The sequence below is a fragment of the Candidatus Mycobacterium methanotrophicum genome, assembly GCF_023515995.1.
Lineage (GTDB): Bacteria > Actinomycetota > Actinomycetes > Mycobacteriales > Mycobacteriaceae > Mycobacterium > Mycobacterium methanotrophicum.
Window position 1 is genome coordinate 1 of the sequence record NZ_CP097321.1, and the last position, 110948, is coordinate 110948.

125 protein-coding genes, 1 tRNA gene and 7 pseudogenes (1 of these 133 running past the window's edge) are annotated in these 110948 nt (G+C 65.0%); 49 read left to right on the plus strand and 84 right to left on the minus strand.

The window, feature by feature from the left end:
- Nucleotides 1–375 precede the first annotated feature (375 nt).
- The 9 genes from M5I08_RS24580 to M5I08_RS24620 form a co-directional block, all read right to left on the minus strand.
- Nucleotides 376–1437: a hypothetical protein gene (locus tag M5I08_RS24580; RefSeq protein ID WP_219070576.1), complete on the minus strand. Its 1062-nt coding sequence runs from the start codon at nt 1435–1437 to the stop codon at nt 376–378.
- A 52-nt stretch (nt 1438–1489) separates the two neighbouring features.
- Nucleotides 1490–3541, minus strand: coding sequence for an ATP-binding protein (locus M5I08_RS24585; RefSeq protein ID WP_249763475.1), 2052 nt, complete (start codon nt 3539–3541; stop codon nt 1490–1492).
- Between the two features lie 269 nt (nt 3542–3810).
- Nucleotides 3811–4266 carry a hypothetical protein gene (locus M5I08_RS24590; protein WP_249763476.1) on the minus strand — a complete coding sequence of 152 codons (456 nt, stop codon included), beginning with the start codon at nt 4264–4266 and terminating at the stop codon, nt 3811–3813.
- Nucleotides 4263–4502 (minus strand): hypothetical protein, encoded by a 240-nt coding sequence (locus M5I08_RS24595; RefSeq protein ID WP_219070575.1) that lies wholly within the window; start codon nt 4500–4502, stop codon nt 4263–4265. The genes M5I08_RS24590 and M5I08_RS24595 overlap by 4 nt, the downstream gene beginning before the upstream one ends.
- Complete coding sequence (locus tag M5I08_RS24600) at nt 4502–4930, minus strand: DUF3846 domain-containing protein (protein ID WP_219070573.1); 429 nt, start codon at nt 4928–4930, stop codon at nt 4502–4504. Before M5I08_RS24600 ends, M5I08_RS24595 begins: the two co-directional genes overlap by 1 nt.
- Before the next feature lie 252 nt (nt 4931–5182).
- Nucleotides 5183–5503: a hypothetical protein gene (locus tag M5I08_RS24605; RefSeq protein WP_219070564.1), complete on the minus strand. Its 321-nt coding sequence runs from the start codon at nt 5501–5503 to the stop codon at nt 5183–5185.
- 252 nt (nt 5504–5755) lie between these two features.
- Complete coding sequence (locus M5I08_RS24610; protein WP_219070562.1) at nt 5756–6601, minus strand: hypothetical protein; 846 nt, start codon at nt 6599–6601, stop codon at nt 5756–5758.
- Nucleotides 6602–6722: 121 nt separating this feature from the next.
- Entirely contained in the window at nt 6723–6983 is a 261-nt protein-coding gene (locus tag M5I08_RS24615) for a hypothetical protein (RefSeq protein WP_219070560.1), read from the minus strand.
- A gap of 308 nt (nt 6984–7291) precedes the next feature.
- A complete protein-coding gene (locus tag M5I08_RS24620; RefSeq protein WP_219070558.1) occupies nt 7292–7480 on the minus strand; it encodes a hypothetical protein in 189 nt (62 codons plus the stop codon).
- 71 nt (nt 7481–7551) lie between these two features.
- On the opposite strand from M5I08_RS24620, the gene M5I08_RS24625 reads away from it, so the two are divergent.
- Nucleotides 7552–7704, plus strand: a complete 153-nt coding sequence (locus M5I08_RS24625) for a helix-turn-helix domain-containing protein (RefSeq protein ID WP_249763477.1) — start codon at nt 7552–7554, stop codon at nt 7702–7704.
- Between the two features lie 765 nt (nt 7705–8469).
- Here the strand turns inward: M5I08_RS24625 and M5I08_RS24630 are convergent.
- From M5I08_RS24630 to M5I08_RS24655, 6 genes and pseudogenes are all read right to left on the minus strand, one after another.
- Nucleotides 8470–9273, minus strand: coding sequence for a DUF4262 domain-containing protein (locus tag M5I08_RS24630; RefSeq protein ID WP_219070908.1), 804 nt, complete (start codon nt 9271–9273; stop codon nt 8470–8472).
- Nucleotides 9274–9421: 148 nt separating this feature from the next.
- A pseudogene (locus M5I08_RS24635) lies at nt 9422–10763 on the minus strand (IS256 family transposase).
- Nucleotides 10764–11203: 440 nt separating this feature from the next.
- On the minus strand, nt 11204–12058 hold the full coding sequence (locus M5I08_RS24640; RefSeq protein ID WP_219070068.1) for a hypothetical protein: 855 nt from the start codon (nt 12056–12058) through the stop codon (nt 11204–11206).
- An 82-nt stretch (nt 12059–12140) separates the two neighbouring features.
- On the minus strand, nt 12141–12977 hold the full coding sequence (locus M5I08_RS24645; protein ID WP_219070066.1) for a phosphoadenosine phosphosulfate reductase domain-containing protein: 837 nt from the start codon (nt 12975–12977) through the stop codon (nt 12141–12143).
- Nucleotides 12974–13402 (minus strand): hypothetical protein, encoded by a 429-nt coding sequence (locus M5I08_RS24650; RefSeq protein ID WP_219070064.1) that lies wholly within the window; start codon nt 13400–13402, stop codon nt 12974–12976. The genes M5I08_RS24645 and M5I08_RS24650 overlap by 4 nt, the downstream gene beginning before the upstream one ends.
- Nucleotides 13403–14290, minus strand: a complete 888-nt coding sequence (locus tag M5I08_RS24655) for a hypothetical protein (RefSeq protein WP_219070062.1) — start codon at nt 14288–14290, stop codon at nt 13403–13405.
- A gap of 254 nt (nt 14291–14544) precedes the next feature.
- Here M5I08_RS24655 and M5I08_RS24660 point away from each other — a divergent pair, with 254 nt between their 5' ends.
- Genes M5I08_RS24660 through M5I08_RS24675 form a run of 4 tightly spaced genes read left to right on the plus strand, consistent with a single transcriptional unit; the run spans nt 14545 to nt 17386 of the window.
- On the plus strand, nt 14545–15270 hold the full coding sequence (locus M5I08_RS24660) for a hypothetical protein (protein WP_219070069.1): 726 nt from the start codon (nt 14545–14547) through the stop codon (nt 15268–15270).
- 36 nt (nt 15271–15306) lie between these two features.
- Nucleotides 15307–15789, plus strand: coding sequence for a hypothetical protein (locus tag M5I08_RS24665; RefSeq protein WP_219070060.1), 483 nt, complete (start codon nt 15307–15309; stop codon nt 15787–15789).
- Nucleotides 15786–16658, plus strand: coding sequence for an RAMP superfamily CRISPR-associated protein (locus tag M5I08_RS24670; protein ID WP_219070058.1), 873 nt, complete (start codon nt 15786–15788; stop codon nt 16656–16658). The genes M5I08_RS24665 and M5I08_RS24670 overlap by 4 nt, the downstream gene beginning before the upstream one ends.
- An 8-nt stretch (nt 16659–16666) precedes the next feature.
- Nucleotides 16667–17386: a Csf3-related protein gene (locus tag M5I08_RS24675; RefSeq protein ID WP_219070056.1), complete on the plus strand. Its 720-nt coding sequence runs from the start codon at nt 16667–16669 to the stop codon at nt 17384–17386.
- 7 nt (nt 17387–17393) lie between these two features.
- Here M5I08_RS24675 and M5I08_RS24680 read toward each other — a convergent pair whose 3' ends face one another.
- Nucleotides 17394–18539, minus strand: a complete 1146-nt coding sequence (locus M5I08_RS24680; protein ID WP_219070054.1) for an RNA-guided endonuclease TnpB family protein — start codon at nt 18537–18539, stop codon at nt 17394–17396.
- A 351-nt stretch (nt 18540–18890) separates the two neighbouring features.
- On the opposite strand from M5I08_RS24680, the gene M5I08_RS24685 reads away from it, so the two are divergent.
- Nucleotides 18891–19349 carry a DUF5709 domain-containing protein gene (locus M5I08_RS24685; protein ID WP_219070052.1) on the plus strand — a complete coding sequence of 153 codons (459 nt, stop codon included), beginning with the start codon at nt 18891–18893 and terminating at the stop codon, nt 19347–19349.
- A gap of 394 nt (nt 19350–19743) precedes the next feature.
- On the opposite strand, the gene M5I08_RS24690 is transcribed toward M5I08_RS24685, so the two are convergent.
- Both M5I08_RS24690 and M5I08_RS26275 read right to left on the minus strand, forming a co-directional pair.
- Nucleotides 19744–20241: an adenosine-specific kinase gene (locus tag M5I08_RS24690; protein ID WP_219070050.1), complete on the minus strand. Its 498-nt coding sequence runs from the start codon at nt 20239–20241 to the stop codon at nt 19744–19746.
- A 381-nt stretch (nt 20242–20622) separates the two neighbouring features.
- Nucleotides 20623–20748, minus strand: coding sequence for a hypothetical protein (locus M5I08_RS26275; RefSeq protein WP_255564775.1), 126 nt, complete (start codon nt 20746–20748; stop codon nt 20623–20625).
- Between the two features lie 10 nt (nt 20749–20758).
- Between M5I08_RS26275 and M5I08_RS26280 the strand changes: the two genes are divergently transcribed.
- Nucleotides 20759–20881: a hypothetical protein gene (locus M5I08_RS26280; protein ID WP_255564774.1), complete on the plus strand. Its 123-nt coding sequence runs from the start codon at nt 20759–20761 to the stop codon at nt 20879–20881.
- Nucleotides 20882–21012: 131 nt separating this feature from the next.
- Here M5I08_RS26280 and M5I08_RS24695 read toward each other — a convergent pair whose 3' ends face one another.
- Nucleotides 21013–21444 (minus strand): DUF2267 domain-containing protein, encoded by a 432-nt coding sequence (locus tag M5I08_RS24695; protein ID WP_219070048.1) that lies wholly within the window; start codon nt 21442–21444, stop codon nt 21013–21015.
- A gap of 192 nt (nt 21445–21636) precedes the next feature.
- Here M5I08_RS24695 and M5I08_RS24700 point away from each other — a divergent pair.
- A pseudogene (locus M5I08_RS24700) lies at nt 21637–21798 on the plus strand (histidinol-phosphatase); the annotation flags it as partial.
- Between the two features lie 20 nt (nt 21799–21818).
- A pseudogene (gene amrS / locus M5I08_RS24705) lies at nt 21819–22583 on the plus strand (AmmeMemoRadiSam system radical SAM enzyme); the annotation flags it as partial.
- Nucleotides 22584–22831: 248 nt separating this feature from the next.
- On the opposite strand, the gene M5I08_RS24710 reads toward amrS, so the two are convergent.
- Both M5I08_RS24710 and M5I08_RS24715 read right to left on the minus strand, forming a co-directional pair.
- Nucleotides 22832–23005, minus strand: coding sequence for a hypothetical protein (locus tag M5I08_RS24710; protein ID WP_219070046.1), 174 nt, complete (start codon nt 23003–23005; stop codon nt 22832–22834).
- A 122-nt stretch (nt 23006–23127) separates the two neighbouring features.
- On the minus strand, nt 23128–23673 hold the full coding sequence (locus M5I08_RS24715; protein WP_249763478.1) for a DUF4352 domain-containing protein: 546 nt from the start codon (nt 23671–23673) through the stop codon (nt 23128–23130).
- Nucleotides 23674–24079: 406 nt separating this feature from the next.
- Here M5I08_RS24715 and M5I08_RS24720 point away from each other — a divergent pair.
- A pseudogene (locus tag M5I08_RS24720) lies at nt 24080–24424 on the plus strand (transposase); the annotation flags it as partial.
- 256 nt (nt 24425–24680) lie between these two features.
- On the opposite strand, the gene M5I08_RS24725 reads toward M5I08_RS24720, so the two are convergent.
- Entirely contained in the window at nt 24681–25496 is an 816-nt protein-coding gene (locus M5I08_RS24725; RefSeq protein WP_219070042.1) for a type II toxin-antitoxin system Phd/YefM family antitoxin, read from the minus strand.
- 434 nt (nt 25497–25930) lie between these two features.
- Between M5I08_RS24725 and M5I08_RS24730 the strand changes: the two genes are divergently transcribed.
- From M5I08_RS24730 to M5I08_RS27185, 3 genes are read left to right on the plus strand one after another with little or no spacing between them, the layout of a single operon-like run.
- Nucleotides 25931–26362 (plus strand): hypothetical protein, encoded by a 432-nt coding sequence (locus tag M5I08_RS24730; RefSeq protein WP_219070040.1) that lies wholly within the window; start codon nt 25931–25933, stop codon nt 26360–26362.
- Nucleotides 26359–27138 (plus strand): hypothetical protein, encoded by a 780-nt coding sequence (locus M5I08_RS24735; protein ID WP_219070038.1) that lies wholly within the window; start codon nt 26359–26361, stop codon nt 27136–27138. Before M5I08_RS24730 ends, M5I08_RS24735 begins: the two co-directional genes overlap by 4 nt.
- Nucleotides 27139–27164: 26 nt before the next feature.
- Nucleotides 27165–27278 (plus strand): transposase, encoded by a 114-nt coding sequence (locus M5I08_RS27185; protein WP_219070991.1) that lies wholly within the window; start codon nt 27165–27167, stop codon nt 27276–27278.
- A 7-nt stretch (nt 27279–27285) separates the two neighbouring features.
- Here the strand turns inward: M5I08_RS27185 and M5I08_RS24740 are convergent, their stop codons facing one another.
- Complete coding sequence (locus M5I08_RS24740; protein WP_249762759.1) at nt 27286–28086, minus strand: transposase family protein; 801 nt, start codon at nt 28084–28086, stop codon at nt 27286–27288.
- A 326-nt stretch (nt 28087–28412) separates the two neighbouring features.
- Here M5I08_RS24740 and M5I08_RS24745 point away from each other — a divergent pair, with 326 nt between their 5' ends.
- Nucleotides 28413–29276, plus strand: coding sequence for an IS3 family transposase (locus M5I08_RS24745; protein ID WP_249763537.1), 864 nt, complete (start codon nt 28413–28415; stop codon nt 29274–29276).
- A gap of 203 nt (nt 29277–29479) precedes the next feature.
- A complete protein-coding gene (locus tag M5I08_RS24750; protein WP_249763479.1) occupies nt 29480–29890 on the plus strand; it encodes a hypothetical protein in 411 nt (136 codons plus the stop codon).
- Nucleotides 29891–30201: 311 nt separating this feature from the next.
- On the opposite strand, the gene M5I08_RS24755 is transcribed toward M5I08_RS24750, so the two are convergent.
- From M5I08_RS24755 to M5I08_RS24840, 18 genes are all read right to left on the minus strand, one after another.
- Entirely contained in the window at nt 30202–31143 is a 942-nt protein-coding gene (locus M5I08_RS24755) for a DUF2637 domain-containing protein (protein WP_249763480.1), read from the minus strand.
- A gap of 132 nt (nt 31144–31275) precedes the next feature.
- On the minus strand, nt 31276–31593 hold the full coding sequence (locus M5I08_RS24760; protein WP_219069454.1) for a histone-like nucleoid-structuring protein Lsr2: 318 nt from the start codon (nt 31591–31593) through the stop codon (nt 31276–31278).
- A gap of 2 nt (nt 31594–31595) precedes the next feature.
- On the minus strand, nt 31596–33875 hold the full coding sequence (eccE, locus tag M5I08_RS24765) for a type VII secretion protein EccE (RefSeq protein WP_249763481.1): 2280 nt from the start codon (nt 33873–33875) through the stop codon (nt 31596–31598).
- Nucleotides 33872–35182, minus strand: coding sequence for a type VII secretion-associated serine protease mycosin (mycP, locus tag M5I08_RS24770; RefSeq protein WP_219069457.1), 1311 nt, complete (start codon nt 35180–35182; stop codon nt 33872–33874). Before mycP ends, eccE begins: the two co-directional genes overlap by 4 nt.
- Before the next feature lie 62 nt (nt 35183–35244).
- Entirely contained in the window at nt 35245–36678 is a 1434-nt protein-coding gene (gene eccD, locus M5I08_RS24775; RefSeq protein WP_219069452.1) for a type VII secretion integral membrane protein EccD, read from the minus strand.
- A 57-nt stretch (nt 36679–36735) separates the two neighbouring features.
- The gene (locus M5I08_RS24780; protein ID WP_219069450.1) at nt 36736–37998 is read right to left on the minus strand and encodes a MinD/ParA family ATP-binding protein; all 1263 of its coding nucleotides are present in this window, start codon (nt 37996–37998) and stop codon (nt 36736–36738) included.
- Between the two features lie 119 nt (nt 37999–38117).
- Nucleotides 38118–38408, minus strand: coding sequence for a WXG100 family type VII secretion target (locus M5I08_RS24785; RefSeq protein WP_219069448.1), 291 nt, complete (start codon nt 38406–38408; stop codon nt 38118–38120).
- A 44-nt stretch (nt 38409–38452) separates the two neighbouring features.
- Nucleotides 38453–38767, minus strand: coding sequence for a WXG100 family type VII secretion target (locus M5I08_RS24790; RefSeq protein WP_219069446.1), 315 nt, complete (start codon nt 38765–38767; stop codon nt 38453–38455).
- Nucleotides 38768–39016: 249 nt separating this feature from the next.
- On the minus strand, nt 39017–40321 hold the full coding sequence (locus tag M5I08_RS24795) for a PPE family protein (protein ID WP_249763483.1): 1305 nt from the start codon (nt 40319–40321) through the stop codon (nt 39017–39019).
- Nucleotides 40322–40378: 57 nt separating this feature from the next.
- Complete coding sequence (locus M5I08_RS24800; protein ID WP_219069443.1) at nt 40379–40672, minus strand: PE family protein; 294 nt, start codon at nt 40670–40672, stop codon at nt 40379–40381.
- 115 nt (nt 40673–40787) lie between these two features.
- A complete protein-coding gene (eccCa, locus tag M5I08_RS24805) occupies nt 40788–44912 on the minus strand; it encodes a type VII secretion protein EccCa (RefSeq protein ID WP_219069441.1) in 4125 nt (1374 codons plus the stop codon).
- Nucleotides 44909–46390, minus strand: coding sequence for a type VII secretion protein EccB (gene eccB, locus M5I08_RS24810; RefSeq protein WP_219069439.1), 1482 nt, complete (start codon nt 46388–46390; stop codon nt 44909–44911). The genes eccCa and eccB overlap by 4 nt, the downstream gene beginning before the upstream one ends.
- Nucleotides 46390–48330, minus strand: a complete 1941-nt coding sequence (eccA, locus tag M5I08_RS24815; RefSeq protein ID WP_219069437.1) for a type VII secretion AAA-ATPase EccA — start codon at nt 48328–48330, stop codon at nt 46390–46392. The genes eccB and eccA overlap by 1 nt, the downstream gene beginning before the upstream one ends.
- Nucleotides 48327–48689: a YbaB/EbfC family DNA-binding protein gene (locus M5I08_RS24820; protein ID WP_219069435.1), complete on the minus strand. Its 363-nt coding sequence runs from the start codon at nt 48687–48689 to the stop codon at nt 48327–48329. Before M5I08_RS24820 ends, eccA begins: the two co-directional genes overlap by 4 nt.
- A complete protein-coding gene (locus M5I08_RS24825; protein ID WP_219069433.1) occupies nt 48686–50020 on the minus strand; it encodes a bacterial transcriptional activator domain-containing protein in 1335 nt (444 codons plus the stop codon). Before M5I08_RS24825 ends, M5I08_RS24820 begins: the two co-directional genes overlap by 4 nt.
- Nucleotides 50017–50409: a hypothetical protein gene (locus M5I08_RS24830; RefSeq protein WP_219069431.1), complete on the minus strand. Its 393-nt coding sequence runs from the start codon at nt 50407–50409 to the stop codon at nt 50017–50019. Before M5I08_RS24830 ends, M5I08_RS24825 begins: the two co-directional genes overlap by 4 nt.
- A gap of 8 nt (nt 50410–50417) precedes the next feature.
- Nucleotides 50418–52016 (minus strand): PPE domain-containing protein, encoded by a 1599-nt coding sequence (locus tag M5I08_RS24835; RefSeq protein ID WP_219069429.1) that lies wholly within the window; start codon nt 52014–52016, stop codon nt 50418–50420.
- Nucleotides 52017–52018: 2 nt separating this feature from the next.
- Nucleotides 52019–52354, minus strand: coding sequence for a type VII secretion target (locus tag M5I08_RS24840; protein ID WP_219069427.1), 336 nt, complete (start codon nt 52352–52354; stop codon nt 52019–52021).
- 244 nt (nt 52355–52598) lie between these two features.
- Here M5I08_RS24840 and M5I08_RS24845 point away from each other — a divergent pair, with 244 nt between their 5' ends.
- From M5I08_RS24845 to M5I08_RS24855, 3 genes are all read left to right on the plus strand, one after another.
- The gene (locus M5I08_RS24845; protein WP_249763484.1) at nt 52599–53045 is read left to right on the plus strand and encodes a helix-turn-helix transcriptional regulator; all 447 of its coding nucleotides are present in this window, start codon (nt 52599–52601) and stop codon (nt 53043–53045) included.
- A gap of 515 nt (nt 53046–53560) precedes the next feature.
- Complete coding sequence (locus tag M5I08_RS24850) at nt 53561–54178, plus strand: hypothetical protein (protein ID WP_219069424.1); 618 nt, start codon at nt 53561–53563, stop codon at nt 54176–54178.
- Complete coding sequence (locus M5I08_RS24855) at nt 54145–54516, plus strand: nuclear transport factor 2 family protein (protein WP_219069422.1); 372 nt, start codon at nt 54145–54147, stop codon at nt 54514–54516. Before M5I08_RS24850 ends, M5I08_RS24855 begins: the two co-directional genes overlap by 34 nt.
- 103 nt (nt 54517–54619) lie before the next feature.
- On the opposite strand, the gene M5I08_RS24860 is transcribed toward M5I08_RS24855, so the two are convergent.
- The 4 genes from M5I08_RS24860 to M5I08_RS24875 all read right to left on the minus strand — a co-directional run bounded on the left by M5I08_RS24860 (nt 54620) and on the right by M5I08_RS24875 (nt 56893).
- Nucleotides 54620–54823 carry a hypothetical protein gene (locus M5I08_RS24860; protein WP_249763485.1) on the minus strand — a complete coding sequence of 68 codons (204 nt, stop codon included), beginning with the start codon at nt 54821–54823 and terminating at the stop codon, nt 54620–54622.
- Nucleotides 54816–55439, minus strand: a complete 624-nt coding sequence (locus M5I08_RS24865) for an IS607 family transposase (protein ID WP_219070934.1) — start codon at nt 55437–55439, stop codon at nt 54816–54818. Before M5I08_RS24865 ends, M5I08_RS24860 begins: the two co-directional genes overlap by 8 nt.
- Before the next feature lie 345 nt (nt 55440–55784).
- On the minus strand, nt 55785–56507 hold the full coding sequence (locus M5I08_RS24870; RefSeq protein WP_370328677.1) for an Rv3717 family N-acetylmuramoyl-L-alanine amidase: 723 nt from the start codon (nt 56505–56507) through the stop codon (nt 55785–55787).
- A 98-nt stretch (nt 56508–56605) separates the two neighbouring features.
- The gene (locus tag M5I08_RS24875; protein WP_249763486.1) at nt 56606–56893 is read right to left on the minus strand and encodes a hypothetical protein; all 288 of its coding nucleotides are present in this window, start codon (nt 56891–56893) and stop codon (nt 56606–56608) included.
- A gap of 224 nt (nt 56894–57117) precedes the next feature.
- Here M5I08_RS24875 and M5I08_RS24880 point away from each other — a divergent pair, with 224 nt between their 5' ends.
- Nucleotides 57118–57750, plus strand: coding sequence for a S1 family peptidase (locus tag M5I08_RS24880; RefSeq protein ID WP_219070622.1), 633 nt, complete (start codon nt 57118–57120; stop codon nt 57748–57750).
- A 105-nt stretch (nt 57751–57855) separates the two neighbouring features.
- Here the strand turns inward: M5I08_RS24880 and M5I08_RS24885 are convergent, their stop codons facing one another.
- The 5 genes from M5I08_RS24885 to M5I08_RS24905 are packed head-to-tail and all read right to left on the minus strand — an operon-like array spanning nt 57856 to nt 59549.
- A complete protein-coding gene (locus M5I08_RS24885; RefSeq protein WP_219070624.1) occupies nt 57856–58185 on the minus strand; it encodes a hypothetical protein in 330 nt (109 codons plus the stop codon).
- A gap of 31 nt (nt 58186–58216) precedes the next feature.
- Nucleotides 58217–58528, minus strand: coding sequence for a hypothetical protein (locus M5I08_RS24890; protein ID WP_219070626.1), 312 nt, complete (start codon nt 58526–58528; stop codon nt 58217–58219).
- A 9-nt stretch (nt 58529–58537) separates the two neighbouring features.
- On the minus strand, nt 58538–58813 hold the full coding sequence (locus M5I08_RS24895; RefSeq protein WP_219070627.1) for a hypothetical protein: 276 nt from the start codon (nt 58811–58813) through the stop codon (nt 58538–58540).
- Between the two features lie 26 nt (nt 58814–58839).
- Nucleotides 58840–59256 carry a hypothetical protein gene (locus M5I08_RS24900; protein WP_219070629.1) on the minus strand — a complete coding sequence of 139 codons (417 nt, stop codon included), beginning with the start codon at nt 59254–59256 and terminating at the stop codon, nt 58840–58842.
- Complete coding sequence (locus M5I08_RS24905; protein WP_249763487.1) at nt 59229–59549, minus strand: hypothetical protein; 321 nt, start codon at nt 59547–59549, stop codon at nt 59229–59231. The genes M5I08_RS24900 and M5I08_RS24905 overlap by 28 nt, the downstream gene beginning before the upstream one ends.
- Before the next feature lie 160 nt (nt 59550–59709).
- Between M5I08_RS24905 and M5I08_RS24910 the strand changes: the two genes are divergently transcribed.
- Nucleotides 59710–59913 (plus strand): antitoxin, encoded by a 204-nt coding sequence (locus tag M5I08_RS24910; protein ID WP_219070641.1) that lies wholly within the window; start codon nt 59710–59712, stop codon nt 59911–59913.
- A 192-nt stretch (nt 59914–60105) separates the two neighbouring features.
- On the opposite strand, the gene M5I08_RS24915 is transcribed toward M5I08_RS24910, so the two are convergent.
- The 4 genes from M5I08_RS24915 to M5I08_RS24930 form a co-directional block, all read right to left on the minus strand.
- Complete coding sequence (locus M5I08_RS24915) at nt 60106–60354, minus strand: thermonuclease family protein (protein WP_249763539.1); 249 nt, start codon at nt 60352–60354, stop codon at nt 60106–60108.
- Entirely contained in the window at nt 60350–60685 is a 336-nt protein-coding gene (locus M5I08_RS24920) for a thermonuclease family protein (RefSeq protein WP_249763488.1), read from the minus strand. The genes M5I08_RS24915 and M5I08_RS24920 overlap by 5 nt, the downstream gene beginning before the upstream one ends.
- 45 nt (nt 60686–60730) lie before the next feature.
- Nucleotides 60731–61168: a hypothetical protein gene (locus M5I08_RS24925; protein WP_219070643.1), complete on the minus strand. Its 438-nt coding sequence runs from the start codon at nt 61166–61168 to the stop codon at nt 60731–60733.
- Between the two features lie 226 nt (nt 61169–61394).
- The gene (locus M5I08_RS24930; protein ID WP_249763489.1) at nt 61395–61697 is read right to left on the minus strand and encodes a phosphoribosyltransferase; all 303 of its coding nucleotides are present in this window, start codon (nt 61695–61697) and stop codon (nt 61395–61397) included.
- Between the two features lie 376 nt (nt 61698–62073).
- Between M5I08_RS24930 and M5I08_RS24935 the strand changes: the two genes are divergently transcribed.
- From M5I08_RS24935 to M5I08_RS24955, 5 genes are all read left to right on the plus strand, one after another.
- Nucleotides 62074–62144, plus strand: a tRNA-Ala gene (locus tag M5I08_RS24935).
- A 164-nt stretch (nt 62145–62308) separates the two neighbouring features.
- The gene (locus M5I08_RS24940) at nt 62309–63484 is read left to right on the plus strand and encodes a DNA cytosine methyltransferase (RefSeq protein WP_249763490.1); all 1176 of its coding nucleotides are present in this window, start codon (nt 62309–62311) and stop codon (nt 63482–63484) included.
- Nucleotides 63477–63989 (plus strand): GIY-YIG nuclease family protein, encoded by a 513-nt coding sequence (locus tag M5I08_RS24945; protein WP_219070931.1) that lies wholly within the window; start codon nt 63477–63479, stop codon nt 63987–63989. The genes M5I08_RS24940 and M5I08_RS24945 overlap by 8 nt, the downstream gene beginning before the upstream one ends.
- Nucleotides 63990–64005: 16 nt before the next feature.
- Nucleotides 64006–64299 carry a hypothetical protein gene (locus M5I08_RS24950; RefSeq protein ID WP_249763491.1) on the plus strand — a complete coding sequence of 98 codons (294 nt, stop codon included), beginning with the start codon at nt 64006–64008 and terminating at the stop codon, nt 64297–64299.
- 348 nt (nt 64300–64647) lie between these two features.
- Nucleotides 64648–65070, plus strand: coding sequence for a very short patch repair endonuclease (locus tag M5I08_RS24955; protein ID WP_219070900.1), 423 nt, complete (start codon nt 64648–64650; stop codon nt 65068–65070).
- A gap of 547 nt (nt 65071–65617) precedes the next feature.
- Here M5I08_RS24955 and M5I08_RS24960 read toward each other — a convergent pair.
- The 4 genes from M5I08_RS24960 to M5I08_RS24975 form a co-directional block, all read right to left on the minus strand.
- Nucleotides 65618–66532, minus strand: coding sequence for a DNA-processing protein DprA (locus tag M5I08_RS24960; protein ID WP_249763492.1), 915 nt, complete (start codon nt 66530–66532; stop codon nt 65618–65620).
- 323 nt (nt 66533–66855) lie between these two features.
- Nucleotides 66856–67119 (minus strand): hypothetical protein, encoded by a 264-nt coding sequence (locus M5I08_RS24965; RefSeq protein WP_219070223.1) that lies wholly within the window; start codon nt 67117–67119, stop codon nt 66856–66858.
- 452 nt (nt 67120–67571) lie between these two features.
- Nucleotides 67572–67871, minus strand: a complete 300-nt coding sequence (locus M5I08_RS24970; protein ID WP_219070221.1) for a hypothetical protein — start codon at nt 67869–67871, stop codon at nt 67572–67574.
- Nucleotides 67871–68170, minus strand: coding sequence for a DUF6247 family protein (locus M5I08_RS24975; protein WP_219070220.1), 300 nt, complete (start codon nt 68168–68170; stop codon nt 67871–67873). The genes M5I08_RS24970 and M5I08_RS24975 overlap by 1 nt, the downstream gene beginning before the upstream one ends.
- A gap of 285 nt (nt 68171–68455) precedes the next feature.
- Here M5I08_RS24975 and M5I08_RS24980 point away from each other — a divergent pair, with 285 nt between their 5' ends.
- The gene (locus tag M5I08_RS24980; protein WP_219070218.1) at nt 68456–68635 is read left to right on the plus strand and encodes a hypothetical protein; all 180 of its coding nucleotides are present in this window, start codon (nt 68456–68458) and stop codon (nt 68633–68635) included.
- 34 nt (nt 68636–68669) lie between these two features.
- On the opposite strand, the gene M5I08_RS24985 is transcribed toward M5I08_RS24980, so the two are convergent.
- From M5I08_RS24985 to M5I08_RS24995, 3 genes are all read right to left on the minus strand, one after another.
- Nucleotides 68670–69221, minus strand: coding sequence for an AAA family ATPase (locus M5I08_RS24985; protein ID WP_219070216.1), 552 nt, complete (start codon nt 69219–69221; stop codon nt 68670–68672).
- A 94-nt stretch (nt 69222–69315) separates the two neighbouring features.
- Nucleotides 69316–69579: a hypothetical protein gene (locus M5I08_RS24990; RefSeq protein ID WP_219070214.1), complete on the minus strand. Its 264-nt coding sequence runs from the start codon at nt 69577–69579 to the stop codon at nt 69316–69318.
- Nucleotides 69576–69827: a hypothetical protein gene (locus M5I08_RS24995; RefSeq protein ID WP_249763493.1), complete on the minus strand. Its 252-nt coding sequence runs from the start codon at nt 69825–69827 to the stop codon at nt 69576–69578. The genes M5I08_RS24990 and M5I08_RS24995 overlap by 4 nt, the downstream gene beginning before the upstream one ends.
- A 149-nt stretch (nt 69828–69976) precedes the next feature.
- Here M5I08_RS24995 and M5I08_RS25000 point away from each other — a divergent pair, with 149 nt between their 5' ends.
- From M5I08_RS25000 to M5I08_RS25010, 3 genes are all read left to right on the plus strand, one after another.
- The gene (locus tag M5I08_RS25000) at nt 69977–70273 is read left to right on the plus strand and encodes a hypothetical protein (RefSeq protein ID WP_219070212.1); all 297 of its coding nucleotides are present in this window, start codon (nt 69977–69979) and stop codon (nt 70271–70273) included.
- 107 nt (nt 70274–70380) lie between these two features.
- Complete coding sequence (locus tag M5I08_RS25005) at nt 70381–70782, plus strand: XRE family transcriptional regulator (RefSeq protein ID WP_219070210.1); 402 nt, start codon at nt 70381–70383, stop codon at nt 70780–70782.
- Nucleotides 70783–71001: 219 nt separating this feature from the next.
- On the plus strand, nt 71002–71154 hold the full coding sequence (locus tag M5I08_RS25010) for a hypothetical protein (protein ID WP_249763494.1): 153 nt from the start codon (nt 71002–71004) through the stop codon (nt 71152–71154).
- Nucleotides 71155–71451: 297 nt separating this feature from the next.
- Here M5I08_RS25010 and M5I08_RS25015 read toward each other — a convergent pair whose 3' ends face one another.
- The 5 genes from M5I08_RS25015 to M5I08_RS25035 all read right to left on the minus strand — a co-directional run bounded on the left by M5I08_RS25015 (nt 71452) and on the right by M5I08_RS25035 (nt 76495).
- On the minus strand, nt 71452–71874 hold the full coding sequence (locus M5I08_RS25015) for a hypothetical protein (protein WP_249763495.1): 423 nt from the start codon (nt 71872–71874) through the stop codon (nt 71452–71454).
- A 429-nt stretch (nt 71875–72303) separates the two neighbouring features.
- Nucleotides 72304–73272, minus strand: coding sequence for an EspK C-terminal domain-containing protein (locus M5I08_RS25020; RefSeq protein ID WP_249763496.1), 969 nt, complete (start codon nt 73270–73272; stop codon nt 72304–72306).
- Between the two features lie 1543 nt (nt 73273–74815).
- Nucleotides 74816–75619 (minus strand): ESX-1 system-associated protein, encoded by an 804-nt coding sequence (locus tag M5I08_RS25025; RefSeq protein WP_219070206.1) that lies wholly within the window; start codon nt 75617–75619, stop codon nt 74816–74818.
- Complete coding sequence (locus M5I08_RS25030; RefSeq protein ID WP_219070204.1) at nt 75616–75897, minus strand: hypothetical protein; 282 nt, start codon at nt 75895–75897, stop codon at nt 75616–75618. Before M5I08_RS25030 ends, M5I08_RS25025 begins: the two co-directional genes overlap by 4 nt.
- A gap of 97 nt (nt 75898–75994) precedes the next feature.
- Nucleotides 75995–76495: a hypothetical protein gene (locus M5I08_RS25035; protein WP_219070202.1), complete on the minus strand. Its 501-nt coding sequence runs from the start codon at nt 76493–76495 to the stop codon at nt 75995–75997.
- A 128-nt stretch (nt 76496–76623) separates the two neighbouring features.
- On the opposite strand from M5I08_RS25035, the gene M5I08_RS25040 reads away from it, so the two are divergent.
- A complete protein-coding gene (locus M5I08_RS25040) occupies nt 76624–76788 on the plus strand; it encodes a hypothetical protein (protein ID WP_219070200.1) in 165 nt (54 codons plus the stop codon).
- A 212-nt stretch (nt 76789–77000) separates the two neighbouring features.
- Here M5I08_RS25040 and M5I08_RS25045 read toward each other — a convergent pair whose 3' ends face one another.
- Together M5I08_RS25045 and M5I08_RS25050 are read right to left on the minus strand one after the other, a co-directional pair.
- A complete protein-coding gene (locus tag M5I08_RS25045) occupies nt 77001–77351 on the minus strand; it encodes a type II toxin-antitoxin system PemK/MazF family toxin (protein WP_304502963.1) in 351 nt (116 codons plus the stop codon).
- Nucleotides 77338–77574, minus strand: coding sequence for an antitoxin (locus tag M5I08_RS25050; RefSeq protein WP_219070197.1), 237 nt, complete (start codon nt 77572–77574; stop codon nt 77338–77340). The genes M5I08_RS25045 and M5I08_RS25050 overlap by 14 nt, the downstream gene beginning before the upstream one ends.
- A 104-nt stretch (nt 77575–77678) precedes the next feature.
- Here M5I08_RS25050 and M5I08_RS25055 point away from each other — a divergent pair, with 104 nt between their 5' ends.
- Nucleotides 77679–77900 (plus strand): DUF6247 family protein, encoded by a 222-nt coding sequence (locus M5I08_RS25055; protein ID WP_255564779.1) that lies wholly within the window; start codon nt 77679–77681, stop codon nt 77898–77900.
- A 466-nt stretch (nt 77901–78366) separates the two neighbouring features.
- On the opposite strand, the gene tnpC is transcribed toward M5I08_RS25055, so the two are convergent.
- The 3 genes from tnpC to M5I08_RS25070 form a co-directional block, all read right to left on the minus strand.
- A complete protein-coding gene (gene tnpC / locus M5I08_RS25060; RefSeq protein WP_249762852.1) occupies nt 78367–79863 on the minus strand; it encodes an IS66 family transposase in 1497 nt (498 codons plus the stop codon).
- Nucleotides 79864–80201: 338 nt separating this feature from the next.
- A complete protein-coding gene (locus tag M5I08_RS25065; protein WP_219070882.1) occupies nt 80202–80483 on the minus strand; it encodes a hypothetical protein in 282 nt (93 codons plus the stop codon).
- A gap of 2 nt (nt 80484–80485) precedes the next feature.
- On the minus strand, nt 80486–80722 hold the full coding sequence (locus M5I08_RS25070; protein WP_219070883.1) for a hypothetical protein: 237 nt from the start codon (nt 80720–80722) through the stop codon (nt 80486–80488).
- 216 nt (nt 80723–80938) lie between these two features.
- Here M5I08_RS25070 and M5I08_RS25075 point away from each other — a divergent pair, with 216 nt between their 5' ends.
- The 5 genes from M5I08_RS25075 to M5I08_RS25095 all read left to right on the plus strand — a co-directional run bounded on the left by M5I08_RS25075 (nt 80939) and on the right by M5I08_RS25095 (nt 85034).
- A complete protein-coding gene (locus tag M5I08_RS25075) occupies nt 80939–81112 on the plus strand; it encodes a hypothetical protein (RefSeq protein WP_219070884.1) in 174 nt (57 codons plus the stop codon).
- An 838-nt stretch (nt 81113–81950) separates the two neighbouring features.
- Nucleotides 81951–82574 carry an IS607 family transposase gene (locus M5I08_RS25080; RefSeq protein WP_219070934.1) on the plus strand — a complete coding sequence of 208 codons (624 nt, stop codon included), beginning with the start codon at nt 81951–81953 and terminating at the stop codon, nt 82572–82574.
- Complete coding sequence (locus M5I08_RS25085; RefSeq protein ID WP_249763546.1) at nt 82567–83142, plus strand: hypothetical protein; 576 nt, start codon at nt 82567–82569, stop codon at nt 83140–83142. Before M5I08_RS25080 ends, M5I08_RS25085 begins: the two co-directional genes overlap by 8 nt.
- A 101-nt stretch (nt 83143–83243) precedes the next feature.
- The gene (locus M5I08_RS25090) at nt 83244–83714 is read left to right on the plus strand and encodes a nitroreductase/quinone reductase family protein (protein ID WP_249763498.1); all 471 of its coding nucleotides are present in this window, start codon (nt 83244–83246) and stop codon (nt 83712–83714) included.
- A 1041-nt stretch (nt 83715–84755) separates the two neighbouring features.
- Entirely contained in the window at nt 84756–85034 is a 279-nt protein-coding gene (locus M5I08_RS25095; protein WP_219070616.1) for a hypothetical protein, read from the plus strand.
- 330 nt (nt 85035–85364) lie between these two features.
- Here M5I08_RS25095 and M5I08_RS25100 read toward each other — a convergent pair whose 3' ends face one another.
- Nucleotides 85365–85658, minus strand: a complete 294-nt coding sequence (locus M5I08_RS25100; RefSeq protein WP_249763547.1) for a hypothetical protein — start codon at nt 85656–85658, stop codon at nt 85365–85367.
- Here M5I08_RS25100 and M5I08_RS25105 point away from each other — a divergent pair.
- From M5I08_RS25105 to M5I08_RS25140, 8 genes and pseudogenes are all read left to right on the plus strand, one after another.
- Nucleotides 85624–85764, plus strand: a pseudogene (locus M5I08_RS25105) (transposase family protein); the annotation flags it as partial. The gene M5I08_RS25100 and the pseudogene M5I08_RS25105 sit on opposite strands and share 35 nt — an antisense overlap.
- Nucleotides 85765–87345: 1581 nt before the next feature.
- Nucleotides 87346–87684 (plus strand): ParB/RepB/Spo0J family partition protein, encoded by a 339-nt coding sequence (locus M5I08_RS25110; protein ID WP_249763499.1) that lies wholly within the window; start codon nt 87346–87348, stop codon nt 87682–87684.
- 3 nt (nt 87685–87687) lie between these two features.
- Nucleotides 87688–89010 carry a nuclease gene (locus M5I08_RS25115; RefSeq protein ID WP_249763500.1) on the plus strand — a complete coding sequence of 441 codons (1323 nt, stop codon included), beginning with the start codon at nt 87688–87690 and terminating at the stop codon, nt 89008–89010.
- Between the two features lie 615 nt (nt 89011–89625).
- A complete protein-coding gene (locus tag M5I08_RS25120; RefSeq protein WP_249762910.1) occupies nt 89626–90426 on the plus strand; it encodes a transposase family protein in 801 nt (266 codons plus the stop codon).
- A pseudogene (locus tag M5I08_RS26425) lies at nt 90399–90545 on the plus strand (glutaredoxin domain-containing protein); the annotation flags it as partial. The gene M5I08_RS25120 and the pseudogene M5I08_RS26425, both read left to right, overlap by 28 nt.
- 197 nt (nt 90546–90742) lie before the next feature.
- Nucleotides 90743–92206, plus strand: coding sequence for a tyrosine-type recombinase/integrase (locus tag M5I08_RS25130; RefSeq protein WP_249763501.1), 1464 nt, complete (start codon nt 90743–90745; stop codon nt 92204–92206).
- Nucleotides 92206–94128, plus strand: a complete 1923-nt coding sequence (locus M5I08_RS25135) for a hypothetical protein (protein WP_219069624.1) — start codon at nt 92206–92208, stop codon at nt 94126–94128. Before M5I08_RS25130 ends, M5I08_RS25135 begins: the two co-directional genes overlap by 1 nt.
- Nucleotides 94129–94161: 33 nt before the next feature.
- Nucleotides 94162–94971 (plus strand): putative sulfate/molybdate transporter, encoded by an 810-nt coding sequence (locus M5I08_RS25140; RefSeq protein ID WP_219069622.1) that lies wholly within the window; start codon nt 94162–94164, stop codon nt 94969–94971.
- A 152-nt stretch (nt 94972–95123) separates the two neighbouring features.
- On the opposite strand, the gene M5I08_RS25145 is transcribed toward M5I08_RS25140, so the two are convergent.
- The 3 genes from M5I08_RS25145 to moeA all read right to left on the minus strand — a co-directional run bounded on the left by M5I08_RS25145 (nt 95124) and on the right by moeA (nt 97388).
- The gene (locus tag M5I08_RS25145) at nt 95124–95606 is read right to left on the minus strand and encodes a MogA/MoaB family molybdenum cofactor biosynthesis protein (protein ID WP_219069620.1); all 483 of its coding nucleotides are present in this window, start codon (nt 95604–95606) and stop codon (nt 95124–95126) included.
- Nucleotides 95606–96055, minus strand: a complete 450-nt coding sequence (gene moaC, locus M5I08_RS25150) for a cyclic pyranopterin monophosphate synthase MoaC (RefSeq protein ID WP_255564760.1) — start codon at nt 96053–96055, stop codon at nt 95606–95608. The genes M5I08_RS25145 and moaC overlap by 1 nt, the downstream gene beginning before the upstream one ends.
- Nucleotides 96056–96182: 127 nt before the next feature.
- Nucleotides 96183–97388, minus strand: coding sequence for a molybdopterin molybdotransferase MoeA (gene moeA / locus M5I08_RS25155; protein ID WP_219069618.1), 1206 nt, complete (start codon nt 97386–97388; stop codon nt 96183–96185).
- A 79-nt stretch (nt 97389–97467) separates the two neighbouring features.
- Here moeA and M5I08_RS25160 point away from each other — a divergent pair, with 79 nt between their 5' ends.
- Complete coding sequence (locus tag M5I08_RS25160; protein ID WP_219069616.1) at nt 97468–97893, plus strand: molybdenum cofactor biosynthesis protein MoaE; 426 nt, start codon at nt 97468–97470, stop codon at nt 97891–97893.
- A gap of 6 nt (nt 97894–97899) precedes the next feature.
- Here the strand turns inward: M5I08_RS25160 and M5I08_RS25165 are convergent, their stop codons facing one another.
- The gene (locus M5I08_RS25165) at nt 97900–98157 is read right to left on the minus strand and encodes a MoaD/ThiS family protein (RefSeq protein ID WP_219069614.1); all 258 of its coding nucleotides are present in this window, start codon (nt 98155–98157) and stop codon (nt 97900–97902) included.
- A gap of 1 nt (nt 98158) precedes the next feature.
- A complete protein-coding gene (moaA, locus tag M5I08_RS25170) occupies nt 98159–99238 on the minus strand; it encodes a GTP 3',8-cyclase MoaA (protein ID WP_219069612.1) in 1080 nt (359 codons plus the stop codon).
- Between the two features lie 119 nt (nt 99239–99357).
- Between moaA and M5I08_RS25175 the strand changes: the two genes are divergently transcribed.
- Complete coding sequence (locus M5I08_RS25175; protein WP_219069610.1) at nt 99358–99780, plus strand: TOBE domain-containing protein; 423 nt, start codon at nt 99358–99360, stop codon at nt 99778–99780.
- A gap of 217 nt (nt 99781–99997) precedes the next feature.
- Here M5I08_RS25175 and M5I08_RS25180 read toward each other — a convergent pair.
- From M5I08_RS25180 to M5I08_RS25210, 7 genes and pseudogenes are all read right to left on the minus strand, one after another.
- Nucleotides 99998–100951: pseudogene (locus M5I08_RS25180) on the minus strand (cytochrome P450 family protein); the annotation flags it as partial.
- A 184-nt stretch (nt 100952–101135) separates the two neighbouring features.
- Nucleotides 101136–102167 carry an LLM class flavin-dependent oxidoreductase gene (locus M5I08_RS25185; protein WP_219069604.1) on the minus strand — a complete coding sequence of 344 codons (1032 nt, stop codon included), beginning with the start codon at nt 102165–102167 and terminating at the stop codon, nt 101136–101138.
- Between the two features lie 111 nt (nt 102168–102278).
- Nucleotides 102279–102569, minus strand: coding sequence for a WXG100 family type VII secretion target (locus M5I08_RS25190; RefSeq protein ID WP_163778650.1), 291 nt, complete (start codon nt 102567–102569; stop codon nt 102279–102281).
- Between the two features lie 31 nt (nt 102570–102600).
- Nucleotides 102601–102894 carry a WXG100 family type VII secretion target gene (locus M5I08_RS25195; RefSeq protein WP_219069602.1) on the minus strand — a complete coding sequence of 98 codons (294 nt, stop codon included), beginning with the start codon at nt 102892–102894 and terminating at the stop codon, nt 102601–102603.
- A gap of 43 nt (nt 102895–102937) precedes the next feature.
- Complete coding sequence (locus tag M5I08_RS27190) at nt 102938–103195, minus strand: PPW family C-terminal domain-containing PPE protein (RefSeq protein ID WP_249763502.1); 258 nt, start codon at nt 103193–103195, stop codon at nt 102938–102940.
- The gene (locus M5I08_RS26430) at nt 103081–104634 is read right to left on the minus strand and encodes a PPE family protein (protein WP_370328678.1); all 1554 of its coding nucleotides are present in this window, start codon (nt 104632–104634) and stop codon (nt 103081–103083) included. Before M5I08_RS26430 ends, M5I08_RS27190 begins: the two co-directional genes overlap by 115 nt.
- Before the next feature lie 2 nt (nt 104635–104636).
- Complete coding sequence (locus M5I08_RS25210) at nt 104637–104942, minus strand: PE family protein (protein ID WP_219069628.1); 306 nt, start codon at nt 104940–104942, stop codon at nt 104637–104639.
- A gap of 275 nt (nt 104943–105217) precedes the next feature.
- Between M5I08_RS25210 and M5I08_RS25215 the strand changes: the two genes are divergently transcribed.
- From M5I08_RS25215 to M5I08_RS25225, 3 genes are all read left to right on the plus strand, one after another.
- Entirely contained in the window at nt 105218–105622 is a 405-nt protein-coding gene (locus M5I08_RS25215; RefSeq protein ID WP_219069600.1) for a pyridoxamine 5'-phosphate oxidase family protein, read from the plus strand.
- A 205-nt stretch (nt 105623–105827) separates the two neighbouring features.
- Nucleotides 105828–109871, plus strand: a complete 4044-nt coding sequence (locus M5I08_RS25220; protein ID WP_219069598.1) for a bifunctional nitrate reductase/sulfite reductase flavoprotein subunit alpha — start codon at nt 105828–105830, stop codon at nt 109869–109871.
- Nucleotides 109868–110948: the 5' portion of an NTP transferase domain-containing protein gene (locus tag M5I08_RS25225; RefSeq protein ID WP_219069596.1), read on the plus strand. Its footprint extends 689 nt past the window's final position; only the first 1081 of its 1770 coding nucleotides appear in the window; it begins with the start codon at nt 109868–109870; its stop codon lies beyond the right edge, outside the window. The genes M5I08_RS25220 and M5I08_RS25225 overlap by 4 nt, the downstream gene beginning before the upstream one ends.

Sequence of the window (110948 nt, forward strand, 5' to 3'; positions counted from 1 at the left end):
CCTGTGCGCCAACCGCTTACGCGGTTGCCTCGAATGCCATTCCGGCGGTTGCTGTTTCGCGATTCGCACCGCTGACGCGGTGCCGCTGTGGTGACGTTATCGACCATTGTCCGGTTATCCGTTGCGCTGCAACCGCTTACGCGGTTGGCGCCACCGTTCACGCGGTGTACCCGGATCGCCTTGCCTGTCAACGTCATACCGCAATACTACACCACGTTGTCGAATCATGTTGCCTTTCAAGACGATTCCACGGTACTACTTTTGCGGCGCTCCGCGCCGTATCCCCTCCCCCAAACATGGCGGTGCCCGCAGGTCGGGGAACCTGCGGGCACCTGTTCGGGCGCGCTCCGCGCGCTGCTGTCTCGAGTGAGGCGGTCAGTGCACGTTCGCCGGGTGAAGCGAACAGTCCCGGCTGTGCTGCGGGCTCACGCCCGCTTCCGTCGCCGCGCCGCACTCGTCGCACAGCGCCTCATCACCGGGGCTGTCGTCGTCGTCTTGCAGATCGTCCTCGTCTTCACCGTCCGGGTCGTCGGGACTGTCCAACGCCACGGCCACCCCGAACATCGGTTGGCGTGCGTTTTCTGGGCGGCGGGTGTAGTCCTCGGTGGCCTCGAAGTCGGGGACGGTGCGGATGTGATCGATCACCGCGTCGGCGATCTGGGCACCGTCGTGGCGGGCCGCCACATACAGGCGGCACACCCGCATCTTCTGCGCGTTGGAATCGCTGGGCACCGACACCACGTCAGCAGGATCAACCAACACCACCAACGTCTGTTCGGAGAAGCTCTCCGCGTAGCCGAAGGTGCCCACGTGCAGGCCCACCGAGCACGCCGAGTTCCGGTCATCGTTGACCAGATCGCGGGCCATCCACACGGTTGCCCCGACCGGGTAGGGCACGTGGCCGGTGACCGTCTCGACAGACCCGTTCTGGGCCACCACTGTGACCGGCTCACGTCCTGCATGAGCTGAGCGTCCGTCAGCGCGCACCGACTTGTAGCCGACGATGTGTCCATCGGTTGTCAGCGTGAATCCGCCCGCTTTGAGCCAACCGAACAACTGCGAGCGTGACGCCTGCGACGGGTTGCGTTCTAGACGGCGCAGAAACGCTCCCAGCGGGGCGAGGTCGGCGGCGCTGCTGGTGAGCCGGATCGCGGCGGCCAGCACGACTTCCTCCACCGGGTCGCCGTGGGTGATCCGGTAGGGCTCCTGCTCGTCCTCGTCGGTGTGACCGTCCACTACCGACACGGCCTCGACGGCAGCCTTCTTCACCCCCGTGCGGAACGTGTCTACCAGGTCGCGCACGGTCTGAAAGTCCTCTCCGTGCTCGTCTACCAGGTAGCGCCGAACCGGCCCGTAGGTGGGATCGGCGGCGGCGATGAGCACACTGGCCGGCCCCTCGGAAACGATGATCGACTGGTGATCAATGAGTGCGTACATGTTGGTTGACTCCAATTCTGTTCGTGTTGGTTTAGATGTCTGTTGGAAGCGGTCAGGCGGCCTTGCGGCCTGTCCGTGGCGGTGTGTGGGCCACGTATTCGACGTAGTGCTCACGGGTGTCCGCGTCGTCCCAGTGCCGCAGGTGAGCCAGCAACGGGTAGGCCCTCCGCAGGTCGCTGTGCAGCTTGCGGATCTTCTCGAACTGCGTCCGCACCGCCGGGCAGCCGCTCAGCGCCTGCAGGGTCGTCGTCTGGGCCGCCGTCATCTTCTCGGCGGCCTGGACGAGCGCGGCGATCCGCGCCAGCAGTGCGCGTTGCGGGTGCTCGTCCGCGATGCCCGACGCCAGCGCCGACACGGCGATGTCGAATTCGGCCTTGTAGCTTGCCCATTGCGGGTGCGTGTAGGCGGCGGCCAGCAGCTCGGACTGCGACCATCCGGCAGTCTCAGCGGCGAACTGCTGCTCCATCCACTCATCACGGGTCATCGCTTCCGGCACGGCGGCGATCAGCGGCCCGCTCTTGCGGTTGCCCAAATACACCGTCACCGACGCGGGTAGACCACTGGGTGTCCGGTACGGGCGAGCTTCAGAAACGTAGACCACAGGCAGACCCAGCGCGGCGATCTCGGGGCCGGTCAAGGTGGCGTCTCGAGCGGCTGCGCCGTCACGGTCGGTGACCACACACGCATAGCCCTTCACCGGCCCGCGCGAGGAGCGCCTGGCAGCGATTGCCGCACTCCACTGCTCGAAGGTGTAATGGGCAGAGATCCCGTTGGTGTCGGCACCGACCTCCCAGGTCTGTTCGGTCGGTGCATTGCCGGCTGCTTGAAACACGTCCAGCGCCAACGTGATGCGGCCTTCCGGCACGGCAATCACCCGGCTCACATCCGAATGCTTCTCGGCCAGGAACGTGGCAAACCGCGACAGCACCCGCCCCGCCGGGACACCAGTCACCACCAGCGTGCGGCTCAGCTCGGCGCGGGTGGTCACCGCCTCGAACATGTCGTCGCGGAAGTCCGCGATACGCTCCCAGCGCGAGCGCCCCGTCCGGTTACGCATGACCCAGGCCCCGGCCCCAGCGGGCACACCCACCCGGTACGGGACCGGCAACATGGCGGCAGTGCCCACCCTGCCCAGAGTGTCGGAACGCAGCGTCACAACGGCGGCCACGTCGGTGCCAGCCAGTTCTGAAACCCGCTGTGCCAGCGCACCATAGGCCACTCGGTACTGTTCCAGCGCGGCATCCACGGCGGCCAGGGTCCGCTCGGTGGCGATCACCGACTCCCGGCTCGGAGTGTGGTCGAACGAACCGATCGGCAACTCGATCACACACGCCGACAACCCGCCGGTGCCGTCCAATACCCGCCGAGTGACCTCGGGCACCGACGAGAACAGTGTGCCGCCACTACGCACGAGGACCGCAATGCGGTCCGGTCGATCAACACGACGGCACGACACCGGACCGATCCACGTTGGACCACCGGCAAGGCTGTCCACTGGCGCACCGTCGACCAACACCGCCCGCTCGCCATGGGCACAGGCGACCTCGCGCACCACGCGATGCCACGCCTCGACGTGTCCAGCGACCTCGACAGGAACGATGATTGTGGTCCCGTCAGGCAGCTCGCTCGGCTCACCGGCCAACAGCACCTGATGCTCCAAATTGCGGGCCGCGCGCACCGTGGTGCGCCGCCCGCCCTTGACCGTGTCCACCAGAAACGACTCCGCCAGTGCCCACGCCGATTTCGCGCCGACACCCAGCCCGCCGATCATCTCGTCACTGTCACGCTTGCTCGACGCGGCGAACGCCAGAAACGTCGCCTCCACCTCAGCAACCGACATGCCGGTGCCCCGATCGGTAACGACGAGATTGGGTTCGACCAGGGTGGGCGTAGTGACCGCTACCGGCTCAGTGCTCCCCGCCGCGCGGGTGGCATCGACGGCATTGGACACATACTCACGCACCACCGCTAACCGCCGGTCGGCATAGAGATTGACCAACATCTCCATCATCCGGCGCGCACCCTCCGGGTCCACCCGGCTAGTCATGGTGGGCAACTCCGTGGCAGTGCTGACCAATGTCGAACTCGGCTCGGCAATACGCATTTGACTCCCCTTCCGGGATTCGTGGGCCTGCCGGAATGGCCTGCCCTACACCCACGATTCTACCGACAACCACCGACATAAGCCGCCTAAACCCGCAGGCCCGCAACACTTTCTAAACACCACCACCCCACCCCTGTGCCGGGTGGGGTGGTGGTGGGCCTGATCGAAGCGGGGCCTAGCGCCTCATCTCCCCCGTCGCGCGTTCACGACTGAATATGGGTGTGCCCGCAGGCCCCGGGGGAACCTGCGGGCACACGCTCGGAATGCGCTCAGTTGAGGTTCTCCCAGAACTCGGCTGCGGCGCCGTCTTGGTTGAATACGGACGGGAGACCTTCGGGGAATGCAGGCCGTATCGCCTCGCAGACGTGCTCGATGGTCTCGCTGTCCCACTCGATTTCGGAGCCTAGAGCGGCCATCGCTTGCGCGACGGCCAGTTTCGCCTTGTCTGAGTCGACCAGGGCGGCTACTTGCCGCACAGTGGTGATGCTGTCGCCCAACCATTCCTCCAGCGCGCTGACGAGCCCTTCGGCCCGCTCGTGAATCACCTCGCGCACATCAAAGTTGTGTTCATCGTGCGATCGGTAGGCCGATTCGCTGTAGTCGCTCAGATCGCAGTCATCCCGGCAATCCTGGTCGCATTCGTGCATGACGTGGATGTCATCGAAAGCGGCTCGCAGCGACGCGACCGCGGCGACAACGGCTGCCGGTGGGTTCGGTGTGCTCATGCGCCCACCCACTCGTTGCTCAGCCCGACCATCTCGGGGCGATCCGGCGAGTCCAGAACGGTCACCACATAGCAGTAGCCCAGGTCACTGTCGATTCCGTGACCGTCGCCCGTGAACTCTTCGAGCTGCTCCCACAGCTCCTCCAGGTCCTCGGACGGCTCCACCTGGACCGTCTCGACCTGTTCGGACTCGTGTCCGTCGCTGTAGGCGTTCTCCACCTTGATCGTCAGCGTCATCACCGACCCCCGCCCGCCCGCGCAGTCAAAGCGTCGGCGAAGATCGCGACCGACATCTCGGCCAGTGGCTCCAGTCGGGCCAGCTGCTCCTCGTCGAGGGGGGCGGCACTCTCGCCCGCCAGCCCGGCAATCACCGCCGCCCCGAACACCGGCTGCCGCCGCCCGAAACGGTTGGCAATCATGGTCGCCACAATGTTCGTCGCGTCGGCCAACGCCTCACGATCGCCGAAGTCCACGCCCACGATCGCCTCATCGTCGACCCACATATCGGTGCGATCATCAAGTGAGATCACGTCATACAGCGAGCAACCGATCTGCTCCCGAAACAGCGCCCCAGCGCCGCCGCGCTCATCAACCACGAACGGCACCCGCGTCACGGCACCATCCATGCCCACCCTCAGCACCACCGGTGCATTGTCAGCAGTCACAACACTCCCCTTCCGGGATTTCGAGGCCCGCCTGGAATGGCTTGCTCTACACCACGCACACTACGGCCACCCACCGACAAGTAAGCGCCGCCGAAACATGCACTACCCCAACCGAAACAATCACCACCACCCACCCCTGTGTCGGGTTGGGTGGTGGTGACAGCCAAGTCGCCGGCGGCCGGGCCGAGCGGGCCGGCCGCCGGCCGGGAACTAGCCGGATGTCCGAGGCCTCCCGCGAGCTAAGACAGCCGGTCAGTCGCCGATCGCGTGGCCGTCCACCCCGCCGCACCGTGCGCACTCGATAGCGTCGAACCAAGCGTGCTGCACGTATGTGGCGTCGTCCTCGCCGTGGCAGTAGGAGCAGCGAGTCTTGGGCGCGACGTGCCCGTGATCGGGAGTGTCGGCCGAGGTGTGCACCCATGCCCCAAAAATGCCGACGGACTGGTCGAACGTGACCAGCGCCTCACAGGTCTCGCAGTGGCGGACATCGGGGAGAATCTCGACGTCAATGGCCGGCAGGGTGCAGTAGTTCCGACGGGTCGATCCGGCGAACGCTTCCAGTGTGGTTGCCATGCTCAGTTTCTCCCTTTTCGAGGCCCGCCGGAATGGCTTGCCCTACACCACGCACATTACTGCCACCCACCGACAAGTAAGCGCCGCCGAAACATGCACTACCCCAACCGAAACAATCACCACCACCCCACCCCTGTGCCGGGTTGGGGTGGGGGTGACAGTGCGTGGTCGGGCAGAGCGGGCCCGGCGCGGCAGGGACCGGAGCGGGAGTGTCGGGTCACTCCGGCCGCCGGCCGTCGCCTGGCCCGCGGTCTAGGAGGCCCGCGCCGGCGCCACGTGCGCCGTGTCGTCGACGTCCTCACGGCCTGCCGCCGATCGGCCGGCAGTGAGGATCTTGTCCACCGTGGTAAACACCGCGCGGATGTGGCGGTCGGTGACCTCCTCGTCGCCCAGCCAGCCCTGGATGTAGGCGCGCGACTCTTCCGGCGCCCACTGCGTCAGTCCGGTCTCGTGAGCGAGCAGGTAGGTGACCGCCTCGGCCTGGAATTCGCGGACACCGCGGCACAGAGTCTCACCCTCGGCGACGGCCGTGGTGGTATGGCCCAGCACCAGGTGCGCAAGCTCATGGAACCCGGTTTTCATCGGGTAGGCCGCCACCGGCGATACCGCTACCTTGCGGTCGAACGAGTACCCCTGGGTGTTGCCGTCGATCAACTGAAACGGCACCTGCTCAATGTCGAGCGCGGACAGCGCGCGCGCCCAGTCCCACTCGGGCAGCTCCGGCCACTCCACCTCCGGGCCCACTGTGTTCGAGTACGGAAACGTGGAGCGCTTCAACCGAAACCGGCAGACAACGACCTTCTCTTCGCCGGTCTCCTCGTCGGTCTTGCGGAACGGCCGCGGGTGCAGCACGTAACGCCCACCACCCTTGACGGGGATCCGGCCAAGGCCCTTCCACACACTGAACGGTGCGCACGGCTCGGTCACGCCCTGCGACCACAACAGGATCTGATTCTGCAACGAGTACTGATAGAACCGGCAGTAGGTGGTACCCAGCCGCCCGGGCAGCGTCAGCGCCTGAGTCAACAGCGCCGGCCAGTCCACCTCCCCGTTGCCATCGACAGCCGGTGAGATCCGCTCCACAGTGGTTGCAGTCATGACACTCCCCTTCCGGGATATCGAGGCCCGCCGGAATGGCTTGCCCTACACCGCAGAATCTACCGTCACCCACCGACAAATCCGGGGCGGCACCGACCGTGACGCCCCGCAGTCGCTGGGATCACTCGTCGAGCGAGAACCGGGCAGACTGTTCCCTCATCGTCGCAGCGACCGCCCGCAGCACCACCACCACAGCGTCAACATGCTCCGGCGCGGTGAAGGTGGGAACCCGGTCGATAAAGTCATCGACAGTCCGCGCACACAGGCCGATCCCCAGGCGCATACCGTCCACCGCGCCCGCCTGGACGTGCTGCAGCGCCGCGTCCATCACCGGCGACAGCATGCGCTCAATCCGGGTTTCCAAATCGTCGTTGTTGTCCATCGAGTCTCCACTCCTCCACCACCGGGGCGTACCGAACGTAACGCCCTCGCGCCATCGGCGCACTGAGTCCAAATCCGCTACACCCCAAGTTAATTACCACCGCCAGCACACGCGCAAGCAAGGTCAGTGATAAGGGGGCTTATCACCTCGCAGCCAGTGTCAGACGGAAGGGAGAGAGCAGAGCAGCGGCAGCCGGCGGCGGCGGCGGAGCGCAGCGACACCCAGATAGATACCACCACCTCACCCCTGTGTCGGGCTGGGTGGGCGGTGGTGTGGCCGGAACTCGGCCCAGCCACACCACCTACCGGCTACTCGTCCTCGGTATCCACCACATCGTGGTCTTGCAGCGCGACCTCGAGGGACCGCCCCCGCAACTCCGACAGCGCATTGACAACCATGTCGTCGTCGACCTCCGACGCCGCAGCATCGGCGTTGGCCGCCCGGACGGCAACCCGCACCCGCACCGTGGCATCAACCGTGCAGACCCAGTCGTGCATCCGCGGCGCACCACGACGGGTGGGTCGACGTCGCGCAAACCCTGATCCGTGAGAAAGTCACGGTCAAGCCGGTGGAGCAAACAGCCCAAGTGCTGCGGCTGTGGGATCAACGCGTTCCAACAACCACGATCGCGACACGCACCGGCGTTCACCGCGACACCGTCACCAACATCGTGCGCGCCGCAGAGTCGCTGATGGCCGGCGCCGATCGCATGCGCGCCTAGTGTCCTGCGCCGTTAATTCGGTACATAATTGTAACCGAGACGTACCGGCGTTGCTGCACAACGAAACATGTTGGCGTGTGCGATGATTCGCCTATGGCATCACGCGGGAGACCGAAGGCCGATGGATCTGTTCGATCGGCTCGCGGTCGCGCTGCCACGGCTGCGGGAATGGGCCTAAAGACAGACATCGTTGATAATGTGAACCCGGTAGGGCATGCCAAAGGGCAGGTCCTGAACCTCCAGAGAGGAGATCATCATGACTGTCGGACTAGCGACCCTTTGCCGCTAGAAGATTGAGAGTTGTCTTGAGTTTAGGGCTGAATGTGGCAGCAGCGTAGCGTGATTGACGTCGGTCCATCAGGTGAATAGCGCAGGCACGCAACGTGTTTAGCAGAGTTGACTGGGTCTTTGAGAGTCGTCTTGAGTTTAGGCTGCAGCGGGTAACAGTCTGGCGTTGTCGATGCGTTGGGCGATGTGAATATCAATGGTGCGCAAGGCGTTCGTATCGGTGGCGGAGCGGGCGGCTGGTCGGCGGCGAGCAAGGGCCGCAGCAGGCGGATCGACATACACCATCATCAGAATCTCCCCTTCCCGGGATTCACAAGGCCAGCCCTATGGCGTGCCCACCACCTGCGATTCTACCGGCCCGCAGCGACAACCAAATCGCCACAAAGCCGCACCGCCGCAGCATCATTACCCACTACCTCCCCACCCCGGTGTCGGGTGGGGAGGTAGTGGGTACCCGCGAAGGCCCCCGCTACCTCCTTACAGTTCGCCGAGAATCTCCGCCCGATAGTTCCGCTCGACCGACGACATCGCGTCCTCCCAGTCAAGGCCGAGCGCGTCGAACAGGTGCCGCAGGTCCGCGAGCATGTCCGACGCCGTGGTCTCCAACGTGCCCTTCCCCAGCCAGGTGGCGTATCCGAGCAGCGCCCGCGCACCCCACATCGCTCGACGGTCATTGTCGGCTTGAGGGTCCACGATGCTCAGCGAGCCCGGCACGGTGTCAGCACCGACCAGCTCAGCCAGTTCACCCGCCGTCTCCACCGGCAGCCGCCGCGCCCGGTACACCGCCCGCCCAGTGGGAGCCACCCCGTAAACCGGCTGCTCCATGTCGCTGAGACTGCTGCCCTGCTCCCACGGCAGCAAGCCGTCCACGTCCGGCCAGCACACCTGCACCGCCGACACCACCGAGCCGTACACCTCACGCACGAGGTTCAGATCCCTGGTGTTGGTCATCACCACCGCAACCAACGGCACCCCAACCTCAAGTAAGTTCTCGATACGCTGCCCCGTAACCAGCGCAGCGCCCGCATCCACCATCTGCCGCGCCACCGCATTGAGCACCTGGTGCCCAACCCGCACCGGCAGACCGTAGATCGCCAACTCCGGCAACCCTTTACCCGACAACCCCACCGTGTACGAGAACGACACACCCGGATCCCCCGACGCCGGAAACACCCCAATCACCGACCACCCGAACTTGACGATATCGGCGCGAGTGCCATCAAGAACCGCCGCGCGAGCCTCCACCACCGGCACATCACCCGAACGCTGCATATTTCCCATCAGAATCGGCCCCTCCCTGGGCTTGGTAGGCCCGCCCGAATGACTTGCCCTACACCCCGGATTCTACGACCCGACACCGACAACAATCAGCGTCAAACACGGGACTGTCCGATATTCGGTGTAAGTGGCATTTCTCGGATTTTCTCGGTCAGCGTTCTTCTGCAGCTGGCATGCGATCGGCGAACGTGATCGCCAGGGCGTTGAGCGCTGGTTTCCAGCGTACGGCCCACTTCGTCTGCCCGGTACCCTTGGGATCCAGTGACCGGGTCACCAGGTAGAGCGCCTTGAGTGCCGCCTGCTCGTTTGGGAAGTGTCCACGTGCTCGCACCGCCCGTCGGTAGCGCGCGTTGAGGCTCTCAATTGCGTTGGTAGAGCACAACACTCGACGGATCTCGACGTCGTAGTCCAGGAAAGGGATGAACTCGTCCCACGCGTTGTCCCACAGCCGCTTGATCGCCGGGTAGGGCTTGCCCCACTTCTCGGCGAACTCCTCGTAACGCATCCGGGCCTCGGTCGCGTTGGCCGCGGTGTAGATCGGCTTGAGGTCGACGCTGATCTTGTCCCAGTACTTGCGCGAGGCGTACCGGAAGGTGTTGCGGATCAGGTGAATGATGCAGGTCTGCACCGTGGCCAGCGGGAACGCCGCAGACACGCTGTCGGGCAACCCTTTTAGCCCGTCGCAGACCAAAAAGAAGATGTCCTTGACACCGCGATTCTTCAGGTCGGTCAGCACCGCCAGCCAAAACTTGGCTGACTCCCCGTCGCCGTCGCCGGCCCACATCCCCAGGATGTCCTTGTTGCCGTCGAGGTCCACACCGATCGCGGCGTAGACCGGCCGGTTGCGGACCTGGCCGTCGCGGATCTTGACCATGATCGCATCGATGAACACCGCGGCGTACACCTTCTCCAGCGGCCGTGACCACCACGTCTGCATCTCCTCGATCACCCGGTCGGTGATCCGTGAGACGGTGTCCTTGGACACCGAGGCCCCGTAAACGTCGGCGAAGTGAGCCGAAATCTCGCCTGTGGTAAGGCCTTTGGCGTACAGCGACAGCACCACCCGATCCACGTCGGAGACCCGACGTTTACCCTTGCCGACCACTACCGGCTCGAAGGTCCCGTTGCGGTCGCGGGGCACCTCGATCTCGACTTGCCCGCACGCATCGGTGATCACCTTCTTGGTGCGAGAGCCGTTGCGCGAGTTGCCACTTCCGCGGCCGGCCGCGGCGTGCTTGTCGTAACCGAGATGCTCGGTCATCTCCTCTTCGAGTGCCGCTTCCAGCACCGTCTTGGTCAGCGCTTTGAGCAGCCCCGCCGGACCGGTCAGCGCGACCCCCTCGGCGCGCGCCTGGCGTACCAGATCGCCCACCAGCACCCGCTTCGGCCCCGGACAGCTCACGGGCCGCAACGGCCGCCTCATCCACGTTCTCGCCAGCCTGGGCCGGCGACTCCTTCACCTGGGCATCCACGCCCTTGAGTGTGTTCGTCATCACAGCGATTCCTTCTGCCCCACGCCGGGGCGGTCAGAACCACTTACACCAAATCAGCGATAGACCCTCAAACACCTTCTACAACAGCTTTTCCACCACCTCCCCACCCGGGTGCCAGGTGGTGGAGGTGGTGGAGGTGGTGGAGGTGGTGGAGTGGTGGAGTGGTGGAGGTGGTGGAGTGGTGGAGTGGTGGATAAAGACCAAGGGGAAATGCTCTCCGGCAGCGCGGGACTAACCCCGACTGGCCGCCAGCTGGCACGTCCACGAGTTGCCCTGTGCTAATCCAGATTGTCGCTGTGCGGAACAGTCACTGAGAATGTGCCGTTTCGCGGCGGGCTGTCCTGAGCCTGAAGGCGTCACAGCGGCAGTCATCCCCGCCCCACATTGGGCGGAACTCAGCTCTACATTCGTCGGCCATAGTGTGTCCCCCTAGGCCTGACTCACTTGTCGTCGACGGCGATCCGTGCCGGCTGGCCGGCAGCGTCCAGTGCGTGGATACGGCGAGCTGCCGCGACGTGCAGCGCCCTCACCGGGTACGGGGTATTCGACCGCTCGAAGCGCGCTTCGGGGTAGGTCTTCTCGAACTCAGCCTGGTCGTCGGTGACCCAGATCGTGCTCACCCCGTCGCCGGCGGTGACCTCAAACCGTACGGCCGTGTCATTGATGAAGTCGTCGAGGGCCTGCAGCTCGTCCATCGTCGTGTAACGCGGCGGCTCGGTTCCCCGCTCGGCCGCGTAGTACGACTTTTTGTTGAGCCCCAATAGGTATGCCGTCTCGGTCTTGCCGAGCCCGACCGCGAGTCGGCCCGCCGTCAGATCGAAATGCCGCTCCCCGCGGTACACCTCGACCTCGCGGTCGCGCCGGCTCAGCACGGCCGCCGCCCGGCCCACCGCAACGTACTGCAGCGACACCGGATAGGGCTTCCGGTGCTGGACGGTGCGCGCATGCGGGTAGCGGGCCACGAAGTCCTGTTGATCGACGACGGCCTGCAACACCACGGTGCCTTCCGCCGGCGCCCCGTCGATCAACAGGGCGACCTCGCCGACGACAAACGCTTCCATGGCGACGATCTCGTTGATAAGGCCCCGGCCGATCATCGTCCGCCCACCAGTTTCGTAAGCGCGGTACCGCGTTTCATCCATCCCCAGCAGCGGAGCGAGGTCCTCCGGCCACAAGCTCAGCGCTGCGCGACGGATCTTCAAATCCGACCACAGATACTCGGCCAACGGCTGCTCGTCGATCGTGTCTTCCTCACCGAACACGGCAGGTAACACCTCTGCCGATCCGACACTCATGATGCTCTCCCTTCCCGGAGATTCGGGGCCTGCCCTGCTGGTCTGCCCTACTGATTCCCATGCTATCAACCCGGACCGTCATTTAGGCCCACTCACGCAGCCGTGGCAGCGCAATCGCCAACCGATCGAACAGATCGGGCCAGCCGAGCTGCAGCCACGTGAGGTGCCCGTTGGACAGCTTGGACGGGTCGATGATGGAGTCGACCCGGATTTGTTGCTCTGGCACCCCGAGCTCGCCGAGCTTGCGGTAGATCGGGTTGGGTTCGATTCCGCGGCCGGCGAGGTATTCAAATACCTGGCTGTGCGGCCAGTCCCAGATCGGCCCGTAGGTGACGGTACCATCGATGCGCCGCACGACCCCGCCCGCCTCGGCCCGCACCTGGCGGCGCGCCTGCCCTTGTCGGGCAACGGTTTCTGACGCCAGCTGCTGACGGTAAAGCATGCGCCGGCCGGCTGATTCCTGCGCACGCACGCCCCACAGGGACCCGGGCCCGTGCCTGCGGTGCGCTTCGCCAGCCGGGCCGGCGATCATCAGCTCGGCCAGCTCGACACCCAGTCGTCGATCCGGTGCCCGGTGGTCGAATCCCCCGCAGGCGATCAGCACGGTCAGCAGGTCCGGCTCGGCCGCGATCGAGGTGAAGTTCAGCCGCCAGGCCTGCGCCAGGTCGTGCAGGTAGTGCAGTGTCTCAGGGAATTCCAGGCCGGAGTCGAAGAACACCACCGGCACATTCGGGTCGACTTGGCGCGCGAGATCGACCACAACTGTGGAGTCTTTACCGCCAGACCACGGGACGAACCCGTCGTGGTTGTCCAGATGCTCGGCGATGCGGTCCAGCAGATGCTGATACGACTGCGGTCCGCGACGGCGGGCCGCGATCGCCCGCAGCGCCTGCATGTCCAGCCCCGCGGGTGTGGTCACCGTGCGTCGGTCACCGTGATCGCCATGCCCGGGAACAGTTTCTGGAAGAACTCTTCGACGTAGCCGGCTGCTTCTGGCCCGTCCAGGATCGACTCCTGGCTTGTAGTGCCGTCCCACCACCACCACTTGCCGCGGTCTTTGAACCCGAAAGGCGCCGGCAGGTCCGCGGGCTCGGTATGCAGGCGAGCGAAAGTGTGCGCGACGCCGACGACGAACAGCCAGTTGTCGGCGCTGAAGGTTTTTGATCCGTCCGGTGTGGCAAGGTGAGAAAACTTGCGCGGCAACTTCACCCGGACCTCGCACGGCTCGGGCGGCAGCGTTCGGCGCCGAGGTCGGCTGACCGACCGGAAATGGCCGTTGCGGCCCGGCTCGTCGGGGCCGGCTTCGGATCGGTTCGGGTGGACCACCCATTTCCTGTTGTTCATCTACTGCTCCCTCAGTTGCAGGACGAGTCGGGTCCCGTATCCACCGCGGCCGTTGTCGTAGGTTGCCGATTCGGCCGCCGTCACTTCACCCGTAATGCCTCGGGGCAGCACGTGTGTGGTGTCTTCCACACTGTCGGAATGACCGAAATACATGCCACGGCTGGTGGTCATCTCGAACGTCAGATAGCGATCGCTGTCGTTTCCGGGTATCTCATGCAGACTGTGCCGGGCGATGGTGAACTGATCGAACGTCACCTTCGCTCCCGGACTCAGGTTGGGCGGCAGCTCGCGCGGACTCGAGATATCCCCATGCGTGTCGGGCAGCTTCACTGCCACGTACACCGTGTGGGTGCGGTCATTGGCCTGTTCGTAGCGTTGGATGACACGGTCCAGGCGCTGCACCTTGGCCCGATCCTTGTCATCGAGTTCCTGGACATCGCCGGCCGCATGATGCAGCGCCCCGTTGATTCGGCGCCACTCACCGGGATCGTCATCGGTCAGCATGCTGTCGATCGCCTGCTGCTGTGTGGCTGGCGCCGCGCTGATCACCTGATTCTTTGTGGCGGAACGTATTTTGCGCTGCCGGCCACTCAGCGGGCGACGAAACTCCCCGGGCGAGGGCAGCTCGCCACGTAGTCGAGTGGACTCGACGTGGCTGACGTCGCGGGGAGTGGCGCGATCGCGATCGCGCGTAGCCCGCGTCAGCCCGGAATCTTCGTCGCGTGCCTCGTCGGTGATTTGGTTGGCCAGCCGGGTGAACTCGCGCTCAGTCATGGCGCTTTCGGCGACCTCGCGGGCGGTCTTGAGGTCCCGGGAGGAAATCACGCCACCTTCGACGTCGACCACGACCGGTTCCCGGTTTGGTCGCGCGGTCTTGGAGCTGCTCATCAGATTCTCTGGTTTCCCCGTTGCTGCCGTTTGGGAGCAGTCTAGGAGCCGAACTGGACACAACGGGTGAACGCATCGCCGCCGGTCATCGCCACAATTTTGGTGACCGCAAACGCAGGAGGCGGCCCCGGAACCGACTCAAAGCCGGTCCGAAGCCGCCTCGGGTTTGCACCATCTCCCAACCCCTGTGCGCGTTTCGTGCTGTCCACGGTAGCAACGCGGACACCCGATCGGCCCGTATCGTGGCCGCCAGCATGCTGTCCGATCCCGCCGCCGCGGCGTGGGTTGTCGCCGGTCGACCCGCCGTGAACGCGCCCACACCGGTGGCCGGCCGCTGCGGCCGGTGCGGAGAGGACGGTCCCACTGTCACCGTGACCCACATCATCAGCGAGAAGTTCACCAATTTCGATGCGTGGCCGTTCGGGTCCCGCCGGTTGTGCGTGCCGTGCGCCTGGGCCTACAGCCGATCACCCGCCTCGGTGCCGGCCATGATGATCACCGCGACCACCGTCACCGAGCACATCAAAGGGGTTGGCCTGGCGGCTGTGCTGGCCACCGGCGCTCTGCCGCACACCCACGCCGTCGTACTGCCCACCTCGCACCGCCGGCACATCCTGGCGACCGCGCAGTGGGGGCACCTAGCCACCGACGGACTGGTCACCGTGTGGGACGCCGCCGCCGCGTCACGGCTGACCAACCTGGCGATGGTGCGCCCCGCGGTCACGGCCTGGGCGCGGGCACGCGCGACCAAGTCCACCAATGGCCGTCAGATCGCATTGGAGATCGACCGAGTGCTCCTGCGTGAGATGCCGCCCTATCCCCTGCTGGCCACGCAGCCGAAACAGGACTGGCCAGGGTTTCTCGCAGCCTGGACCGCGCTGCAGCCGTGGCGGACGGTTGCGCCGTTGTGGGCGGCGGCCAAGGTCCTCACCACCCCCGTGAGCGCCGCCGCCGCATATAACGGGCGCCAGACGGGTTAGCCGGTTGTGGCGACCCCGGCCGATACGCTGACGGCCATGGCCGACGAGCTCACCCCCACCCGGAGGTGGCAGGCGCTGGTCCCCCAGCTGAGAGCCCTCACCCTCAACGGGCACAGATCCGAGACCACGATGACAGCCGCGGAGAAAGCCGCGGCCCAGGCCGCCGACACCGCCGAGCGGCTCCTGCTGCTGGTGCACTACAGCATCGACTGGGACAACTCCTGGGTCGCTGAGGAGAAGTACCGCAAAACCTATTGGGATGAGATCCTTCCCGGCCGGGTGTTTCGCGCCGCCCGCCGTTCCATCACGCTCGACGAGTGGTGGTCCTCAGCCGCGTTAAGGCACCTCGGCCTGCGGGCCCCCCGCTACCCGGACCGGCGGCTCGAACTGGCCGAGCTGCTGCGCGAACCACCAGTTCCGGTCCTGCGCATGTTCCAAAGCAGCCTGCCTGCCCTGCTGCTGCGGGTGCGCATCATCGCCGAGGCCGTCACCGACGACCGGAAGACCAAACGCCCATGAGCCTCAACGCCATTCGCTGGGATATCGACATCGTGGCCCTGTCCTCGATCGTGCACCGCGGCTCAGACAACGATGCGGCCGGCACCGACACCACCTCATCGTTCCGCACCGAAAGGATCATCACCGCTGACGGCGAGCTGCTGCAGGTTCCGATCGTGTCGGGCAGCAGTTTCCGTGGCGTCCTGCGCCGCATCGGTGAGGAGCTCACCGCGGCGGTCCTCGACTACGAGGATGCCGCGTTGCCGGTGCCCGCCGCGCACCTGCTCACCAACGGCGGCCGGCTCGGTAAGTCGGCAACCCCGTTCAACGATGAGGATGAACGCCACCTCAAGGCGCTGCTCCCGCAGATCGCCGTGTTTGGTGGCGCCGCGAGTGGCCGGATCATGTCCGGGCTACTCTCGGTCGGCAAGGTGCTGCCCGAGGTGGCTGAACTGGAACACATCCTGCCTCGCCCACCACGCACCACTGCGCTGCCGGCGGTGTACACCTTCGCTGAGGAATCGTTCAGCCACCTGGCCGACCACCGCACTCATCTGGGCCAGGCCCCCCGCACCGATGGGGACACCGAATACACCAGTCCCCTAGGACGATTCGCCGCCGAAACCCTCCCCGCCGGAATCCGCCTGCAAACCTGGGTACGGATCATCAACGCCACCGACCATCAGACCGCGTTTCTGCGCGACGTCCTCGACGCCTTCGCCAGCCACGGCCACCTCGGCGGCCGCGTCGCCGCCGGATACGGCACCATTACCGCCGCTCTCAGCACCACCGCGCAGCGCGGGCAGCTCCCCGACGCCACGGTTGACTGGCAGTCTGAACTCAAGGCCAACCGCGCTGAGGCGATCGCCGCACTGTCCAAAATCACTTGAGCGCCACCATGATTGCGCTCCACATCACCGCCACCACCCCGCACGGCATCGTGTTGTCGCGTCCCTGGGGCGTGGCCTTCGACGGACTGTTGGCCTCGGTGGTCTGGCATCGCCGCAAATGGGAAGCCCGCGCCGCCGGCCACCACCTCACCTACCAGCCGGACGGACCTCAGGAAACCCTGCCGCTGCCCCTGGCTCGCTGCGGCGATCCCGACAACGACGCCGACTGGCACTGGCTGGCCACGTTCGCCGATCTGCACCCGCGTATCCAGGCAGTCAGCGATCCCGATATCCGCTGGCGAACATCGCGCACCGACCACCCTCGGCTCCAGCAGCTCGCCCCGGTCATCAGCCGCCAAGTCTCCGACACCGCCGGCCGTTATCAGCGCCGCGTCGTGCCGGTACCCGCACGCCCCGCCACCCATCTGACCTGGCGCGCCGTCGGCGATCCGGACGCGATACGGGATCTACTCACCGACCTGCCCTCGATCGGCAAGAACACCGGTGTCGGGGAAGGCCTCGTCACCCGGTGGGAAGTCACCGAAACCCCCGACGTCGAGGACTGGTCCGCCGGCCACGAACACGAACCTGGAGTCCTCGGCCGCTCCGCACCACCGCGCTGCATCGAACACGCAGCGATCGACACCGGCCCCCTGGGCACCGGCGCACTGCGCCCGCCCTATCTACATCCCGCGGCCCGCGCCGAAGCCTTTCAACCCGCGCGGTAGCGGTGGGTTACCGAGCCCCGGTGTGAGAGGTCCGCTTTGTTCCGTCCCACCAGCGCCGGTAGTGCGGATTGCTGGGGTCGACGTACCACCCCGCTGAGGGAAGCACCGGAGCCGGCTCGGATACTTCCGTAGCCGGCTCGAAATCGACGGTGAACGCGGTGAGCGGACGATTCAGCTCACCGTCCGCCCGAGTGGGGTCGCGTCTATCAACTGCGCGGTGCACATGCACCGCCTCGGCCAGAGCGAATCGCGTAGCCCGTCCGATATCCGGCGTCGTCACCAGATGGAACAACCGCATTGGTCGACCCGTGACTGGCTGAGCGCCAACCCTGCTCGGGTCGTACTCTACAACGTACTGACCATCGAAATCAGTTGGCGTACCGTCGACTAGACCGATGATCCGAATGATGCAGCGCTCCTTACGCCGATCAGCCACCCCGGCGTGCAGCTTTGCGATACGGGCCTTCACCTTGCCGCGCCGGACGCTGCCTTTGCGGCAGCGGGCGAGCTGACGCTGAAGACGAGCCAGCGTCTTCTGCTCGCTGCGCCGCATGACTGGCGCCCGCAGCATCGTCCCGTCCGACAGGGCGAGCGTCGTTTTCACGCCCCGGTCGATCCCGACCAGACGTTCTTCCCGCCCAGGCACGCCAGCAACCTCGGGTTGCGGCGCAGGGAACGCCACATACCAGCGGCCCGCTTTGCGGGTGACCCGCGCCATACCCAACGCCCCTGCGGGGAGCGGGCGGGAGAGCCGGAACTTCACCAACCCGAGTTTCGGCACAAATACCTGCGCCCATTTACGGTTCACGATCTCGACACGGCTGTCGCGAATGCAGAAGCCCTCGTCGAGGTGCTTGCGCCGCCAACCCGGCCGCCGGTACACGCCGTTGAAGAATCCCGCGACCGCGCGGTCGAAATCTCGCAACGCCTGCTGCTGCACCGCCGACGACCCCGCCGCCAACCACTCACAAGCTTGCCGCGCCACCGCCAACTGTTTCTGCCGGGCGGCCGGGACCGGCGCCGGCCGGCCGGTACGGCCCCAGTTGAACTGCTCCACCGCGAGATTCCACACAAAGCGGGCATCGGCGCAATGGCGTTCCAGCATGAACACCGACTGCTCAGCGGTCGGATACATGCGATACCGGTGCGCCATCGCTAAGCCGCCTTCGCCCGTTTCCGGGCGGCAGCGAGTTTCTGGTTCTCGACATAGCGCCGGACCACTTCTAGCGGCTACGCGGACCCAACAGACGGGATCGGCTATCCCCCGACTGAAGTCGATGGCTTGCGCCGAAGACTATTTCGGTCATGGCGTCCCTTTCTGCGATCGGCGGGTGAAGGATAGTCCAGGGACGCTGTGGGACGACGCACTTTTCGCAGTGGGTGCTCCCGGAACGGCCGGTTTGGTCAAACGGCCAGTGCCACCAAAGACGAATCAGCGGCCGCCGACCACGCGCGACTCACCCCCACCATGGCGCTTCCCAGGTGTGGTGACATCGTTTGAGTCATGAGTACTCCGGATGGTGACAGGGAAGCGTCGGCGAGCGAATACAGCGTGGATGAGGACGACCAACTTCAGCCAGAGGACACCCTGATCGACCGCGGTGTCGACGACGTACTCGACGAGGGATATTCGCCGCCCGAGCGGCCGTACGGTCGTGGCTCCTTGGGCTCGACGCCCGAAAGCTTGGACCAGCTGCTTGCCGAGGAAGAGCCGGATCCGGCCATGCGGCTATATGACCCGTTCGACAAGGACGAGCAGCAACGCTCCGACGAAGCCGAGCGGGAGACCGAATTTCCGCAGCGAAATGAGGTTGGACGCGCGCGAGCAGGTCGACTTGTCGCGCCGGACCAGGGGTTTGGCGAAGACGTAGACGCGGACCTGTTGGCTGATGACGTCGGCATCGACGGAGGCGCAGCCTCCGCCGAGGACGCCGCGGTTCACATCATCGACGACGAGGAGTAGCTGGCCCGGCACGCGAATTCAGCTGAAGAACAGGTCGGGATGGGACGCACTGTTCGACCGTGTGTGTGGGCTCGCGCAGGCAGGTCCGCATCGAGTGGGACGGTTCGTCCCTGGTGCGCTGGAACCACGATCCGGCCCGAGTGGAGGCGGTGCTACGGCTGTCCGGGCACACGCCAGAGGGCCTATTCCTGGCCCATGTCATGATGCGCTCGGTGTCGATGCGGGGTCCGACCACTCCCCCGCGCCAGCATGACCACGCAGACGCTGACAGCACCGGGGCCATGTGCGTTTGTCCCCTATCCGCTTAGAGGACCGCCAGCAGTCGAAACTCGTCATGCCAACGGCGTGTCACTCTCGGCACCGCACCTGGGGCAGACGTGCCGCTCGCGCCCCTTTAGAGCTTGTAACCGATGGCGCGCAGCAGGTCGTGCCGGTCGGCCACGTCGCGATCGGTCTCCACCCCGAGGGGCGCCTGTCCGTCGACGACGCCCACAATGCCACGGCCACGCGGGGTCACCGCGACCAAGATGTCAACCGGATTGGCTGTGGCGCAGTGGATCGTGCAGACCTCGGGCACCGCCTTGACCGGGTTGAGGATGCTGACCGGGAACCCGTCGCGCAAGAAGATCACGAAGCAGTGCCCGGCGGCGATGGCCTGCGCATTGCGGGTCGCGAGCTCGACCAATTCAGGATCATTGCCGGTGCGGCGAACCAACCGTGGCCCGGAGGCCTCGCAAAAGGCCAGCCCGAACCGTAGCGACGAGCTCACCCCCACCATCGCCTCATGCAGGTCCTCGACCGTCTTGATGAAGTGCGCCTGCCCGATTACGACATTGACATCGTCCGGCTTGTCGACGCGAACCACATCCCAGGAAAGCGTCGTCGTGGTCACACACACATGCTGCCACAGGCACGTGACAGCCACGTCCGATGCTCGGAATGCGAACAGTCCTGTTTGCGGGCGCCGCGTTCGCCCTTAGGGTTCCGCGTACGGCCCCGCACCCGTCGGAGGTACCTCTGGGCGATGCGGACCTTGGGCCGCCTCGTCGATGGCAGACGCCACGTATTCGCGGAGAACGTCCTCCCAGATGCTGCGTCCGATCGACGAAGCCAACGAAAGGCTCCACGTCGGCGGCTCCGTCGATCCATCGAGCCTTTCTATAGGCGCGTCGCGACCGAGCACCATGATGTCGGCTGGGCGGTGCCCGTGTCTCCATGCCCGGAATCTGCTCCCACTTACCGTCCGAGAGAGCACCCGCGCGGTTGCAGCGAGTCAGACCTGCTTGGCAATCGTGTGGACCTCCGCGTCGACCCCGCCGTCCACCGCCCGGTCCGGGGTGTCGTCCCAATAGCTCAGTATGACGGAGCGCTGAGCCGGAACGTCGGTGTATCGGGACATCTTTCACGGGATGCGCTACACGCCAGCCCCGATGATCGACTTCATCGACGGTGACGAACAGAGCGACTTCTTGCGGCAGGAAGAGGTCTGCGGCCTTGACATTGCGCGACAGGATCAACGTTCCTGGAACTAGTGGGACGGTCACCGGGTGAGGAGCCATGTCCGGCACCGACAAGTCCCACGCGACCTTGCAAGGTCGTCTTGCAGCTGGCGCATCACCGCTTCAATCGCAGCCGCGTAGGCGCCGCCGTTTTCTGAGCAAGTTCACCGCTGGGCTTGCAGCAGGGTGCGGATTTCTCTGGGGAGCTGATCCAGGGCCTTGTCCATCTGGGGAGGCGGGAGATGGTGCAATACGGCTGCGGTGGTCGCCGCAGCCGCCTTGCCGACGTCGTCGGGGGCGATGATCGCCTCACGGGCGAACCGCGCAGCGTAGGCCTCTGCGTCGTACATCTCGGGGACGGCGCTGGGATTCCAGCCCGCGTAGAAGATGCCCCTGATCAGGTCGGGCAGCTGAGCCGCAAAGTGGGCGCTCGCCTCCACGGTGAGCCGATCGCGCAGGGTGTGCAGCCACGCGCGCAGCACTCGATAGGCGAACTCCCGATCCTCGGTGTCGAACTCCCTGGCCACGTCGTTGATCCACGTGTGCGCGGTCTGCATCGCGTGGTCAAGCGCCGAGACCTTCGTTTTGGCGGACATCACTACCTCCTTGAGACCCCGGTCTTAGTTCTACAGCCAGTCGTGATGGACTAAGCCCCTTCTTCTCCCCTCGTGCCCGGCCGCCCGCATTCGGGCTTCGAGGTCTGGCCGTACGCATTTCAGGTTCCGCCTCCCCCGTCGTCCCGAAAAGGGTCCTTTGACCCGGATCCGCGCGCCTCAGTGCACACATTCGAGGCATCGGTATGGGATCTCGCGGCCCTCGACATCCTGGTGGGCGAGGCGGGTGGGGCGTTCACCAGCCGGGACGGCACCGCCGGCCCGCACGGCGGCAGCGCCGTGGCCACCAACGGCCTACTCCACCAGCAGGTGTTGAGCCGACTGCGCGGGGCGTAACCTGGCGCCGAGAGCACACCATGACCCCACTCGTTCCCGAAGACGACCGGTTCACCATCGCGACGAAACACTGGCATCGCCTCGACGACGGCCGGATTCAGTGCGACGTCTGTCCGCGCGCATGCAAGCTGCACGAGGGCCAGCGCGGCCTGCGCTTCGTCCGCTGCCGGATCGACGATCAGGTGAAGCTCACCAGCTACGGGCGGTCGAGCGGGTTCTGCGTCGACCCGGTGGAAAAGAAGCCGCTCAACCACTTCTTGCCGGGTTCGGCGGTGCTGTCGTTCGGCACTGCGGGGTGCAACCTCGCCTGCAAGTTTTGCCAGAACTGGGATATCTCTAAGTCTCGCGAGGTCGATACCCTGGCCAGCCGGGCCACCCCCGACGACATCGCCCGCACTGCTGACGAATTGGGTTGTCGCAGTGTGGCATTCACCTACAACGATCCGACGATCTTCTGGGAGTACGCCGCCGATGTCGCCGACGCCTGTCACTACCGTGGCATCAAAGCGATCGCGGTGACGGCCGGCTACATGTGTCCTAACCCTCGCGCGGAGTTCTATCGGCACATCGACGCTGCCAACGTCGACCTGAAGGCGTTCACCGAAGACTTCTACCGCAAGGTCTGCGTCGGGCGTCTGCACGACGTGCTGGACACCCTGCTCTACCTGCGGCACGAGACCGACGTGTGGCTGGAGATCACCACCCTGCTCATTCCGGGACGCAACGACAGCGACGCCGAGATCGCCGCCGAATGCGCGTGGATCCGGGAGCACCTCGGCGTCGACGACGGTGTCTCACGACGATCCGCCAATTGGCAGACCAGTGGCAATCGAGGCTGAGAATACCCAAGCCGAACAGATCGGCCCCGGCACGGTCGCGATCGTCGCAGAGTTGCCTGCGGTCAACGCCATTCACCGATTAAGGGCCATCCAAGGGATGATTCGAGCTGCGCAAGAAATACGGCGACACCCGCCTTCCGCGGGTGAACCCTCGGACTGGCCACCGAGAGGGCGTGGCCGTCCCGGTGGCCGATCTATCGGGTTGTGTCAGCGATCGGCAAATTGCCGCAGTTCAGCTCGGTGTCGTCGATCGTGCGGACCCACCCGTGGGCGAACTGCGACCGGGCAGCCTGTGCCCCGGGCGAGCGGTTGCCCTTGCAGTCGTCGACAAGCACGTAGAGCCCGTAGTCGAACGAGCATTCCTTCAAGGTAGTATGCCTTTGAGGTAGTATTGGTGGCATGATCGACCAGACCCGATGGCCCGGTGTGGTGGTGGCGGCCGATGACACCGCGCGGCCCGCGCCGCTAACGTGCGTTCCGTAGGAATTGCCTACGGGATCAGCCACTCGCCGAAGCTGTTCCCGAACCCGGAGGACGGCGTGTACTTGAACTTGGCCGGCGTTATTCCCGGCGGCACGACGAACACGACGCATCCATTAGCAGACTCGCCGGGGCCGAGCTGGTATTCGCCGTTGCTGAAGTCCGTGCACTCGGTCACGCTGTGGAAGTCGGGTGTGTAGCTCTGGTTGTCCGACCCAATGAGTACCGCGTCGTTGTCGGCGTCGTCTTTGCGCGCCGACGTGCTGGTGTTATTGATCGTCAGCATCGCCGCGATGTACGTACTTCCGTTCGCATTGCCATTGTCGTCGGTCGGTGGCCCGTCTGTTCCCGTCGCAGGGTTAATGATCTGGGAGAGCGTAGCGGCCAGCGGACCGCTCTCACCTGTCAGGTTGAGCGTGGCCCCGACGTGCGCGACCGGGTTGGCCGGGGCGGCTGGCGTGGAGCTTTGGGCGCCGGTGGGCACAGGGGCACCAGGAGAAGCTGGCTTGTTGACCTCAGTGGTCTCCGCAGAACATGCCGTAAGTACAACTGCCATGCCCAAGAGTGTGGCGACGACGGATCGTTTCATACCCCGGTTCCCTTCCTTATGCCGGCTCTTCCGACTTAGCAGGGGTGTAGTTTCCTGGCCCTGAGCGGCGCTCGCCGTGATTGGCGGGTGCAGGCCCACCGTAGGTTAGCACCGTGGGCGCCGGGCGTTCGCAACGTTCGCAGTGAGCCTTCTGTCCGGCGTGACGAACGGATGGTATCGGTAGCGTTCGCGAGGTTTCCAGAGCGCCAACGCCGGTCTTGATCGAGATCCTGTTTCCGTGATGATCACCCTCGGGAAGGTGCGCCCACTTTCACTCCACCTCGCCGAGGCTCGTCCACAGGTTCTGATCATTGCTCGGCCACAGCCCATCCATCCACCCATGCACCTTCAGCTTTTGGGAATGCCCGAGGGCGAGATGGACGAGCACTTGGGCTACGCCAAGCACGACCCGGCCGGCCGCGATGGCGCCAACTCCCGTAACGGCGTCCGCAGCAAAACTGTGCTGACCGACATCGGGCCGGTCGAGGTGGCAATGCCGCGGGATCGCGACGGTACGTTTGAGCCGAAGATCGTGCGCAAGCGGCAGCGCCGCCTGTCCGGGATCGACGGACTGGTGATCTCGTTGTCGGCCAGGGGTTTAACCCATGGTGAGATCGCCGCGCACCTGGCCGAAGTGTATGACGCGCAGGTGTCTAAGCAGACCATCTCGACGATCACCGACCGGGTGATCGAGGCCATTGTCGCGTCATCACACCGTCACAGTCTCCGTTGTTCCGTCCTGGGCACGCACCGTCACAGGCTCACGCCCAGCGTGCGCCGAGCGCCCATCGGCCCGCACCGACTTGTAGCCGACGATGTGCCCGCCGGTGGTCAACGTAAAACCACCGGCCCGGAGCCAGCCGAACAGCTGCGACCGAGACGCCGGAGAGGGGTTGCCGTTTCCCCCGAATGCCTGGCCGCGCACCACCCAGCGCAAATCCGAATTTCGAGTAGCGTCGCGGGGTCACCAGCCTTCAGTGATCGAAGCCCCATCGGTAGGGCTCTTGGCATCGGAATGGCACCCAGGTGTCGCCGCCGGGTGTGGTGTAGGAAAATTCCGAACCGTCTGTGCGCTGCAAAACGATGTCGCTTCCGGTGTCATCGACGCGATCGACACGGCACCAACCGGCATCGCCGACGCTAAGTTCAAATCCGTTGTCCGGATTCGGGACAAACATTCCAGGTTCGACGTGGCGCCACCGCCTCTTGGCCCACCCAATATCAGACCCCCTGGTGTCAGGCCACGGGTCGTCGACCTTGCGGGGCCGCGGGCGGCCGGAAAGCTCATCCGGTGTGAACGGGTGCTGCCAGTCGCTTAGCCGGGTCCGCACGGCCTCCTCGAAATCCCTGACCTCACCGTCGAGTAACCGCACCTTCACGGCGATCCTCATCGCCCGCCACAGCGGCCCGAAGGCCGGCCGCGCCCACCCGCGGGACTCGAATTCCGAGGTGACGGCGTAGGCGTATTTGGCCAGCCATTCGACGGCGGCATCGGGATCGCACTGCCAAAGCCACCCGAACACCATGCCGATTGAATCGCCGGCCTGATGAAACCCTGACCGCTCGACATCGTCGGCCAGAAAACGCGCTTCGGCCTCGATGGCGGCGTACATCATGACCAGGAACTCGTTGCCGTCATGCACGAGCGCGGTAGGCGGGACGAGGTGACCGTCGATGCGGTCATCGCGCGTGATGTGTGTCGGCCGGCCAGCTCTCGCGCTGTCGAGCACGGCGCTAAGAGATGCACGGAATTCGCGGGCGTTCATGATGCGCGTCGGATCGATCTTCACAACCAGACGGTACCACATATCGGTACTCACATGCGTTCTCACGTGAGTACACGCACAGCAGATCGACGCCTGCCGAGACCAGCCGGAGGCGTTCAGCCGGACTGGACGCGCACGGTGATGGGCAACTCAGCCGGGAGGCGATCGAGGCCCGAAGGGCCCGCCAGTCGCCGTATCAAGGTCCAGATCGCCCCGCGAAAGCACCGACCTGTCTTCGCGCCCGGGCTGCCGCCGATCCCGGCCAGTCCCAGAACCCCCTATTTCAGCGCCCTCCTAATGAGGCCGGCCTCGGACCGCCGAGGTGGGTGGTTGGGTTGGTCGGTTCGCCTGCGGTCATGGGGGGTGTTAGCGGGGGCGGTCCGACGCCGGCCCGCTGGAGTGGTTGCGCTGCCAAGGTGGGGCTGGTCAAGCCCGCGTGTTGGGGTCAGGCTGAGAAGATGGCTGCAGCAGTGACGGTCAACGATGTCCTTGATGGGCATGTGGGCCTGGATGTGGAGTGTCTGGATCGGATCTATCTGAATGGGTATGTGCCCAACCTGCAGGTGGGCGGGCAGGTGGTGTCGTTTATGACCGGCCATTTGGGTTGTCCGATCCCGTCGCCGGCGATCCTGGAGAAGATCGGCGCCGCGTTTCGCGGGGCGGTGGACCGCTTCGCCGCCGACAACCATATTCCGGTGGTGCGGTTCGGCAAGGGTGACCGCAAGATCGAGGTGATGCGCCCGTATCTGGCTTCCCAAGCGTGCACCGGCCGGTCCGGGGTGGCCGCGATCGGGATCGCCCAGGAGTACCAGAACGTATTCGCCAGCTCCAAACGTCTCGGCGATAACGGGTTCCGTGGTTTTCGTTTTCCAAGGCCGACCGGCGGGTGACGTGGTTTTACTTCTATGTCTGGGACGCTGATTTCGGGCCGGGGTTCATCAAGATCTGCACCTACTTTCCGTATCCGATCAAGGTGTGGCTCAACGGGCATGAGTGGGCCAAACGCCAAGCCGCCCAGGCCGGGATCGAGTTTGCCGAGCTGTCCAACGGGTTCGCCACCTGCGCGGATCCGGGCGCGCTGCAAGCGATCTGTGACCGGCTCGGCCCCGGCACAATCGAGGTGTTCTTCGAGCGGTGGATGGGCCGGCTGCCGCTGCCGTTGACCGGCGCCGACCGGGCCGCGGGCTATTGGCGGGAGCTGTCGATGCGCCAGATCGAGGTGTCCCGCACCCTGGTGTTCGACGTCCCACGCCACGCCCGCTCATTCTTTGAAGCCCTGGTGGCCGACAACCTCGACCTCGGCCGCCCCGACAGTGTGGAGCTGATCTTCCACGGGCCGCGCCGCACGGGCAGGCCGCCGAAGCTGGGCTGTGTGCCGAAGACGAAAATCGTCACTCGCGGCACCGAGGTGACCGTCAACGCGTTCTACAAGAGCTCCCGGATCAAGCAGTATTTAAAGGACGGGCGGGCGCTGCGGATCGAAACTGTCGTCAACTCGCCCGACGATCTGCGCTGTCAGCGCCGCCTCGAGCACCTCGAAGAGCTGCAGACCCGAGCCCGTGACATCAACCGTCGCCTGCTCGATGCTCAACGTGTCGGCCAGGGCTGTGTCCTTGCGAGTCTGACCCGCCCGGCGACTTTCGGACAACGCCTTGACTATTGTTGAGGCCGAGCCGAATTGGAGTCGCAAGTATGGAACGTCGCCGGTTCTCCGCTGGGTTTAAAGCCAGTATTGCACTGGAGGTGATCCAGCATTCGCGTGCGATTGCTGATATTGCACGCGAAAACAACGTGTCGGAACAGTGACGTTTTCTCAGTAATTTCCGCGTTGGAGAGTCGATAGTACGATCGCGGCGGCAACAACTGCGCCAATCCTGGTTGGACACAGGCGGATTCGACGGAGGCAGCGCCAACGCTGTTTGAGTTCGGCGTTGGCGCGTTCACCGATGGCACGCGCCGCGGTGAGCAGCATGTTGTAGCTCTGATTCTCCACGGCCAGGCCGCGGCCCTTGACCGGAGTGTGCACCCCGATCCCCGCTCCTTCGTAGCCCTTGTCGGCCAGCGTCGGCACCCCGTCGGCCGCGGACTTGTACAGCGCGCCCAGGCAGTGCGCGCGGGCGGCGGTGATGTCGTGCACGCTGCCCGGCTCGACCTCGCTCGACCACACCGGGAACCCGCCCGGGTCGGCCAGTATCTGCACATTGCCGCCCTGGGTTTTGTGCTTGCCCGAATACCACCGGTGATGGCCGGCCTCGTTGCGCTCGTCCACCCGGTCGATGGCGATCAGCGTCCCGTCCAGCGTCACGTGCGACCACTGTTCGGCCTTGGCCCGGTCGAGCACTTCGTGCAGGTCAGGAGCTTGTTCGGCGATCACGTCGATCGCCTCGTGCAGATAGCGGTAGCTGGTGGAGATCGGCAGCCCGGCCTCCATCGCCAACAACCGGATCGGGGCGTCGTCGCGGAACCACCGCAGCACCAGCTTGGCCTGCGTGCGCACCGTACCCGACCGCCGCCCGGCCCGCGTTCTGATCTCGCGCCGGTGAACGTGCAGCAGCGCGGTCACATGCAGCAGGGTTTCCTCCGGCACGTCGCAGATGGCAGAGTAGGTGAACACGTGGGGTCCTTTGCAGCGGAGCGGGTTTCCTCGTCGAAACCGAATCCTTGAGCAAGGACCCCACGCCCAGCCACTACGACACGCCGAAAACTCCAGTCACACCAGACTCACGAGCCCCAAGTGAGAAAACCTCAGTCTGTCTCGCGATGGGTCCGCCAGTATAAGGAGGAACATCCCGAGATTGGCGATAAATTGACAGAATCAGAAATGGACGAGTTGCGTCGGCTGCGACGACGTGTGAAATCACTGGAACAGGAGGTCGAGTTCCTGGGAAAAGCTACCGCCTTCTTCGCGAAGAAACAGCAACCGTAGACGTTTACGCAGCTATTTCCGCTGAAGAAGGCGACTATTCGGTGGCCATGATGTGCAATGCCGTATCAGTGTCCCGGTCGGGCTATTACGCGTGGAAAAACCATGTACCGTGTGCCCGGGACCTCGAACGGCGTCGCTTGGAGAACCTGATCGTGGCGATCTTCGACGATTCCGACCACACGTATGGCTACCGGCGTGTGCATGCCCAGCTGGCGCGCCAGGGTGAGCAGATCGACGACGACACCGTCCGCCAGATCATGGGTGATCTGCACCTGGTGGCCTGCCAGCCACGGCCGTTTAGGCCTGTCACCACGATCGCTGGCGATATCGCCGGCCTGCCTGATCTGGTCAACCGGGACTTCACCGCGACCGCGCCCGGGGCCAAGCTTGTCGGGGACATCACCTACATCCGCACCTGGGAAGGATGGTTGTACCTGGCGACCGTGCTGGATTGTTTCAGCAAGAAAGTCCTCGGATATGCGATGGACTCCACCATGACGTCGGCACTCACCTGCGACGCATTATCCATGGCTGCTGACAGAATTCCTATCACTGCCGGAATGACAATTTTCCATTCGGACCGCGGGACTCAGTATACTGCCCAGGATTTCGCCGATCACGCGAAAGGGCTTGGCATCCTGCGCTCCGTCGGCCGCACCGGTGTGTGTTACGACAATGCCTGGGCCGAATCGTTTAACGGCACCCTGAAAAACGAGCGAGTGAATCGCACCGTCTATCCCACACGTGAACACGCACGAAAGGACATTACCAAATACATCGAACTGCGCTACAACAACAAACGACTTCATTCAGCACTGGACTACTGCACGCCGAATGAGGTAGAATCCGAATGGTTCAATAACCACAGGGCCGCCTAAAACGATAAATAAACAACTGTCCGAAAACGGCCGGGCAGGTCAGTCCAGCCTTTGAGCGGATCGCACGGCCCACCCTCACCGAGGATGGCCGCAGGGCCCCGGCCTTACGGTTCGGCGGCCCTCGGGTCCAAGCCCTGGCCGACGCCTTATGCACGACCCTGCTCGCCGTCACCGGCGTCACCAACAAGAGCCTGCGTGCCTTGATGACCGGACTGCTCGGCGGTGCGAACTACTCGATGAACCAGGCCAGCTATGACCTGGCCCGGCTGCGCGTCAACGGGCTGATCACCCGCATCCCGGGCCGCAACTTCTACCGGCTCACCGGCGACGGACTGCGGTTCGCCATCTTCTACACCAAAGTCCACGACCGCCTGCTGCGGCCCTTGCTCGCCGCCGACCAGCCGCCCGCTCCGCCACCGATACGAACGCCTTGCGCACCATTGATATTCACATCGCCCAACGCATCGACAACGCCAGACTGTTACCCGCTGCAGCCTAAACTCAAGACGACTCTCAAAGACCCAGTCAACTCTGCTAAACACGTTGCGTGCCTGCGCTATTCACCTGATGGACCGACGTCAATCACGCTACGCTGCTGCCACATTCAGCCCTAAACTCAAGACAACTCTCAATCTTCTAGCGGCAAAGGGTCGCTAGTCCGACAGTCATGATGATCTCCTCTCTGGAGGTTCAGGACCTGCCCTTTGGCATGCCCTACCGGGTTCACATTATCAACGATGTCTGTCTTTAGGCCCATTCCCGCAGCCGTGGCAGCGCGACCGCGAGCCGATCGAACAGATCCATCGGCCTTCGGTCTCCCGCGTGATGCCATAGGCGAATCATCGCACACGCCAACATGTTTCGTTGTGCAGCAACGCCGGTACGTCTCGGTTACAATTATGTACCGAATTAACGGCGCAGGACACTAGGCGCGCATGCGATCGGCGCCGGCCATCAGCGACTCTGCGGCGCGCACGATGTTGGTGACGGTGTCGCGGTGAACGCCGGTGCGTGTCGCGATCGTGGTTGTTGGAACGCGTTGATCCCACAGCCGCAGCACTTGGGCTGTTTGCTCCACCGGCTTGACCGTGACTTTCTCACGGATCAGGGTTTGCGCGACGTCGACCCACCCGTCGTGGTGCGCTGAGTCGACACCGGCGACTGTCGCCGCGTCGGAAACGTCGCCATCGGTGTCATCGGTACGGTGAAACCGGCTGATGGCCTTGATGTTTGATCCATGCGCGAGCGTATCTGCGGTGTCTGGGATGCGGTCGGGCCGCTGATGGATCATGTCCGGGGATCCCGAATCTCCGCTGGCGGTGTCGTCAGCAAACGACGGGTATGTCGTGGAGGGTGTGCTGCCGCGCGTGTTCCGCACGGCAGTGTCGGGGGGTGCGGATTGGGCCGGCGATCGCGTCTGCGATCGGTCGAGGGTCATCAACGCCAGCGTGGCTTGCCCGATGCTCAGATCAACCGAGAGGGGCCACAACCAAGCGATCCCGCTTCGCACGCCCGCCCCAATTGCCAGCTCTTTGAGAGCATCGAAACTGAGCCGGAACGCGAAAACAGCGATCATGCTGGTGACGGCCACGGTGAGCACGACCGCAAACTTGTTCAGCCGATCGGATTGCGTGGAGCGCACCAGTAGCCCGACGCTTTCCGTGGCGAGCAGCAGGAATACCGGGGGCATCACCGCAACGCCCACCGCGACGTCGGGATGGCCTTTGGCCGAGATCACCGCGTGAGTCACGTTGCCCGCAATTGATGTCAGCGTGGAAAAGATCAGTACTGCCCAGAAGAAACGCCGCCGCCGTGCAGCCTGATGGGCTGTGTTAGCAAGCGGGCTGCCTTCAGCTCGATCGATCATGGCCATAAGGACAACCGTTGTCGGCGGTGCCTCGGTTTTCAAGACCACCCGTGGCTTGGCACCTGGTGGCCACCGCGCCGACACTGTACAGCCGCAGCCCCGTAGGCCTTTCGCGACAATGCCATTGCGGTGTTAAGCAGTCGAGTGTTCTTTGTCATAGGCGGCGATGGTCGCGGCCGAAATCTTGCCACGTCGCGGAACCGGGATGTTGTTGGCTTTGGCCCATACCCGGATGCGGTGACTGTCGTGGCGATGGTGGCCGTTGAGTGTGTGACCACGGCCAGATAGCCTGCGAGCTTTGGCAATCCACGGGGCCAATCGGGCCCGCAACGGTTCGTCGTCGACCAGGTCGATCTCGTAGTCGATACCGTCCAGCCCGAATTGCGTTGTGGTGGCCCCCGATTCGCCGCTGATGTCATCGACGAGCTCGACTGTGACTTTTTTGGCCATGATTATGTGTCCTCGCGATGCTCGGCGGATCGGGTAGGCGGCGGTCCGGGGTTGCCCGATGCCGGGATGTCGGGGTCGGCATCGCTGCGATCCCCGTTACGGTCTGTGCCCTGGTCCGCGTTGCCGTCGGGTCCGCGGTGGCGCCCGGGTGATGCTGGGTCAGTGCCCTCGGGGGGCGGTGGGGCGTTGCGGTGCGGGACGCCCGGTGGGCGCGGGATGGGTCGATCCGCCGGTGGCCACGCCTGTTGGCTGGGCGGGGTGGCTGAGGATGGATCCGGCCGGTGCGGCCACACGAATCGCGGGCGCGGTGGTCGGGCAGCCCGCGGTCCGGGATCGGCGAACGTCGGTCTGGCGGGATCGCTGGGGCGCGGCGGGGATGGGGGGCGCGCGGGGTGGCCGGTCGCTTCGGGGTCAGCGGTGGCCGGTGGCCCCGTGGGTGGGGTGTGAGATCGCGCGACCGGCGGACCGGCGCCTTGACCGTCGGATCCTGCTGTCAGGTCGTCTGCGAGGTCGACGCGGACCTGGGGGCCGATGCGGGCCGGCGGCCCGGGCGTGGGCCGGCGAGGCGGCGAGGTGGGCCGCTCGGCACGCCGGGTAATGCTTCGCGCCGGGCTGGGTGGCGGGTTGACGCCAAGGATGCGGCGTTCCTCGTGCGCGGGCACCGACGGTATTCGGGCGCTGAGCCCTGTGCGGATTTTCAGTGTGAACCCGAATTGGTCGTCGGTATCGACAAGCTCGATGTCGGCGTCGCAGGCTTCGTCGTTGGTCAAGACCGTCAGCTGCGGTAGGTGGTCGGGCCAGTCTCGCTCGGTGTCGATGACCAACATGGTGGCGGGGTCTATGGCGCCGAAGTCCGGTGCAGGGCTTGCGGGCGCTGTCGCATCGTCGACGTCGGGGTCGGTGTCGTCGTCGGTGCTCACCCACCCGGCCGGATAGTCGTCGAGGATCTCACCGCCCACCGCTAGTGCGACGATGGGCTTCCATTTCTCGGGTTCGTCGGTGATCACCACAACAGGACGACCGGTGGTGGTGGCCCGTAGCGTGACTTGCCGCAGCAGCAATGGGCTTTGGCATAACACGGTGATGGGCCCCGACAGCGGTAGGTGGACCGAGGTGTGGTCGCGCGGGTCGCCGATCGAGCCGATCAGCGGGCCGGCCGGCCCGAAGGGCAGCGCCGTGTCGGCGCCCAGCGGCGCGGCCGGCAGGGGCGCTTCTACGGGCAGGTAACCGACCCGGAATTGCTGCCACATCGCCGTTTGAGTCCCGTAGAGGGGCCCCAGTCTGGACACCGGAGGCGCCGCCGTGGGCGCATCGGTGCGGTAGCGCACCAATGCTGCAACAGATGTGGAGCCGTCAGACTGCGGGGTCAGTCGCACCAGCGTGGTGACTGCCCGAGACAGCGCCCACGTCCACCATTGCGGCGCGTCTTCTCCCAGGTGTGCCGGGTCGGCGTAGTACACGCCGGTGTAGCCGCTGCGGTTTTCCAGGTATGCCCAGTGGTCGACCGTGGGTATGTCAGCGCTCAGCAGGGTGTTGAGGTCATCGATGTCCTGCGCGCACGCTGGGCGGGCGTCGAGGCCGGAGCTGGCCAGTGTGTCGGCGATCCGCAGACAGGTCGCCGCTGCCAGCTGATCGGCTGCCGCGGCGTCGCCGCCGCGGCGATCGATGGCGGCCAGATTGTCGTGCAGCCCGACCCGCACGATAATCCAGCCGTGCCGGTCGGCCGGCCCGACGGTGGGCCCGGTCATCTGCTGGTAGTGCGCGGCGAATCCGCCGGCAGCGCGAAAACCGTTGCACAGGAAGTCCGCTGAACTCACGTCGACGTCGAGGACGCCGGCGATGATGGCGGACAGGCCGGCGATGCTGAGCACGTTGATGGTGCGTTCTTCGGTTTCGCTGACCACAGACGGCGCCAATGGGTCGCCGTGTAGCTCAATGAGGGTGATCAACTGTTCGTTTTCGGTGAGCACACCGACCGGCACGTCGCCGAGTAGCACATCGTGGGCGCGGGGGGCCGCCGCCAACGTCAGGGAGCGCCGCTGACGCAGCCACGACCACCAGGTCGCCACCCAGTGTGTGAGTGCGACGTGATAGATCGTCACGAAAGCGACAAGCAGCACCACGACCGGGACTGCGGCCACCGCCGCCGGATGCAGCCGGCCGCGGGTGGCTACCACCCACGCCATCAGCGTCAGGGTGATCACCACGGTGCGCGCCAGCGTGACCCTCATCCCGACCATCGGCGGCTTGGTGAAACCGCCGCCGCCACTGGACGTCGTCATGAGGGACGCTTTCTACGCAGGGCCACGCGGGCGCCCACGGCCAACACGAGCGCGCCGACAATGCCGAGCACGACATAGGCCGCCACACTGCGCGGGTGGTAGTCGGGCGGGGGTGCAGGCGGTAACGGATGGATGATCTTGTTGACCGGAACCGTCGGCGCCGGATCGGCGACATTCCACGTCAACGCCGCCAGCGGGTCAACCACGCCCCAACCAACCCCGGGATCGGGTGTCGTGGGCCCGGCGTGCGCGGTGGCCTTGAGGCGATTCATCACCTGGTAGGCGTTGAGTGCAGGATATTTCTGGCGCACCAGGGCGGCGACCCCGCTGACGTAGGCCGCCGACAGTGAGTCACCGAACAGCGGCACCAGAACCTGATCTTGGCCGGGCAGCGCGTTGACCAGGTGCCCGTCGGGATAGTTACCGACGCTGATCACGTTCTCGCCGGGCGCGGCCAGGTCGATCCACGGCCCCTGCAGCGTGGTGGTGGAAGGGGCGCCGTTGTTTTGGACCGAGCCGACGGCGAGCACATCGTCAGCCCACCACGCCGGCGAAGAGATGGTGACCACGTTGGCCCAGCTGGCCCGGTCGGTGCCCGGCGGCGGCGGATTCTGCCGGCAGTCGCCGCCGGTGTTGCCGGCCGCAACAACGACCACCGTGTTGCGTTCGGCGACGGCCCAGTGCAGCGCCGCGCCCAGTTCGCGGTCATCGGCGTGACGCACGGCTTTCATGCACGACACCATTGAAATGTTGATGACCGAGGCCCCAAGATTCACGGCGTGCACTACCGCGCGGGCCATCGCGCGCAGATCGATCGCGGTCTCGGTGGCGTTGAGATCGTCTGAGGGGTTGGGCTTTTCCAGCCGATAGTGCGCCGAGGACTGGCGGATACTGAGCAGAGTCGCCTGCGGGGCCACGCCGACGAACGCATCACCGGGACTGGGCGCGCCGCCGATCAGGCCGGCGACCAGCGTTCCGTGCGCGTCGCAATCGAACAGCCCGTCGCCGCGCTCAACATAGTCGCCCCCTGGGCGCAGATTAGGCAGCCGCGGGTTGGGCGTCACTCCGGTGTCGATGACCGCGACCGTGACACCGGCTCCGGTCGCAAACGGCCGGGTGGCATCAAGATTCAGCAGCCCCCACCCCGCAGGAGGGTCAGCGAAATTCGATCCAGGCAACACCCCGGGGGCCTGGCATTCAACGCCGAGCTTCATCGGCTGTTCTGGCCCGTCAGTGTCCGGCGGCACAGCCGCGGTATCGATCGAGGGCGGCGTCAACGCCCGAGCGGGCCCGGTACCGCAAAGCATCCCCACCAACACCACGACACCCCCGATCGCTGCTGCCTGCCGCGCGATCGCGCTCGCCGCGCTCATCCGATCCTCAGATCCCGCAGCAGACCGAACACACCGGTCACCCACGCCGCCAACGGATACACGGTGACCAGTGCCACCACGGCGAACACCTCCAAGGCCCGCGCCACTCTCGGGTTGACCCCTCGATGTGCCACGACCACTGCCACCACCACCAGCACCACCAGCACGCCGGCCACGACCCCGACGATGATCGCGGGCGCCAATCCGGCATGCCAGGCGAACAGCAGCCGCGCCGCCGATCCGACGATGACGATGAACGCCCCGGTGAACATCGAGAACGCCTGTAACGCATTCGACATCGTGCGCCCCCACGAGACCAGCACTACGGCCACACAGGACACGATGACTAACTCAACCCGGTAATGGTAGGAATGCGGATCCATCGTCCACACCGCCGCCGCAGCAGCTGTCAGCGCGGCCGCCACCATGAGCCCGGTCGTCATCTGCACAGCGCGCTGCGACCGGATCCGCACCGTGGCGAGCTCTGCGGCGCTGATTTCGCCTCCCACATCAAGCTTTTCGCCATCGGCGGGCACTTTCGGCAAGGAGATCCGCGCCAGGCCCGCCGCGACACCCCCCGCATTCTGCATGCCAATCAGCCCGGCGATCAGCGCACCGGCCGCTATCGCCGACGGCGCCACCCCGGTGTATTCAGCTGCCGCGCCAACCACGGCCACTACGATGGCCAGCGCCACGACAGCGCTAGTCACGGCCAGATGCGCGCCAGTGATGAGCAGTGCGCATACCGCGGCCACCGCCACCCCCACCGCGCACACCACCACATGGGCGACACCAGGTGAGCCGGTGCGCGCCGAGATGGGAATCAGTTGTCCCACAACGGCACACGCCGCCACCCACACGACAGTCCAGGCGGTCGCGGCGTCTCGGGCCTCATAGCGGCGCGCCGCCGACCACATGCCGATGAACGCCACTACCGCACCGAGACCGCCGGCCAGCGCCCACCACCACGAATAGCCGCTGGCTATCCACTCAAGCCACTGCGCTGCGCACAACGCGACCCCGCCGGCCGCCAGCCCGACCAGACCGGCCTTGCGTGCTGCTGATTCGTCGAAGGGCCGGCCGGCCGCTGCGGCGGCCTCAGCGGCGGCGTCGACGACGTCTTCGATGACGGCCCGGTAGCGCTCGGTGGAACGCACCGCGCGTAGCTCCAGGACCGCTCCGTCGCTAACTCGCGCGTCGTGCAGTGATTGCCCGGGTTTGAGAGGTCCTCCGAGTCGGGCCAGCGTCCACTGGCTGCCGGCAGGCGCGGTGAGTGTGTCGTCGTCGCTGAGCGTGTCGACGACATCGGCGATGTAATCGCTGATGGGGGCATGCGTCGGCAGCACCATGTCTTTTTGTGTGCTGCCTTGTCCACCGCCGTACCAGACAGCGACACGCGACAGTGCCGCGGTGCGCGTCTTCGCCGCCATCTATTGCCTCCTGTGCGCCGGTGTGACCGGCGGGTTGAATGAAACCGCGGCCCGCGATCAGCCGGCGGATCGGGGAAACAGGTCTGAAAGGGCGGCCGCGATTTCCAGATACCGCCGCCGGCTCGTCTTCGACAGCAGGTCGAGGTTGATTTCTCGGCCCTCGTGGATGTGCTTGTCGAACGGCGTGATGAAGATCCGTTTCTTCGGGTTCGGGATGACACGGGAGAACTGTTCGACCACTTTGGGCACGACGACGTTGGGTCGGCCCGCTTCGGTGTGATTGATGACCAGCACCACGTTTTCCATCAGCTTTTGGTAGCCGTTGTTCCGCAACCATTGCAGGGTCTGGTCGGTCTCGCGCAGCGAGTCTGTCGAGGCGTTGGTGACGACGACCAGGGCCTGCGATTCGAGCAGGACCGCCTGCATCAGCTCGGTTTTCAGCGCGGTGCCGCAGTCCAGCAGGACCACCGAGTAGTACTCGCCGAGCAGGCCCATGGTGGTGTGGAAGTCGTCGCGTTCGACAACGCGGTCGGTGCGGGCGAATTCGGGCTGGCCGAGAACCTCGAGTTTGGAGACCTTGTCCATGGACGTGTGGTGGCGCACATCGTGATAGCGGCTCACCGAGCTATCGGCGACCAGATCGAGGATGCTCAACGGAGTTTCGCGGCCGTGGCGGTCGGTGAGATTGCCTGAGTCGTTGTCCAGGTCGACCGCGATCACCTGGTCGCCGCGTTCGCTGCACATCACCGACCCCAACGATTTTGTGACAGACGTCTTCCCGACCCCGCCCTTCAGATTCAGCACACCGACTGTGAACGTCGTCCGCACGGGACGAACGACACGCTCTTTGAGACCGATTTCATCCCGTTCGTCTTTGCCGGGCCCGATGCTTATACCCGGAAGAGTATTGAGAACAGCGCGCCAGCCGTGCTTGGCCGGCACCGACATGCCCCGCACGTCGGTCATGTCCAGGGCTGGGTGGTCGGCATCGTCGTTCACGCTGCGGCGCGCGGGCACCAGCGCCCCCGGAGTCGATGACGGCCGGTACTGCGGTCGCGGCGGCGGCGGGTAATTCCCAGGCGGGGGGTAGTGCCGCGGCGGGTAGGGATTCTGGTCCGAATAGGGCGGTGCGGCCCGGTAGCCGTCTTGCCAGCCGACCGGCTCGACAATCCCCGTGGACTCCTCGGCCGTCGGCGGGGGCACAGGCGGCCGGGGTGGCCGGGGTGGCGCGGGCGGAATTTCCGGATTTGCTTGAGGCGGAGGAGCGGGGTTCGGCTCCTGGGAAAAAGCGCCCCGATACGGATCTGGATCATTGCTCATGCGTTGACCGTAACACCCTTCCACGCGAATTTACACAGGACCAACGGCGACCAAAAAATATAGCGACACGGGCTGTTTATACCCGTGCCGCTATATTTCTCGGAGGTGGTTTGTCCGCCCTACAGGCCGAAGGATCCAGCGTTGATCTGCTCCTGGTTGGCGGTGTTGAAGGTCGACTCCTCGACGGCGGCCAGGTAACTGTCCACCGCCTGCTGGAACTCGACACCGTGATTGTTGAGCGTGCGCTGCTCGGTGCTCCACATATCGGAGGCCTCGCCCTGCCAGACCGCGATCCCCTGGGACAGGTGGCCTTCCAGTTCCTCGTTTTGGGCCTGAATAGCGCTGGAGTGCCCACGCAGCACGCCGACTGCGGCGTGGATAGACCCGAAATCCCAAATCTGCTGACTCATGATTATTCGCTCCCTAAGTAGTGAAGAGGTGGTTGAGGGGCCGTTTAGAACGCGACCGAGCCGCTGGATGCGACGCCGCTCGCGCCGTCGCTGTCGACGTTGATGTAGCCGGTGGCAGCGTGGGAAACGCGTTCGGAGATGCTGTCCAGCTGCTGGGTCAACTTGGTGCCGACTTCGTACAGGTGCGTCGCCTTGGTCTGGGTCGCGGTGGCGGTCTCACCCTGGAACGTCGCCTGCATCGCCTGGACTTCATCCAGGAATGCCTGAATCGTGCTGCGCTCCGTGGCAGCGGTCGACCCGATCGCGTGGCTCACGGTCTGCTGCGCGGCGGTATCGGTGCTTAGTGCCTGAAGGGCCATGGAATCTCACTCCTTAATTGTGTGCCGATTTTGTTGGGTTGTGCAGTTATTGCGGGTCAGCGCGATCCGCGTCTACCGCCTGTCTGGTGTTCCACCCCCCGATGTGGAGGCTGGCCCGCGCCACAGACGTTTGACGCGGAAGCTTGCCTAAAATTTCCGTCTCTGCTGCATATCAGCCAAAACGATCACCGGGGCGAACGCAAGAGGACCCCCGGCGGGGCACCGCTGGCACGGCCTCCTTTCGCTGTGTCACCAACTCGACCGGCCCTCGCCGTCGTCGAACACTTCAAATCCAAGGGTTGTGACCACGGCTTTCTCCTCGGCGACCGGCTCGTCGAGGGCAACCGATGACCCGTCCCCACGGCTGTGCGCCATCGGGCCCATCATCCCGGTGCCGCTTCCCACAGCACTTGAACCGCCGGTGGGCGTCGCCGTGGTGCGCGCCACCTGTTCTGCGGACTCCGCGGCCGCCGAAACGGGCTGAGACCAGCCGGCCGGCGACCGCAGCGGACTCGTGCCACCCGATGTCGCCGACGACAGCACACCTGCACCGCCGTACATCCCGCCAGCCGAGCCCACCGGGCTGACCCCGTATGCGCCCAGCTGATCGGTCGATCCGAAGTGCGAGGCCAGATCAGCGGGGGAGATTTTCTGATTCGCCAGATCACCACCACCCATGTTCTGAAACAGCGACGACACTTGTTGCAGCGGCGAATTGGCGGCCGACGCCAGGCTTTGCGGTCCCTGCCCAACCAGCTGCGACGCCTGCGCGGGCAATTGCGTGGCCATCTCGGTACCCATCTGGGTCGCCGTCTGTGCGCCTTGAGTGCTCGACGCGGCCCCATCATCGATGCCCTGTTGAGCGGCTGTGTTCGCCGCCGTCGCCATCAGCTGCCCGGTTTCTTGCGCCTGCCCGCGCGCCGCACCTTCGGTGGCAACGCCGTCCAATTCGGCCAGGATCGCATCGCGGGCCGCTGTCTGCGGAAGCTGCGCAGCCGTGGCAGCCAAAATCGCTGCCAGCCCAGCCTCGGGTGCACCGGGGGCGGCCATGACGCTGGGCGCCACGCTAAACGGCGGGAATGTGGTGTTGACCCCCGTGGCCGCAAGGTAGCCGTCCATCGCGCCCGCTGCCCGATTCCACAGCACCACAAGGTATTCGAATTCGTTGACGCCGATGGGAACGGTGTTGACGCCCAGGAAGTTCGTCGCTTCCAGGACCGCGTGAGTGAGGTGGTTGGCGCCGATCTCGCCGAGCGAGGGTGTTTCGGCCACCGCAGAGCCGTAGCTGCCCGCCTGCGCGGCCGCCGCAGTACTTCGTTGCTCGGCCATCGCGATAATCGTGGACATCCACGTCATGTACGGCTCGAAAGCCGCTTGGGCTTGGGTCGATGCCATCCCCTGCCAGCTCGCCGAGATGACGGCGATCTGGGTGCGCAGTGCGGCCATCGCCGCGGTGAACTCCACGGCCACCGCCTGCCAGCCCGCGGCCGCTTGCAGATACGGCTCAGCGCCGCTGCCCGCGATCAGCCTGCCCGTGTTGACCTCAGGCGGCATCCCGTGCCATTCCATCGGCAGCTATTCCCCCACGTACCGGGCTAAACCCGCGCGGGGTTAGAGCACCTGGGCGGCACCGGCGGCGTCGACCGCCTCGTATGCCATCCCGACCGAGAACAAGCCTTCGGCAGCCAGGCCCAGCATCGCGCTCCCCTCAGCCGAGGTGGCGCTGAAGTCCACGCCCTCGGCGTTAAAGGCAGCGCAAGCCAACGCTGACACCGTGTCCAGGCCCGCGGGCGTCAACGCCCCCACCACCGGCATCGCGGTGGCTGTGGCAGCCGTCTGCTGGGCCGTGATCCCGGTGACCGCGGCACCTCCGGCTAAAAGCGCTTCTGAATTGACTTCCAACATAGGATTGCCCCTTTTTCCTGACGTGGCTCCAATAGTAAACAGCCTTACACGCTTGCCGGGTCGCTGCAATAGGACTGTATTGATAGTGAACCTCCCTATGCCTGACCTGAGCGAACTAACCGATTGGCGCAGTCTCTAAAGAACCCATCACCGGCGTTTGGATCACGTCCTGACCGTCGGCACTGAGCAGGATTCCCCGGCCGCGGGGCAGGCGGTTCAGACGGATGTTGAGCACCGGGCCCTCGTTGCGAAGACCGTCCATGACCAGGTTCGTTCCACCCGCCTCGTTGTTGAGCCGGGGCAGCGACTTACCCTGCCCCAGCGCACGATTGGCTGTCACCATCGGGCAGGCCACCACCGAGTGGATGCCCAGCAGCGGCGCGTTGCCCCACTGGGGGGCTAACGGATCGAACCCCGCCGGCGCCGCATTCATCACCGGCGCGTAGTCATCGACAAAGATGAAGATCTCCGGGCCGCTCCACCACGAACGCGCCCGCCGCTCTTCCATGGACTCGGTGCCTTTGAGCCGCCTGCGATGCATCGCACGCCCGATATCGCCCATCACCGGGGCCAGATCGGTCGGGTTGGTCACCAGCCCGGTGCGCGCGACGGGCCTCGTAATCCTTTGCTTCCCTGCTGCAGGGTTGCCCACGTCATAGTTGGGGTTAACAACTTCTTCTTGGCCTTCCCAGCGCAGGATGTAGTCATCCTCGATCGCGTCCAGCAGCGGGGATCCCTTGAGGTCAACGACAACAAACTTGACCTCCTCGGGAGTGAAACGGCTGGTCAGCGACTTCATGATGGCCGCCAGGAGATGCGTTTTCCCGCATTTCGGGCCGCCGAACACGTTCAAATGGCGCCCGGACATGAAGTCCAACAGCACCGGCTCGAGGTTCTTCTCATACAGCCCGATCGGCGCCGTCCACGGCGATCCACGCCAGTCGGTCGGGACCTGTAGGCCGGCCGCCTCAATCCGCGCTGGTAGCACCCGCACCTGGCGCGCCGACTTGCCCTGCCATTGCGCGGTGATATCGGCGACGGCGGCCGCCAGGCCGGCATCGTCGACCTCCTCGACGTCATCGAGGCGGGGCGCCCCGATCATCAGATGCAGCTGGCTAGCTAGATCAAGGGCGCGGCCTGGCACATCCCCGGGGATGGATTCGGCCAGCTTTTTGTTGCCCACCCCAGACAACTCGGGCTGGTTGAGCTTGAAATCGATTCTGGTGCTGAAACTTTGGTTCAGGCTACGGCCAAGTGTCGTGTACACCTGCAACGCGATCACCACATGCACACCGACAGCCAAGCCACTGTTGGTGAGCTCGGCGATCGCGGGCACGAGATCATCGTGATCTTCCCTGAACGCGTCGAACCCGTCGAGCAGCAGCAGCACATCACCGAACCCGTCATCGGGCATCGATCCCTCGGCAACCTTGGCGCGGTAGCTGGCCATGCTCGAGATGCGGTGCGTTCGAAACATCACTGACCGCTTCTCGCGGACCTCGGCGACCTCGGCGATCACCCGCCCCACCGCGTCCTGGTCACCGCGCAGCGCCACGCCCCCGACGTGCGGCAGCCCTTCTAGCGCCAACAATTTGCTATCGGCGCTGAAGTCCAGCCCATAGATCTGCAAACGCTCGGGGCTGTTGAGTTTCGCCGCCGCGAGCGCCAGCGTTTGCATCGCCACCGACTTGCCTGACCGGGAGCGCCCCAGCATCGCCAGGTTGCGCTCGGAAAGATCCACGCTGAACACCTGCTGGGCGTGCTTGAAAGGCACATCCAACAGGCCGATCGGCACGGTCAGGACCGCCTGGTCGCCAGCGACCAGGCCACTGTCGGCGACCAGCCTGCCGACCGGGCGTGGACGCAACAGCGGCGGCAACCACAGTTTGTAGCAGTCCGGGCCCTGGCCGGCGAGCTGCTCGAGCACCACCGCAGCCACCTCGGGCGCATTGTCGACTTCTTCGGCCGTTCGCTGCACCGGCGCAATCTCGTCTTTGTCGTCATCGTCACGTTGGCCAGGTATCGGCACCGGTGTCACACTGAACGGCGCGACCCCGGTGATCCCGACGCCCGCGCCGCGCTCAGCACGCACCGCCAGCGGCTCATCAGGCGGGAAATACGCCTCATAGGGGTCGGCCGACCGGAAGTAACGGGGCTCGGCGCCACCCACCTTCAAATACGCTTCACCGGGCAATTCGAGGTAGTAGGCGTCCTTGGATTCGATCGCCGTCGCGGAATCCTGTGCGGTGGCGGTCTTCATCGCGATCTTCCAGCCACAGTTGGACAACATCTGCCCCACATTCACCCCGGTCAACGACTGTGTGGCATTCAGCAGGCAGATCCGGTCCGACCGGCCCTGCCGCGCCAGATGCTCGTAGTCGTCTCTGAACTCAGGATGATCTTTAAGCAGCGCGGTGAACTCGTCGGTCACGATCAGCAACGTCGGAAACGGCGGAATCTTGGCCCCCCGCTCGCGGGCTTTCAGATAGCTACGCGCGTCCTTGAACTTCCTGCCGACAGTGGCGGTACCCATATCGCTGCGCAGCCGCTGACGACGTTCCACTTCGCCGCGCAGCACCGCGCTGAGCCGATCGATCATGTCTTGGGAACTCAGATTGGAGATGATCTCCACCGTGTGGTGCAGCTTCTCGAAACCATCGAAAGTCGCTTCACCCTTGTAGTCGATCAACACCAGGTTCAATTCCTCAGGCGTGTGCCGCGCCACCAGCGCCAACAGCAGGTTGACCAGCAGCGTGGATTTCCCGGACCCGGTGTAGCCCAAGATGAGTCCGTGCGAGCCCATGCCTTGCTCAGCTTCTTCGGTGATCTTGAGTGACAACGGGGCTCCCACCTGATCCCAGCCCATCAGCGCGCGCATCCGATCGGCATCGCCCTCGGGATGGCGGCGCCACAGACCAGCGCCCATGACCCCCACGTCATCGACCCCGTGCAGACCCGCCCACGACCGGACCACCTCCGCGGTCCCCGCCGATCGCAAGGCCGAGGCCTGCTGATCGGTCGCCGCCCGCCAGCGCGCCATCTGGCGCGCGATCTGACGCGCCTGGGTGACATCGACCGCATCGATACTGCTGAGCCAATACCTCAGCGGATCCTCTGCGCTACTACGCCGTTTCCGGGCCTGACCATCGGGATCGACTTGCACACGCGCACCCGTAACCTCAAGGCCATCCTCGTCGACCCCGCCGCGGCGCAGCACGGTCACCGCCTCCATCCCCTCGCCGCAACCCGGAATCGAGCGCGCCCCATCAGCGACGACGATCAGCCACGGTTTACTGCCGGTGAATTTTGCATCAGCGGCAAAATCGCCGCGGCCGGCCAGGATGTCAGCCAACCCGGCAGGGCCCTGCTCGGCGCTGTAGACCATGCGCTCGGTGCCCAGCGCGTCCCGCCGATGCGGGTTTTGGTTGTGCGGCAGCCATTTGATCCAATCCCAGCTCTGCGGGTCGTCGGTGATGACGGCGATCAGCACCAGGTTCGGCGGATGCAGCACGGCCAGCTGCAACAGCATCGCCCGGATCAGTCCCGCCAGGTCACCGGTACCGACCAGTTGCACGGCGCGGTGGGTTTTGAGGTCAATGATCACCGGCATGTCCTCGACGGCCCGGTGAGCACGAAAAAATCTCTCGGCGGCGCCGCGGCATACCGGCTCGGTCACCTGCTCAGGCGGCGAGTCGGCCATACGCATCCCACCGCCCAGTTTCTGGCGCGCCACCCCGACTCGTGGGGCCAAAAAGTAGGTGGGGTCTTTGTCCGGGCGGGTCCGTTCCCACATCCGCGGCCCGCCGACCATCGCCGCTAACGCCGAAGGCGGTGGCGCGAAGTGCGCCAAGAAACTGTACTGTGCGCCGGCACGCTCGTGCACTTTGCCGCGAAGATTCGACAGCATCGCCAGGTATTTACGCCGAATTGCGTTGATCTCCAGGGTTTTCGGCCCGCCGGCGTTGCCGTGCCCGCCCACCATGCCCGCCGCTGACAGCGCGAACATGATCGGAAAAATCAGCATCGTCGGGCTGGTGATTCTCCTGATGCCTGAGGCGAAGAAGATTCCCAGCATGCCCACGATAGCCACCACCATGATGAGCGGCACCAGCCGCTGGAACTTGCTGGGCGGCACAACCTCCTTGACCTCCGGTGGAGGCGGCACTTCGGTTTCCACGGCGATGTCTTTGGCCGACGGCGGCTCCACGGGCCGGCGCGGGATCCACGGCTGGATACTCAACTTGCACCCTTTCCTCCGCCCAGGACCACTGCCAGCGGCGACGCTGGCACTGTGTCTTGGGCGACCATCGCTGCATCTTTGGACAATCCGGGTCCGCTGACCAGAATCGCTAACACCGACCACGGCGCCGCCAGAGGCGACGAGAGCCCCAAAGCTGTCGCCGGTGAGCTGCCCGGCGCTGAACCAGCGCTGTCGATCAGCCCGTAACGCACACCACGATCCGAGACCCACCAACGGGTTTCAGTCGCCGGCGACCGTGGATCCCAGCCAGTCGTGCTCACATAGAAGCCCCCACCGGGGGCGGCATACATCGATACGGTCGGCTTGGAAACCAAGTCGTGGCGCCACAGGCTGCGCTGCTGATCGGACAGCGGCAGCGCCGGCAAGAACGCCAACACTTGCGACGCCTGTTGCTCGCCCGCGTTTTTCCGCCACTGCCAGCACGTCACTGGATCGTTGAGCGCGGCAACCGAATGCAACGGCTTGTCGGGAAACATCGAGGTATCCAGTCCCGGCGACGCGGCGGGAAGCCTCGCGACCAGGTCCTGTGACACGGTCGGCGCGACGCTGGCTCCAAATGCGTTGGTGTTACGCACCACCGACGCCATCACTTCGGGGATCTGCTGCACACCGTCTGCAAGGACCACATACCAGCTCACCGAATCAGCTTGCGGAACACGGAGAACCGAGCCGACCACCACACCGGGGGCGACCGGATACGGTGGCGGCGCACCGGCAGCCGGGATCACCGGCGACGCGATCGGGCGGCCCGCTGGAATAGCATTAAACAAGTCCTTGCTGATCACGTCGATGACCGGGAAGCGAGCCAAGCCCAGCCCCAGGACAAGGGCGGTGTCAGAAACGTTAATCTGGCGTCGCACACCACTATTCAATAGCCAGGTAGCCTGATCGGGCCCCAACACGATGCGGGCCGCCGACGGGTCGGCAACCAACGAGCGCTGTTGCGGGCCCGCGATCACCGCCGTATGGGTATCGGGCAGCGCTGTGCCCGGCCGGTTGATCACATCGCAGGCGCTCCACACGGCGTCGGTCTGCGCCGGCTCGAACACCTGCTCAGGCGCCCCGGCGATACCGATCAGGGGACCTCGCGGCATGTCTTGCACTTCTTGCGGTTTGACCTGCGCGACCTTATCGGGGCTACCGATGATCAGCTGCGCCGACACTAAATTCAGAACCGGGTACAGCTTGTCATCAATGGTGACATACAGCTGTGCTGCGCCGCGGGCCTGCACGATACGCGAATTATCCCGCAGGCCTTGCGGTTTAAAGTACGCCAGCGCGACCGCAGCCAGACAGATCAGCGCGACGAGCGCCACGCCCCCCATTTGGGCCATCGAGGTCGCGCGGGCGGGGTCGTGACGCATCGTGGTCTCAAACCTTGTCAATGCGTGGTTGAGTCGGGCCACCAGAAATTTGTAACCGCTGACCTGAAGCTTCGATGTGGGAATGAACGGCATCAGACCAGCCCTCCCAGAATCGCGGCGAAATCCACGCCACTGCTACGGGATTCGCCGGACAACACCTTGTGCAGCGCACGAGCCATATCCGCTCGCGCGATCGTCATCAGCAAGTCCTGATCACCGTCACCGTCATCGCTTAACGCTTCATCGACGCGCACGTCACGATAGTCGGCGGCGTTCTCGAGTACTTTGCGGATGAACCTGCCGTTACCGACCAGGTCGATCGCGCTGCGCCGCGCAGTAGTGATCGCCGCCAACTGGTCTCGCGCATATCGCAATAACCCATCGCGGCGCTCAACGGCGATCTCATCCTCGGCTAAAGCCCTAAGCACGCCGGTAAGCAACTCGACCGGGTCAGCGTCGCGCGCACCGGTAGTGATCGCGGCCAGTTGTTCACAGGTGTGGCCGAGCAGCTCGACACTGTCGGCCGACAAAGTGTCATCGCGGCCGCCGGCCAGCGTGTGAGCGATCGCGATCAATTCATCGGGGCTGTAGGTGTTGAAGCGGAAGCGATGGGCGAACCTGCTGGTCATGCCCTCGTTGGTGGCCAGCAGCTGATCGATGTCTTCTTCGTAGCCGGCGATGATGACCACCAGGCGGTGCCGCTCATTTTCGATGAAGGTCAGCAACGTGTCGATGACGGCCTTGCCGAACGCGTCGGCGTTAGAGCCCTTGTTCTCGGCGCTGATCAGCGCGTAGGCCTCGTCGATAAACAACACGCCGTCGAGAGCTTTCTGGACATAGGCTTTCGTTTTGCCTTCCGATTCACCCAGATGCTCACCCACCAGCTCTTTACCCGAGACCTCCACAACTTTGCTGGTCGACACAATCCCCAGCCCGCATAAAGTCTTGGCGATCACCTTGGCCACCGACGTCTTACCGGTCCCCGGAGGCCCGATGAAGATCATGTGGTTGGCCGCCGCCGGCGTCTTCAACCCCAGGTTGCGCCGCTTTTCAGCCATCCTGATCCTCGACCGAAACGTGCGGACCTGATCTTTGAGCTCATACATCCCCACCTGGGCTTCCAACTCGGCCGTCGCCTCGGCCAGCACCTCGGCGCGCGCCGCGGCTGCCCGCGCTTCGGCCAGGTCTGCAGCGCTGGGCCCGGTGGCCGGGTCCCACGGATCGGTGCGCTCAGCGATCGCCTCGGGTGTGGTGATCTGCAACCGCACCCCACTGTCGTCAAGGGCTGCGCTTACCTCAGCGGAGGGGGCCACCGCATTGACCTGCCGCAGAAGATCTTTGGCCGTATCCTCTTGGCGGCGCTCCCGGGCGATCAACGCCGAATACCATTGCGCAGCCGGCACCGCCTCAGACAATGTGTCCTGCTCGGCCACCGCACGCAAATGGGTGTCGGCCTCATCGAGCCGGCCAAGCCGCGCCAACGAAATCCCCACCGCCAAATCCGCGGCCACCTTGAGTGCGGCATCCTTATCGAACAACCGCATCTGCCCGGTCACCGTGTCGATCACATCGGGCCACCGTTCGCACCGGTAATACACGGCCGCCTTGACCCACTCGGTCACCGCCGTCGGCGATGCCTCACCCAACGTATCGATGGCCTCGGCATAGTCTGGACGACTCCCCATCGCCAACGCGCTGGCCAACGCCGCCGCCAACGACGACTGGTCATAGATCGGCTGCTCGAGCCCCACGATGCCCATACCGATGTCGAAACGGGCCCACAGCTGGGCCGCGTTAATCCCCATCCGGTTGACCTGCGCGTGCATCTGCTGCCGGCACCGCCACGCCTTGTACAGCGTGCCAGAAGCCTTGTCACCGCACAGGATTCGGCCCAGCCACGCATCACACATCACCGGATCCAGCTCGGTGGCCTCCTTGAAATAGGTCAGCGCCTGCTGCTGATCGGCACGACCCCCATCAATGATCCCCAACGCCGCCACACCGGCTTCGTAATTGTCGGTTGCCGTGCTCACGCCGAGTACCTCCTGGCGAACTCCGCTGTTTCCATGTCCTGGTATTCCTCCGGTGTCGGCAGCTTTTGCACACGCCGGTAAAACCGATCCATCCGATCAGTATTGCGGCCCTGCGCGGCTAGCGATGCCAGCGAGAACAGCCGCAACTCCATGCGGTACTTCTCCCGCGCAAGCCGAGCCAACATCACGATTTCGCGTCCCAATTCGTCCTCACCGAAAGCCAGCGCGTCCTCGTCGAGCATCAACGCGCTCACTTCCCCCCGGCCATCACAACTGACCCCAACCGTGCCCGCCGGGTTGTACACCGAGAATTCCCGCGTGTAGAACTCTTCGATGTCTGGTAAGACGCTCTCGGTCACGCCGTCACATCCCCGCCCGTATCCTGTTGTCCGCCAATCGTGTTGAGAATCGACACGATCTCACCCAACTCCGGATGTCCCGGCGCCACCGCCAGCCCACGACGCGCGTAGCCCAGCGCCTGCTCCCGGTCCCCGCTATGGCGCGCGGCCAGCTCCCGACACACCTGGGCAGCCACGGCGGCCATCCCCGGCATCTGCGCGACGGCCCAGGACGGCGGCTCGTTGCCGAACAGCGGTCCATCCACCAACTGCGCCGCACGCTCGAGTGCGTCCGTCGACGCCGCCGACGGGTCTGATCCGATCAACGCACGAAATTGCGCCCAGTCGCTGTCGATATCGATGCGATATCCGTCGTCGGTGGCGACCGGTTGCAGACCGCGGCGCCGCATTTTGCTCATCGCCACATGGAAGCTTTTCGACCGTTCGGTCCCGTAGAGCAGCTGGCACAGCTCCGCGGTAGGTATTGGTTGCAGGATCGCGATAGCGCCGATGATCTGCTGCTGCATCGGCTGCAGCGCAACACCATCGCTGTCGGTGACCTCGAACCGACCGAACACCGTCATCCGCCCGCCATCACCAGCAACCGATACCGCAGCCTCTCCTTCGCCCGGATCGCCGGACTCCTCGCTGTCGAACGTATCCGCCACCGTGACCGGTGCACTGTCACCACGGGATCCGGCCCCCGCGACATCGCCGTCACCAGGGGACCCGTCCGCTGCGACATCGCCGTCATCAGGCGATCCGGCCCTCGCGACATCGCCGTCATCGACGCCGGCGGCGGGCGTTCGAAGTGGGCGCACCGGCCACGACGTCCCCGCTGCCAGCACATCAACCCAGCCCGGCGCCGCCCCGTCCACCAACGGGTCAGCGACCACCACGGTCGCGTCGGGATTCTCACTGAGCCGCACACCGGCCAGCGACCCACCGTCGCCCTCGGCGCCCTGCACACGGCCCTGCATAAGCCAATTGCCGATCAACTCGCCTCTGCCCCGGCAGCACACCCCGATTTCGTCGATGGCCAACACGTTCACCGCAACCACCGCACGCTCACCGACACCGACAACCACCAGGACCGGGTCCGCCGAGCCATCACGCAACCCCGGTTCGCTGCCCCGCGGCGCACTAAACCAGCCCGGTTGCCCGGCTGGCTGCCACGGAGCCCCGAGCCGGCCGGGGTCCGCCGAGAACGTCACCCGAACCCACTCAGCATCCACACACACCACCACGACGCGCGCCGAGGTCAGCGAATGCACCCCACCCAGCAGCCGCCGCACCGAACCAGTCAAGCATTCACCGACCAGCTCGGCCGGCGCGATCGCGGGAGCGCTCATACCGCCGAGCCTTCACCCGTTGCTTCGTGGTCGTCGTTGCCGATGCTGTGTTCGTCGGGGGCCTCAGCCCACAGCGCTGGGCCAAGATCTGGCGCGGCGGCGTGCGCGGCCTCACGACGGCGATCCTCCAGCACGGCATAGCATTCCCGCACTCCCGACATGACGAGCTCCCCCAACTCCTCAGCGCGGTACCGCTGCACGACTCCCTCGCCGAGGTACACGTCGGTCAGCGCACCCCATCCGTCGATCTCGGGCATCACCTCGGGTTCATCAGGGGCGGCGCGGCGCACACGCAGGTTGTCAAACGCCGCGGCCTCGATAGCGCCCAGCGCGTCACTAAGGCGCTTGCTGTCGGCCAAGAATTGCTCTACCTGAGGATGAAAAGCCATCCGCACCCCTACGTTTCGGTCGGCCGCGTGCGCTTACGCTGCCCCGCGATTGGTTCGCTCGTTTCGACATCGTCTTTGACCAGAGGCTCATCGGGAAACCATTGCGTGTTCCGCTCGATTTCTTGACCTTCGCCACTTCTGTTGCCGTGCGGCATCATTCCCATCGGCATCATTCCCCCGCCCGCTGACGGCCCACCGCGTGGCACGGCGTTCGTCGGCACCGCGGTCGTCGGCGCGGGGGGCGGCGCTGCGGCCGGCGGCGACAGCTGTTCGGGCAAGCTGGCCGGCATCGTGCGCCCGCCGCCTCCGCCGCCGAGGCCTTCCAACCCGTTGCTTCCAGAACCGAGCTTGCTTAGCGGATTTCGGGGCGACCCGCCGCTGGGCATGCCGCTACTGGGCATGCCCCCGCTGGGCATACCGCCCAGCCCATTGCCCAGTTGACTGGCGGCCTGGCTGGCCTGTTGCAGTGGCTGGCTCGCCTGACCCAGAGACTTCCCCAGGGCGTCGGCGACCTGCTGGGGGATCGACATCGCCGATTGCATCGCACTGCCGGTGGCCTGACCCGACTCGCCGGCCGAATCGCCTCCGGCGCCAGCCGCGTCGGCATCCGCGGACAACAGGTCATCGGTGTCGGCAGTCCCGATTTTCTTTGCCGGCTGGTGCGGCAGATGAGGATCGCCGTCGCCACTGATCCTCGGCGAATCTCCCAGGAGGTTGACCTTGTCGTTGACACCACCGGCGGCCTCACCGAATGACGTCATCGTCGTCACCGAGTCCGACTTCATCCGGCTCATTTCGCCCTCATGCTGCGCCGCATCCACCGCGCCCTGCGGGTCTCCGGCCGCGGCTCGTGCTGCGGCCTGCATAAACAATTGGCGCTGCTGCTCGTAATCCTCGGCCCGGGGATGCTTGTTCACCGCCGTGCTCCAGTGCCCGACGACCTGACGCGCTCCATTTGCCTGGGCGCTGGCCGCCGTGGCCGAATGCTCCATCCACTGACCGAATGTCGAGAGCCGATCCGACAGCGCCTGCGCGTCGTGGCCCTCCCACGACGCGGGCAGCCCACCGGCAAGCTCATGCAACGACTGCGCGGCCATCGACAGGCTCGTGGCGGTCGCATCCCATCCAGCAGCGTGCGGTTCCATACCGCTTTCGGCGGCCCCCGAGCGCAGCGCCATGTCGACGACGTCAGGTTCAGCGGGCACGGTGGCCAGTGCCGCGGGCATGTCAAACGGCAGGTTGGGGATTTCGACCATCGGCGCAGACGGAATATCAATGTCGGCCAGCGCCCCGACAGCGCCAGCCGCGGCGCTACCAGAGCCGCCCACTGCCGCCGCGCCCTGCGCATCAGCGACCACATACCGCTGCAGCGCGGCGATCACCGCCTTACCGCCCTCTGATAGCCGCGAAACCCCGGCAACCAATTGCGAACTGAGCTTGCCGCCGTTGACCGCCACGCCGTTGGCCGCGGCCACCGACACCGGGTCGGCGCCCGGCGGCAACGGCGGCGGAATCGCCGCCGAACCACTCAGCGCTGCCGCCGCCGATGCCAGCACCGCACCGATCTGCGGGCCCACCTGCTCGGGGTCGACACGTACACCGCCCACAGCTACACCTCACCGCCCGCCGCGGCGTTTACCGCGGCCGCACCGCCCGCATCAACGTCGTCGTACGCCGTTGCCGAACCGCGCAACGCTTCCCCCAGCGCCACGTGGTCGCCGCCGGCGCCCTCCGCGTGATCGCCAAGGCCGGCGTAGAAATCGCGCAGGGCGCTGCCTACAGGCGCGGCCACCACTCCGTGGCACCGCATGATCTCGGCCTCGACCTCGCCGATCCAGTCCCGGCATGCGCGGCCGAAATCGTCGAATATCGCCGCGGTGGTGTCGTTGCCCTCGGCAGCGGTTCGCAGGGATGTGGTGTCAAAAGAAATGCGCTCTGAACTCATGCGGTAATGATCTTTCAGCCCATCAGGGTTTTCAACAGTCCATCCACGCAACCAGGGTGGCGCGGCCAGCAGAGCAACGACGCCCTCTGCTGGGCTATCGGGTCGCCGTGCGCTCATACCGGGTTCCTTCCGAAGTTCCTAACAGCCCTGTACTCTACACAACGACTATTCATTACGACAGCCGCATTAGACGAGGATGGCAACTTCGGTGAACCTGTCTTCCTATGATCGCCACAGAGTGCTCATGAGCAGGAAAGTTCTGCGCGGATTCAGCGCAGGCGACTTCGCCAACGCCCGCCGCCACCGCGGCCTGAGCGTGTCCGACCTGTCGCGCTTCGCCAACGTCGGCGCATCGACGATCCACGCCTGGGAAGCCGGCACACGCACCCCTCAAGTCGACCTGCTGGCCCGGGTCATGAAAATCCTCGATGCACCGATCAGCCAAGTCGTCCCCATTGACCCGGCCCACCGCTACCCCGGCGACTGGCGCGTACTCAACGGGCTGACCCAACCCGAACTCGCCGCCGCTGTTAACGTCGCAACAACCACCCTGCGCGGTATCGAACGCGCCGACATCGCCCTCACCGAAACCAATGCCATCAAGTTGGCAGCCCGTCTGGGCATCAGCGTCACCGAATATCGCGCCGCCTACGACCGCGCACGGCAACGACCACCGGGCACCCCTGTGTGAACAAAGCCCGGCGACCCGGCCGTTCGGAAGTGCTACGTCGATGAGCAAACCGCGCCAAGCCGCACGGCCGAGGCCCTCCCTCACGACTTCGAGCACCATCTTCACTTCGACGGTAACGTGATCGCCGATCAGGCATTCGTGTGCCGGTTTCTCATGCACGATTTCATCGATACCCATTGACGGCCCCAATCGCCTCGGGATCTCTCCAGCTTCGGGCTGGCTCGTTATACAGTGCGTGACTTGGGGGTCTGTTCGCGACATCACGTAGTCCGATTTAGTCTGATTTGGTGTCCGAGTTGGTCCGATGGCGGCGAATCGCTTAGGTCGTGACGCCGGTGTTAAAGGCGCTCTTAACGCAGCGTCACCTTCACGAGTATCTGGCATTTTCAGCCGAATATCGGCGTATCGCAAGGGAATTAGAGTTGCCACGTAGCGCCGAACCCCCGACGAAAGCGACGTACTACCACTGGTTGAGCGGGCAGTTGAAGGCCTTGCCCCGTGGATACCATTGCCTGGTGCTAGAACAGATGTTTTCGGGGTGGACGGCCAAGGATCTCTTTTCGCCTGGGGAGGCCCGTCGTGCGCGCGCCGCGAATGGTGGGCTGCTTTCCCCGATTGCGCCAGCGATCCTCGCCGAAGAACTGGCGGGGCTGTGGTGCACCGCCTACGTCTACGAGGGCGCTCACCACGTCGACCTCACCATGATCACTGTCAGCGGGGCCATCACCGCGAAGAATTCGCCACCAGATCCGCGCACAGAAGGCCGTGCTGTCGGTTTCCGCAACGACATCAATTTGAGGCTGGCCGGCCGGCATCTGCTCGGCGAATGGCGCAACACCAGCGACAGCTACTACTTCGGGTCTGTCCATCTGGCCGTACTCCCGGGAGAGACGATTCTGGAAGGCTTCTACACCGCCGTGAAAAGTGACGCCCAGGTCGTCGCCGACCGCTGGCGGTGGGTTCGTGTCGAGCCGCGCACCGAGATCGGCATCGACCTGGCGAACGTGTCCCTACGAGAACCAAGCCGCCTATACGGCACCATTTTTGAGCATGACCCCTATGGCCGGCCAATCCCACTCGCCGAGGTAATCGAGGACCAGTGGACGTCAACGAAACGATCGCCACCTACCTGAAGGCGTGGGTCGAACAGGACCCAGACCTGATCGTCACGATCTTCACCGAAGACGCCACCTATCACGAACGAGTGCTGCAAGAGCCGATCCGCACCTTGGCCGGCATCAGACACTACTGGCAGACCAAGGTCGTCACTGAGCAGGCCAACATCGACGCCCGGCTGCTCAACCTCTACCTCGCCGATAACGGCACCACTGCGATCGCCGAATGGGAAGCGACATTCGACGACCTGGTGACAGGCTGCCGCAAACGGATGCGCGAGGTCGCCATCCTGGAATTCCGCGGCAATCTGATAGCGAGCCTGCGTGAGTACTGGGCGTCGGAAAACCTCGATTAACTCGCGCCGCCACCCCAGCCCCCCGCCGGGACACGAGGCAGGCGGTCAGCGGGGTCATCGCCGCACCACGCACGGCCGGGCGGCGGCTGACGTCTGGTAGTCGTCAGCTGCCTGGGCGAAGCTTGGCCCGGCCCAGCGCGATCCGGTGCGTCAGCTCTCGCCGATATACCGAATCCAGGTACCGGCCAACCTCACCAAGAGCTGCAGCTTCCTCCTCGGTCAGATGCAGCCGGGTGCGCACGCGAACACCGCGGGGCCCGGCCGCCACCACTGGATCACCGATCCGCCGCAACGCACGTTTACTCACGGCCGTTATCTTTGCTCGCGGCACCGACAACCGCCTTCGGGCCGATATCACGCTGCGCGCAGCCGACCGCCTTCAACGCACGGTTTCGAGCACTGCGGCGACCATAGAGTCGCGCACAGAAACTTGTGAGCACCTCCACCATGTCGCGCACCAGATCGTCGTCGACCTCACCGTCGTCGAGCACTACCAGCCGGCGGCCGTGCGCGGAAAGTGCCGCCTCCACCAGCTCGGTGTTCATCCGCCCCAACCGATCCCGGTGCTCGACCACCACTGCGGTCACCTTCGGGTCGGCCAACAGCCGCCGTACTTTGGCGCGTGATCCGTTCATCCCGGACCCGACCTCAGCCTCCACCCGCACCACCGCACCCCCCGCCCCGGCGGCCCAGCTGGTCAGCCGCGCCACCTGACGATCCAGGTCTGCCTTCTGATCATGAGACGAGACTCGTGCGTACAACCCGAACGCGGCAACCGTCGAACCTAAGGACACTTCCGGGGACACCAACACCGTCCGGGCATTGACCCGCACCGCCGGCACCGGCAGCGTTCCCTCCCGAAACCAGCGATACGCCGTCTGCGGATGAACACCCTGCCCACGCGCCCACTCGGTCAAGTTCACGACGTCAGCATACTCACTAGAACGTCCGTACGCTCACTATCACTCAGTATTGACGGAACAGTTCGAACCCCTGATAAGACCCGACCTCACAAACCACCTCACCGGCGCCCATTCGAAGTAGCCCATTGCGTCAACCGGCCAACCAGCCGGTCGAGTTCCGAGCGCTGTCACCTCTTAGCCAGCTGCCCCTTAAGATCCAGCACACAATCAATTTTCGGAAAGCTCCCCCTCACCACCATCTCGTACAGGATGTGGCTGTCCAAGTTAGTGACAGCGGTCGCCGAGTTGCCCAGAATCCACCCACGGGTGGCAAAAGTCTCGCCCATTTCGATCATTTTCCGCTTCTTATCCTTGCGATGAAAGGAAATTGGTGATTCCTCGAACGACCGCGTCGGCGTACCGCTGACGCCCGGCGGGGGTTTCCATCGCGGCCGCCTCGCTCGCGTTTTTCATGTTGCCCAGCTCGACGAGGATCGACGGGTAGCGGGCCAGGTTGAGGCCGGCCAGATCCCCGCGACCATAGAGCCCCTCCACGCCGATGTAGTCAGCCGGTGGGATGCCGCAAGCCGCGATCTGATCACGCATGATCCTGGCAAATTGCACTGACGGGCCCGCCTGCGCAGCCTTGAGCGGCGGCGCCGAATAGTTCACATGGAATCCCGACCCGCTGGGCGGGCCCCCGTCTGCGTGAATGCTCACAACCGCGTTGGGCTGCAACGCGTTTGCCATCTCGGCCCGCTGATCCACGCAGGGCCCCAGCCCGGTGTCATTCTGCCGCGACAGCGCCGTGCGTACACCGAGCTGCTCGAGCTCCTCGCGGATCCGCAACGTGGTGTCCCAGGTGAACGTGTGCTCCGGGTAACCATCAGCGGTCGACGTCCCGCTGGCCTGACAGTCCTTCGTGCCAACCCGACCAGTAGGCACCTGGCGTGTGATCGATGCATCATTGGCGCCGTTGTGGCCCGGATCGAGGAACACCACCATGCCGGCGAGGTGACCCGCAGTCGCCACCGCCGGCGCACAAGGGGCGCCGGCGGCCACAAGTAACGCGATCACTGATGCAGCCACGCGACGACGTCGACTCGTCGCGCCTGGACCAGACGGCAGGGCCGGCAAGGGAAACGCACAGCTCACCGCGACCTCGTCTGTCGACCGCGGTCTGTTTGTCACGCGCGGTGCCGCAGCCACCGCAGACCCCGCGCAACGACCGCCACCACCAGAACACCAATTCCCACCGGCACTAAAACCGGCAGCTGGTGCACTACCGCACTCATGGCGATCGAACCCCACCGCCACATGGCCGCATTAACGAACGTATCGAACAGACTGTGATGGTGGGAGTAGCCGCCAGCGTTGAACATCAACATGATGTCGAACGTAAGGCCAGAAATCGCGCTCTTCCAGAGGACCTGGCAGCCGTCCCGGAGTGAGTACACGCCGGCGTTGGCCACCAAATGTGTCGCTCCGCTGCGACATAATCGCAAACATGGGGCATATTGACCATTGGCGCGGCGGCCGCCGCGACATCGGCGGCAAGACAACGTCACCGAGATGTCGCCGCCGACCGCGCTTCTTTGGTCGCACCATATCGACACTCGGACTGCTCCTACTCGGCCTGTCCCTAATGCCGACAGCAGTTGCGACAGCCCAAACCCACGCCGACTGGGCGTGGCCCGGAATGCAATACGACGTCTTCGCCGACCACTCCTGGAGCTCGTGCAGCGTCGGCTTTCCCGCATGGAACAACGCGGGCACGCGATATTTCATCTCTGCCGGCCACTGCTTCCGCACCGAATCGGGCAGCCACTACGTTCATCCAGACGGCACGGGCATCTACATCTACACACCCACCGACCACACCCACCCCATCGGATTCGAACGCTCCTTCACAATCCCCAGTAACGGCTGGTACGACGACGTGTCCCTCGTTGAAATGTATCCCGGTAAAACGCTGCACGGCGAAGGGTGGCAACACATTCCAGACAACCCCACCACCGCCGCCGTCGGTGACAAAGCATGCCTCATCGGTTTCCGACACAACAAAACGAATTGCGGAACAGTGACACAAACAGATGCCAGCCTCACTGAGACCGGATACCCCTGGAACTCCATGGCCACGCGCGCCTCATACTGTTCACACCCAGGCGACAGCGGCGGAGCCATCTACAACGACCACGGAGCCCTAGGCATCGAGATCACCGGAAGCAAACACAACGAGCCCGGGACGCCGGGAGCGTGCCGCAGCGCGTTCATCCCCATCGACCGCGCGCTAAAAGTTCTCCGCAAAAGCATTCCGTCACTGAGCTTCTGATTACCGGCAACCCACGCAGGTGATCGACGTAACGGCAGACGTCCGCCTTTAGCGTGAACCTCCCGCCTCTATGCCTCTGTATCGGTACGTCGGCGGGCCGCACCCCTAGCTCTTCATATTCCAGGAGCCGAGGTCCGGCGCCGAGCGACGATCTGGATCGCACTCGTCGCAATCCGAACATGTGACACGAAGGTGCAGCGGTACGCGAAGTCGCTCGAAGGCGCTTTCCGTGCGGATCGCCCAATCTGCAACCGGCGACCCCATGACGTCAATGATGTCGAGGACCGCAAAATCCTCGGGGTGATGCGCGGCTTCTATAAGGCCCGCACCGCTCAAGCACGCCACGATTGCATTGACCGCTTGCGGGCCAACGGCTTCCAACGTTGCGCGGTAGCCGATACCGGCGTCGTGTCGACATGCCCGGAACGCGGCCACACCATGTGCGGCGTCCATTGCCTTCATCCCGTTAGCGGACTGTTTGGTACGAGGCCTCGACCTCGGCCACGCGATCACCATGGCCACGCTCACGCGCGACTGACGCGGCGACATTCCACACAGACTCCGTCTCGTCGAAACGCTCGCCCGAGAAGACGTAGCCGATTTCTTCGACCACTCGACACACACCATCGAGCGAACGCATGCTGATACTTTGGCCACCTCTGAAATACCTTGCCCACTGCGCTAGTACGTCCGCGTCACGTGCAGTGATCGCATCTTCCAACGTCCCAGCCGGCCGGTCCACCAACCAGTCCATCGCCTCGAATCTCCTTCCGTTCATTTGGCTTACCTACCTCGGCCTGTGGTCGCCAGCGAGGTGGCGTCGCCACTTCGCTTCAAATTCCGCTAGCGCTTCTTTTTTGAGTTCGGCAAGGTACTTGGCGTATTCGTCGGGATGTGCCGCCTTGAGCCTTGCCAGGGCGCGCCCGGCGCACGGCGAGAGCGCGTTGTATCGAAGAATGGTCCGGCGCGCCCCGCAGCTGCAATCGGCAGAACGATCGTCCGCAATCGGTTGAGCCTCGGCCTGATCGAGATCGACAACGTCGTGTTCGCCACTGGCCAGCATTCTCCTGTCTCCCTGTCGCGTTACCTTCACCGGACCTCTGGGGTATTGGCGAAGTAGTCGCGCAAGTGCTTCATCTGATCCACCAAGGGGAGGTCATTCACATCGATCCACTGTGCATCTGGCGGAAAGGGAAGGGCGTAGTAGACAGCGGTCTCGGCAGCAGCCTCTCCGTCGAATGTCAGGAAAGCCGCGATCTCTTGCCCATTGGGCCCGGTGTAGATACAGCGCCCGGGACCAGCGTATTCGCTGTCGAGGCGCCAGCCGTACTCTGCAGCAAGCCGGGTGACGGGGTGGTCGAGTGATCGCTGATCAATGTGGCAGCACGTTTCGTAGCGCCGCCGAGCTTCCAACTCACCCAACCGCTTCTCGGCGACAGGCTGCTCATCACTCTTCACTTCCGGTCCCCCGTGGTGTTTCACCAAGCCCGGCTGATGCAGGCGCATACGTGCTCGTACTTGTCGAAATCCGGGTCCGCCTCTATGTCGCAGGCTATTCCCGTCATGGCGGCCACCGCCGCGAGCACAGTCAAGCGCACCGCCACAGGCAACCACCATCCCGGCGCCGCCCACACGTGCCTGGTGCGCGGCTGCGCCGACGCCCCGTACTCAGTCCCGCCACCGTCTACCGGCACTCGCCGACGCACGACGGCCGCAGTGATCCAAACACCCATTCCCGCCGCGCCGTACAGCAACACGTCCGCGCTCCACTGCGCCACCGATCGGGTCAGATCTGACACACTCGACATCTCCGACTCACTTCCTTGAAGCGCACAAGCGGCGAAGCAGGTTCATGTAATCGATCCTTGAGCCCAGCTCGAGCGCTTTCAAGAGGACCGCCAACGCGCCACACCCACCGACGCGGTCGGGCGCCGTCCAGGCAGTCTCAAGAGGCCGTTTATGGCTACAGCTACGACCACCCGCAACCGGCTCGCCGCGCAGGCCCGCCAGCGCGGCATCTCAATCGCGGCGCTCCTCGACGAACTGTCCGAACAGGCCGAACGGCAAGCCGCATTCGAGGCTGAGCGCATCGCCACCCTCGCCGCCGCCGAAATGCCCAAGGTCGGCGACGAGGACCTAGGTTGGGGCACCTCCACCGGGTGATGTCATTGAGTGATCCACGGCGCGGAAGGTATTGCAGCAAGCCAAGGTTAAAGCTCAAGCGCTTTCAACAAGGCCGTCGGCGCTCCACGCCCACCCGACCCAGATGTCTAGCGTGTCATGTTGGCGCGGTTTGACGGTGGTCGCCACGTTGGCCGACGTAGCGCCAAGTCCCGTTGTCGTGGATGCTGCGTTTTACGTCGTCTTCGGTACTGATTCCGTGTGGCCGTAGCAGGGGACTCCCCAAATCCCGATCCCGGCCGCTTGTGCTTGTTTCTCGGCGGCGGCAATCTCGTTGGCCCACATGCTCGGATGGTGCCTGTACACGTAGGAATGTGCATGGCCGGCGCGTGCGGCTTCTACGGCGTAGTTCCGTCCGTCCGAAAGCATGATGGCGGCCAGAGTGCGTCCATAGCGATCGTGCACGTCTTGGCTGGGGTCAATGACTACGCTGACTCTCTGTTGGGAGAGAAGCGATTTTGCGTACTCGGTCGCTTCCGAGCCTCCGCAGCCCCACTGTGTAGCGAGGCTTCTTCGTCTCGGGGGTGTCGATGCCGATTATCCGAATCCTCAACCGGCCCCGCTCATCTGAACGCACATCAACCGTGTCGCCGTCCACCACCTTCACGACCACGGCGTTGGTCTGCTGTGGGCCCGCATGACTGTGGCCACACCCCGAAATAAGCAGCGCCGCGGCGATGAAAAGACCCATCCCGGCGACCCAGCCGTAGCGGCCGGGCAGTGCAACGCCAACGCCTGGGTTTGATCTAGACATCTCACGCCGCCTCGCCGGTCGTCGAGGTAGCTGACTCCACGTCCCTCACCGGTCCGGAATCGCGAGACCCAGCTTCTGCAAGTCGTCGTGGACGGCGCCGCCGTCGAAGACACGTCCGTTTCCGAGGTAGAGAACGAGCCCGCCACCACGCTCCGCAACCAGGTCGCCGCTCAGCGCATCGGGCGCCGCCAGCGGCAACAGATTCGGGCCAATGGCGCTGGGGTTGATCCGGAAGAATTCTGCATCAGGCAGAACAGCCCGGACCGCCACAGGCGCCTTGTCTCGTTCATCGGCCTGCCCGCTGTTTGACCGTTCTTGGGGTAAGAACTTCAGCGGCTTAGCGCTGAAAATTCCATCAGGAGCATCGATTACGGTGCGGGCGAAAATCCTGGCGTTGTGCAGAGTGAAATCTGGCCGCGACTCTTTGAGTGCCTTTGCCAGTCGTTCGGTGCGGTTTGTGCCGCCAGCGTTAAACATCAACATGCTGTCGAACGTAAGTCCAGGAATCGCGATGTTCCAGAGGACCTGACGCGCGACTCAAGGACATGACACCGGTATTCGCCGTCGACGACGGACCCCACATCGGGCACGTGCGTTCGGCTTTGGTGCTGCGGGTAACCAGCCGGTGCCGTGTGGGGCTCGAACGGCGAGAGCGGAGCGGCTTGCGGAGCTGGCACGAAGCGCCGCCATCATCGACGCCAACGGGGCGCTACGTCGGCGGCAGCCTGCAGACGCGCGCGTATGCGATGCAGGAGAAAGGATCGAACGCTGTCGCGGTGACCCGCTGTAGCAGGGGCACGTGCTCAATCCAGCTCCAGCTGAGCCATCGTGTGACGCAGAGTCCGGTTATAGACGCGGCGCCGGCGCGCTTGAGGGCGGCGGCAGCCGATTGCATCGACGTTCCCGAAGTCCACGTGTCGTCGACCAGTAGCACGCGTTTGCCCACGATCGCGGGGTGCACGCCGGGTGGGATGGCGAATCGATCGGCATCGGCCGTGCGCGGGGCGTCCACTGGACCGGCTTCGATGAGGACGCGGCTGATCTGGTACGGACCGTCGCGGGCGGGATCGTCTCCAACGAGGCGCGCGACGTTACGGGGGCGATGTGGGAGACCGGATGTAATCCGGGACGTGGTGTTCGGGACGGCACGTAGGTTGCGGCGTCCCACGGTAGGCCGTTCTCGGCGGCGCGGATGCATCTGTCGTGGATGGCGGTGGTGGTGTTGGTGAGCAGCTGCACGTCGAGTTTGTTCCGCTCGGTCGGCGGCTGGGCCTTGTATGAGCGCATGGTCTGAGCGCTCTGGGAGCGTCCTTCGACGATTATCTGGAGGAGAAGGAGAGCAAATACGGCTTGACCTGCAGGTACGCTGTCATGGTCATGTCCACGACGGGGTCATAGTTCAACGGTAGAACGGGGCCTTTGCAAGGCTCAGATCGGGGTTCGATTCCCCGTGACTCCACAATTCGCCACGCGTCGTGAGGACGGCCTGTGGATAACTCGTGCGCGCGGCCGGAAAACCAGCTAATGTCGAACGCATGTTCGATAGAACTCGGGCGAAATTTGCTCCGGGACACTCCGCCCCATATCCCCCACTGGCGCCTTATTGTTACTAGCGTGACGGTCATGGCCGACGTGCTGACATTGCCGAACAATTCTGGAGGATCGCTCGTCGCGGCAGAGTTCTTTGCCGGGATCGGGCTGGTCCGCATCGGACTCGAACGGGCAGGTTTCCGAGTCGCGTGGTCCAACGACATCGAGCCGACTAAACAGGCTATGTACGACAACAACTTTCGCAACGCCCTCGATCACCACAGGTATGCATTGGGCGATATTGCGAACGTGCGGGCAGCCGAACTGCCCTCAGATTTGGCATTGGCTTGGGCTTCGTTTCCGTGCATCGATCTTTCTCTTGCGGGCCGTCGTGAAGGGCTGGGTGGGGAGCATTCCGCAACATTCTGGCACTTCACGCGAATCTTGGACGACCTCGGCACGCGGCGACCACCCGTTGTAGCGCTGGAGAATGTAGCGGGACTGGCTACTTCCCGGGGTGGGGCTGATCTTGCGGCCGCAATCGGCGAGCTGAATAGGCTAGGTTACTCTGTCGACTTGCTGGCCATCGACGCTCGCCGGTTCGTCCCCCAGTCTCGACCACGCCTGTTTGTAATCGGAGCGCAAGATCCTCCCCAGCATGCGCAGCAACGCCATCCGTTTCGGCCGAAGTGGCTTCGCGCCGCGTTTGACAATAGTTCGCTGAGGACCCATCAGGCGGCGCTCCCGCCGGTTCCGGCACCGATGACGAAGGGATTGCGGGGCGTTATCGAGCAGATCGGCGCCGACGATGCGCGATGGTGGGATGACGAGCGTGTCGCAGCCTTCGCGGGTTCGTTGTCTCCGTTGCAGCACGAGCGTCTAGACATGTTGCGACGCAAGCAGTCTACGGCCTACCGGACGGCCTATCGGCGCACCCGCCACGGGGTGGCGGTGTGGGAGGTACGCTCTGACGATATCGCTGGATGTCTGCGAACTGCTCGCGGGGGTTCGTCACGGCAAGCCTTGGTCGAGGTCGGACGAGGGCAGGTTCGAGCACGCTGGATGACACCAGCGGAATATGCTCGGCTCATGGGGGCAGACGGCTACAAACTCGACGGATTGCGAACCAACCAGGCGCTGTTCGGGTTCGGCGACGCCGTGTGCGTGCCGGTAGTCGAATGGCTCGCGGCGAATTACCTTGTGCCGCTTGTCGACGGTGCCCTAAGGCCAGTTGAACGCCGCGCCGATCAGTTGGCGGTAAATGGCTGACGTGGCGAACCGGCGTCAAGGTACGCGACCGCCAACGCGCGGACTTCCAGCGCTCCAGGTCCGCGAGTTTCGCCGCCGCTTAGCCGAGGCGTTCAACCAAACTGACGCGCAGGGGCGAGTTTGGGCGAACGCGAAGTGGGGCATCTACGCCTTTTACGATTACGATGCAGAGCCCATCTATGTTGGACAGACCAACGAATCGCTGCGGACGCGGGTGCGGCGGCATCTGACCAACCAGCGGACCGATGCCGTCGCGATGCGCATCCTGGACGTTTTCGAAGTTGCCAAACTCGAGTTGTGGCCGTTGTGGGATCTCGAGTCCGAGCAGAGGAACGATCCGGACGCCAAGGCCCTCCTGAACGCGGCTGAATACTCGGCATACCTGCAGGCGATAGCGAAGAGCCGTTTCAAGGCGATCCTCAACGAGAATCCCGCCTCTTTCAGACCCAGTCGAGCTGCCCGACTCGATCACCTTCGACCTGATCACATCGGAAGCGCGCCGTGAGCGAGGGCACCCCGATGTGAGGATCGCCCGGCGCGCAGAAACAATCGCACGCCTGGCCGCTGTCGCGCACGAGCGCGGCGAGGTGTCGGCAGGCCTCCGCCGAGTGTTGGTGATCCAGGCGGTCCGGCTGACCTACTTGGCCGCCGCCAGATTCGCCCACACGGCGGGACGCCCCGATCCCGACCCCGCTTCGATCGACGTCGAAGGCCTCGTTGGCACTGTTCTCTACGAGCACGACATCGATCGCGACCAAACAGATTCCGACGCGGAGGACCTCCCGGAAGACCACCAGAGCGTCGAAGAAGATTGACGGCCCGAGAACGAAGCCGACCAGTGGCTCAGACTGGCCGCCGCCGTCCCCGCTTGTACTCCCGTGATTTCGCGTTGTGGGCCCCGCGGCACATGTCGCACCGACAGCCGGAGTCATAGGCCGACGCAGAGCCATGCTGACCGACGATGCGGCCTTGAGCGCGGACGCGCTGCATGTACTTCGCGTGATTGACGCGGTTAGCTTCCGTGCAACGGCCGCACCGACACCGATGATTCTGATAACCGTTGGCAGTGCCGTGACGCGGATCGTCGGGCTCAAGACCCGTGCTGCGTCGAATTCCCACTTGATTGATGCTATGGCGCCAACAGGCCGAGTACGGTGTGCGACATGGTGAGCGAGTCGTGGGCAACCACGCCTGCGGTCAGACGCTCGATGCGCTCGAACCGCAGTCGCGACACCCGTCCCGAGCTCGCGCTGCGCAGGCTCCTTTTCGCCGAGGGACTCCGCTACCGCGTAGCAGCTCGGCCCCTGCCCAGGCTCAAGCGCACGGTCGATATCGTCTTTCGGCCTAGCCGGGTCGCAGTGGAGATGCGTGGGTGCTTCTGGCATGGCTGCCCGCAGCACTTTCGCGCGCCCGCCAGCAACAAGGAGTACTGGACAGCGAAAATCGCCCGCAATAAGGGACGGGACCTGGCGACCGAACAAGCCTTGCGGGACGCGGGGTGGCTCCTAGTCGTCGTGTGGGAGCACGACAACCTAAGGGAGGCCGCACGTGAAATCGCGTCTGCCGTCGCCCGCCGCCGGCGATAGGTCGGGGCTTCGTTGTGGTGCCGACAGGGCGGCACGGTGATCAAGTCCTTAGTAGGCGACGGTCCTCCCTCTGCGGGGCCTTCCTCTGCCGGGATCTTCACGCGCGGGGGACGAGCAAATCACCCGAATTTCCGACGATGAGGCCCCGGCGCACTTCGTAATAAACCGAAACAGGTACAACGCCGATGAGGACAGACGTGGACTCAGTGACGCTCGCTGACCCCGGCCTGTCGTGGAACAACTGAAGATAATCCGACCACGACAGTCAATCAGCCTGGATGACAGCCATTGTCGTGTACATGAGGGACAGCCTCGGGGCACCTGAAGATAACGGGGTGATGGCCGCCGGCGTAGGCGAGGAAGAACGTGTGATTGCAGGTCGCGCCGTTCAGTACGGTGCGAGTCCTCTCGCATACGCTGCACAGTCCCGATCCGGCGACGGGGCCGCGGCAGACATCGCAGATGCCGGGGCCGGGCCCGGCGATGGTCCGGAAGTAGGCGACGCGGCCGAGTGCAAGGCGGATGTTGGCTTGCAGCGGAGAATCGCTCACCAATCGGTGCCGGCTGGTACTGGCGCCAGGTGAGCGCGCAGGGACTCCTCTGCTGCGGCAAGCTGCTCTAGCTGGGCGATTGCCTGCCCCGCAGTGTCCACGACGAACACGTCTGGACGGTCGACGAGGTCGCGGCCCCATGTGGTGGTTTCGGCGACGCTGCTGTGCAGCACGAGGCGTCTGCCATGCGCGACAGCCTCGAGGGCCTGGTGCTTGGTGCCGGATTGTTCACTGGCCTCAACGATGACTGTGGCCTGCGCGTACGCGCTCATTGTCTTGTTACGTGCGGGGAACGCCCATCGTGCTCCTGGGAAGCCCGGCAGGAACTGGGTTAACACGAGGCCGTGTTCGGCGATCGCCGCCTGCAGCTGCGCATTCGAAACCGGGTACGTGCGGTCGATACCGGTGCCGATGACGGCGACCACGCGGCCACCCAGCGCGAGCGCCGCGGTCATCGCCGCGGTGTCGATGCCTTCGGCGAGGCCGGAGACGACGGTGACGTCGTGGTCGACGAGACCGGTCGCGACACTGCGAGCGAAGCCCAGGCTGGTCGGCGACGCTTTTCGGGAACCGACAATCGCGACGGCGGGGTCATCGGCGATGAGTTTTCCCTGTGCAATCAGCAGTGCGGGTGGGCGGCGGGCCGCTCGGACGTTTTCCGGAAAATCTGGGTCCAAGACGGTGAGTACTTTCCAGCCACGCGCCTGCCACTGCTCGATGTCGCGTGCGGCGCTGTTGCGGTCCGGATCCCTGCCCGGCACAGGAAGCAGGGTCGCATCGGCGTACTCGCCCCACGTCAGCTCCGCAGATCCGCTGTCGAGGAGCATTTCGCCGAGGTCTGAAAGCCTCACCTGCTTGGGCGGCGTACGCATTAAGGCCACGACGGTGGCGGCCGTCGAGTACTCCATCATCGAGGCCACCTCCCTTGAAAGTGCTGTCGTGATCAACCGTAGCGCCGCCGCAAACACGCAGCGTAAAACGGCGCACCGACACGCGCAGCTGGCCTTGTGAAGCCACCTCGGCCCGGCGAGAGAGTAGGTCTACCCCTGAAATATTTCACGGCTATAACTACACCCCCATCCTTCTGAACTGCGGAAACGTCTGCGACAGACCGGACATCCAGGTATCGGGCTCCGCGGTGTGGATCGGTGTCAGCGATGACTCCACGGGTCTAGGCATCGGACGGCTTTAGTCGTCAGAGAAGTCACCATTAGTCCGAGCCGGGGGCCCGCAATTAGTCGCGTGGGTTCGCTTTGCGGTCGCGCGGAAGCACACATTCCTGCCGGGCCGCTAACGCCGCCGCCACGTCATCCGCCAGCACGAATGCATCGGCTGGCAGCTGATTCACCGTCTGCTGCACGATGAACGTCCCTGGCTTGCCCTCAGTCGCGACGCAGGGCCTGTCCATCGCCAACCGCACGCCGGTGGGTAGCAGCCAAAGCCGAGGGCGAAAATGCCGGGCCTGCGCATCATCGGCGTCAGAAATCAACTCGTCCATGCGGGCAATTCTCCTCCGTGGCCTTCCTCGGGATGTTGGTGTGTTGCGGTGGGTTCTGGCCTGTTGGTGATGCCGATTGTGGCATGGGGGTATGACAGTCGACAGGTTTCGCGCCCGGCGCCGGCAGGGGCGCGGCCGGTGGCGTTTCGGCTCGTCGGGACAGTGCGAGGACCTCGGTGGATCCAGATGCTCCACTCCTCATCCCAATATTGGAAATCAGGGCACGCACCGTCACAGAGTAAGCCGTGAGTTTCGGTCGTCATGTCGCTCATTTCGTTGACTCGTACTTAATCCGGGCATCGGGCCGATTCATCGCCGCGCCAACCGCTCACACATCGAATCCTCCTGCGCTGCTTATTTTTACTGGGCACTGCTGTCGGAATGTGAGCCGCAGAGCCAGTAGGGCTGAGGCCACGGCTTGCGCCGGCGATGATCGACGTGCGGGAGAACGATTACCGTTCCCGGCTGACCACACACAACGCACGGATGGTCGGGGTCACCCGGCTGAAATCGGCTGCGCGCGTCGATAACCCGGCAATCTTCGGTCCCACTGCCCGCAGCAGGCCGCGTAGCCCGATTCCGCCGCCGAAGGTGGTCGACCATTGATCGGCGTCTTTGTCGTATGTGCCGTGCTGTTCAGGATCGTCGAGCACCCAGTCGAGGGTTTCGTCGATCTGCGTTCGCACCTCAGGCGCCAACGAGCGGTACTGGCTCAGCGGAACGTCGCTCCACACGAGCTCGTAGCGCGCCATCAGAGCCTGGTCCAGTTCCCTTCGTGGTCTCTGGTCGATAGCCCGATGTAGTCGCCGGCGCGGAATCGAGCCACGGCGCCACGTTCGTGGCCTGTTGGTGGGTGCAGTCGCGTATAGGCGATCGGCCACCATTTGTCGATCACCGCTTGTACTCGGCTGAGATCGAAATTGTCATCGGCTTCGGCAAGGGCGATGCGGAACTCTGCCTCGAATTCCGCACACTGCTCGGGAGCCGTACGGGCCAGCACAGCGTGGATGGAGGGGCCCGTGCGTTCTACTCCGATCGATGTCGACGACATAGTTTCGAGTGTCGCACGATGACGCTCTGTGGTCGTGCCGCCGGGCCGCTTTCCCACCCGCGGAAGGCGTTCACCGCTATGCCAAGGCGGCGACGAGGATCTACTGGATCTACTGACGTTTCCGTGGGTGGCTTTCGAGGCCCGGACAGGCTTGTTCTCTGGGCCGCGCCAGTGGCCAGGGCAGGTCTGTGACCTGCCCTTTCGCCTGCCGGGAGGGCGCATAGAGGCTCGCGGGTCAAGGGTGGCCAAAGGCCATCGCGAAGCGACGCGCAGCGCCCTTGACGCGTGAGGGGTGCGTCCGTAGCAGGCGCGGCCCAGATCCGCGTTCACCCAACCGAACCCGTGACCAGCGCTCCGTCGGGCACCCACGGAAACAGCAGAAGAGCCGGCGACGATGCGGTCGGCCAGCACGTCCATCCAGAGATCCCGCGGGGAATCCTGCTCGCCGTCGTCGTCCTGATCTGAGAAGATCTACGTCCTGCGAATTGAACCGGCGCCATCACTGTGACGCCCCGACGACTGTGTGCGTCCGCCTCTCGATCGCAGTTCGGACTGCTGCCACGCTTGCGTCCACATCGAAATCGCTCGTGTCGATGGCGTGGTGTGCGTATGGGGCCAGGTCGGTGAATTGGTCCCAGAGTTCGAGGATTGGGCCTTTGTCGACGAGCGCCCCTGGTGCGGTCCGCTGCTGGGCACGGACAAGGGCGGTTTGCCGATCAGGCCGCAACACAACGTAGTGGAGGGTGACTGCGGGACAGCGACGGTTGCACTTCCGATAGTGGTGCAGCATCCAAGGTCCGACGACCCCGTCAACAATTGTCGTGTAACCACCGGCCGCGAAACCGAAGGCTGCGCTGGCTGCGACCGCGACCGCGGTCTGATTCTGGGAATCAGCCTCTGGGAGGTACGGCGCGATTGCTCCTGAGACGATGGCTCGCCAGAAGTCGTCAGTGTGCAGGTGTACTGCGAGTGGATACTGCTTGGCGAGTGGGCGCGCGATGGTGGTCTTCCCAGCCCCGGGTGGTCCCGAGAGAATGATGACGTCGGTCACTGCGGACTGCCATTCCTGCGCTGATGCAGCTCGTAGAAGCGGGGCTCAGCGCCGAGCTGTTCTGATTCTTCCTGTTGGGTAGGACATTTCGTGTTCACGAGTGGGGAAAGATGGCTTCGATGCGCGGGCCGTCTGTGGACCAGAAGATCTTGTAGGGCGGATGGCCAACGACTGGGAGCCGCATCCTGATGCCGGCGTCTGTGGTGATCGCGGTCGAGAGAGATTGCGCGTAGCCGGGAAGTCGGAAGATGAGTTCGATGGCGTCGAGAACACTGTTGTACAGATCGATGTCTGGGCTATTTTCCAAGCCATCAAGCTGTTGATCTGCGACTTCAGAATAGTCACGTTCGACACTCACGCCTTGCGGGCCCGATTCTTGCGAACGGTCGGCGAGGCGGCGGCTCGGGCCAAGAGGTCGCGGAGGGTCGGGTCGGTGTCGTACTCTCGCTGCGCATCTGTCACGAGTTGCGCGGGTTGCAAAAGTACGCTGCCATCAGGGTTCTCTCTCATCAGAAATCGCTGATTAGGCCGCCCAGGAAGGACGGCGCGGCTGCGGTTGTCGGTTTCCACGAACGCATGTTCTGTCACTCGTTCATCATTGCCCATCTTCCCACAATGGGCAAGCTGTTGACGGCAACGCCAACGCCTGGGTTTGATCAGACATCTCACGCGATAAAGACTCGCCGTATAATCGGCTGACATTGGACCTGGGGACTCAAACTGCGCCGACAGCTCCGCACTGGTCAGAGGACCTCATGAATCACACGCTCCTTGGCGCTAAAGTCGCGCGTCATCTCGCAGCCCGGTTGACTGGTTTTGGCACCGACCTATCCGGGGAAAGGCTCCAGGAATTAGCGGCGGGCAAATCGGCCACCGACGACGAATCCGACGCGATCACCCATCTCATGCTGACCTTGCTCACCGATTACCTCAACCACGGCGGAAAGAACTACGCCCTGATCAACGAAATAACCACCGACGTGCACTCGCGAGACGACGCGGTTGCAGCGATGTTGCAACTCTGTCGCCGACTCGTCGGACGTGTCGAATGACCAACAGGATCGGTAGCGCGAAGTCGTCTACCTAGAATCTAGTATCTAGATTCTGGTTAGTTCACAGTACCTACGTGGCGTCGCACCCCAGGGAGCAGAATGGTGAGATGAGCGCACCGCTGCCAGACAGGCTAAATAGGCTCTTCGACGTTATGCACCGTGCATCCGAGCCCGTGATTTCTAATGCAGCTGCGGCTGAAGGGATCTCGCACCGCAGTGGTGTTTCAATCAGCCATGATGATCTACGCCAGCTAAGAGCCGGCACGAAGCGCGACGCGACGCCGGAGCAGTTAAGCGCGATCGCGGAGTTCTTCGGTGTCCCAGCGTGCTACCTGACTGATCCAAATGGTGACCCAGTGATCGAGGCGCAACTGAATCTGCTTCACGCGATGCGCGACAACGGCGTGCGCGACCTTCATTCCTGCGGGGCTGCGCGATCGGCATCAGAACCACTTCCGCCGCAAGCGATTAACAGTGTGGCGGAAATGATTACTCGGGTCTTTAGCTGAGCGTATACCCGGTCGAGAACACCGGCTGGCGTCGATTGACCGACCATCGGCGCTCGCTATCGTTGCTCGGCAGTAGGTCTTCGGCGAATGCCGTGGGGTTGTGACGGTGGTGCTCCGCCTGAGCACCACTGATGAGGACATGCTGCGTGCAAATAGCTGCCCGCACTGTGGGGTTGCGGGTGCCGACGCTGGACCACGACGACGACCAAGAACGCCCACGTGCCTACTGTCGTGCCCTTGACTGCCGCCGATCCTCTCGTCGGGTTCGTTCTTGTCGACGACATCGCGCAGCTCTACCACGATGAACTCGGCGCGCTCTCTTCGCCGACAATGCAGGAAATCAGTAAAGCTCTGCGGATAGCACTCCCCTGAGCACACGGCCGGACGCCCGATTGAATTCCCGAGCCACTCGTGGTCGCTCTCGATGCAACTCACACGGCGGTAGCGGTGGCGGCCTGAGGCGGCAACACCGGAAGTACGGCCATCAGGGCCGGCGCAGCAACCGGCTTCACCCCACGCCAGGCACGCCAAGCCGGACTCACCACCACACCGTCGCGCACCCCACCGACAGCAGCACCGACCCACGCCGACCAACAAACCAGCCAAACAGCTCACACACGACCAACCGCCAGACGAATGAGTTTGCCACCCGGCCGCGTGTTCAGGCGACTACTTTCCTCGCAACCAATAGTCAGGCAATGGGTGCAGCGGAAGCCTTGAGACAATATTCGTGATCGGGTCGCCGAAGGCGCCACGGTACGGATCGTCGACTCGTGGCGGCACCTTGCCCCAGTACGGCGCGTCGTAGTCGAGCAACGCGAGCCTGTAGTCTCGGGCGCGGCGCCTGTCTGTCCATTGGTCGGTTCGGTCGAATAGCCAGTCTTTCCATGTGCTGCAACCGGATTGGCTGTCGAGAGCAGCGTGGTAGGACACGCCGATGAGGTCGCGCTCGAGGTTGAGGTCATCGGATGGCTCGCGCGCTGGCAGGGTTCGTGTCCAGCGATCGTGCACTTCAAGCGACATCGTGTACCAGGCGTCGAGCGCGGCGCGCCAATCCCCGCATGCGGCGTATGGTTCCCAGGCCGCGGTCACGCTAGCGGCTAAGTCCAACTCAGCGCAGGCTGCCAGCGCATCGACTCGTGATGCCTGCGCGTCGCGAATAGCATTGTCGCGCACAGCCTTCGGCATTGCGAGCAGACACGAGGTTAAAGCGGTCGGCGCCCAGAGCGTGTCCGGCACCGGCGGCGATGATGGAGGTCGTTGCGCGCGTCGTTGTGCAAATGCCCGCCGTCCGCCGACCGGCAGCCCACCGGGCATGCTTATGGGCAGCTGACGCGGAGGGTTGGTGCGGATCACCTCGCGCCGGTCCTCGCGCCACGTGGGTGAAAGCTTGCCGGTCCGCGCGGCTGCAAGCGTTGCCCGAAGAGCAGCAATGTATTGGCAATAGTGGTGGTGCTCGGCGGTGTCCTTTAGCAACGGCACAAAGAGGGGCAGCCTCGAACTTTCCACCACTTGATTCACTCAGCCTTGCGTGGTCGTGGTCGCGGTGGCGGCCTGGGGCGGCAACACCGGGAGTACGGCCATCAGCGCGGCGTATTGCATGTCGGCGAACACCGACCGCGACGGTGGTCCGAGCGCGAAATACAGTGCCTCCCAGCCGCGTAATGCCATCTCGGTCATGGTGTGCGCCCGCCAGTGCGGCGAATTGTAATCCGGCGGCCCGAACGACCGGGACGCCAGATCCCGCATCTTCGCGAGCACCACATTTACTATTTCGGCGGCGCCAGGGCGACCAATCTGTTCAACCACCATCGTCCGCAACTCGGCGTCAGCTGCAGCACCGGGGAGCTCCGTCAACTGCGAGTTATGGTGTCCCACAACCCATTGCGCCAGCGAGCGAATCTCCCCGGGCACCTCGCTATCGGGTAGCGAGGTTACCCACCGCCAGTGCTCCGGAGCGGCCACCTCCAAACGGTGCCGCCGCCCCTCCGCGTGCGAATGCAACGGATTCGGCACTATTTCCCACACCGTCTCAAGAGCCGCGAGCACAACACCGCGCCCGAACCACCCCGGCAAACCCGCATGATAATCGCGGGCCACGACGATCCTGGGCTGCTCACCGATCGCCTTCGCGTACTGGGATAGCACCAAAGCTGAGGGCTCCATCCCGCGCCACCTCACCCGGATATCGGCGGGCACACGCTCATCCAAATGAGCCACCGTCACATCAGGCGGAAGATAGACACCGGAGGGTATCCACGAGAAGCCGTGCCGTTCAGCGATAACGAACTGCGTCGACATCCCGGATCCGTACACCGCGCACGACCAACCGCCCGGCATCAATTTGGTACCCGGCCGCTTCGGATCGTTTAGGGCGGCGACCCGCGACATGGCCTCCATGAACTCCGGCGTCGACCGCAAACCTTCACCAGATGCTTGCGAGCCCAACTGCAACGTCCTCAACGCGGCACTCTTCGCACCGAAATTCATCAGTCCCGGCGGCGGACCAGAAACCGGCCCCCCACCACCCCCAGCCACCGGGGCGGCCGCGGCCGGCGCAGACGGTGCCGCCGGCGCGACCGGCGGCGCCGCATTCGGAACACCAGCCACCGGCGGCGGCGCCAACGGCGCAACACCACCCACTCCCCCACCAGCCGGGGCGGACGATTGAACTGGCGACGACACCACCTGCTGCGGCGAAGCCGAAGACACCGCCGGCTCCGCCGGCATCGACGGCGCCAACGGAGCAGACCGCATCGTCGACCCCGGCGGCGGACTAAACGGCTGCGCCGCAGAGGCCGCCGAAGCACCCGTCAACGGCGCCGACTGTGAAAACCCCTGCGCCGCACCAGAAACAAACTGCGACGCCGGCGAAGCCGAAGCACCACCACCAGAACCAAGACCAGACGCCATGCCACCGCTATTACCGAGACCGCCCGACAAACCACCGGCATTACCCAGACCACTCGTCAAACCACTACCGCCACCAAGACCATTCGACAAACCACCGGCAGACGGCATCCCGCTACCCATGCTCGACATCGCAGACGACAAACCTGACGAGGCACCACCGGGTGAACCCGCCAATGGTGATCCGGGCACCCCCGAAGCCGCCTTGCCGCCTTGCGTTGCGGCGACCCCGTCTCCACCTTGCGAAGAGGTAGCGCTACCCGGCTTAGCACCCTGCGTCGGCGGCATGGAAGCTTTAGGCTTCGTCCCCTGACCGCCACCACCGTTTTCTGTCGTAGATGCCGACTTCTCGCCCTGGCCATTGCCAAGCGCTGAGGTGGTGCCGCCCCCTTTCCCGCCGTTATCGGTCGAACCGCCGGAAACGGGGGACATCTTGCCGTACCGGTATCCCTGGCCTGATGAGGGCTGATGGACTAGCGGTTGGATGCCTGGGGCTGCCGGCATCGTCGGCACGTGGATACCGCCATAGAGCGCCTTGATGTCCTGTTTGGCTTCGTCGGTGATCTTCTTGATCTGGTCCCGCAGTAGCTGAATACGGTGGGCTTTCTCTTCCGCATTGAATGTCGGCATCATCTGCAACGATTCAATCTCAAGCTCACAAGCAGCGAGCGCAGCCTCGGCGACCATCGTTGTGCTTGCGATCAACATTTTTGCGGTACCGAGAGCCCCGGCAGCAGTACCGAAATCGCTACCACATTTCGCGAACCAGGAAGACAGGTCTGAGGCCATGCCGCCGACCGTGAACGCCGCAGTCACTTGCTGTTCAAAGCCTTCCGGCAACAAGCTCCAGTAAGCCTTCCCGTCGGCGTACGTCTTCTGCTCGGCGTGGGCCGCTGCAGCGCCAGACTTCACAAACGCCGCCGCCACCGACGCCACGCCCAACTCACTAATCTCTGGCCAATGATCCCCGATCAGGTCGTGAGGACTCGGCGGCTTGGGAATAGGACCAGCCACGACAGCTACCGCCCAGCCATCACATAGCAGAGCGGGGCATCCACCGCATTACGAAATCCCAACGTCGCCCGAAGGTGAGCGGCGCCGAATTCGCCGGTGCCGCTCACCTTTACCGTGTTGCAGTACATTCCGCTTTCACCGCACCGCTAAACGAGATCACCGCGTCCCAGAATTTATGGTCGCTCGGCTGGTAGTTAGCCAACCTGCCGGCGTACTCCTCTTCGTAGGCAGCCTGACCAGACATCAAACCCGCCAAATACGGATCACGAGCCTGTCCGGCCAACTTTCGCATGTCAGCGGCTTCCTCGTGCATCACGGGGATCATTGACAAAGTCAGTGAACGTTGTTCAGGTGACCATTGATCCGCAGAAAGACTCGGATCGGTCTTTGTCCAAGCTGCCTGCTTCCCGTTGTACGCGTCAACGATCCGTGCCCAATCTCCGCACGCGGGATCCGGCGTCGTCGGCACGGTGGCCGAGATCGTCGGGGCTGCGGCGGTGACGGTCACTGGGGCGGCGGGTGAGGCTGCGGTCTGGTTGTGGGTGCCCGCGCTAATGAGCCCGCCGGCGATTCCGCCGACGATGAGTGCGACGGCGGCTGCTCCGCCGATCATGGCCGGGACGCGGCCGCGGCGGGTCTTCCCGGACTCGGCGGCGAGCTGGAAGGTGGCTCCGGGATTGTTTTGAAGGTCGCGCACGGCGGCGTGGATCGCGGAGGCGGGCGCGTTGAGGTCGGCGAGTTTCTTGATGTACTTGGCCAGCGGGACGATGGCGGCGGCGTACATCGGCGCCGGGCCGGACTGGTCGGCCGGCATGAAGCGGACGACGAGGTCCTCGCGGAGCCCGGATTCGTGCGCGAGCTCAGCGGCGCTGATCCAGCGGCCTGCCGCCGGCGGTGCGTAAGAGGTGGTCATGTATAAATCCCGCTGTGTTGAACGTTGGCTGCGCCTTGGTGGTCGGCGTCGGTGATGCGCTGGGCGTCCTGGGCGAGCCCTAGGCGCAGCTGGTCGACGCTCTTGTTGTAGGTCGTTGTCTCGGTTTTTCCGGTCTCGACTGCGGTCTTCAACGCTTTCGAGATGGCGGCGCTTTTGGTGTCGCCCCCGGTGGGGACCGTCGGCGACGTGGAAGGCAGGTGCATACCGACGGCGTGCGCCATCTGCGTGCCGGCTGTGGTGTCGCCACGAATATTCATCGCCTGTCCTCCCTTTTTGTGCTGGTGAATAGTCTAAGCGTTGGGCGTTAATTCCGACAGGGAACAGAACTCGCAGGTTAGAGGCCTATCGGGGTTGCTACTCAGGGCGGGCGTGGGTCCAATAACCCGGTAGGAACTCCCAATTCGCCTGTTCGGCAGCCTCGACGGGGTCAGTCAACGCTTCGAGCATTCCTTGTTTAAGCGCGCGCCGGTAACTCGCTCCGGTCGTGTCCCAGGCCGCGACGCGGTCGCGGTACCAGCCCAGCCAGTCGACCTCGTCGCCGCCAGCTGCCAAGCCAGCGCGGTACTGCGCGCCAATCTGATCGCGCTGCATCTGACACACGAAGCCGTCGACCGATGTAGTCGTGGCCCACTTCGAATAAGCGGCAGCGCCGGTCGCCATCAGGTCGCCCAGGTGACGTTCCATGGCGCTCTCGCTCACGTTGAGCGCGTTGAGCGCCGCGTCGCGCCAGGCGCTCAGTGCACGGCGCCAGTCGCCGTTGGCCCCGTACGGTTCCCACGGCGCGGCGGGGCTGGTGGCCACTTCGTGTAAGGCGACTATGTCGACGTCGTCGGTCACCGCCGGTTCATTCAGCATCGGCGCTTCGATCGTCGCGGGGACGGTCAATGTGTCACGCCAATCAGAGCTGAGATCCCCACTGCGGGCGGCCGAGAGAACGTGTAGCCACAGCCGCCCCCGGCGCACTGCGTGCCGCACCCGTGCGGGTGGGCGAGGCCGCCCGCTTCACGATCGATGGCATGCCGACGCCAATGCGTCTGGGGCGCAGCGGGCCGGCCATCCGCGCGTTCCTGAACCGCTGGCGCCGGCAGACGTGGTCGGTCGCGCGTGTGGCGGCCGACGACGACACCGTGCATGCACACACGAACTGACTGCCTGGAATCTAGATACTAGATTCTAGGTAGAGACGACTTCGCGCTACCGATCCTGTTGGTCATTCGACACGTCCGAGGAGTCGGCCACAGGGTTGCAACATCGCCGCAACCGCGCGGAGATGCAATACGCCGCACTGGTGGCCGTACTGCCGGTGTTGCCACCTCCGGCCGCCATCGCCCCTGCCGTGTGACGTCTTTGAGCCTGGCAATCATGCGATGCCGAGAATCATGGCTAGAGCGCGCTCGACTTCGCGCATTGTGTCTGGCCTTAACGTGCCTAGCGGCCGGATCAGTCGACTTTTGGTGATACCGCGCACTGCTCGACATACAGCGACACTGTCGACTTCGGCTCCTTCCGTCGTGGTGATTCGGGGCCGCAATGGCGAGAGGGTGCGTGAATGTGAGACTGGGATAACCACAACAAGTTCCGATTCAAGGCCGGTGAGGATGTCGTCGACGGAGACCACTGCGGCCGGCCGGTGCTTTGCCGGTTCGCCGGGGCGTCCTGCGCCGAGTGCCACGAGCCAGAGTTCTCCGCGCCGGGGTTCAGTCAATGCCATCACCTGCGGTGGCGTCCCAGTCGCGGTCCTCGTCTTGGACTTCGAGGGTTTCCGCGTCGGTTAGGGTGGCTGTGCGCTCGGCTTCGAATGCGTTCTGCCGTTCGGCCTGGTCGGATAGTTCTTCGAGGAAAGCCGCGATTGAGAGGCCGCGCTGGCGAGCCTGCGCGGCGAGCTTGTCGCGGGTGGGGACGGGCACGCGGATCGTCGTTGTAGAAGTAGCCATGTGCTACATACTAATCAGTCTACGTTTGTAGCGCTTGATCGGCGTGGATACCCCAGGCCGCCCAAGCGGCCCCACGGCAAACACGTCCGTCGTCGCCGGAAGACTTGGTTGAGTTCGAGGCAGAATTCCGGTGCGCGTTGGCCGAGGCCGATGATGATTTCGACCTGGCTCGGGTCGTCGCTGTCCTCACTAAGTGGTGGGGGCGAGCGCATCTGCGGATGCAACCGCCGACCGCGGATGAGCGTGCTGCGGTCGCGCGTGTGGCGGCCGGCGACGACACCGGTCTGCACACGCGAGCTTCCGCAGGGCACTGGGTTGAGTTGTGAATGGCGCGCTACACAGCGGTGTGGCTTGAGATCGCCCGTCGGCAATACGAGTCTTTTGATCCGACTGTGCACGACATCGCCATGAAGTAGGCCAGTCGGGAGCGGGCCACGGTCGCCGCAGCGGTGAAGCGGTTGTCACCTCGCCCTGGCCGAACCTGGAAGTACCGCCAGTATCCGGACAGGCGGTAGTAATTGTTGTCCACCAAAAGGCGGACCGCCGAGTGATACTCGCGGTATTGGCAGCCCGCGTTCAACCAGCAGCTCGATCTGTTCAGGGATTGAGCGCGGTCGCTTTGCCATTCGGGGGATATTAGCCCTGTGCACTAAAAAGGCCCCGCCTGGTTGGGGAAGCCGAAGCTCTGTAAACATTCAGCCCCGACGTTGACCTGTGGTTCGACTTGTGTGATTGCGCCCCGCGGCGCCCCCGCCGGAATGGTTGGATTCGGTGGTGGCGGTCGGGCCGCGGTCAGGCCGGGGCTGGGTCGGGTGGCATCCAGGGTTGGCCGATGATGGCCTCGCGCAACGTGCCGAAAGTGTTGCGGCCGTGCTTGGCCGCGGTGGACAGGTAGCCGCGGATGCGGTAGCGGTCTTCGGTGCGTTTCTCGCTGGTGAGCCGCCCGGAGATGTTCTGCTGGATCTTGGCCGGCCGCAGGTCGCGTTCGGCCTGGTTGGAGGTGGGCGGCACACGCAGGTCGAAGGCGAAGCGCAGCGTGTCGGCCTCGCGGTCGCGCAGGGTTTCCAGCAGCAGCCGAGCCTTGCGTTCGCCCGGACGGTCGCCGCCGCTGGTTGTCTCCGAAAGCCCTACCAGCACTCCGTGTTTGAACTCGCCGACAAGGTTGTCACGCACGGCGGGGTCGATGCCGTCGGCACCGGCGGCGCGGGCGAGGTTGGCCTGGTGGATCAGCGAGCGCAGCGCCCGAGCGACCTGGGGCGGCCATTCCGCGTCGGGGTAGACCTCGCCGGCATCGCCCAGATCCCGCCCGAGGTGCTGACAGCACAGCTGATGGGTGTGATCGCCGAGCGCGGCAGAGTCGTAGTTCTGGTAGCGGTCGTGCACGAGCACCGCGCCGTCCAGCTCGGTGATCACGGACCTCTTGAACGTGTCCAGATCCCGGTCGCCGACCAGATAACTGGTGCACCACTCGGTGCAGGCGACCAGCAGATACTTCTCGGCCTTCTTCCGGCCGAGCTTGGGGGTCCTGGGTCCGACCCGCAGCGGGGTCTCGTCGCAGCACACCGCGTACGCCAGGGTGATCAGGGCGCGGATCCGTTTGTCCACCTCGGCCAGCAACGCGGAGGCGCGCGCGAGCATGCCGTGCACGAACCCCACCGAGGGGGCGGCGCCGGTCAGCGAGTCCAGCAGCTCCACCACCCGGTGCGCGGGGATGAACTGCACCACCATCAGATACACCGCGAGAGCCTGCAGGTTCGGCCCGTACCCGACCGGCCCGGACCGGGCACCGTCGGGGCGGGTCGCGGTGTGCACCCGGCCGCAGCCGCACATCACCCGATGCTGGTCGTACTGGGTGATCCGCACTTCGATCGCGGGGATCTCGTGCTGCTGGTAGCGGTCCACGATCCCCAGATCCGCCGCCCCGGCCAGCTCCGCGCCGCACCCGCACCGCCCCTGCGGGAACCGGTCCACTCGCTCAGCCGGGCCGTCGGTCCAGGCCAGATGCGTCCCCGGGGCTCCGGGCTGCTTGCCCCTCTTCCGCCCCGACCCGCTCCGACGCTTCGGCTTCACCGGCGCCACGCGGCCTGGGGCATCGTCCTGCGACGGCGGCATCGACGAGTTGCCGCTGTTGCGCGAGAGCAGATGCTCCAGTCTGGCCAGCCTCGCCGCGGATTCCTCGTTGGCCGCGGCCAGTTCGGCGATCCGCGCGTCCTGTTCGGCGATCCGCGCCGCCTGGCCAGCGACGAGCGCGATCAGCTCCTCACGCGACATCTCCTCGGGCGCGGCCACTCCGAGATCACACCAGCCCCACCACCAACATCACCGGCGACACGCCGAGACCACACCAGCCACACCAGCACCGACAGTCACCACTGTCGCAGCGGCGCGTTCACACCCCTGACGTCGACGCGGCTGCCAATCAGCCAGCGCATCGACCACTGCACGAGCTTCCCTGATAGCCACAAACACCGACCATAGCTACGACCCGTAACGGCCTCGGCGCCACCACCCAGGCGCAGATGCCGCGACCTCACCGCCTCCGCGAAACGGCTGAATGTTTACGAAGCTCTAGCCCTGGCGGGGACTGTTGGCCTGACAATACCACAGTGAGACAGTTAAAAAGCGGTCTACGTTGGGATCGGCATCACACCGACGAACACCACATAGTCGCCCGCCGAGACGCGACTCCACAAAACGGCGAGATCGTCGACAGACTTGGACCGCACCGGCACTTTCCACATCCTCATGCCGTTCGATCCGGTGATTTCTTCCCGGCGAGCCTGCGCGCTGTCCGCGTGCTGGTCGATCAGATCGAGCGCGTCGCAGATCGCGTCCCAGGTCTGATCGTCGGCAGATTGCTCCAGCGCGTCGAGCTGCACGGCGGCCTCGGGTGCGTACTCGATGGACACGGCTACTGGCGCCGCTTATAGGTGCGTTTCACCGCTGTGGACGGATCCCCGACGAACTCCTCGATACGCGCGCGGTCGGCGGGCGGGAGCGCGAGGTAACTCGCCTGTGCTGCCGACATGACCACGGCTGGTTCCAGGACCAGTATCCCGCCCGGTTCCTCGTGCAGCAAATAGGCCGAGTCCGGGTGGCCCACCAGCGTGACGCGGCCGCGGCTGTCGGTGCGGATCATCTCACCCATAACCTCACCGTACCCTTTGCGGGTTGAACCCGCAAAGGGTACGGTGAGGCCGTTGTGCTCCCGGTGGCCACACGCGGGTCGGTGAAAATTCGCCGCTGAGATTCGCGATCAGAACCGTCGGTCGGTGCGGCGTGTTGGCGGTCCTCTTGAATGCGCTCGAACTGGGCTCAAGGATTGATCACATGAACTTGTGCGCTTGAGGGAAGTGAGTCGGAGATGTCGAGTGTTTCGGATCTGACCCGGTCGGTGGAGCAGTGGAGCGCGGACGTGTTGCTGTACGGCGCGGCGGGAATGGCTGTCGCCGCGGTGTGCGCCTGGGTGGCCGTTTGGATCACGACGGCCGCCTGTTGCGCGACACTGAAAATGACGACCAACGGACGCTCACGGTGAGGCTGCCCAAGGCCATTCCTCGTTGCCGATTATGGCCGCCGCTCGTCGGACGTCAAGGTCGGTTCTCCTCGCTACGCTGCGGGGACTCCACCTTGACGCCCTCCTCACCGCCGGCAGGGAGCGGCAAATAACGAGGAATGGAGATGATCGCCTTGAATGACCGTTCCATGTGCAATCGGATTGACGCCTAACACCGCCGTGCGTCGGCGGTTGCCGGCAAACGGAGGCGGGACTGAGTACGGGGCGTCGGCACAGCCGCGCACCAGGCACGTGTGGGCGTCGCCGGGATGGTGGTCGCCGGTGGCGGTGCGCTTGACTGTGCTCGCGGCGGCTGCCGCCATGATGGGGGGAATAGACAGCGTCATAGTGGCGGACCCGGATTTCGAACAAGTACGACGTATGCGCCTGCATGAACGGCGGCCTGGAATAGGTAGGTATCAGATCATGGGAAACGATGCGCCGGATGATGATTGGTTGGTGGACCGGCCGGCCGGGACGTTGGAAGATGCGATCGCTGCGCGTGACGCTGGCGTACTAGCGCAGTAGCCGGGTGGTCAGAAGCTCAGTGACGGAATGCTTTTGCGGAGGACTTTTAGCGCGCGGTCGATGGGGATGAACGCGCTGCGGCACGCTCCCGGTGTGCCGGGCTCGTTGTGTTTGAGGCTTCCGGTGATCTCGATGCCCAGGGCGCCGTGGTCGTTGTAGATGGCTCCGCCGCTGTCGCCTGGGTGTGAACAGTATGAGGCGTTGGTGGCCTTGGAGTTCCAGGGGTTCGAACTGTTCCGTCAATACTGAGTGATAGTGAGCGTACGGACGTTCTAGTGAGTATGCTGACGTCGTGAACTTGACCGAGTGGGCGCGTGGGCAGGGTGTTCATCCGCAGACGGCGTATCGCTGGTTTCGGGAGGGAACGCTGCCGGTGCCGGCGGTGCGGGTCAATGCCCGGACGGTGTTGGTGTCCCCGGAAGTGTCCTTAGGTTCGACGGTTGCCGCGTTCGGGTTGTACGCACGAGTCTCGTCTCATGATCAGAAGGCAGACCTGGATCGTCAGGTGGCGCGGCTGACCAGCTGGGCCGCCGGGGCGGGGGGTGCGGTGGTGCGGGTGGAGGCTGAGGTCGGGTCCGGGATGAACGGATCACGCGCCAAAGTACGGCGGCTGTTGGCCGACCCGAAGGTGACCGCAGTGGTGGTCGAGCACCGGGATCGGTTGGGGCGGATGAACACCGAGCTGGTGGAGGCGGCACTTTCCGCGCACGGCCGCCGGCTGGTAGTGCTCGACGACGGTGAGGTCGACGACGATCTGGTGCGCGACATGGTGGAGGTGCTCACAAGTTTCTGTGCGCGACTCTATGGTCGCCGCAGTGCTCGAAACCGTGCGTTGAAGGCGGTCGGCTGCGCGCAGCGTGATATCGGCCCGAAGGCGGTTGTCGGTGCCGCGAGCAAAGATAACGGCCGTGAGTAAACGTGCGTTGCGGCGGATCGGTGATCCAGTGGTGGCGGCCGGGCCCCGCGGTGTTCGCGTGCGCACCCGGCTGCATCTGACCGAGGAGGAAGCTGCAGCTCTTGGTGAGGTTGGCCGGTACCTGGATTCGGTATATCGGCGAGAGCTGACGCACCGGATCGCGCTGGGCCGCATGGACCGTAAGCAGCACAGCGTTTGGCGGGCCGAGCGTAAGCAGGCGGTGACGGCGGTGGCGTCGTCGCGGTGGGCCGGTGCGATCACCCGCGCGGTCGAAGACCAGTACCAGCTCGGGATGCGCGCCCTGGACGCCGAGGTCACCGATCCTCGGCGACCTCGCTCGCGAGCGGGGCTGGAGTTTCGAACCACCGGCGACCCGCACCGGCAAGCGAGTCCTGGTCATCGGCGCGGGGCCGAGCGGATGGGCTACCTCCTCGAAGGGGCCACCCCGCAGGAACGAACCGACTTCCTGGCCGCCATCCCCGCACCCGCCCGACTGGCCTACCGCCTCATCGGAGAACGCCAACACCGCCACGAGACCACCCGTCTGCGCGGTCCGCTACACCCCTGAACGGACCACGCTCCCGGATCAACGGCCGGTGAGAATCGGCCGGTCCTACCGGCTGCGCCGGCCGTCAACCAATGAGAAACGAGAGTAGAAGGAGAGAGTTGATGAGCTTTGACACCCCCCACGGGATCCGCGGTGCCCGCCAGCCCGGCGGGAAGCTGATGGCCTGGATGAACATCTGGAACATGAACCGGATCCGCGGCAACGCCACCAAGGTGATGGGCATGCAGGCGCTGGTTCTGACCACCGTCGGCGCCAAGAGCGGCACCGCACGCCACACCCCGGTCGCCTACTTCCCCGACGGCGCCGACAGCTGGCTGATCGTCGCGTCCGCGAACGGGGCAGCAAAGAACCCCGCCTGGTACTACAACCTCGCCGCGCACCCCGACACTGTGCAGATCCAGATCGCCGGGCGCACCATCGAGGTCAGCGCCGAGCAGCTGCACGGCACGGCCCGCCAGCACGCGTGGCGCCACATCACCAGCACCGCAGAGCGTTTCGCGAAATACGAGCAGAAAACCGACCGCGAACTGCCCGTCATCCGCCTGCGCACCCAACCCCACCCCAAGCCCTAGGTTCAGCTACTAACTGCACCACTGACTCGGGGGGGTTCACACGTCAACCCGTCCAACACGCTGAAGTCCCCAAGGAACGGCATGTCACACTCGTGCAAACCGAACTCATCCGCGCCCAGCGGGAACGCCAATGTGCGCGCCAGAGCGTAGCGATGCGGACGCACGCAGATCCCGCTGCCCCCTCGATAAATGAAAAACCGGCCGTAACCGTCCGTCCCAATCGCGCCGACGAAAAAGTCGCAGTCGTTAGGGCCGGGCCCCTTGACTACGTAGGAATCGAATCGCCGGCATTCCGCCTCGTGCACAACAGGATCAACCCACAGCAAAATCCCACGATCACCTCTCACACCGCTCACGCTAAACCTGCTCCCTGACAACGGCTTTTGCCCAGCCCGCCGCGTACCGACTGAGGGGGCGAGGGCGCGCCACCAGCCTTCCGCTAAGCGGACGAACGGAGGCAGGAGGCCAATTGACTTCTGGCCAAAGGTTGTAACGACGGGAAGGATGCCCTGGGTGATATTCGTCAGCGTGTACTTGACATCTGCTCACATCGAACCCGGCAGCGCCGAGGACACACGGGCGGACTCCGACCACGCAATACCGGAGTTCATCGCTACAGACCTGTTCACCCACTCCGAATTCGGCAAGGCCTCCGCCCGGCATGGACATCAGCATCAACGCCGGGCCGCAGCTGGTCGCCGACCGTCGATAGCGCGCCCGCTTCCGAGCCAACGGCGGGCGCGCCTAGTGCACCCGGCCGCGCGAATCGTGTGCGCCGCCAAGTTCTCTCACGGCATCTCCCGGCCATCGCCTCGGGCCGACTGGCGCACTCGCCACGACCCGCCAAGTCGACACGCGCCTCGCTACGCGCCGGCAACACTGGCCTGCGCGCCGGGGTCCGCGCGAGGGGGCGTCGCCTCAGCGTGTAGCCGGCGCGCTTCGCTCTGCGTGCTCGCCGCACTCGCGTCCGCGTCCGCGCCAACCTCGCACTCGTCCAGGTCTGCCCCGGCGGCGGGACGCTGAGCGCGAAGGTCTGTTGCCATGATGTATCAGCGAACGCGGCTACTCCAACGCGGCCTGGTGGCCGTTGCGCTGGCGCTGGGCGCCCTGGCGGCCTCGATCCCGGTGGCGCATGCCGACGATCCGCCCGGAGATCCGGTCCAGTGCAAAGACAGTCAGGGCACCTTCGCCAACTCGCATATCTGCCGCTATTCGGACGGCTCTGTCTGGAGCTGCGTCAACTCGTTCCTCCCAGTAGTCGGGCCGCCGTGCTCGCGAGTGAACGTAGCGCTACGCCCCGATTTTTGGACCACGCCATGACGATTCAATAACTGACATGATACGGCCCGCGCTCCGCGACGGCTGCACCTTGTCATACTCACTATTGCTGCCCTTATTCTTGTTGTCTACCAATTGCTTTCACCCAACTATAACCTCTTTTATGTTATGCTGCAACTGCTTTCGCGGTTGGCGCTACCGCTCACGCAGGTAATCCCGAATCACCTTGCCTACCACCGTCATACCGCAATACTGCACCGCTTTAACGAATTATGCTTGCCCGCCCTAGGATTCCACACGTAACCGATTCCGGCGCGCACGGCGCGCCTTTCCTCGAAGTAAGACCAGCCCCCGCCGCAACGGCCCAGTGGGCTACGCTCCGGCGCGGAGCCCCTGACCGTTGCGCGGCGCTTCGCTGAACGCATCCAGCTTCGAGGGATCGGTACGGAACTTGCCGCCATCAGCGAACACCGCCACAGCTGTCCGGTGCACGTTACGCAGCAACACCAGTGCCGCCTCATACCCCGCCCAATCAACGACCCGCCACCCGACAGCTCCAGGTCGGTCGGCGCTGTCAGCAGCTCGCAGCGGCATCAGGTAGTTGACGCCGAGCCAGCGCACGACCGCGGCACGGGCCATCGGTGAACGCGCCAACGCCGAACTCAAAGGGCGTTGGCGCTGCCTCCGCCGAATCCGACTGTGCCCGAACAGGATCGGCGCAGTTGTCGCCGCCGCCATCGTACTATCGACCCTTCAACGCGGAAACTACTGAGAAAACCTCACTGATCCCAGAATCCCGGCGCTAGTTGTGTGTAGAGGGTCTGGCATGGCGGGGCAAATATCGGTGGCGGATTCTTGCAGTAGGTAACGCTGTGGTCGGGCCATTCACATACGTGCTGTGAGAAGCCGAACGCGCCAACCATATCTTTGCAGCGCAGGGGAGTGGGATCCAGTTTGAACCCGCTCGCTCGTGCCGTAAATCCGCTCGGTTGCCCGTAGGACTGGCAATCACCATCCCAAGGGCTGTAGTTCGGCCCCAAGTGCCAGGGTTGTCGGTGTTTGTTCCTGGTCCCCAACCGAAACGGGATCCTGCACACCGCTCGTCGAACTGGTTCCGTGGCGAGTAGCAGCAGCCGGGCATTGACGGGTCGGCGTGTGCCACCGGTACGACTGGCGCCAAAATTCCAGCCGCCGCCGCCGCCGCCGCCAGCGAGCCAGCAGCTACCCGTCTAATCGTCACCTTGCTCATGGCCATCGGCTCCCTCGTTGTGTGGACGGGTGCAGCCGAGGTGCCGGTGTGTGGTGAGTGTGGGTCCGCCGCGCTGACTCCGACTCTACGCGCTGATCCTCGCTGTCGGCCGCCACGATGATGGGACCACTTTGACCAGGGTTTAGCCAGCTTCATGGGACCACCCCGTTTGCCAGTTATGGGACCACCGGCGTGTCGTGCCGGTGGCTGCTCGATTACTGGGTCGGATCGCTTCATGTCAATCGATGTGAAGGAGGTCCGCTGAATGTATCGGGCGCTGTCTCGGTAGTCGTGGAAGTTCTTGCTGTCTGCCATAGCCCTCACCGTATCGCCCACACGAGCTCCAGGGTGATACCGCGATGCGCCGGCGTGGCGGCCGTGACCCGTCACAGTGACGAAACGGCAGGAGCCGGCCCCGCCCGCGAGAACCGTATCTAGGGCACGGGCCCCCTCCAACTGGCGGCGTCGATCGTCGTCTCTGTCCATTCTTCTCATTGAGTCTGGGGCATTCTCATTCAAGCTGGGACGGCATATTCGGCAGGTGTTCGTTATCACTGGACCTGCGGCGATACCAGCGATCTGCACATCACGAATTTCCACCGCACGCCCAAGTCGTTGTTGGCTGGCGGCGATGGTCCCAGCGGCAATCGCGGCCGTCAGGTCGAAGGATTGCACACGACCATCAAGGTCCTCGACGAGGAGTTGAGAAAACATCTCGTCGAGCCGCTTGCGTCGCCGGCTTGGCGCCAAAAAATCGATGCCGGTGCGGATCTCGAATACTGTCACCGACGTCGTCCAGATTGATTCGGCGGGCTGAGGATCGAGCCATGCCACAACGGCCGGATCGGGTGCGAATATGACACGATTTTTACCTTTCTGGCTCTCCGATGCTAGGCCGGTGTCCGGCTCACACTAGGCCGCCGGCGGCGCTGCGCTTGGCCTACGGCGCGGAAACTTTTCTGATCCGCTCGCTGCGCTCCCGGGAAAACTTTCCGCCCGGAACCTAGCGCTCCCTCGGACACTACCGGCCTTACATCTCCCCTGCCAGAAAGGCGAAAAGAACGGGCGGCCCTCGGGACGACCCCTGCATTGGAGGTATCGACTGTGAACGATCCCATCACCCAGAGTGACGAAAACACCACTACCGCCGAGGATGCCGGAAACGGAACCCTTGAGCACATCAACCCCGCCGAGCTGGTGCTCGACACCAATGTGCGCGACGAGGCCGACATCGACGCGAACTTCGTCGCCAGCATCCAGGAGCATGGCGTGCTGGCGCCGATCGTGGCCACACGCAGCCAGGACGGCCAGGTGTTGGTCCGCGCAGGACAGCGCCGCACCTTAGCGGCACGCGAGGCCGGTCTGACCAGCGTGCCGGTCTATATCCGACTGGCCGGCGACAGCGACGACAAAGCGCAGTTGGTCGAGCGAGTCTCGGAGTAGATCGTGGAAAACGACAAGCGCCGCGACATCACCACTGTGCAGCGCGCCAAGGGCATCCAGCAGATGCTCGACGCCGGAGTGTCGGTGACCAAGGTCGCCAAGGCGCTCGCGATCCACAAGCACACAGTCAAAGCCGCCGCGGCGGCCGGCAAATCGCAGGCCGCGATGGAGGCACTGTCCGCTGACCAGCTCAGCTTGACCGAAGCCGCCGCCCTGGCCGAATTTGACGACATGCCCGGAGCGCTGGACCGGCTCGTCCGGGACGCCGGAACACAGCGGTTCGATCACACGGTCGCCCAGCTCCGCGAGCAGCAGGCCAGCGTGAAGGCCCAGCGGGAGGCCGAAAAGCCATGGCAGGACAAAGGGTTCACCATCCTCGACAGCTTCCCCCGGTCCTGGGACGTCGAGCACGTCGAGTTGAGCTACCTGCGCACCGCCGCCGGCGAGGAAGCCGACGAGACAGCGGTGACCAATCCCGCGCACTGGGCGGTCCTGCTCACCGAGGAGAGCGGGTGGGTCGATGCGGGAACCGGCGATCCGGTCGAAGAGGACGCGGTGGACTGGGACACCGAGGACGACCCCGAGGCCGTCCCAGCCGAGGGGCTGCGCCACGCCAACACCGTCACCGAGGCCACGATGTTCGTGCCGGAGTACTTCTGCCTCGACTACGCCGCCGCCGGGCTGACCCTGTGCGAGCGATTCCAGCGTTTCGCGGGCCTCAGTCACGCAACAAGCGACGGGTCCACGGAGACCGCGGATGTCGACACCGAGGACGAGGACGCCAAAGCAGCCCGCGAGGCAGCGGCGGCCCAGGCCAAACTGGACGCCGAACGCCGGGAACGCCGCAAGGTGATCGCGCTGAACAAGCTCGGTGAAGCCGCGCTGCAGGTCCGCCGTGACTTTGTGACCAAGCTGCTCACGCGCAAGACCCCACCCAAAGGGGCGGCGATGTTCGTGGCCGACTGCCTGGCCCGCGACACCGGCCTGCTCAGTGACAACCAGGCCCAAGACACCACCGCCGCACTTCTAGGCCTGGACAACGGCCAAGCCGTGGCCAAGCTGGTGGCCGACCTTGCGGCCAACGGTGACGGTCGCGCACAGGTCATCACCTTGGCCCTGGTGCTCGGTGCGCTGGAAGCGAGGACACCCAAGGACGCCTGGCGCGGCAGCGGCAACTACTGGGGCCGTCACGTCGGCGGCGCCGACTACCTGCGCTGGCTGGCCGACAACGACTACCAGCTCGCCGCCATCGAAGAGGTCGTGACCAAAGCCAACTCCGCTGACGAGGTCTACGACGACTACCTCGCCGAGGCCGCACAACAATAGGAGGCGCCACTGCTGGGTGGGATCACATCGGTCCCACCCAGCAGCATGCCTACTCCAATTTCACAGAAAGCCGCGCAACAAATCCCGCGAATCCCCCGTTCTCAAAGACGCAAAGGAGACGCCGAAAGCAACGCGGATGATTCCACATAAAACCGCCAGCAGCCATTTGCAAACGGCATTACAGCGCAGCACATAAATGACATAGATACACGCTGGCTCCTGGGCTCCTGAGCAATCAGGCCCTCGATACAATCCTGCCAGGGCTCACTACCAGGCACCGCAACACGTTACATAGAAGTCATTCTCGCGAGCGCCGCCCCCGCCTCAGGCCAGGGGAAATTCAGAAAAAAATATGTCCTGGGGCGTGGCGCAGCGTAAATAGCCAAAGTAGAATTTAGATAAAGCAACGCACCGAGCAGTATTACCTTTAGGAGATGACGTGAACACCGTAACCGTATACACGAAACCGGGATGCGTTCAGTGAGGTTTTCTCACTTGGGGCTTGTGAGTTTGTTGTGACTGGAGTTTCAGGCGTGTCGTAGTGGCTGGGCGTGGGGTCCTTGCTCAAGGATTCGGTTTCGACGAGGAAACCCGCTCCGCTGCAAAGGACCCCACGTGTTCACCTACTCTGCCATCTGCGACGTGCCGGAGGAAACCCTGCTGCATGTGACCGCGCTGCTGCACGTTCACCGGCGCGAGATCAGAACGCGGGCCGGGCGGCGGTCGGGTACGGTGCGCACGCAGGCCAAGCTGGTGCTGCGGTGGTTCCGCGACGACGCCCCGATCCGGTTGTTGGCGATGGAGGCTGGGCTGCCGATCTCCACCAGCTACCGCTATCTGCACGAGGCGATCGACGTGATCGCCGAACAAGCTCCTGACCTGCACGAAGTGCTCGACCGGGCCAAGGCCGAACAGTGGTCGCACGTGACGCTGGACGGGACGCTGATCGCCATCGACCGGGTGGACGAGCGCAACGAGGCCGGCCATCACCGGTGGTATTCGGGCAAGCACAAAACCCAGGGCGGCAATGTGCAGATACTGGCCGACCCGGGCGGGTTCCCGGTGTGGTCGAGCGAGGTCGAGCCGGGCAGCGTGCACGACATCACCGCCGCCCGCGCGCACTGCCTGGGCGCGCTGTACAAGTCCGCGGCCGACGGGGTGCCGACGCTGGCCGACAAGGGCTACGAAGGAGCGGGGATCGGGGTGCACACTCCGGTCAAGGGCCGCGGCCTGGCCGTGGAGAATCAGAGCTACAACATGCTGCTCACCGCGGCGCGTGCCATCGGTGAACGCGCCAACGCCGAACTCAAACAGCGTTGGCGCTGCCTCCGTCGAATCCGCCTGTGTCCAAACAGGATTGGCGCAGTTGTTGCCGCCGCGATCGTACTATCGACTCTCCAACGCGGAAATTACTGAGAAAACGTCAGTGCACGGCCACTTTCAAGGCGCTCGACAAAAACGGCGTGAATTACGAGAAAGTGGACGTCACGCAGAATGCCGAGGCCCACGACTACGTGATGAGCCTGGGCTACCTCTTCTCCTTCGGGTTCGCGACTGTCTCAATGGCAGACCAGAGAATCGTGGGCGCTCCGGATGCCGCGCGGTGTGCGTGCGGCGTTCGATCGCCGCCCCCAGTCGTCGAGGTGATCCAGTAGCCCGCTAAATGTCGGTGGGGCATGGTTCAGTTCGATATGTAGTTTTCTGTCCGCTGCCGTTTCCCCGAGGAGGGCGATTGTTCCTGTCATTCGTGGATTCGTCGTTGGTGCGCACGCACTTTGATGCTCTGGCTGTGGACTCAGCCGCAGTCATTGGGTTACTGGAGACCAGGGCGATCCCGGCGGGCACCCCGGTGTTCTTGGACGACGTGACGATGCTGCCGATTGAGCCGCTGTGTTCGTGGTGCCGGCATCTTGCCTATGACGACAAGGACGCCAAGACCATGCGCGAGTACGCCTATATCCTGCGGCGGTTCGTGCACTTCCTTCAGTCACGTGGACGAGACGTGCTCGACGCGACCGAATCGGACCTCACGGCGTACCGGGTGATGCGAACTGACCTGCAGGACAAGCCGGTTGGCGATGCTGCCTGGGCCAAGGAAGCCCAGCTGATCAACCAGCTCTACCGATGGTTGGTCGAATACGGGCACCTACGACTCCGTCCGCTGCGGATGACCCGTAAGGGACGCAACCCGCTGACGTCCCGGGTGCGGCGGGGCATGGACATTCGGCACATGACCTTGGCCCAATACCGCTACTTCCGCGACGTCGGGCTGGGTGGGCAACTACCGAACTCCCAGGTCAGCAATATGTTCCGAGGTCGAGCGCCGATCCGTAATCGTGCCGCCGCCGACCTGGCGTTGTCGACAGGGATGCGCCCGGAAGAGTGGTCCACGGTGCTCTTGCCCGAACTCGGGGTAGGGCGGCGCCGGCCTGGCGAGTCCGTCGAGTTCGCCGTGCAGGCATGCGCGAAATACGGCAAGTACCGCGAGGTCTACGTGCCTGCGGCGGCTGTGGACGCCGTGGAAAACTTCCTACTGATCGAGCGCCCGGAACCGGTCGCAGCATCGGAGAGGTCCTTGGCGCGCAGACGCCAGGAATTGTTTGTCGTCGACCACATCGATCACGAGACCGGGAAGCTCAGCGGTGTCCTAGGCGGGCGCCGCCGTACGTTCACCATGTCCGCGATGGGACCTGACCTGCGTCGGATCACGATGCAGGAGAACGATAATGGCCTCGAACCGCTGGCCGTGTTTATCGGTCACGGGGGTCAGATGCTCGGCCCGTCGTCCTGGTACCGCATCCGCTGTGATGCCTGGAAGCGGATGCAGGCGCACGCCAATCAACCCGAGGTGCCGCTGCTCCCCCGTCGGCGCTGGAGGTGGCAGGACACTCGGCATACCTTTGCGTTGCAACTGCTGTCTTACCTCGAACAGCAGATGGACGGTGACGAGCCGGACGCGGTGGCGCGGCGCCGCCGCCACCTGGCCTACCTTGGCGGACACATCAAGCACAACCCGCTGCTGATTGTCAGCCGCAGACTCGGACACTCCAGCCCGGCCACCACCTACGCGTATCTGGAATACACCGACGACCCGATGAACGCGGTCGACGCGGCGTTCCGCGCGTGGACCGTGCAAGACGGCGATACCTACGCGGATGTCGCCAGCCGCATGCTCGCCGGTAGTGGTGAGCCCTGATGCCGCGCCGCGGAGATCAACAGCAGAATTTTCCATCCGTCCCGGAGCAGCTGACTCGGGCCGCCCGCATCGGCGTTCGTCGAGTGCGGGCAGCGGACCGGACCGGCACCCTGCGGGATATTGCGTTCGACCCCAGCGAGTTCCGGTGCGCTCGGTTGGCCGGTGAGCTGGCCGACGAATGGGTCGACTACGCCGAGGCCAGCGGCATCTCACGCGACTCGGTCTCCCACGGCCGGCGAGCAATCCAGAATTTCTGCACAAAAACCGACCTCCTGCTCGGCAGGAACGCTCACCGGGCAAGTTTGGCGAGAGAGCATCCCGACATCGCGGCCGTTGTGGCTGAATGGGAGCGAACCCTTCCGACTGGCTTCCGGGCCGGCTCGCCGACCCCTGCCGCATACGCGGGCACTGTGCGGGCGCTGATCGCCCGGCGCGCACAACACGATCAGCGACCCGTCACTGCGGCTCTGTGTCGCCTGGTCGATGGTGCCAAAGGAGTGCCCTCAGGCAGCAGCCAGGAACTCGACGAGTTCACCCGCGCCGACAAACGCGCGCTTATCCGCGCGGCATGGGCGTGGGCGCATCAGCTGGATTCCCGGCTCACGAACGGGTGGACGTCCGCCGGCCGGGGACGCGACCCCGCCAAGTACGGCTGGCTCGACATCAGCAACCTACTGTGGGGTCTGGCCACGCAACAAGTCTCCCCAGTCGACATCTGCACCCACCTCCCCCCGGTTCAGCGGTGGCCATCGGAGTTGCGGGCCTGCATCGACCAAGGTGATCGGCCCATCTATCCACGACTGGCGAAAATAATCCTTGTGAGGTGGCTCGTGGGCCAACTCTACCCCCGCCACCTCGACCTCCATGCCTACCGAGTGCTGCTCGTGGCGGCCACCGGGTACACGCCCGAGGAAGTCACCGCGTTGACCGACACTGACGTCGAGTTCCTTCCGAAAGGCGTTCGGTTGAGTTTGACAAAGCAACGGGCACAACGAGTGCGGCACCGCACATTCGGTACAGAACCCTCGCGGGACAACGATGTTGAGGCGGTCGACTTCGCCGACCGGCCGCACCGGGAAGTCGGTGCGATCATCAAACACCTCACCCACGTCACCGCGCAGGCTCGGCTGCGGGCACCCGATGCTGCCGGTCGATCGTTTGTGGCTGCGTCGGTTACGCAAGCATACGAGTTGCGCATAGCGCCCTGGGCGGCCAACAAAGAGCGGTCGGGCTTCGTTGATTGGCTGGCCGCAGCGCGCGTAGCGGTCGACGGGGCACCTGACATTCGCCGGCTGCGTAAATCGACAAAGGTGGAGAAGGCCATCGCCTTCGGCGGACGCATCGCCGACGCGGCCAACGACCACCATGAGGAAGTGTTCCGGGGGCACTATGCCCAGGGCTCTACCTTGCGCATGATGTCAGGCCAGGTGATCACGACGGCTCAGGACCACTGGTTCAACATGGCGTTGGAGGGACCGACGGTGCTCACCAGATCCACCGAAGTGCTCGATGCCCCGGAGCAGGCGGCGGCACTGGGCCTCACCCGACAACAAGCCGAGGACATCCGCCGCGGAGCACTCGATATGGGACTGACCCAGTGCTCGGATCCCCACAACTCGCCCTACGGCCGGTCGGGAGAGTTGTGCCCGGTGGCGCCGTTGCGGTGTCTGGAATGCCGCAACGCGTGGGTCCTGCCCAGCGATCTACCGCAGCTGTTGTTGTTCGCCGACCACCTCGACCGGCTGCGGCTGCGGCTGTCCCCGCAGCACTTCGCGCAGCTGTGGGGACAAAGCCACGTCAACCTGCAAGCGGTGCTAGCGGAGCGCACCGATGAAGAGAAAGCGTTGGCCCGCAAGCACATCGAGGCCGGTCAGGTCGGTCTGCATCTGCCACTCGCCGCGAACGTGGAGTTTGACCGTTGAGCCTCGTGCAATTGAACGACCTGCCGGAACCTGGTGTCCGCGACGCCGAAAGCGTTCACCGACCACCGGCACGCGATCTGGTGGCTGGGCGGTGCCACCGTGGCGATCATCGCTGCCGCGCTGCTGCTGCGCCACCGCAAGATCACGCTGGTCTTCGTTCTGTTGGCCGTGGTGGCGATGGTGTTGACCTTCCACGGCTCAGTCACCTTCGGCCCGTCGGCGGTGCACCTCCCGCACCTGCGCTGGACCGCATTCACCGCCGCGGCAGTCGCCCTGGTGTTGCCGCAGTTGCCGTTGTCGTTCGCCAACTCGTGTTTGGCCACCGCGGACGCGGCCCGCACCTACTTCGGCGATGCCGCCTGGCGGGTGCGTCCAGGGCGCCTGGCAATCACCTTTGGTCTGGCCAACCTGTTCGCCGGCGGGATCAGCGGGATGCCGGTGTGTCACGGCGCCGGGGGGATGACAGCGCATCGCAGCTTCGGTGCCCGCAGCGGCGGCGCACCAATCATGTTGGGCGGCGTGCTGATCGCGGTTGCGCTCGCGATGGGAGCGACTCTGACCGCTGCGCTATCCGGGTTCCCGGTGCCGATCCTGGCGGGTCTGCTGACGGTCGCCGGCCTGCTGCATATCGCACTGCTCAAAGACCTGCGGCACCCCGCGCACTGGGCGCTGGCGCTGGCGGTCGGGATCACCGGGTTTCTCAGCAACCTCGCCATCGCCCTCCTCGGGGCACTTCTGATTTGGTGGGTAGCCCGCTCGATTCAGGCATTCCAGGCCCGCCGCAAAGCCGATGGCTCCCGCCCACACGCGCAACCACCGAGGTGCGGAACCGGCTCACCGTAATTGACCAGCGAAGGCTGGCCCTTACAGTTCGGCGCCGATCAGATTTTTCGTGTAAACATGTTTCGCCATGCAGCGGATAGGTTTTCAAACCAGGTCTTCGTGTTCGGCCAGCAGGATCGGCTGATCGGTCAGCGCGGCGCGCAGCGCCCGCGTCAGCGCGAATGGTCTTTGCCAGCGATTTGGTCCAGCGCGTGATCCAGCACGTCGGCGAGCACCCCAAGGCCGTCGCGAACCCCGCCCGGCGATCCCGGCAGGTTGACCACCAGGGTCCGGCCGGCTACCCCGCATACGCCACGCGAAAGCACGGAGGTCGGTACCTTCGGCAGACCGGAGCGCCGGATGGCGTCGGCCAGGCCGGGAACCTCGTAGTCGAGCACCGCCTTGGTCTGGGCGGGGGTGGCGTCGCTGGGCGAGATGCCGGTGCCCCCGGAGGTGATCACCAGGTCGACACCCTCGGCGAGGACGTCGCGTAGCGACTGGCCCACCGGGTCGCCGTCACCGACAAGCACTGTTTGCACCGACGAGAACTCGCGCTGTGCAAGCCATTCGGCGATCAGTGGTCCGCAGCGGTCGTCGTAGACCCGGGCCGAGGCGCGGCTGGAGGCGATGATGACGCGCGCGGATCGGCCGGCCATCACCGCACCCAGGTTCCGTGGCGGCCGCCATCCTTGCGCAGTACCCGAATGTCATCGATCCGAGCAGCCGGGTCCACCGCTTTGATCATGTCGTAAAGCGTCAGGGCCGCCACGCTCACCGCAGTCAGCGCTTCCATCTCCACCCCGGTGCGGTCGGTGCTGTGCACCGTCGCGGTGATATCGACATCCGTCTCACCGACGGTGAAAGCGACGTCGACACCGGTCAGCGCCAACTGATGACACAGCGGAATCAGGTCGCTGGTGCGCTTAGCGGCCAGAATGCCCGCAACCCGCGCAGTGGCCAGCGCATCGCCTTTGGCCAGCCCGCCTGCCGAGATCAGCTCCACCACCTGCCCGGAAGTTCGCAGCGAACCTGCGGCGACCGCGGTGCGGTCGGACGCTGCCTTCCCGGTGACGTCAACCATATGCGCCGCGCCTTCCTCGTCGATGTGCGAGAGCGGACCCCCACCCGACGATGGTGTCGCCGCGGCCGCCGGCGCGACCGGGCGTTGCGGGCCCGACCTCAGATCGCCCTCGGGGCGGGAGCGTCGTGCCACGCGGTCATCTTACGGAGCGCTAGCAGAGGTCCCAGATTTGCAGCTGGGATCCGGCCGCAATCTCCGCGACGTCCGCAGGGATGTCCAGCAGACAGTTCGCCGAGGCCAGCCACCGCAGATGGTGTGACCCCGGCGGGCCGCAGCTCACCACGGTGCCGGTGGAGGCGTCGTAAATCCCGCGCCGAAACTGGCGCTTACCCGGCGATGAGGTCAACGTCGCGGTCAGCACGGCGGATCGGCGCGGCCGTTGCGGAGCCGGCAGCCCCATAGCTGAGCGCAGCACCGGACGGATGAACACCTCGAAGCACACCAGCGCGCTGACCGGGTTACCGGGCAGGGTGACGATGGGCGTGCCCGCCACCCGGCCAGCGCCCTGCGGCATGCCCGGCTGCATCGCCACCTTGACGAACTCCACCCCCTGATCACCGGCTCTGCCGAACGCATCCTTGACCACCTCGTAGGCGCCCGCGCTGATGCCGCCGCTGGTGATGATCAGATCCGACTCGGCGGCGTATCGATCCAGCACCGCGGTGAACTGGGCGACGTCATCACTAACTGTCGCGGTGGCGACGACCTCTGCGCACGTCTCGCGGACGGCGGCGGCGAGCATGATCGAGTTGGACTCGTAAATCTGCCCTGGCCGCAGCGGCGCGCCCGGCGACACGAGCTCCGATCCGGTGGAAATCACCAGGACCCGCTGAGGCGGGATCACTGTCAGCTCGTGCAGTCCCAGTGCTGCGGCCAGGCCAATCACCGCTGGGGTGACCACCTGCCCGGCCTGCAACACCGTGGCGCCTGCGGCGACGTCCTCACCGGCGCGGCGGATGTGGCGTCCCTCGGCGCTGGGTACGTCGATCCTCACGACATCGGTCCGCCCATCGGTGCCCTCGACGGGCACTACCGCCGTCGCCCCGGCCGGGATCGGCGCGCCGGTCATGATGCGATGCGCGGTACCCGGCTCGAGCCTAGGGATGTCGCTCCGACCGGCCGGAATATCCTCGGCCACAGTCAGTTTCACCGGGTGATCGGTGGTCGCTGAGGCCACCTCGTCGGCACGCACCGCGTAACCGTCCATTGCCGAATTGTCGAAAACCGGCAATGCCACCGTCGCGGTCACGTCCTGCGACAGCACCCGGCCCTCGGCGTCGGGCAGTTCGCCGGTGACGGCGGGCCGGGCAGCGATCAGCCCAGCGACAACGCGTTGATGCTCCTCGACCGACCGCATAGCGTCAGACCGGAAACCTCCCTGGAACCCCCAGACGAATATAGTTGGTATTCGTGGAACGTCCGTCCTTGAACCGACGATGACGCTGGTAGCGCGGGCCGCGCTGACGGATAAACCGATTCTGCTTGCCGAGCACCAGGAACTGGTGGGCCATCAGACAGCCGGAGCCGTCGTGGGGTTCGTCGGCATGATTCGTGACCACGACAACGGGCGCCACGTGGTGCAGCTGGAATACTCCGCGCACCCGTCGGCCGCCGAGATAATCGCCGAAGTGGTGGCCGAGGTCGCCGGGCAGTCCCCTGGGACGCGGGCTATCGCGGCCAGCCACCGGATCGGCGTCCTGCAGATCGGCGAAGCCGCGTTAGTCGTCGCGGTCGCCGCCGACCATCGCCGAGGAGCATTTCTCACCTGCGCACAGCTGGTCGACGCCATCAAGGCGCGGTTACCAGTGTGGAGGCGCCAAGTCTTCGCCGACGGAACCGACGAATGGGTGGGCTCGACTTAGCGCCCGTTATCCTCCGGCGAACGGCGGCAGGACGTCGATCGTGTTGCCCGCCTGCAGCGGCTGGGCTTGGTTGCGAACGGCCAAACCGTCGCAGAGGAACGAGCATCGGACCAGCACGCGGGCAAGCTCCCGGCTGCGGCCGCCCAGCGTGTCTACGAGCTCGCCGACCGTGGCGCCGGAACGCACAGCCAGCTGCTCGGAATCGGATCCCGCGGCAGCACGCGCCGCCGCGAAATACCGCACGGTGATCGTTTCAACCGTCACCTCAGCCGCCGATCGCGCTCATCGGCCGCGCCGGCTGGACGAAGTCCGGGTCGTTGATGCCATGACCCGCAGGCTTCCCAAACATCGCGGTCCGCCACGCCGTCTCGATCGCGGTGTCGTCGGCTCCCTCGCGCAGCAGTCGCCGCAGGTCGGTCTCCTCGACGGCGAACAGGCAACTACGAAGCTGCCCGTCGGCGGTCAACCGGACGCGGTTGCACGTCGAGCAGAAGGGATGCGAGACCGAGGCGATGATCCCGACCTTCCCGGCGCGCCCAGTCGCGGGATCGGTGATCCTCCACAACTCGGCCGCCGCCGAACCGCGCGGCGCCTGATCGGGTTCCAGCGTGAACGAATGACGCCGCAACTGGGCTAGCACTTGGTTCGCGGTCACGGCGGCCTCGCGGCGCCATTGGTGTCCGGCATCCAGCGGCATCTGCTCGATGAACCGCAACTGGTAGTCGTGGCCGAGACAGAACCGCACCAGTGACACCGCGTCGTCGAGGCCGGTCAGCGGGTCCAGCACGGCATTCACCTTCACCGGCCGCAGGCCCGCTGCGTGTGCGGCGGCCAGGCCGGCCAGCACATCGGCCAGCCGGTCACGGCGGGTGATCGCCGCGAAGCGCAGGTCATCCACGCTGTCCAACGACACGTTCACCCGGTCCAAGCCGGCGCGCGCCAACGCCTCAGCACGGTCGGCCAACAAAACCCCGTTAGTGGTCAGCGCCAGGTGCGGACGCGGCCGGAGCGCGGCTGTCGCGGCGACAATGTGGTCAAGGTGCCTGGTCAGCAACGGTTCTCCCCCGGTGAACCGCACCTTGGTGATGCCCAGCCTGGCCACGGCTATTCGCAGCAGCCGAATGAATTCGTCGGGTTGCAGCAGCTCCTCGGCGGCCGACCACGGCAGACCCTCGGCGGGCATGCAGTAGGTGCATCGCAGATTGCAGCGGTCGGTCAACGACACCCGCAAGTCCGTCGCGACCCGCCCGAAGCTGTCCACCAAAGGGCCGGTGGACGGGGGCTGTGTCGCCTGGCTGACAAGGCGGCGCGGCACTCGCGGAAGGCCGAGCGTCGTGATCGTCATGGCACCATCCGAATCTGGTCGCGAGCAACCTTTTCATTATCCATTGGCATCCATCGGCGCGGCGAAACCGGCATGGCGTACGCCTTCCTGCAGGTCATGGCGTCAACTAGCATTTATCCGTGCCAACGATGCGGATCCGTCAGGCCGCTGAACTGCTGGGAGTCAGCGACGACACCGTCCGGCGATGGATCGACAACGGCGCTTTGATTGCCAGCCAAGACGACTCCGGTCGCAAGGTGATCGCCGGGGATGTCTTGGCCGAGTTCTGGCGCAACAACGCCCGACCGCTACCGCCGAACCCGCTCGGCATCGGCAGCTCGGCCCGCAATCGCTTTATCGGCTTGGTCACCAACGTGATCAGCGACAAGGTGATGACACAAGTCGAGATGCAGTGTGGCCCGCACACGGTCGTCTCCCTGATGAGCACCGAGGCCGCACACGAGTTGAAACTCGAGCCCGGAAGTCTCGCAGTGGCGGTCGTCAAGGCCACCACCGTGATCGTCGAAACACCCAAAGCGCCTGACGGTCTGGCCGCGGAATGAATCGTGGTTTGCCGATAGGCGCCGGTGGGTACGCGCCGCCCGTGGGTGCGGTCATCGAAAGATGGAAGCGCAGCCGAACGTATGAATGGCTTCGCCTCAAGGGCTACGTCGCCTTCAATTTGCCCCGTATTGTGACCGCGCTGGGGGCGGGGTTGCTGATGGGCATTGTCGTGGCCCACGTTTACGTGTTGACCAGCCAGACGGCATTACCGGTGTGACCTTCCGGGATCGTGGTGTTTCTGATCGTGACGTCGCGGGTGACGATGCGAGTTTTGAGCTGTACCGGCGAGGTAAGTCGCAGGAACTCGTCGATGGAATCTGTGATAAACCCTGGGTTTTCGACTAACAAGTAGCGTTGGTCCGGTCGCTGGTGCAGCAGTTGCACGGCGCCCCCGAGCATGCCAGTGGTGGTGTCGATGCCGCTGGCGACCATCGCGAACACAAAGGCGAGCATCGAGAGCATGCCGGCGAGATCGCCGTCGCCGCCAATCCCCGCCATGACCAACTGCGAGATGGTGTCGTCTCCAGGCACGCGGCGGCGCAGCTTGATCAGCTCGGCGAAGTACGCCATCATCAACGTGAACGCCTGACCGGCGGTCTTCGACAAGCTGCCGACACCGCCTTCCGCGATGTTGGCGGCGACGATTTCCTCCGTCCAGCCGTAGAAATGCATCCGGTCCTCTTCCGGGACGCCCAGGTAATGCGCGATGACCATCGAAGGCACCGGCCAGAACAGCTGGGCGGCAATGTCTCCGCCACCATCGGCGCGCAGCCGCTCGATGCGCTCCACGACAAACTCACGGACCGCGGGCTCAAAGTGCTCCACATGCCGCGGTGTGAAACCACGCGCGATCAGTTTCCGAAATTCGGCGTGCTCCGGGGAGTCTTGCATCACCGTCGCAGGACTATCCTGCGGCTCAAGACCTTTCAGGTCACCGTACTTAACGGCAGCGGCCAGGTCCGATGAGAACGTCTCGTGATCGCTGGCGGCCGACCAGATATCGGCATGCCGGGACAGCACGTAGTAATCAGTTGAGCCCCCTCCGGGTCCGTCCTCGGCAACCACATGGTGCACTGGGTCGTGGTCACGCAGCGCGCAGTACATCGGCCACGGGTTCGGCCACGTTTTAGCCGATGCGGGTCGAAACTGCTCGGGCACCTGGTGAGACATCAATGTGTCAAATCCCCCAGTCCCTGTTGATCGCGCGTGGACCGTACCCAGTCGATCCGGTCCTGCGACCGCGAACGCATGGGTGCGCTACGGCCGGCCTCAGCACCGGAACCCGAGCAGCCATTGAAAGACAGCACCGTGGCGACAATCGCCACGAGCAATGCCGGATGTCGGCCGCGATGCATCACTTCGCTGCCGTTCTGTCAGCGTTCGGTGAGGGAACGCAGTCGGGGTTGAGTTGAGGCATGACCTCGGTCGCGAATAATTTGAGCGATTCGTCCAGCAATTCGGCGGGTAGGTAACCGAAGAACGACGAAAGCAGGTTGAACCGCCGCAGCCCGTATCGGTCGCGAAGTTCCGCGATCCGCGCGACGACGGTATCCGGTCCGCCGACGATGGCGGTCTCGTGATAGAACCGCTCCGGATCCAAGGCATGTTCGGTAGTGATGAGATCGCCTCTGCGCCACAGACCGATCTTTTGCAGCCGCTTCGCCTGCGCAACCACGGTGGGCCAGGCATCTTTTCGAGCCTGCCGGTCGGATTCGCCGACATAGCAGAATCGTCCGACCGGCACCGTGGTGAGGTCACCGCCGTGCTCAGCGTAGGTGGTCAAACACCGGTTTAAGGATGCCGGTGCTTGGATGCCGTGCGCGATGATCGGATAGCCGCGACCGGCGGCCCAGGCGAGTGTGTGCTCACTGTAGGCGCCGACGTAGATCGTGGGGTGCGGCTGCTGGACGGGCATCGGCGAAAGCGTGTAGGAGGTGCCGTCGACAACGATCGGCGCTCCGGACCAGTAGTCGAGAATCTGGTCGAGGCACTGCTGCAGTCCCGGATCGCGGCGTTCGTCATAACCGAACGCAATCCGGTAGCGGTCGCTATTGGCGCGCGACACACCGAAATTCACCCGCCCCCCTGACAACACGTCGAGCGTCGCGATTTCTTCGGCCAGCCGCAGCGGGTGGTGCAACGGCGCCAGCAGCACCGAAAAGCCCACCCGCAGTTCAGTTGTGGCAGCCGCGACCGCGGCAGCCAACACGATGGGCGACAGCAGCTGTCGCCCGTTGTTCGGCTGGGCGAAGTGCTCCTCGTTGAACCAAAGACAATCGAACCCGAGTTGCTCAGCGCGACGCGCCTGCAGGACAACCTCGCCGACGCCGTGCGCCTCCAGCCCGCCAAGGATTCCCGAGAGCCCGAAGCGCATCTGCTCACTCATCGCGCTACACCGCCTCCTCGACGCCCTTCATGGCTCCTGGCCCAAACGACTGACACGGCGCCGAATGGGGCTTTTAGGACGGCCTCTGCACCAGAAGTGGCGGGTAACGGTCTAGCCGCCCCATTTGGCGCCTTCGGCTTGGTCGCGGGCCAGCATCGAGGTGGTGTTGTTCTCATGGGTGCCCGCCATCGCGCGGTAGGACAGCACCAACTGCTCCATCGCCTGGTTCCACTGCGCCTGCCACGCCTGGTAGCTCATCCCGGTGTCACCCTGCCAGCCGGCCTGCAACGCGGCCTGCTCGCTGGAAATATCCGCACCCAGACTCTGCAACGTTCCGGCATAGCCGGCCATGTCGGCGGCGTGCGCCATCATCGCCGGGTAGTTGTACATGATCTGTGACATCACAAATCCCTTTCCCTCAGACTCGGTTGGCTCAGAAGCCGGGGTAGCTGCTCGCCGCAGCGCTGTCAGCGGCCACATAGGTACCCGCGGCATCGCCAAGGTTGGCCTGCGCGGTATCCAGCAGCGAGTTCACCTTGGCCGCCGCCGCCACAAACCGGGCATGCGCCGCCTGAAACGCCGCCGCACCATCACCGGCGAAAAACGCCTGCGACGACAACGCTTCCTGCTCGGCCTGACCGATCGTCGAGCGCATCAGCCCCGCCTTGGCACCAAACGCCGACTCCGAGGCCACCAACTGCGGAATATGAGCATCCAACAAACTCATGGGTCTACCTTTCTGATCGAATCTGGTTGCTGTGCATGCTGTTTCAGCGTCCGTCGCCTCCTTCCGGCGGACCGGCGGGCGATTGGGGATCGCCGCCCCAGGTACTAGGCATCATCGGCATCGTGGGGCCGCCGCCGAAAGTGTCGCCGGGGAGCGTGGTCAGGCCGGCAGCTGGTCCGGCGGTGTCTACCGGCGCGGCCCCGGCGAATCCGAGGGGCCCCGCGTCCCGATCTGAGGCCACCGCCGAGGCGGTCGGCTCGTGGCGGTTCGAGGTGCCGTCGGGCTCTGGCTCCAGGTCCATATATTCATACCCGCGACCGAGCATTGTGGCCTTCCGCCGGCGACGACGCGCTGGCGACGGTTCCCGCGTTGCTGCCGCGGCAGTAAGCGCCGGCGCCTTGGCGCCGCTGCGGTAGAGCGGCTCATCACGTTTGGCTCGGACGCTGGCCCTTGCGGCGGCGGGAAGGCCCCCGACCAGGTAGGGATAGCCCGCTGGACCCGTCGGCAGCGGCGGTGGTGGGGCGCGCCGGGTGACGGAAATGGTGGTGAAACAGGCGCGGCGACCGGCGCGGGCGCAGTGGGCGCTGCAGGGAGCGGGGCCGCGCTCGGGACTACGGAACTGGCGACGGCTGGCACGGGGGTGGCCGCTACCGGACTCGGTACATCAAGGACAGGCAGCGCCGCGGCCTGTTGAGCCAGACCGGCCAGCCCCGCGAAGCCGCTCGTCCCCGCCAAACCAGGGGCGAGCGCCGGAAGTAAGGGCACCAGGTACACCGGATTCTGGAGCGCGACGTTACCAAGCGCGACGACATTGCCGATTGTCATAATGACTTGCTTGAACAAGGCGGCTACCGTCTCAAGCGAAAATATCTGAGCGGGAGTGCCTTCAAGCACAGCGTGTACGTCCGCTGGGAGAAGATAGACAGCATTAAAATAAAGGAAAAATACATCCTGCCCGAGGGGGGCGTTCGCTATTGCACCGGAACCGGAGAAGGTTTCGGCCCAATATGCCTCGATTTGCGCTAGCGGGCTTCCGGCTACCACTGGATAGCCGTCGGCATATTGCGCCAGTATGCTCTCCATGACTTGCAGTGGTGGTGGGTTATACCCCAGGGCCTCAACAATTTTGGCTACCACCGGGTAGGTGTATTGGAGCGTCGAGTCCCAGATCGACAGGCCTGTTGAGCTCGATGCCGCGTTGGATTTGACGATCTGGGGCGCAGGCGCCGTCTGCGGCGCTGCGGTCACCGCCGCGGCCGACACCGCCTGATAGGTGCTCATCGTGGTCGCGGCCTGAGTCCACATTCGCGCATAGTCGGCTTCGTTCAGGGCGATCGGAATCGTGTTGATGCCAAAGAAATTCGTTGCCATCATCACGCCGTGAATGACGTGGTTGGTGGCCAGCTCAGGCAGGGTCGGCATGGCGGCTAGAGCCGAGGTATAGGCCGTCGCCGCGACCTGCTCCTGGGCGGCCATCTCGGCGCTGTTCGCGGCGGCTTGTAGCAGCCACGCCACGTACGGTGCATTTGCCGCAACATACGATTCCGCGCTGGGACCCTCCCAGGCCCCGGCCTGCACCCCCGCCACCAGCGCGTTGAGTTCCTCGGCCACCTCGGTGTACTCGGTGCTCAATGAGGTCCACGCCCCAGCAGATGCCAGTAACGGGCCGGGTCCGGGACCGCTGGACAACGTCGCCGAGTGCACTTCAGGCGGAAACGCCATCCAGATCGGCGCGGTCATCCTCAGCCCCAAGCGCAGTAAGACGACGCCGCAGCAGCGTCGCCGACGGCATAACTGGCCCCGGATTCGCCAACCGCAATCCCAGAGCGGCCCAACTCCTCGACACCCTGGGCCGCGACAGCGGCATGCTCGCCGCCGGCAGCGCTGAAACCTGTTGCCGTCTGCAGCGACACCGGATCAACCGCCGGCGGTACCACGGCCATGATCAGTGGCGCCGCCGCGGCATGGGCGGCGGCTAAGCGTGCGGTCAACGCTTCTACCGCCGCATCGGCTGCCGTCAAACCTTCAGGAAGAACTCGCAATGTCATTTCGGCCTCCCGCGCGAACGTCACCAGTAGCGACACCACACATGCAGATCCGCCCGCGAACCCACACAGGTAGCCGAGCTGCGTCATCAACTCGGAATGCCGACGATACCAAGCAGACCGCGTGTCAGCAGTCTAGGCCGCGTGGAACCGCAGACACGGAGATATTTACATATATTGACCGTGTTTGCCGATCAGAATCGCCTGTACGCCCGCAACTGCAGATAATGCGGCGTTCGCCCACGTCTATCGTCCGGTGCGGCGCCTACGCTTTGAGGATGGGCACGAAGACCCCGAAGAATGTCGACTTCAAACGCTTGGCCGACGCATTGGACGGCTACCGGTTTGCTTACCTCGTCACGGTCGATGACGAATATCGGGTGCACACCGTGACCGTCGAACCCGAACTGCGCGAGGGCACCATGGACGTCGGGCTGATCGGCGGCCGAACCCGCAACAACCTCGAAAGCCGCAGCGCCGTCACACTGTTGTGGCCACCGAGCGAGCCGGGCGGCTATTCGCTCATCGTGGATGGCCGTGCCGAAGCAACCGATTCCGATGGCGAGACCGCTGCGCTTGTGGTGGTGCCCACCCGCGCGCTGTTGCACCGCAATGCAGATCCGGACACTCCCGGGTCCGCGAAAGGCTGCCTGCACGATTGTGTGGTTTTCTCCGAGCCATAGAAACCCTGAGACGAGCTAACCGGGCTCGTTTGTGATTCTGGCCACCGCATCTGCGGTGACCAGCAACGACTTGTGGCTTTGACCACCTCACGACGACCGCACACACCGTGATAGCTGGAGTTGATACGGGCGTAACCGCCGCCTATGGGTGCCGAAACAAGACAGCGCCACGATGGGGTCCGGTCGACGGCGGACAGGACGGTGCATGGAGACGGTCGCCACGGTGTGCGGTTACTGCGGCGTGGGCTGCGGTATGGACCTGCACGTGGCCGACGGGGTGGTGACGAAGGCGACCGGCCGCCTGGATCACCCCGCGAACCGGGGCCGGCTGTGCACCAAGGGCAACACCACCGCGGACATGCTGCGCGCGGGCGGGCGTCTGGATAAGGCCCTTCGCCGGCCACAACGCGGCGCCGAGGCCGAGCCGGTCGCCGTCGACACCGCCATCGCGGAGGTGGCCGCCCGGTTGTCGGCGATCCGCGACGAGCACGGGCCCGACGCGATCGCCCTGTACGTGTCGGGGCAGATGTCCATCGAGGCGCAGTATCTGGCCAACAAGCTGGCCAAGGGCTATCTGCGCACGCAGTGGATCGAGTCCAACTCGCGGCTGTGCATGGCCAGCGCCGGCACCGGCTACAAACAGTCGCTGGGGGCTGACGGTCCGCCCGGCAGCTATGACGACTTGGATACCGCGGACCTGTTCCTGGTGCTGGGTGCGAACATGGCCGACTGCCATCCGATCCTGTACCTGCGCATGATGGACCGCGTCCGCGACGGCGCCAAGCTGGTGGTCGTCGATCCCCGGCGTACCGCCACCGCGGCCAAGGCGAACTTCTATCTGCCGGTGCGGCCGGGCACCGACCTGGCGTTACTGAACGGGCTGCTGCGGCTGGTGCGCGACGCGGGCGGCGTGGACACCGATTTCGTGGCCGCCTACACCGAGGGCTGGGAGCCGCTGGACGCCCTGCTCGACGAGTATCCGGCCGACCTCGTCGCCGACATCACCGGCCTCGACGAGGCGGATCTGCGCGCCGTCGCGGAGTTGATCTGCGGCACCAAGAACTGGGTGAGCCTGTGGACGATGGGGCTGAACCAGTCCACCCACGGCACCTGGAACACCAACGCCTTATGCAATCTGCACCTGGCGACCGGAGCGATATGCCACCCGGGTGCGGGCCCGTTCTCGTTAACCGGTCAGCCCAACGCGATGGGCGGCCGGGAAATGGGATACATGGGCCCGGGCCTGCCCGGGCAGCGGTCGGCCCTGGATCCCGACGACCGGGCCTTCGTCGAGGCCCGTTGGGGGCTCGAGCCCGACACGATTCGCGCCGAAGGAGGTACCGGTACCGTCGACATGTACCGGCGGATGGCCGACGGCGAGATCCGGGCGGCGTGGATCATCTGCACCAATCCCGTTGCCTCGGTGGCGAATCGGGCATCAGTGATCGCCGGCCTGCAGCGGGCCGAGCTGGTGGTGGTACAGGAGGCGTTCGCAGGCGTCGAAACCTCTGAATACGCCGACGTGGTGCTGCCCGCCGCGCTGTGGGCCGAAGCCGACGGGGTGATGGTCAACAGCGAGCGCACCCTCACACATTGCGGAGCCGCGATGGCCCCGCCGGGCGACGCCGCCCCGGACTGGCAGCTGATTTGCCTGGTGGCGACCGCGATGGGCTACCCCGGTTTCGAATTCGACTCGGCCGCCGATGTTTTCGATGAACTGGCCGGCTTTCACAACCCTCGCACCGGCTGGGATCTGCGCGGTGTGGACTACGACCGGCTGCGCCGCGGGCCGGTGCAGTGGCCCGCTGCGCCCGGCTGCGACGACCGCAACCCGATCCGCTACCGCAACGACGGCGTCAGCCAGGATCTGCACACCGCCGACGACGGCACCGTCCCGGCGCTGGCCTTCCCGACCCCGAGCCGGCGCGCCCGGTTCCTGCCGCGGCCCCATCTCCCCGCGGCCGAGCTGCCCGACGATGGCTTCCCGATGGTGTTCACCACCGGCAGGCTGGCGCACCAATGGCACACCATGACCAAAACCGGGCGCGTCGCCAAGCTCAACAAACTCAACCCCGAACCGTTCCTGCAGCTGCACCCCGAGGACGCCGGACGGCTCGGAATACGCGACGGCGACCGGGTCGAGATCCGTTCCCGCCGTGGCCGAGCCGTGCTCCCGGCGGCGGTAGACGACGCCGTGCGTCCCGGCGTGTGCTTCGCCCCGATGCACTGGTCCGACGCGTTCGGAACAGACCTGGCAGTCAACGCGGTCACCAACGACGCGGTCGACGCCGACTCGCTGCAGCCCGAATTCAAGGTGTGCGCCGTGGCGGTTACGGCGATCGAGACCGAGGCGTCCCCAGTCCAACTCACCCCGGAGGTAGCGGTGGCGCCGATTGAGGCGCTCGCCGCCGCGCTGGGCCCGCTGCCCTCGCTTGCGACGCTGAGCGACGCCGAGCAGCTGTTCCTGTCCGGCTTGCTAGCCGGCGTCCGCGCGAATCCGCCCGCGGGCCTGCTCCCGACGCTGCCCGCGGTGACGCCGCTCACGCCCGGAAACCGGGCGTGGGTCGAGGGCGTGCTGGCCGGGATCTTCTGCCGCGCAGAGCAATCGACCGCCGCCGCGACGGCCGGTCCCCAGCCACCTGCCGGGGCACCGGCGACCACTGTGGTGTGGGCGTCGCAGACCGGCACCGCCGAGGAATACGCGCACACGTGCGTCGAACAGCTGAGCGGGGCAGGTATCGCGGCTCGGCTTCGCGGAGCCGAAGAAGTGTCGGTGACTGACCTGACCGGCACCGTACTGTTCGTCGTGGCCACCACCGGCGACGGGGACGCCCCCGACAACGGCATCGCGCTGTGGGACGCTTTGGCCGCCGCCGAGCCCGGCGACCTCGACAACCTCAGCTTCTCCGTTCTCGGTTTCGGTGACTTGTCATACGCCGATTTCTGCGGCTTCGCCCGCAAGCTCGATGCACGCCTGGAGTATCTGGGCGCGCACCGCATCGTCGACCGCGCCTCGTGCGAACCCGACTTCGAGGCCACCGCGCAAGCCTGGACCAACCGCGTCACCGCCGCACTGGGCGAACAGCCCTCCGGCGCGACGGTGCCGAAATCGACCGCGGCACAGTCTTATTCGCGGACCAATCCGCTTCGTACCACCATCGCCAGTAACGTCGCACTGTGCGGCGCCGGCTCTGAGAAGGACGTGCGCAACATCGCCATCCACCTGCCGGAGGGCACGCTCGAGTACGGCGCAGGCGACGCGCTGGGCGTGTGGCCGCACAACCAGCCCGACACCGTCGCCGAATTCCTCGAACTCACCAGCTTGGACGGCTCCGCCGAGATCGCCGTCGGCGACGACAAGATGCCCCTCACGGAGGCCCTCCGGCTACGACTGGACTTCACCCGAATCACCCCCGACCTGCTGCGGTTCGTCCACGAACGCCACCCGGGCGACGACTTGAAGGCGGTGATCGACGATCCCACCCGCTTCGCCCAGTGGACCTGGGGGCGCCAAGCCCTCGACCTGCTGGTCAGCCATCCGGTCAAAGCGGAGGTCGACGAGTGGCTCGACGTACTGCGGCCGTTGACCCCGAGGCTGTACTCGATATCGTCGAGTCCACTCGAGGACTCGACGCAAGTGCACCTAACCCCCGGCGTCGTCCGGTTCGAGTCGTCGGCCGGCGCCACCGACGGCGCCCTGCGACACGGCGTGTGCTCGGGATATTTGGCGCACCTGGAGCCCGGCGCCGAGGTGGACGTATTCATCCAGCGCACCAAGCATTTCCGACCGCCCCAGGACCCCGATGCGCGGGTGATCATGGTCGGCCCGGGGACCGGGATTGCGCCGTTCCGCGGGTTCCTGCATGACCGCGCCGCCCGCGGGCACACCGGCGACAACTGGCTGTTCTTCGGCGAGCGCCACGAAGCGACGGAGTTCTACTACCGCGACGAGCTGGACGCCTTCGCCCGGTCGGGGGTGCTGACCCGCCTCAACACCGCGTTCTCCCGCGACGGCGACGCCAAGCTCTACGTGCAGGACCGGATGCGGGAAAACGCCGCCGACCTGTGGAAGTGGATTGCAGACGGCGCCTATGTGTACGTGTGCGGCGAGGCTGCCCGGATGGCCCGCGACGTCGATGAGGCGCTGCGCGGCATCATCGCCCAGCACGGCGGACAGAGCCCGAAGAGCGCTGCGACGTACCTGCAGGCGATGTCAGCCGAGCGACGTTACGTGCGGGATGTCTATTGAGTACCGCCATCGGGCACGCCGCCACTACTCGCGCGCCGGTCTCGGCCGCCGTGGCCGGCCGGCGGCGACCGCTACGCGCCATCGTTCTCGCCGGCGGCGCGTCCAAGCGCCTGGGCGCCGACAAGCCGGAGCAGCGGGTCGGCGGCCGGCGGTTGCTGGACGTCGCGCTCGCCGCAGTAGCCGACGCGGAGGCCGTCGTGGTGGTGGGGCCGCCGCGCGACGTGCCCGACGAGATCACCGTCATATGTGAGGACCCGCCCGGATCGGGCCCCGTCGCCGCGCTCGCCGCGGGCTTCGCGGCGCTGCCCGACGGCCCGGCCGACATCGTGGTGCTCGCGGCTGATCTGCCGCGGATCACACCCGCGGCCGTGGCGGCGCTGGCAGCCGCCCGCGGCGACGCCCCGGTCGCTCTTGCGGTCGACGACGGTGGCCGCGTCCAGTACCTCGCCGCAGTCTGGGATTCTGCGGCGCTGGCCGCCGCGCTTGCCAGCGCCCCGTCACGGGTGCAGGACCTGCTCCCCGGCAACGCGGTGACCTCCGCAGTGGGCGACGTCGACGACGTCGACACCCCCGACCAGCTCGCCGCGGCGCGGGCCCGGGCAGACAGCGCCCCCGATGGTGCCCGGGCTACCGTTCAAGCCTCGGTAGCACCGGTCGACGTCGCCGCGCGCTGCCTGGACGCGGCGGTCGGCGGCGCGCTCGCCGAACCGCTCGCGGCGGCAGCGCCATTCCCGCCGTTCGACGTGTCCGCGATGGACGGCTGGGCCGTCGCGGGGCACAGCCCCTGGATACCGGAAGCGGGCGCCGTCCCCGCAGGGACCTGCGGTGGCGCGCTCACCCCTGGACACGCCCGCCGCATCGCCACCGGCGCCCCGCTGCCCGCGGGCGCCGAGCGGGTTATCCGCGACGAGGAGGTAGACGTCTCGCCTGACCTGTTGCGCGAAAAGGGTTTCCGCGATTTCGTCCGCGACGACACCCGGCGCCGAGGCAGCGAGTGGACGGCCGGCACGGTCCTCGCCGAGATCGGTACCCGGGTCGACGAAGCCGTCGCGTCGCTGGCCCGTTCCGCCGGCGTGC

What these genes read in the sequence shown, in the direction of transcription:
- M5I08_RS25145 (WP_219069620.1), bottom strand. Translation starts at nt 95,606, where the DNA reads ATGGCCGGCCGATCCGCGCGCGTCATCATCGCCTCCAGCCGCGCCTCG.
- M5I08_RS25025 (WP_219070206.1), bottom strand. Translation starts at nt 75,619, where the DNA reads ATGACCACCTCTTACGCACCGCCGGCGGCAGGCCGCTGGATCAGCGCC.
- M5I08_RS24620 (WP_219070558.1), bottom strand. Translation starts at nt 7,480, where the DNA reads ATGCACGACTGGGTCTGCACGGTTGATGCCACGGTGCGGGTGCGGGTT.
- M5I08_RS24840 (WP_219069427.1), bottom strand. Translation starts at nt 52,354, where the DNA reads ATGAGTTCAGAGCGCATTTCTTTTGACACCACATCCCTGCGAACCGCT.
- moaA (WP_219069612.1), bottom strand. Translation starts at nt 99,238, where the DNA reads ATGACGATCACGACGCTCGGCCTTCCGCGAGTGCCGCGCCGCCTTGTC.
- mycP (WP_219069457.1), bottom strand. Translation starts at nt 35,182, where the DNA reads ATGCTTTGCGGTACCGGGCCCGCTCGGGCGTTGACGCCGCCCTCGATC.
- M5I08_RS25020 (WP_249763496.1), bottom strand. Translation starts at nt 73,272, where the DNA reads ATGAATTTCGGTGCGAAGAGTGCCGCGTTGAGGACGTTGCAGTTGGGC.
- M5I08_RS25095 (WP_219070616.1), top strand. Translation starts at nt 84,756, where the DNA reads ATGATGTATCAGCGAACGCGGCTACTCCAACGCGGCCTGGTGGCCGTT.
- M5I08_RS25090 (WP_249763498.1), top strand. Translation starts at nt 83,244, where the DNA reads ATGAGCTTTGACACCCCCCACGGGATCCGCGGTGCCCGCCAGCCCGGC.
- M5I08_RS24845 (WP_249763484.1), top strand. Translation starts at nt 52,599, where the DNA reads ATGAGCAGGAAAGTTCTGCGCGGATTCAGCGCAGGCGACTTCGCCAAC.
- M5I08_RS24785 (WP_219069448.1), bottom strand. Translation starts at nt 38,408, where the DNA reads ATGAGTCAGCAGATTTGGGATTTCGGGTCTATCCACGCCGCAGTCGGC.
- moeA (WP_219069618.1), bottom strand. Translation starts at nt 97,388, where the DNA reads ATGCGGTCGGTCGAGGAGCATCAACGCGTTGTCGCTGGGCTGATCGCT.
- M5I08_RS26430 (WP_370328678.1), bottom strand. Translation starts at nt 104,634, where the DNA reads ATGACCGCGCCGATCTGGATGGCGTTTCCGCCTGAAGTGCACTCGGCG.
- M5I08_RS25190 (WP_163778650.1), bottom strand. Translation starts at nt 102,569, where the DNA reads ATGTCACAGATCATGTACAACTACCCGGCGATGATGGCGCACGCCGCC.
- M5I08_RS24655 (WP_219070062.1), bottom strand. Translation starts at nt 14,290, where the DNA reads ATGAGCAGCTCCAAGACCGCGCGACCAAACCGGGAACCGGTCGTGGTC.
- M5I08_RS24670 (WP_219070058.1), top strand. Translation starts at nt 15,786, where the DNA reads ATGAGCCTCAACGCCATTCGCTGGGATATCGACATCGTGGCCCTGTCC.
- M5I08_RS24920 (WP_249763488.1), bottom strand. Translation starts at nt 60,685, where the DNA reads ATGTCTAGATCAAACCCAGGCGTTGGCGTTGCACTGCCCGGCCGCTAC.
- M5I08_RS24780 (WP_219069450.1), bottom strand. Translation starts at nt 37,998, where the DNA reads ATGAGCAATGATCCAGATCCGTATCGGGGCGCTTTTTCCCAGGAGCCG.
- M5I08_RS24795 (WP_249763483.1), bottom strand. Translation starts at nt 40,321, where the DNA reads ATGCCGCCTGAGGTCAACACGGGCAGGCTGATCGCGGGCAGCGGCGCT.
- M5I08_RS24955 (WP_219070900.1), top strand. Translation starts at nt 64,648, where the DNA reads ATGGTGAGCGAGTCGTGGGCAACCACGCCTGCGGTCAGACGCTCGATG.
- M5I08_RS26275 (WP_255564775.1), bottom strand. Translation starts at nt 20,748, where the DNA reads ATGTCCCGATACACCGACGTTCCGGCTCAGCGCTCCGTCATACTGAGC.
- M5I08_RS25195 (WP_219069602.1), bottom strand. Translation starts at nt 102,894, where the DNA reads ATGAGTTTGTTGGATGCTCATATTCCGCAGTTGGTGGCCTCGGAGTCG.
- M5I08_RS25035 (WP_219070202.1), bottom strand. Translation starts at nt 76,495, where the DNA reads ATGCTGAATGAACCGGCGGTGACCGACGACGTCGACATAGTCGCCTTA.
- M5I08_RS24825 (WP_219069433.1), bottom strand. Translation starts at nt 50,020, where the DNA reads ATGAGCGCTCCCGCGATCGCGCCGGCCGAGCTGGTCGGTGAATGCTTG.
- M5I08_RS24790 (WP_219069446.1), bottom strand. Translation starts at nt 38,767, where the DNA reads ATGGCCCTTCAGGCACTAAGCACCGATACCGCCGCGCAGCAGACCGTG.
- M5I08_RS24660 (WP_219070069.1), top strand. Translation starts at nt 14,545, where the DNA reads ATGCTGTCCGATCCCGCCGCCGCGGCGTGGGTTGTCGCCGGTCGACCC.
- M5I08_RS24595 (WP_219070575.1), bottom strand. Translation starts at nt 4,502, where the DNA reads ATGACGCTGACGATCAAGGTGGAGAACGCCTACAGCGACGGACACGAG.
- M5I08_RS24830 (WP_219069431.1), bottom strand. Translation starts at nt 50,409, where the DNA reads ATGGCTTTTCATCCTCAGGTAGAGCAATTCTTGGCCGACAGCAAGCGC.
- M5I08_RS25000 (WP_219070212.1), top strand. Translation starts at nt 69,977, where the DNA reads ATGAATCACACGCTCCTTGGCGCTAAAGTCGCGCGTCATCTCGCAGCC.
- M5I08_RS24800 (WP_219069443.1), bottom strand. Translation starts at nt 40,672, where the DNA reads ATGTTGGAAGTCAATTCAGAAGCGCTTTTAGCCGGAGGTGCCGCGGTC.
- M5I08_RS24640 (WP_219070068.1), bottom strand. Translation starts at nt 12,058, where the DNA reads ATGAGTGTCGGATCGGCAGAGGTGTTACCTGCCGTGTTCGGTGAGGAA.
- M5I08_RS24995 (WP_249763493.1), bottom strand. Translation starts at nt 69,827, where the DNA reads ATGGGCAATGATGAACGAGTGACAGAACATGCGTTCGTGGAAACCGAC.
- M5I08_RS24685 (WP_219070052.1), top strand. Translation starts at nt 18,891, where the DNA reads ATGAGTACTCCGGATGGTGACAGGGAAGCGTCGGCGAGCGAATACAGC.
- M5I08_RS24910 (WP_219070641.1), top strand. Translation starts at nt 59,710, where the DNA reads ATGGCTACAGCTACGACCACCCGCAACCGGCTCGCCGCGCAGGCCCGC.
- M5I08_RS25220 (WP_219069598.1), top strand. Translation starts at nt 105,828, where the DNA reads ATGGAGACGGTCGCCACGGTGTGCGGTTACTGCGGCGTGGGCTGCGGT.
- M5I08_RS24615 (WP_219070560.1), bottom strand. Translation starts at nt 6,983, where the DNA reads ATGGACAACAACGACGATTTGGAAACCCGGATTGAGCGCATGCTGTCG.
- M5I08_RS24675 (WP_219070056.1), top strand. Translation starts at nt 16,667, where the DNA reads ATGATTGCGCTCCACATCACCGCCACCACCCCGCACGGCATCGTGTTG.
- M5I08_RS24610 (WP_219070562.1), bottom strand. Translation starts at nt 6,601, where the DNA reads ATGACTGCAACCACTGTGGAGCGGATCTCACCGGCTGTCGATGGCAAC.
- M5I08_RS24965 (WP_219070223.1), bottom strand. Translation starts at nt 67,119, where the DNA reads ATGGACGAGTTGATTTCTGACGCCGATGATGCGCAGGCCCGGCATTTT.
- M5I08_RS26280 (WP_255564774.1), top strand. Translation starts at nt 20,759, where the DNA reads ATGCGCTACACGCCAGCCCCGATGATCGACTTCATCGACGGTGACGAA.
- M5I08_RS24755 (WP_249763480.1), bottom strand. Translation starts at nt 31,143, where the DNA reads ATGATCGATCGAGCTGAAGGCAGCCCGCTTGCTAACACAGCCCATCAG.
- eccE (WP_249763481.1), bottom strand. Translation starts at nt 33,875, where the DNA reads ATGACGACGTCCAGTGGCGGCGGCGGTTTCACCAAGCCGCCGATGGTC.
- M5I08_RS24890 (WP_219070626.1), bottom strand. Translation starts at nt 58,528, where the DNA reads ATGAACGGAAGGAGATTCGAGGCGATGGACTGGTTGGTGGACCGGCCG.
- M5I08_RS24925 (WP_219070643.1), bottom strand. Translation starts at nt 61,168, where the DNA reads ATGTTGATGTTTAACGCTGGCGGCACAAACCGCACCGAACGACTGGCA.
- M5I08_RS24630 (WP_219070908.1), bottom strand. Translation starts at nt 9,273, where the DNA reads ATGGGAAATATGCAGCGTTCGGGTGATGTGCCGGTGGTGGAGGCTCGC.
- M5I08_RS27190 (WP_249763502.1), bottom strand. Translation starts at nt 103,195, where the DNA reads ATGGACCTGGAGCCAGAGCCCGACGGCACCTCGAACCGCCACGAGCCG.
- M5I08_RS25070 (WP_219070883.1), bottom strand. Translation starts at nt 80,722, where the DNA reads ATGGGTGAGATGATCCGCACCGACAGCCGCGGCCGCGTCACGCTGGTG.
- M5I08_RS24695 (WP_219070048.1), bottom strand. Translation starts at nt 21,444, where the DNA reads ATGTCCGCCAAAACGAAGGTCTCGGCGCTTGACCACGCGATGCAGACC.
- M5I08_RS24940 (WP_249763490.1), top strand. Translation starts at nt 62,309, where the DNA reads ATGGCCGACGTGCTGACATTGCCGAACAATTCTGGAGGATCGCTCGTC.
- M5I08_RS24590 (WP_249763476.1), bottom strand. Translation starts at nt 4,266, where the DNA reads ATGAGCACACCGAACCCACCGGCAGCCGTTGTCGCCGCGGTCGCGTCG.
- M5I08_RS25005 (WP_219070210.1), top strand. Translation starts at nt 70,381, where the DNA reads ATGAGCGCACCGCTGCCAGACAGGCTAAATAGGCTCTTCGACGTTATG.
- M5I08_RS25075 (WP_219070884.1), top strand. Translation starts at nt 80,939, where the DNA reads ATGTCGAGTGTTTCGGATCTGACCCGGTCGGTGGAGCAGTGGAGCGCG.
- M5I08_RS24665 (WP_219070060.1), top strand. Translation starts at nt 15,307, where the DNA reads ATGGCCGACGAGCTCACCCCCACCCGGAGGTGGCAGGCGCTGGTCCCC.
- M5I08_RS24945 (WP_219070931.1), top strand. Translation starts at nt 63,477, where the DNA reads ATGGCTGACGTGGCGAACCGGCGTCAAGGTACGCGACCGCCAACGCGC.
- M5I08_RS25045 (WP_304502963.1), bottom strand. Translation starts at nt 77,351, where the DNA reads ATGGCATTGACTGAACCCCGGCGCGGAGAACTCTGGCTCGTGGCACTC.
- eccB (WP_219069439.1), bottom strand. Translation starts at nt 46,390, where the DNA reads ATGCCGTTCATTCCCACATCGAAGCTTCAGGTCAGCGGTTACAAATTT.
- M5I08_RS24730 (WP_219070040.1), top strand. Translation starts at nt 25,931, where the DNA reads ATGGCTGCAGCAGTGACGGTCAACGATGTCCTTGATGGGCATGTGGGC.
- M5I08_RS24715 (WP_249763478.1), bottom strand. Translation starts at nt 23,673, where the DNA reads ATGGCAGTTGTACTTACGGCATGTTCTGCGGAGACCACTGAGGTCAAC.
- M5I08_RS24880 (WP_219070622.1), top strand. Translation starts at nt 57,118, where the DNA reads ATGCAATACGACGTCTTCGCCGACCACTCCTGGAGCTCGTGCAGCGTC.
- M5I08_RS24895 (WP_219070627.1), bottom strand. Translation starts at nt 58,813, where the DNA reads ATGCTGGCCAGTGGCGAACACGACGTTGTCGATCTCGATCAGGCCGAG.
- M5I08_RS25050 (WP_219070197.1), bottom strand. Translation starts at nt 77,574, where the DNA reads ATGGCTACTTCTACAACGACGATCCGCGTGCCCGTCCCCACCCGCGAC.
- M5I08_RS24960 (WP_249763492.1), bottom strand. Translation starts at nt 66,532, where the DNA reads ATGATGGAGTACTCGACGGCCGCCACCGTCGTGGCCTTAATGCGTACG.
- M5I08_RS25215 (WP_219069600.1), top strand. Translation starts at nt 105,218, where the DNA reads ATGGGCACGAAGACCCCGAAGAATGTCGACTTCAAACGCTTGGCCGAC.
- M5I08_RS25135 (WP_219069624.1), top strand. Translation starts at nt 92,206, where the DNA reads ATGCCGCGCCGCGGAGATCAACAGCAGAATTTTCCATCCGTCCCGGAG.
- eccD (WP_219069452.1), bottom strand. Translation starts at nt 36,678, where the DNA reads ATGGCGGCGAAGACGCGCACCGCGGCACTGTCGCGTGTCGCTGTCTGG.
- M5I08_RS24585 (WP_249763475.1), bottom strand. Translation starts at nt 3,541, where the DNA reads ATGCGTATTGCCGAGCCGAGTTCGACATTGGTCAGCACTGCCACGGAG.
- M5I08_RS25030 (WP_219070204.1), bottom strand. Translation starts at nt 75,897, where the DNA reads ATGAATATTCGTGGCGACACCACAGCCGGCACGCAGATGGCGCACGCC.
- M5I08_RS27185 (WP_219070991.1), top strand. Translation starts at nt 27,165, where the DNA reads ATGGAACGTCGCCGGTTCTCCGCTGGGTTTAAAGCCAGTATTGCACTG.
- M5I08_RS24650 (WP_219070064.1), bottom strand. Translation starts at nt 13,402, where the DNA reads ATGAACAACAGGAAATGGGTGGTCCACCCGAACCGATCCGAAGCCGGC.
- M5I08_RS25185 (WP_219069604.1), bottom strand. Translation starts at nt 102,167, where the DNA reads ATGAGTGAGCAGATGCGCTTCGGGCTCTCGGGAATCCTTGGCGGGCTG.
- M5I08_RS24975 (WP_219070220.1), bottom strand. Translation starts at nt 68,170, where the DNA reads ATGTCGTCGACATCGATCGGAGTAGAACGCACGGGCCCCTCCATCCAC.
- M5I08_RS24750 (WP_249763479.1), top strand. Translation starts at nt 29,480, where the DNA reads ATGACCGGACTGCTCGGCGGTGCGAACTACTCGATGAACCAGGCCAGC.
- M5I08_RS24680 (WP_219070054.1), bottom strand. Translation starts at nt 18,539, where the DNA reads ATGGCGCACCGGTATCGCATGTATCCGACCGCTGAGCAGTCGGTGTTC.
- M5I08_RS24760 (WP_219069454.1), bottom strand. Translation starts at nt 31,593, where the DNA reads ATGGCCAAAAAAGTCACAGTCGAGCTCGTCGATGACATCAGCGGCGAA.
- M5I08_RS24970 (WP_219070221.1), bottom strand. Translation starts at nt 67,871, where the DNA reads ATGGCGCGCTACGAGCTCGTGTGGAGCGACGTTCCGCTGAGCCAGTAC.
- M5I08_RS24605 (WP_219070564.1), bottom strand. Translation starts at nt 5,503, where the DNA reads ATGGCAACCACACTGGAAGCGTTCGCCGGATCGACCCGTCGGAACTAC.
- M5I08_RS25160 (WP_219069616.1), top strand. Translation starts at nt 97,468, where the DNA reads ATGACGCTGGTAGCGCGGGCCGCGCTGACGGATAAACCGATTCTGCTT.
- M5I08_RS25210 (WP_219069628.1), bottom strand. Translation starts at nt 104,942, where the DNA reads ATGACATTGCGAGTTCTTCCTGAAGGTTTGACGGCAGCCGATGCGGCG.
- M5I08_RS24900 (WP_219070629.1), bottom strand. Translation starts at nt 59,256, where the DNA reads ATGCGCCTGCATCAGCCGGGCTTGGTGAAACACCACGGGGGACCGGAA.
- M5I08_RS24580 (WP_219070576.1), bottom strand. Translation starts at nt 1,437, where the DNA reads ATGTACGCACTCATTGATCACCAGTCGATCATCGTTTCCGAGGGGCCG.